Annotated in this window: 106 protein-coding genes, 1 tRNA gene and 1 riboswitch; of the genes, 71 read left to right on the top strand and 36 right to left on the bottom strand. The window is 72.3% G+C overall.

Features of this window, described 5'->3' with window-relative positions; genetic code table 11:
* Nucleotides 1–126: 126 nt before the first annotated feature.
* Nucleotides 127–1,095, bottom strand: a complete 969-nt coding sequence (locus ACE3QY_RS19180; RefSeq protein WP_374457657.1) for an SMP-30/gluconolactonase/LRE family protein — start codon at nucleotides 1,093–1,095, stop codon at nucleotides 127–129.
* A 128-nt stretch (nucleotides 1,096–1,223) separates the two neighbouring features.
* Here ACE3QY_RS19180 and ACE3QY_RS19175 point away from each other — a divergent pair, with 128 nt between their 5' ends.
* Genes ACE3QY_RS19175 through ACE3QY_RS19165 form a run of 3 tightly spaced genes read left to right on the top strand, consistent with a single transcriptional unit; the run spans nucleotide 1,224 to nucleotide 3,012 of the window.
* Entirely contained in the window at nucleotides 1,224–2,006 is a 783-nt protein-coding gene (locus ACE3QY_RS19175) for an aminoglycoside adenylyltransferase domain-containing protein (protein WP_374457656.1), read from the top strand.
* A gap of 29 nt (nucleotides 2,007–2,035) precedes the next feature.
* The gene (locus ACE3QY_RS19170; RefSeq protein WP_374457655.1) at nucleotides 2,036–2,437 is read left to right on the top strand and encodes a hypothetical protein; all 402 of its coding nucleotides are present in this window, start codon (nucleotides 2,036–2,038) and stop codon (nucleotides 2,435–2,437) included.
* 29 nt (nucleotides 2,438–2,466) lie between these two features.
* Nucleotides 2,467–3,012, top strand: a complete 546-nt coding sequence (locus ACE3QY_RS19165) for an NYN domain-containing protein (protein WP_374457654.1) — start codon at nucleotides 2,467–2,469, stop codon at nucleotides 3,010–3,012.
* 2 nt (nucleotides 3,013–3,014) lie between these two features.
* Here the strand turns inward: ACE3QY_RS19165 and ACE3QY_RS19160 are convergent, their stop codons facing one another.
* On the bottom strand, nucleotides 3,015–3,665 hold the full coding sequence (locus ACE3QY_RS19160; protein WP_374457653.1) for an NAD(P)-dependent oxidoreductase: 651 nt from the start codon (nucleotides 3,663–3,665) through the stop codon (nucleotides 3,015–3,017).
* 129 nt (nucleotides 3,666–3,794) lie between these two features.
* On the opposite strand from ACE3QY_RS19160, the gene ACE3QY_RS19155 reads away from it, so the two are divergent.
* The 8 genes from ACE3QY_RS19155 (at nucleotide 3,795) to ACE3QY_RS19120 (ending at nucleotide 10,975) form a co-directional block, all read left to right on the top strand.
* Entirely contained in the window at nucleotides 3,795–4,763 is a 969-nt protein-coding gene (locus ACE3QY_RS19155) for an AraC family transcriptional regulator (RefSeq protein WP_374457652.1), read from the top strand.
* Between the two features lie 51 nt (nucleotides 4,764–4,814).
* Nucleotides 4,815–5,741: an ABC transporter ATP-binding protein gene (locus tag ACE3QY_RS19150; protein WP_374457651.1), complete on the top strand. Its 927-nt coding sequence runs from the start codon at nucleotides 4,815–4,817 to the stop codon at nucleotides 5,739–5,741.
* Nucleotides 5,742–6,614 carry an ABC transporter permease gene (locus ACE3QY_RS19145; RefSeq protein ID WP_374457650.1) on the top strand — a complete coding sequence of 291 codons (873 nt, stop codon included), beginning with the start codon at nucleotides 5,742–5,744 and terminating at the stop codon, nucleotides 6,612–6,614. It begins immediately after the preceding gene.
* On the top strand, nucleotides 6,611–6,853 hold the full coding sequence (locus tag ACE3QY_RS19140; protein WP_374457649.1) for a helix-turn-helix transcriptional regulator: 243 nt from the start codon (nucleotides 6,611–6,613) through the stop codon (nucleotides 6,851–6,853). Before ACE3QY_RS19145 ends, ACE3QY_RS19140 begins: the two co-directional genes overlap by 4 nt.
* A 39-nt stretch (nucleotides 6,854–6,892) precedes the next feature.
* Nucleotides 6,893–7,498, top strand: coding sequence for an acVLRF1 family peptidyl-tRNA hydrolase (locus ACE3QY_RS19135; protein ID WP_374457648.1), 606 nt, complete (start codon nucleotides 6,893–6,895; stop codon nucleotides 7,496–7,498).
* Nucleotides 7,499–7,579: 81 nt separating this feature from the next.
* Nucleotides 7,580–8,485 carry an ATP-binding cassette domain-containing protein gene (locus ACE3QY_RS19130; RefSeq protein ID WP_374457647.1) on the top strand — a complete coding sequence of 302 codons (906 nt, stop codon included), beginning with the start codon at nucleotides 7,580–7,582 and terminating at the stop codon, nucleotides 8,483–8,485.
* Complete coding sequence (locus tag ACE3QY_RS19125; protein ID WP_374457646.1) at nucleotides 8,482–10,056, top strand: ABC transporter permease; 1,575 nt, start codon at nucleotides 8,482–8,484, stop codon at nucleotides 10,054–10,056. Before ACE3QY_RS19130 ends, ACE3QY_RS19125 begins: the two co-directional genes overlap by 4 nt.
* Before the next feature lie 10 nt (nucleotides 10,057–10,066).
* Nucleotides 10,067–10,975 carry a phosphotransferase gene (locus ACE3QY_RS19120; protein ID WP_374457645.1) on the top strand — a complete coding sequence of 303 codons (909 nt, stop codon included), beginning with the start codon at nucleotides 10,067–10,069 and terminating at the stop codon, nucleotides 10,973–10,975.
* A gap of 13 nt (nucleotides 10,976–10,988) precedes the next feature.
* Here ACE3QY_RS19120 and ACE3QY_RS19115 read toward each other — a convergent pair whose 3' ends face one another.
* The gene (locus tag ACE3QY_RS19115; protein ID WP_374457644.1) at nucleotides 10,989–11,921 is read right to left on the bottom strand and encodes a neutral zinc metallopeptidase; all 933 of its coding nucleotides are present in this window, start codon (nucleotides 11,919–11,921) and stop codon (nucleotides 10,989–10,991) included.
* A 120-nt stretch (nucleotides 11,922–12,041) separates the two neighbouring features.
* On the opposite strand from ACE3QY_RS19115, the gene ACE3QY_RS19110 reads away from it, so the two are divergent.
* The 4 genes from ACE3QY_RS19110 to ACE3QY_RS19095 all read left to right on the top strand — a co-directional run bounded on the left by ACE3QY_RS19110 (nucleotide 12,042) and on the right by ACE3QY_RS19095 (nucleotide 17,202).
* Nucleotides 12,042–13,640 (top strand): ABC-F family ATP-binding cassette domain-containing protein, encoded by a 1,599-nt coding sequence (locus tag ACE3QY_RS19110; protein ID WP_374457643.1) that lies wholly within the window; start codon nucleotides 12,042–12,044, stop codon nucleotides 13,638–13,640.
* A 28-nt stretch (nucleotides 13,641–13,668) separates the two neighbouring features.
* Nucleotides 13,669–14,451: an enoyl-CoA hydratase/isomerase family protein gene (locus ACE3QY_RS19105; protein WP_374457642.1), complete on the top strand. Its 783-nt coding sequence runs from the start codon at nucleotides 13,669–13,671 to the stop codon at nucleotides 14,449–14,451.
* 94 nt (nucleotides 14,452–14,545) lie between these two features.
* Nucleotides 14,546–16,420 carry an ABC transporter ATP-binding protein gene (locus ACE3QY_RS19100; protein ID WP_374457641.1) on the top strand — a complete coding sequence of 625 codons (1,875 nt, stop codon included), beginning with the start codon at nucleotides 14,546–14,548 and terminating at the stop codon, nucleotides 16,418–16,420.
* A gap of 11 nt (nucleotides 16,421–16,431) precedes the next feature.
* Entirely contained in the window at nucleotides 16,432–17,202 is a 771-nt protein-coding gene (locus ACE3QY_RS19095; RefSeq protein WP_374457640.1) for an SDR family oxidoreductase, read from the top strand.
* Here ACE3QY_RS19095 and ACE3QY_RS19090 read toward each other — a convergent pair.
* Nucleotides 17,146–18,066 (bottom strand): SURF1 family protein, encoded by a 921-nt coding sequence (locus ACE3QY_RS19090; RefSeq protein WP_374457639.1) that lies wholly within the window; start codon nucleotides 18,064–18,066, stop codon nucleotides 17,146–17,148. The genes ACE3QY_RS19095 and ACE3QY_RS19090 overlap by 57 nt on opposite strands.
* Nucleotides 18,067–18,126: 60 nt before the next feature.
* Between ACE3QY_RS19090 and moaA the strand changes: the two genes are divergently transcribed.
* The gene (moaA, locus tag ACE3QY_RS19085) at nucleotides 18,127–19,116 is read left to right on the top strand and encodes a GTP 3',8-cyclase MoaA (protein ID WP_374457638.1); all 990 of its coding nucleotides are present in this window, start codon (nucleotides 18,127–18,129) and stop codon (nucleotides 19,114–19,116) included.
* A gap of 3 nt (nucleotides 19,117–19,119) precedes the next feature.
* On the opposite strand, the gene ACE3QY_RS19080 is transcribed toward moaA, so the two are convergent.
* Together ACE3QY_RS19080 and ACE3QY_RS19075 are read right to left on the bottom strand one after the other, a co-directional pair.
* Nucleotides 19,120–19,530, bottom strand: a complete 411-nt coding sequence (locus ACE3QY_RS19080) for an MmcQ/YjbR family DNA-binding protein (RefSeq protein ID WP_374457637.1) — start codon at nucleotides 19,528–19,530, stop codon at nucleotides 19,120–19,122.
* A 46-nt stretch (nucleotides 19,531–19,576) separates the two neighbouring features.
* Nucleotides 19,577–19,858 (bottom strand): DUF4287 domain-containing protein, encoded by a 282-nt coding sequence (locus tag ACE3QY_RS19075; RefSeq protein WP_374457636.1) that lies wholly within the window; start codon nucleotides 19,856–19,858, stop codon nucleotides 19,577–19,579.
* A gap of 144 nt (nucleotides 19,859–20,002) precedes the next feature.
* On the opposite strand from ACE3QY_RS19075, the gene ACE3QY_RS19070 reads away from it, so the two are divergent.
* Nucleotides 20,003–21,883: a hypothetical protein gene (locus ACE3QY_RS19070; protein WP_374457635.1), complete on the top strand. Its 1,881-nt coding sequence runs from the start codon at nucleotides 20,003–20,005 to the stop codon at nucleotides 21,881–21,883.
* On the top strand, nucleotides 21,880–23,637 hold the full coding sequence (locus ACE3QY_RS19065; RefSeq protein WP_374457634.1) for a hypothetical protein: 1,758 nt from the start codon (nucleotides 21,880–21,882) through the stop codon (nucleotides 23,635–23,637). The genes ACE3QY_RS19070 and ACE3QY_RS19065 overlap by 4 nt, the downstream gene beginning before the upstream one ends.
* A 233-nt stretch (nucleotides 23,638–23,870) precedes the next feature.
* Here ACE3QY_RS19065 and ACE3QY_RS19060 read toward each other — a convergent pair whose 3' ends face one another.
* The 3 genes from ACE3QY_RS19060 to ACE3QY_RS19050 all read right to left on the bottom strand — a co-directional run bounded on the left by ACE3QY_RS19060 (nucleotide 23,871) and on the right by ACE3QY_RS19050 (nucleotide 26,025).
* The gene (locus tag ACE3QY_RS19060; protein WP_374457633.1) at nucleotides 23,871–25,136 is read right to left on the bottom strand and encodes a DUF222 domain-containing protein; all 1,266 of its coding nucleotides are present in this window, start codon (nucleotides 25,134–25,136) and stop codon (nucleotides 23,871–23,873) included.
* 210 nt (nucleotides 25,137–25,346) lie between these two features.
* Nucleotides 25,347–25,550 (bottom strand): acetone carboxylase, encoded by a 204-nt coding sequence (locus ACE3QY_RS19055; RefSeq protein WP_374457632.1) that lies wholly within the window; start codon nucleotides 25,548–25,550, stop codon nucleotides 25,347–25,349.
* Nucleotides 25,551–25,734: 184 nt separating this feature from the next.
* Nucleotides 25,735–26,025, bottom strand: coding sequence for a DUF3099 domain-containing protein (locus tag ACE3QY_RS19050; protein WP_374457631.1), 291 nt, complete (start codon nucleotides 26,023–26,025; stop codon nucleotides 25,735–25,737).
* A 73-nt stretch (nucleotides 26,026–26,098) separates the two neighbouring features.
* Here ACE3QY_RS19050 and ACE3QY_RS19045 point away from each other — a divergent pair, with 73 nt between their 5' ends.
* The 6 genes from ACE3QY_RS19045 to ACE3QY_RS19020 are packed head-to-tail and all read left to right on the top strand — an operon-like array spanning nucleotide 26,099 to nucleotide 31,107.
* Nucleotides 26,099–26,311 (top strand): dodecin, encoded by a 213-nt coding sequence (locus ACE3QY_RS19045; RefSeq protein WP_374457630.1) that lies wholly within the window; start codon nucleotides 26,099–26,101, stop codon nucleotides 26,309–26,311.
* Between the two features lie 37 nt (nucleotides 26,312–26,348).
* On the top strand, nucleotides 26,349–27,080 hold the full coding sequence (gene fabG / locus ACE3QY_RS19040) for a 3-oxoacyl-[acyl-carrier-protein] reductase (RefSeq protein WP_374457629.1): 732 nt from the start codon (nucleotides 26,349–26,351) through the stop codon (nucleotides 27,078–27,080).
* 44 nt (nucleotides 27,081–27,124) lie between these two features.
* The gene (fabI, locus tag ACE3QY_RS19035; protein WP_374457628.1) at nucleotides 27,125–27,895 is read left to right on the top strand and encodes an enoyl-ACP reductase FabI; all 771 of its coding nucleotides are present in this window, start codon (nucleotides 27,125–27,127) and stop codon (nucleotides 27,893–27,895) included.
* A 42-nt stretch (nucleotides 27,896–27,937) separates the two neighbouring features.
* Nucleotides 27,938–29,626, top strand: coding sequence for a Mur ligase family protein (locus ACE3QY_RS19030; RefSeq protein ID WP_374457627.1), 1,689 nt, complete (start codon nucleotides 27,938–27,940; stop codon nucleotides 29,624–29,626).
* Nucleotides 29,623–30,288, top strand: coding sequence for a class I SAM-dependent methyltransferase (locus ACE3QY_RS19025; RefSeq protein ID WP_374457626.1), 666 nt, complete (start codon nucleotides 29,623–29,625; stop codon nucleotides 30,286–30,288). Before ACE3QY_RS19030 ends, ACE3QY_RS19025 begins: the two co-directional genes overlap by 4 nt.
* Before the next feature lie 9 nt (nucleotides 30,289–30,297).
* A complete protein-coding gene (locus tag ACE3QY_RS19020; protein ID WP_374457625.1) occupies nucleotides 30,298–31,107 on the top strand; it encodes an alpha/beta fold hydrolase in 810 nt (269 codons plus the stop codon).
* Here the strand turns inward: ACE3QY_RS19020 and cphA are convergent.
* Both cphA and ACE3QY_RS19010 read right to left on the bottom strand, forming a co-directional pair.
* A complete protein-coding gene (gene cphA, locus ACE3QY_RS19015; RefSeq protein WP_374457624.1) occupies nucleotides 31,089–33,866 on the bottom strand; it encodes a cyanophycin synthetase in 2,778 nt (925 codons plus the stop codon). The genes ACE3QY_RS19020 and cphA overlap by 19 nt on opposite strands.
* A complete protein-coding gene (locus tag ACE3QY_RS19010; protein ID WP_374457623.1) occupies nucleotides 33,866–34,849 on the bottom strand; it encodes a cyanophycinase in 984 nt (327 codons plus the stop codon). Before ACE3QY_RS19010 ends, cphA begins: the two co-directional genes overlap by 1 nt.
* Nucleotides 34,850–34,882: 33 nt before the next feature.
* Here ACE3QY_RS19010 and ACE3QY_RS19005 point away from each other — a divergent pair, with 33 nt between their 5' ends.
* Nucleotides 34,883–35,413 carry a histidine phosphatase family protein gene (locus ACE3QY_RS19005; protein ID WP_374457622.1) on the top strand — a complete coding sequence of 177 codons (531 nt, stop codon included), beginning with the start codon at nucleotides 34,883–34,885 and terminating at the stop codon, nucleotides 35,411–35,413.
* Between the two features lie 23 nt (nucleotides 35,414–35,436).
* The gene (locus ACE3QY_RS19000) at nucleotides 35,437–36,198 is read left to right on the top strand and encodes a putative protein N(5)-glutamine methyltransferase (RefSeq protein ID WP_374457621.1); all 762 of its coding nucleotides are present in this window, start codon (nucleotides 35,437–35,439) and stop codon (nucleotides 36,196–36,198) included.
* Here ACE3QY_RS19000 and serB read toward each other — a convergent pair.
* Nucleotides 36,170–37,387 carry a phosphoserine phosphatase SerB gene (gene serB, locus ACE3QY_RS18995; protein ID WP_374457620.1) on the bottom strand — a complete coding sequence of 406 codons (1,218 nt, stop codon included), beginning with the start codon at nucleotides 37,385–37,387 and terminating at the stop codon, nucleotides 36,170–36,172. The genes ACE3QY_RS19000 and serB overlap by 29 nt on opposite strands.
* Nucleotides 37,388–37,480: 93 nt before the next feature.
* Between serB and ACE3QY_RS18990 the strand changes: the two genes are divergently transcribed.
* Nucleotides 37,481–37,846, top strand: a complete 366-nt coding sequence (locus ACE3QY_RS18990; protein WP_374457619.1) for a VOC family protein — start codon at nucleotides 37,481–37,483, stop codon at nucleotides 37,844–37,846.
* A 10-nt stretch (nucleotides 37,847–37,856) separates the two neighbouring features.
* Here the strand turns inward: ACE3QY_RS18990 and ACE3QY_RS18985 are convergent, their stop codons facing one another.
* Complete coding sequence (locus ACE3QY_RS18985) at nucleotides 37,857–38,636, bottom strand: hypothetical protein (RefSeq protein WP_374457618.1); 780 nt, start codon at nucleotides 38,634–38,636, stop codon at nucleotides 37,857–37,859.
* Between the two features lie 33 nt (nucleotides 38,637–38,669).
* Between ACE3QY_RS18985 and ACE3QY_RS18980 the strand changes: the two genes are divergently transcribed.
* From ACE3QY_RS18980 to ACE3QY_RS18965, 4 genes are all read left to right on the top strand, one after another.
* Nucleotides 38,670–39,461: an ABC transporter ATP-binding protein gene (locus ACE3QY_RS18980; RefSeq protein ID WP_374457617.1), complete on the top strand. Its 792-nt coding sequence runs from the start codon at nucleotides 38,670–38,672 to the stop codon at nucleotides 39,459–39,461.
* A 32-nt stretch (nucleotides 39,462–39,493) separates the two neighbouring features.
* Nucleotides 39,494–39,955 (top strand): NfeD family protein, encoded by a 462-nt coding sequence (locus tag ACE3QY_RS18975; protein ID WP_374457616.1) that lies wholly within the window; start codon nucleotides 39,494–39,496, stop codon nucleotides 39,953–39,955.
* Nucleotides 39,956–40,024: 69 nt separating this feature from the next.
* Complete coding sequence (locus ACE3QY_RS18970) at nucleotides 40,025–41,170, top strand: SPFH domain-containing protein (protein WP_374457615.1); 1,146 nt, start codon at nucleotides 40,025–40,027, stop codon at nucleotides 41,168–41,170.
* A gap of 10 nt (nucleotides 41,171–41,180) precedes the next feature.
* Nucleotides 41,181–41,942, top strand: a complete 762-nt coding sequence (locus ACE3QY_RS18965; protein WP_374457614.1) for a sulfite exporter TauE/SafE family protein — start codon at nucleotides 41,181–41,183, stop codon at nucleotides 41,940–41,942.
* Here ACE3QY_RS18965 and ACE3QY_RS18960 read toward each other — a convergent pair.
* Nucleotides 41,886–42,914: an alpha/beta hydrolase gene (locus ACE3QY_RS18960; protein ID WP_374457613.1), complete on the bottom strand. Its 1,029-nt coding sequence runs from the start codon at nucleotides 42,912–42,914 to the stop codon at nucleotides 41,886–41,888. The genes ACE3QY_RS18965 and ACE3QY_RS18960 overlap by 57 nt on opposite strands.
* Before the next feature lie 128 nt (nucleotides 42,915–43,042).
* On the opposite strand from ACE3QY_RS18960, the gene ACE3QY_RS18955 reads away from it, so the two are divergent.
* Entirely contained in the window at nucleotides 43,043–44,182 is a 1,140-nt protein-coding gene (locus ACE3QY_RS18955) for a PP2C family protein-serine/threonine phosphatase (protein ID WP_374457612.1), read from the top strand.
* Between the two features lie 7 nt (nucleotides 44,183–44,189).
* Here the strand turns inward: ACE3QY_RS18955 and ACE3QY_RS18950 are convergent, their stop codons facing one another.
* From ACE3QY_RS18950 to ACE3QY_RS18930, 5 genes are all read right to left on the bottom strand, one after another.
* On the bottom strand, nucleotides 44,190–45,152 hold the full coding sequence (locus tag ACE3QY_RS18950) for an ATP-binding cassette domain-containing protein (protein ID WP_374457611.1): 963 nt from the start codon (nucleotides 45,150–45,152) through the stop codon (nucleotides 44,190–44,192).
* 5 nt (nucleotides 45,153–45,157) lie between these two features.
* Nucleotides 45,158–45,955 (bottom strand): ABC transporter permease, encoded by a 798-nt coding sequence (locus ACE3QY_RS18945; RefSeq protein WP_374457610.1) that lies wholly within the window; start codon nucleotides 45,953–45,955, stop codon nucleotides 45,158–45,160.
* Complete coding sequence (locus ACE3QY_RS18940; RefSeq protein WP_374457609.1) at nucleotides 45,948–46,742, bottom strand: ABC transporter permease; 795 nt, start codon at nucleotides 46,740–46,742, stop codon at nucleotides 45,948–45,950. Before ACE3QY_RS18940 ends, ACE3QY_RS18945 begins: the two co-directional genes overlap by 8 nt.
* 105 nt (nucleotides 46,743–46,847) lie before the next feature.
* Complete coding sequence (locus ACE3QY_RS18935; RefSeq protein ID WP_374457608.1) at nucleotides 46,848–47,375, bottom strand: CAP domain-containing protein; 528 nt, start codon at nucleotides 47,373–47,375, stop codon at nucleotides 46,848–46,850.
* Nucleotides 47,376–47,693: 318 nt separating this feature from the next.
* On the bottom strand, nucleotides 47,694–48,215 hold the full coding sequence (locus tag ACE3QY_RS18930; RefSeq protein ID WP_374457607.1) for a YbhB/YbcL family Raf kinase inhibitor-like protein: 522 nt from the start codon (nucleotides 48,213–48,215) through the stop codon (nucleotides 47,694–47,696).
* Nucleotides 48,216–48,265: 50 nt separating this feature from the next.
* On the opposite strand from ACE3QY_RS18930, the gene cobA reads away from it, so the two are divergent.
* Both cobA and ACE3QY_RS18920 read left to right on the top strand, forming a co-directional pair.
* Nucleotides 48,266–49,519, top strand: a complete 1,254-nt coding sequence (gene cobA, locus ACE3QY_RS18925; RefSeq protein WP_374457606.1) for a uroporphyrinogen-III C-methyltransferase — start codon at nucleotides 48,266–48,268, stop codon at nucleotides 49,517–49,519.
* Nucleotides 49,512–50,315 (top strand): TrmH family RNA methyltransferase, encoded by an 804-nt coding sequence (locus tag ACE3QY_RS18920; RefSeq protein WP_374457605.1) that lies wholly within the window; start codon nucleotides 49,512–49,514, stop codon nucleotides 50,313–50,315. The genes cobA and ACE3QY_RS18920 overlap by 8 nt, the downstream gene beginning before the upstream one ends.
* A 4-nt stretch (nucleotides 50,316–50,319) precedes the next feature.
* On the opposite strand, the gene ACE3QY_RS18915 is transcribed toward ACE3QY_RS18920, so the two are convergent.
* Genes ACE3QY_RS18915 through def form a run of 3 tightly spaced genes read right to left on the bottom strand, consistent with a single transcriptional unit; the run spans nucleotide 50,320 to nucleotide 52,335 of the window.
* The gene (locus ACE3QY_RS18915) at nucleotides 50,320–50,928 is read right to left on the bottom strand and encodes a DedA family protein (protein WP_374457604.1); all 609 of its coding nucleotides are present in this window, start codon (nucleotides 50,926–50,928) and stop codon (nucleotides 50,320–50,322) included.
* 10 nt (nucleotides 50,929–50,938) lie between these two features.
* Entirely contained in the window at nucleotides 50,939–51,733 is a 795-nt protein-coding gene (locus ACE3QY_RS18910) for a TrmH family RNA methyltransferase (protein ID WP_374457603.1), read from the bottom strand.
* The gene (gene def / locus ACE3QY_RS18905) at nucleotides 51,730–52,335 is read right to left on the bottom strand and encodes a peptide deformylase (protein WP_374457602.1); all 606 of its coding nucleotides are present in this window, start codon (nucleotides 52,333–52,335) and stop codon (nucleotides 51,730–51,732) included. The genes ACE3QY_RS18910 and def overlap by 4 nt, the downstream gene beginning before the upstream one ends.
* Before the next feature lie 88 nt (nucleotides 52,336–52,423).
* Between def and ACE3QY_RS18900 the strand changes: the two genes are divergently transcribed.
* Both ACE3QY_RS18900 and ACE3QY_RS18895 read left to right on the top strand, forming a co-directional pair.
* Nucleotides 52,424–53,785: an acyl-CoA dehydrogenase family protein gene (locus tag ACE3QY_RS18900; RefSeq protein ID WP_374457601.1), complete on the top strand. Its 1,362-nt coding sequence runs from the start codon at nucleotides 52,424–52,426 to the stop codon at nucleotides 53,783–53,785.
* 52 nt (nucleotides 53,786–53,837) lie between these two features.
* Nucleotides 53,838–55,052 carry an acyl-CoA dehydrogenase family protein gene (locus tag ACE3QY_RS18895; protein ID WP_374457600.1) on the top strand — a complete coding sequence of 405 codons (1,215 nt, stop codon included), beginning with the start codon at nucleotides 53,838–53,840 and terminating at the stop codon, nucleotides 55,050–55,052.
* A 55-nt stretch (nucleotides 55,053–55,107) separates the two neighbouring features.
* On the opposite strand, the gene ACE3QY_RS18890 is transcribed toward ACE3QY_RS18895, so the two are convergent.
* The gene (locus ACE3QY_RS18890; RefSeq protein ID WP_374457599.1) at nucleotides 55,108–55,401 is read right to left on the bottom strand and encodes a YiaA/YiaB family inner membrane protein; all 294 of its coding nucleotides are present in this window, start codon (nucleotides 55,399–55,401) and stop codon (nucleotides 55,108–55,110) included.
* A gap of 97 nt (nucleotides 55,402–55,498) precedes the next feature.
* Between ACE3QY_RS18890 and ACE3QY_RS18885 the strand changes: the two genes are divergently transcribed.
* The 4 genes from ACE3QY_RS18885 (at nucleotide 55,499) to ACE3QY_RS18870 (ending at nucleotide 59,671) form a co-directional block, all read left to right on the top strand.
* A complete protein-coding gene (locus ACE3QY_RS18885) occupies nucleotides 55,499–56,935 on the top strand; it encodes an aspartate aminotransferase family protein (RefSeq protein WP_374457598.1) in 1,437 nt (478 codons plus the stop codon).
* Between the two features lie 80 nt (nucleotides 56,936–57,015).
* Nucleotides 57,016–58,449: a GuaB1 family IMP dehydrogenase-related protein gene (locus ACE3QY_RS18880; RefSeq protein ID WP_374457597.1), complete on the top strand. Its 1,434-nt coding sequence runs from the start codon at nucleotides 57,016–57,018 to the stop codon at nucleotides 58,447–58,449.
* A complete protein-coding gene (locus ACE3QY_RS18875; RefSeq protein WP_374457596.1) occupies nucleotides 58,446–59,126 on the top strand; it encodes a sulfotransferase in 681 nt (226 codons plus the stop codon). Before ACE3QY_RS18880 ends, ACE3QY_RS18875 begins: the two co-directional genes overlap by 4 nt.
* The gene (locus tag ACE3QY_RS18870; RefSeq protein ID WP_374457595.1) at nucleotides 59,123–59,671 is read left to right on the top strand and encodes a nucleosidase; all 549 of its coding nucleotides are present in this window, start codon (nucleotides 59,123–59,125) and stop codon (nucleotides 59,669–59,671) included. Before ACE3QY_RS18875 ends, ACE3QY_RS18870 begins: the two co-directional genes overlap by 4 nt.
* Nucleotides 59,672–59,774: 103 nt before the next feature.
* On the opposite strand, the gene ACE3QY_RS18865 is transcribed toward ACE3QY_RS18870, so the two are convergent.
* From ACE3QY_RS18865 to ACE3QY_RS18855, 3 genes are all read right to left on the bottom strand, one after another.
* Entirely contained in the window at nucleotides 59,775–60,356 is a 582-nt protein-coding gene (locus ACE3QY_RS18865) for a LysR family substrate-binding domain-containing protein (RefSeq protein WP_374457594.1), read from the bottom strand.
* A gap of 19 nt (nucleotides 60,357–60,375) precedes the next feature.
* A complete protein-coding gene (locus ACE3QY_RS18860; RefSeq protein ID WP_374457593.1) occupies nucleotides 60,376–62,070 on the bottom strand; it encodes a BCCT family transporter in 1,695 nt (564 codons plus the stop codon).
* A gap of 73 nt (nucleotides 62,071–62,143) precedes the next feature.
* A complete protein-coding gene (locus ACE3QY_RS18855; protein WP_374457592.1) occupies nucleotides 62,144–63,784 on the bottom strand; it encodes a bifunctional 3'-5' exonuclease/DNA polymerase in 1,641 nt (546 codons plus the stop codon).
* An 86-nt stretch (nucleotides 63,785–63,870) separates the two neighbouring features.
* Here ACE3QY_RS18855 and ACE3QY_RS18850 point away from each other — a divergent pair, with 86 nt between their 5' ends.
* Complete coding sequence (locus tag ACE3QY_RS18850) at nucleotides 63,871–64,338, top strand: VanZ family protein (RefSeq protein ID WP_374457591.1); 468 nt, start codon at nucleotides 63,871–63,873, stop codon at nucleotides 64,336–64,338.
* On the opposite strand, the gene ACE3QY_RS18845 is transcribed toward ACE3QY_RS18850, so the two are convergent.
* The 3 genes from ACE3QY_RS18845 to ACE3QY_RS18835 all read right to left on the bottom strand — a co-directional run bounded on the left by ACE3QY_RS18845 (nucleotide 64,339) and on the right by ACE3QY_RS18835 (nucleotide 66,390).
* Nucleotides 64,339–64,827, bottom strand: a complete 489-nt coding sequence (locus ACE3QY_RS18845) for a flavodoxin family protein (RefSeq protein ID WP_374457590.1) — start codon at nucleotides 64,825–64,827, stop codon at nucleotides 64,339–64,341.
* Nucleotides 64,824–66,155, bottom strand: coding sequence for a hypothetical protein (locus ACE3QY_RS18840; RefSeq protein ID WP_374457589.1), 1,332 nt, complete (start codon nucleotides 66,153–66,155; stop codon nucleotides 64,824–64,826). Before ACE3QY_RS18840 ends, ACE3QY_RS18845 begins: the two co-directional genes overlap by 4 nt.
* Before the next feature lie 149 nt (nucleotides 66,156–66,304).
* Nucleotides 66,305–66,390 (bottom strand) — tRNA-Leu (locus tag ACE3QY_RS18835).
* 80 nt (nucleotides 66,391–66,470) lie between these two features.
* Between ACE3QY_RS18835 and ACE3QY_RS18830 the strand changes: the two genes are divergently transcribed.
* From ACE3QY_RS18830 to ACE3QY_RS18790, 9 genes are all read left to right on the top strand, one after another.
* Nucleotides 66,471–67,802, top strand: a complete 1,332-nt coding sequence (locus tag ACE3QY_RS18830; protein WP_374457588.1) for a M20/M25/M40 family metallo-hydrolase — start codon at nucleotides 66,471–66,473, stop codon at nucleotides 67,800–67,802.
* Nucleotides 67,803–67,900: 98 nt separating this feature from the next.
* A riboswitch (FMN riboswitch) is annotated at nucleotides 67,901–68,030 on the top strand.
* Nucleotides 68,031–68,105: 75 nt separating this feature from the next.
* The gene (gene ribD / locus ACE3QY_RS18825) at nucleotides 68,106–69,152 is read left to right on the top strand and encodes a bifunctional diaminohydroxyphosphoribosylaminopyrimidine deaminase/5-amino-6-(5-phosphoribosylamino)uracil reductase RibD (protein ID WP_374457587.1); all 1,047 of its coding nucleotides are present in this window, start codon (nucleotides 68,106–68,108) and stop codon (nucleotides 69,150–69,152) included.
* Entirely contained in the window at nucleotides 69,153–69,788 is a 636-nt protein-coding gene (locus tag ACE3QY_RS18820) for a riboflavin synthase (RefSeq protein WP_374457586.1), read from the top strand.
* Nucleotides 69,785–70,483 carry a nicotinamide riboside transporter PnuC gene (pnuC, locus tag ACE3QY_RS18815; RefSeq protein WP_374457585.1) on the top strand — a complete coding sequence of 233 codons (699 nt, stop codon included), beginning with the start codon at nucleotides 69,785–69,787 and terminating at the stop codon, nucleotides 70,481–70,483. Before ACE3QY_RS18820 ends, pnuC begins: the two co-directional genes overlap by 4 nt.
* Nucleotides 70,480–71,739 carry a bifunctional 3,4-dihydroxy-2-butanone-4-phosphate synthase/GTP cyclohydrolase II gene (locus tag ACE3QY_RS18810; RefSeq protein WP_374457584.1) on the top strand — a complete coding sequence of 420 codons (1,260 nt, stop codon included), beginning with the start codon at nucleotides 70,480–70,482 and terminating at the stop codon, nucleotides 71,737–71,739. The genes pnuC and ACE3QY_RS18810 overlap by 4 nt, the downstream gene beginning before the upstream one ends.
* Nucleotides 71,736–72,212, top strand: a complete 477-nt coding sequence (gene ribH / locus ACE3QY_RS18805; RefSeq protein WP_374457583.1) for a 6,7-dimethyl-8-ribityllumazine synthase — start codon at nucleotides 71,736–71,738, stop codon at nucleotides 72,210–72,212. Before ACE3QY_RS18810 ends, ribH begins: the two co-directional genes overlap by 4 nt.
* Before the next feature lie 54 nt (nucleotides 72,213–72,266).
* Nucleotides 72,267–72,530 (top strand): phosphoribosyl-ATP diphosphatase, encoded by a 264-nt coding sequence (locus ACE3QY_RS18800; protein ID WP_374457582.1) that lies wholly within the window; start codon nucleotides 72,267–72,269, stop codon nucleotides 72,528–72,530.
* 7 nt (nucleotides 72,531–72,537) lie between these two features.
* Nucleotides 72,538–73,383: an ATP phosphoribosyltransferase gene (gene hisG / locus ACE3QY_RS18795; RefSeq protein WP_374457581.1), complete on the top strand. Its 846-nt coding sequence runs from the start codon at nucleotides 72,538–72,540 to the stop codon at nucleotides 73,381–73,383.
* Nucleotides 73,367–73,831 carry a PH domain-containing protein gene (locus ACE3QY_RS18790; protein WP_374457580.1) on the top strand — a complete coding sequence of 155 codons (465 nt, stop codon included), beginning with the start codon at nucleotides 73,367–73,369 and terminating at the stop codon, nucleotides 73,829–73,831. Before hisG ends, ACE3QY_RS18790 begins: the two co-directional genes overlap by 17 nt.
* 16 nt (nucleotides 73,832–73,847) lie before the next feature.
* Here ACE3QY_RS18790 and ACE3QY_RS18785 read toward each other — a convergent pair whose 3' ends face one another.
* Genes ACE3QY_RS18785 through ACE3QY_RS18770 form a run of 4 tightly spaced genes read right to left on the bottom strand, consistent with a single transcriptional unit; the run spans nucleotide 73,848 to nucleotide 76,979 of the window.
* On the bottom strand, nucleotides 73,848–74,747 hold the full coding sequence (locus tag ACE3QY_RS18785; protein ID WP_374457579.1) for an aldose 1-epimerase family protein: 900 nt from the start codon (nucleotides 74,745–74,747) through the stop codon (nucleotides 73,848–73,850).
* Between the two features lie 30 nt (nucleotides 74,748–74,777).
* Nucleotides 74,778–75,332, bottom strand: a complete 555-nt coding sequence (locus ACE3QY_RS18780; protein ID WP_374457578.1) for a 4-amino-4-deoxy-L-arabinose transferase — start codon at nucleotides 75,330–75,332, stop codon at nucleotides 74,778–74,780.
* Entirely contained in the window at nucleotides 75,322–76,539 is a 1,218-nt protein-coding gene (locus ACE3QY_RS18775; protein WP_374457577.1) for an amino acid deaminase/aldolase, read from the bottom strand. Before ACE3QY_RS18775 ends, ACE3QY_RS18780 begins: the two co-directional genes overlap by 11 nt.
* Nucleotides 76,536–76,979, bottom strand: a complete 444-nt coding sequence (locus ACE3QY_RS18770; protein ID WP_374457576.1) for a hypothetical protein — start codon at nucleotides 76,977–76,979, stop codon at nucleotides 76,536–76,538. Before ACE3QY_RS18770 ends, ACE3QY_RS18775 begins: the two co-directional genes overlap by 4 nt.
* Nucleotides 76,980–77,026: 47 nt before the next feature.
* Between ACE3QY_RS18770 and ACE3QY_RS18765 the strand changes: the two genes are divergently transcribed.
* From ACE3QY_RS18765 to ACE3QY_RS18745, 5 genes are all read left to right on the top strand, one after another.
* Entirely contained in the window at nucleotides 77,027–77,563 is a 537-nt protein-coding gene (locus tag ACE3QY_RS18765; protein ID WP_374457575.1) for an SseB family protein, read from the top strand.
* A 303-nt stretch (nucleotides 77,564–77,866) separates the two neighbouring features.
* Entirely contained in the window at nucleotides 77,867–78,550 is a 684-nt protein-coding gene (gene infC / locus ACE3QY_RS18760) for a translation initiation factor IF-3 (RefSeq protein WP_374457658.1), read from the top strand.
* 114 nt (nucleotides 78,551–78,664) lie between these two features.
* Entirely contained in the window at nucleotides 78,665–78,877 is a 213-nt protein-coding gene (locus tag ACE3QY_RS18755) for a 50S ribosomal protein L35 (RefSeq protein WP_211731670.1), read from the top strand.
* A gap of 79 nt (nucleotides 78,878–78,956) precedes the next feature.
* The gene (gene rplT, locus ACE3QY_RS18750; protein WP_374457574.1) at nucleotides 78,957–79,340 is read left to right on the top strand and encodes a 50S ribosomal protein L20; all 384 of its coding nucleotides are present in this window, start codon (nucleotides 78,957–78,959) and stop codon (nucleotides 79,338–79,340) included.
* Nucleotides 79,341–79,342: 2 nt separating this feature from the next.
* Nucleotides 79,343–80,125 (top strand): TrmH family RNA methyltransferase, encoded by a 783-nt coding sequence (locus tag ACE3QY_RS18745; protein ID WP_374457573.1) that lies wholly within the window; start codon nucleotides 79,343–79,345, stop codon nucleotides 80,123–80,125.
* Between the two features lie 4 nt (nucleotides 80,126–80,129).
* Here the strand turns inward: ACE3QY_RS18745 and ACE3QY_RS18740 are convergent, their stop codons facing one another.
* Nucleotides 80,130–81,104 (bottom strand): helix-turn-helix transcriptional regulator, encoded by a 975-nt coding sequence (locus tag ACE3QY_RS18740; protein ID WP_374457572.1) that lies wholly within the window; start codon nucleotides 81,102–81,104, stop codon nucleotides 80,130–80,132.
* Between the two features lie 77 nt (nucleotides 81,105–81,181).
* Between ACE3QY_RS18740 and ACE3QY_RS18735 the strand changes: the two genes are divergently transcribed.
* The 7 genes from ACE3QY_RS18735 to pheT all read left to right on the top strand — a co-directional run bounded on the left by ACE3QY_RS18735 (nucleotide 81,182) and on the right by pheT (nucleotide 90,823).
* Nucleotides 81,182–82,297 carry an epoxide hydrolase family protein gene (locus tag ACE3QY_RS18735; protein ID WP_374457571.1) on the top strand — a complete coding sequence of 372 codons (1,116 nt, stop codon included), beginning with the start codon at nucleotides 81,182–81,184 and terminating at the stop codon, nucleotides 82,295–82,297.
* A 34-nt stretch (nucleotides 82,298–82,331) separates the two neighbouring features.
* On the top strand, nucleotides 82,332–82,595 hold the full coding sequence (locus ACE3QY_RS18730; protein WP_374457570.1) for a DUF4031 domain-containing protein: 264 nt from the start codon (nucleotides 82,332–82,334) through the stop codon (nucleotides 82,593–82,595).
* Between the two features lie 10 nt (nucleotides 82,596–82,605).
* Nucleotides 82,606–83,685: an ATP-binding protein gene (locus ACE3QY_RS18725; protein WP_374457569.1), complete on the top strand. Its 1,080-nt coding sequence runs from the start codon at nucleotides 82,606–82,608 to the stop codon at nucleotides 83,683–83,685.
* 70 nt (nucleotides 83,686–83,755) lie between these two features.
* Complete coding sequence (locus ACE3QY_RS18720; RefSeq protein ID WP_374457568.1) at nucleotides 83,756–84,463, top strand: response regulator transcription factor; 708 nt, start codon at nucleotides 83,756–83,758, stop codon at nucleotides 84,461–84,463.
* Nucleotides 84,460–87,051, top strand: a complete 2,592-nt coding sequence (locus ACE3QY_RS18715; RefSeq protein ID WP_374457567.1) for a DUF4153 domain-containing protein — start codon at nucleotides 84,460–84,462, stop codon at nucleotides 87,049–87,051. Before ACE3QY_RS18720 ends, ACE3QY_RS18715 begins: the two co-directional genes overlap by 4 nt.
* A 158-nt stretch (nucleotides 87,052–87,209) precedes the next feature.
* A complete protein-coding gene (gene pheS, locus ACE3QY_RS18710) occupies nucleotides 87,210–88,307 on the top strand; it encodes a phenylalanine--tRNA ligase subunit alpha (RefSeq protein ID WP_374457566.1) in 1,098 nt (365 codons plus the stop codon).
* 17 nt (nucleotides 88,308–88,324) lie between these two features.
* Nucleotides 88,325–90,823: a phenylalanine--tRNA ligase subunit beta gene (gene pheT, locus ACE3QY_RS18705; protein WP_374457565.1), complete on the top strand. Its 2,499-nt coding sequence runs from the start codon at nucleotides 88,325–88,327 to the stop codon at nucleotides 90,821–90,823.
* Nucleotides 90,824–90,891: 68 nt separating this feature from the next.
* Here the strand turns inward: pheT and ACE3QY_RS18700 are convergent, their stop codons facing one another.
* Complete coding sequence (locus tag ACE3QY_RS18700) at nucleotides 90,892–92,322, bottom strand: calcium-binding protein (protein WP_374457564.1); 1,431 nt, start codon at nucleotides 92,320–92,322, stop codon at nucleotides 90,892–90,894.
* 64 nt (nucleotides 92,323–92,386) lie between these two features.
* Nucleotides 92,387–93,193: a maleylpyruvate isomerase family mycothiol-dependent enzyme gene (locus ACE3QY_RS18695; protein ID WP_374457563.1), complete on the bottom strand. Its 807-nt coding sequence runs from the start codon at nucleotides 93,191–93,193 to the stop codon at nucleotides 92,387–92,389.
* Between the two features lie 93 nt (nucleotides 93,194–93,286).
* Between ACE3QY_RS18695 and argC the strand changes: the two genes are divergently transcribed.
* From argC to ACE3QY_RS18650, 9 genes are all read left to right on the top strand, one after another.
* On the top strand, nucleotides 93,287–94,315 hold the full coding sequence (argC, locus tag ACE3QY_RS18690; protein ID WP_374457562.1) for an N-acetyl-gamma-glutamyl-phosphate reductase: 1,029 nt from the start codon (nucleotides 93,287–93,289) through the stop codon (nucleotides 94,313–94,315).
* Entirely contained in the window at nucleotides 94,312–95,463 is a 1,152-nt protein-coding gene (gene argJ / locus ACE3QY_RS18685) for a bifunctional glutamate N-acetyltransferase/amino-acid acetyltransferase ArgJ (protein WP_374457561.1), read from the top strand. Before argC ends, argJ begins: the two co-directional genes overlap by 4 nt.
* Complete coding sequence (gene argB / locus ACE3QY_RS18680) at nucleotides 95,460–96,416, top strand: acetylglutamate kinase (protein WP_374457560.1); 957 nt, start codon at nucleotides 95,460–95,462, stop codon at nucleotides 96,414–96,416. The genes argJ and argB overlap by 4 nt, the downstream gene beginning before the upstream one ends.
* Nucleotides 96,416–97,621 (top strand): acetylornithine transaminase, encoded by a 1,206-nt coding sequence (locus tag ACE3QY_RS18675; RefSeq protein WP_374457559.1) that lies wholly within the window; start codon nucleotides 96,416–96,418, stop codon nucleotides 97,619–97,621. The genes argB and ACE3QY_RS18675 overlap by 1 nt, the downstream gene beginning before the upstream one ends.
* Before the next feature lie 61 nt (nucleotides 97,622–97,682).
* Nucleotides 97,683–98,606 (top strand): ornithine carbamoyltransferase, encoded by a 924-nt coding sequence (gene argF, locus ACE3QY_RS18670; RefSeq protein WP_374457558.1) that lies wholly within the window; start codon nucleotides 97,683–97,685, stop codon nucleotides 98,604–98,606.
* A complete protein-coding gene (locus ACE3QY_RS18665) occupies nucleotides 98,603–99,154 on the top strand; it encodes an arginine repressor (protein WP_374457557.1) in 552 nt (183 codons plus the stop codon). Before argF ends, ACE3QY_RS18665 begins: the two co-directional genes overlap by 4 nt.
* Nucleotides 99,151–100,596, top strand: coding sequence for an argininosuccinate synthase (argG, locus tag ACE3QY_RS18660; RefSeq protein ID WP_374457556.1), 1,446 nt, complete (start codon nucleotides 99,151–99,153; stop codon nucleotides 100,594–100,596). The genes ACE3QY_RS18665 and argG overlap by 4 nt, the downstream gene beginning before the upstream one ends.
* Nucleotides 100,596–102,026, top strand: coding sequence for an argininosuccinate lyase (gene argH / locus ACE3QY_RS18655; RefSeq protein WP_374457555.1), 1,431 nt, complete (start codon nucleotides 100,596–100,598; stop codon nucleotides 102,024–102,026). The genes argG and argH overlap by 1 nt, the downstream gene beginning before the upstream one ends.
* Nucleotides 102,010–102,576: a DNA-3-methyladenine glycosylase gene (locus tag ACE3QY_RS18650; RefSeq protein WP_374457554.1), complete on the top strand. Its 567-nt coding sequence runs from the start codon at nucleotides 102,010–102,012 to the stop codon at nucleotides 102,574–102,576. The genes argH and ACE3QY_RS18650 overlap by 17 nt, the downstream gene beginning before the upstream one ends.
* Nucleotides 102,577–102,860: the final 284 nt, after the last annotated feature.

Genomic DNA, 102,860 nt, shown 5'->3' with positions numbered 1-102,860 from the left:
CGCCGTGGGGCCCGGACAAGATCACCGAGGACGGCCGCGAGCAGCTGCGGGCGCTGGGCTTCAACGTCTGAGGTCGGGCGGCTCGAAACCCCTTGAACGGCCGGATCGTCCTGGGCGCAGGCGCGCTCAGCGCGTGCGCGGGCGCGCCACCACCTTGGTGATCCAGTAGTCGGTGGTGGGTGTCGGCGGGGTGCCGAACCGCGCGTTGGGCAGGTAGAGCGCCGACCCGAAGCGGGCGAGCGTCGTCGGCACGTCGAAGCTGGTCGACGGGTCGAGGTCGGCCGCGGTGATCGTGCGCACGAGTCGCCCGCTGAGGCCGTCGCGGGACAGCCGGAGCACGGCGATCTCGTTGGCGCGGTTGCGGACGACGTAGAGGATCCGGCCGTCGCGGAGCATGCCGTCGCCCATGGTGAGCGACGCGCCGCCGAGGTCGACCTCCGTGGCCGCGCCGGTGGTGGTGTCCACCCGGTAGAGCAGGCCGCTGGTCGAGTTCACCACCAGCAGGTCCCGGCCGGTCGGGGTGGTGGCGATGCCGTTCGCGCCGAAGCCCGTCCCCTGCACCCACTCGCCGGTCAGCGGCAGCGTGGTCGCGGTCGGGGTGCCGCCACCCCGGCGCACCGCCGTCAGGCGGTAGAGCTGCGGTTGCGAGGAGTCGGTGAACCACGCGGCGCGGCGGGTCAGGACCACGTCGTTGACGAAGCTGGCACCGGTCGTGAGGGCGACGTCGGCGAGCACGTCGCCGCTGCGGGTGTCGACGACCCGTGCGGTCCCGGCCGGCCCGCCGGCGATGTAGAGGCGGCCGTGCCGGTCGGACTTCAGGCCCACCGACGGCGTGCCCGGCCCTTCGCTGATCACCTTCCCGCGCCCGGTCCGCAGGGACACCTGGTAGACGTCGCCGTCGGCGAGCGACCCCAGCCAGGCCGTCGGTCCGTCGCCGATCGCGATGCCCTCCGGCTGGAAGCCGTCGGGCAGCTCGATGCGGGCCGGGAAGGGCTTGGTGCCGGGCGGCGTGCCCGCGCCGGAGACAGCCGCCCCGGGTGGCAGGAGGGTGAGCCCGAGGACGACGGCGGTGCTGGTGACGAGCAAGCGACGCATGGTGGCTCCGGTGTGGGGGAGGGTCGGTGGGGGACCTCGACCGTAACCCCGCGCCGCGGGACCAGACCAGCGTCGCGGCGCCCCGATAATCCGTGGCGACGGCCGTGCCGGAGGCGCACACTCCATGCGTGCTGAACCCCCACCCCACGCGCTACGCCGAGCTGAACGGCGTGCTCCACGACCTCGTCACCGGCGCCCAGGCGGCGCTCGGCGACGCGTTCGTCGGCGCCTACCTCCAGGGGTCGTTCGCGCTCGGGGCGGGCGACCTGCACAGCGACTGCGACTTCGTCGTCGTCGTCCGCGATCGCCCCGACGCCCGCCAGGAATCCGCGCTGCGGGCGCTGCACCGCGACCTCCCGCACCGCGACGGCTTCTGGAACCGCCACCTCGAGGGGTCCTACGCCGTCCTGGGCGACCTGCGCACGGTGGCGGGGCTCGGGCGGCGGTGGCTCTACGTCGACCACGGCGACGACGACATGTCGTGGTCCGAGCACTGCAACCAGCCGTGGAGCCGCTGGATCCTCCGGGAGCACGGCATCACCCTCGTGGGACCCTGCCCGGTCGAGCTGATGGAGCCGGTGCCCGAGGAGGTGCTGCGCGACCACGCGCGGGCCACGCTCGCGACGCTCGCCGAGGACGTCCTCGGCTGGTGCTCGCCGACGATCGCGTGGTGCCAGCGCTACCTCGTGGTGCAGGCCGCCCGGAGCCTCTACACGGTGCGCACCGGCCAGGTCGCCAGCAAGCGCGACGCCCTGCGCTGGGCGATGATGCACGCCGACCCGGCCTGGCGCCCGCTGCTGCAGCAGGTGCTGGCCGACCGCGACCTCGGCCTGGACCCGGCGGCCGAACCGCGGCCCGGGTCGATGGAGTCGGCCCGGGCCTTCGCGGCGTACGTCGCCGAGGCGGCGTGAGCGCTGGTCCCGCCGACTAGGCTCACCGCATGAGCGAGCCCGAGGTCGACCCCAGCGCCGTCGAGATCAGCGAGGTCGAGTTCGACCACGAGGAGCTGCGGGTCTTCTGGGACCTCGCCCGCTTCCACGCCAAGCTCAACGCCGCGCCGACCTACTTCGGGCCGACCACGCTCGAGTCCGTCCCGCCGCCGGCCTGGGCCTACGGCGACTCGGCCGAGGAGTCCGACGCGTTCGTCGCCCGGGTCCTGGCCGACGAACGCGGTGCGACCTCGGCCGCCCTGGCCGACTACGGGGACGACCTGCCCGAGTCCGGCGTGCTCTCGATCCTGTGCGACGGCACGGGCAAGCCGCGGGCGCTGGTCGAGGTCACCGACGTGACCCAGTCCGGCGACGAGGTCGTCGAGGCGTTCAAGGTCGTCTACCAGGCCTGACTCCCCGGGGCGTGTGGGAGAGTCCTCGCATGGCCGAGCGGATGACCTACCTCCTCGTCGACGGGGAGAACATCGACGCGACCCTCGGGACCTCGATCCTCGGGCGTCGACCCCGGCCCGAGGAGCGCCCGCGGTGGGACCGCCTGCTCGAGTGGGCCGAGCGGGCCTTCGACCAGGACGTGACCGGCCTGTTCTTCCTCGCCGCGAGCACCGAGCTGCCCACGAGCTTCGTGCAGGCGCTGCTCGCCATCGGGTTCAAGCCGATCCCGCTGAGCGGTGAGGGCAAGATCGTCGACATCGCGATCCAGCGCACCGCCGAGGCGCTCGTCGAGCGGCCGGCCGACGTCGTGCTGGTGAGCCACGACGGCGACTTCGTCGACCAGGTGACGCGGCTGTGCGACGGCACCCGCCAGGTCGGCGTCATCGGCTTCACCGAGTTCGTGAACTCGCAGTTCCGCAACCTCCCCGGCCTGCGGATCTTCGACCTCGAGTACGACATCGCCGCCTTCAACTCGGCCCTGCCGCGCGTCCGGGTCATCCCGATCGACGAGTTCGACCCGCTCGACTTCTTCTGAGGTCAGGGCCTCGACGTCACGGTGAGGACGCGGGAGGCGAGCGCCCCGTCCTCGATCGCGTCGGCCTCGACCCGGGCGACCTGGCGGCGCGAGACCCGCAACGTGGGCGCGACGTCGTCGGTGCCGACGTACGCCGGCGCGTCGGTGGGCTCGTCGTGCAGCACAGTGGGACGGACGATGGTCCACTCCAGCCCGGACTCGCGGACCATCTGCTCCTGCCGCTCGTGGTCCTCCACCTGCGGCTTGATGCCGAGGGTGAAGAACGCCTTCAGGGCCAGCGGCAGCCGGTGGTAGGCGTCGCCGATGCCGTACGTCGACTGCACCACGATCCGGCCGACGCCGTGCTCGTGCATCGCGTCCAGCACCACCCGGGTGCCCGCCGAGCGGACGTCCAGCGGCGAGCTGGCGCGTCGGGTCAGCCGGACCACGAACGGGTTGTCGGGGATGCCGAGCGTGACCGCGACCGCGTCCTGGCCGACCATCGCCTTGGCGACGGCGTCGGCGTCCAGCACGTCGCCGGTGACCGTGCGCACTCCCTCGGGGTGCCGCCCCGGCTGACGCGAGTACGCCGTCACGAGGTGTCCCCGCTCGACCAGCTCGGCGACCAGCTCGGCGCCCGTGCCCCTGCTTGCTCCTACGACGAGGACCCTCATGATGTGCTCCTTGCTCGTGCCCGGACCTGTTCCAGGGCTGTCTCCAGCCTCGGCCGGAGCCGCTGGATGATCAATGCCGGATCGACCGGTTCTCTTGCCCGATCGTCCACGCCGTCGCAGACTGGGGTGGTGGAGCGTGACGTGCTGACCGAGACCCTCACCGACTTCGGCATGTCCGGCGTCTTCTACGCCGTCTCCGAGGCGCACGCGCCGTGGGGCGTGGAGATCCCGCCCCTGCCCGGCACGGTGGTCTTCCACCTGGTCACCGAGGGGGCCATGGTGCTCGAGGTCGACGGCGAGTCGCTGACCATGGTCGCGGGTGACATGGCCCTCGTGCCGACGGGCACCGGGCACGTGATCCTCGACGCGCCCGGCCGGGAGCCGATCCCGTTGTTCGACCTGCCGCGGGTCGAGATCGGGGAGCGCTACGAGCGCCTGGTCATCCCCGGGACGGGGGCGCGCACCGAGCTGGTCTGCGGGGCGGTGAGCTTCAGCGGCCTCGGCGTGGCACGGCTGCTCCGCAGCCTGCCGCCCGTGCTGTCCGCCGGTGACGGCGCCGACGCCGGCTGGATGCGCGCGGCCTTCGACGTCATCGGCGCGGAGTCCCGCAGTCCGCGCCCCGGCAGCGACGTGGTCACCGCGCGGCTCGCCGACATCCTCGTCGTCCAGGTCGTGCGGACGTGGCTGGAGTCCGGCAGGCAGGAGCGGGGGTGGGTCGCCGGGCTGCGCGACCCGCAGATGGGGCGGGCGCTGGCGGCATTCCACGCCGAGCCCGGCGCCGCCTGGTCGCTGACGTCGCTGGCGGCCGAGGCCGGGATGTCGAGGTCGGCCTTCGCCGACCGCTTCCGCGACACCCTCGGCGAGCCACCGATGGCCTACGTCACGGCCTGGCGGATGGATCTCGCCGCGCGCCTGGTGCGGGAGCGTGGCCTGCCGCTCGCGCGGGTGGCCGAGCGGGTCGGCTACCAGTCCGAGGCCGCCTTCAACCGCGCCTTCCGGCGCGCCCACGGCATGACGCCGGGCGCCTTCGCGCGCCGCGACCCCGCGGAGCTCGTGCTGCCGGCGGCGTACCCGGTCCCGGTCGTCGGGCCCCGCTGAGGCATGTAGCACTCTTGCTACACCGATAGTAATCGGACTACATTCCTGCGCGTGAGCGTATCCACCTCCGCCGTCGTCGAGGTCCGCGGCCTGCGCATGCGCTACGGCGACAAGGACGTCCTGACCGGGGTCGACTTCTCGATCGCCGCGGGCGAGGTGGTCTGCCTGCTCGGGCCCAACGGAGCGGGCAAGACGACCACCATCGAGATCCTCGAGGGCTTCCGCGAGCGCTCGGCCGGTGACGTCACGGTGTTGGGCGAGGATCCCCGCAGGGCGAGCGAGGCGTGGCGCGCGCGCACCGGTGTGGTGCTGCAGTCCTGGCGCGACCACGCGCGCTGGACGCCCCGGACGTTGCTGGACCAGGTCGGCGGCTACTACGGGCCGTACGCCACCCCCGACCGCCCTCGCCCGGTCCCCACCGACGAGCTGCTCGACGTCGTCGGTCTCGTCGACCTCGCCGACCAGAAGATCGCGACCTTCTCCGGCGGCCAGCGTCGCCGGCTCGACGTCGCGATGGGCATCATCGGTCGCCCCGAGCTCCTCTTCCTCGACGAGCCGACGGCCGGCTTCGACCCGCAGGCGCGACGCGAGTTCCATCACGTGGTGCACCGGCTGGCCGACCTCGAGCACACCACGATCCTGCTGACGACGCACGACCTCGACGAGGCCGAGAAGCTCGCGGACCGGGTGCTGATCCTGGCCGGCGGGCGGATCGTGGCCGACGACACCGCCGAGCAGCTCGCCCTGCGCGCCGCGCTGGAGGTCGAGGTCAAGTGGTCGCGCGGGGGCGAGAGGTTCGTCCACTCCACCGACGACGCCACCGCGTTCGTACGACGGCTGCTCACGGAGCCCGGCGAGCCGGTGGCCGACCTCGAGGTCAGGCGTGCCAGCCTCGAGGACGCCTATCTCGACCTCGTGCAGCGGCACGAGGCCGGGGAGTCCGACGAGGCCGTGCGCGCCTTCACGGAGGTGGTCTGAGTGACGGGCCAGGCCTCACCCACGGGCGCCGTCCTGCACGCCGTACGCCTCGGCGTGCGCCGCGGCTGGACCGAGTTCGTGCTGAGCCTGCGCAGCTCGCAGGACCAGTGGTTCTACCTGTTCACGGCGTTCCTCGCGGTCGGCTACCTCTACCTCCGCCGCGACACCCCCGTCGACGACACCGGGCTGATGCTCCCGTCGGTCGCGCTGCCCAGCATCCTGGCCGGCCTGATCGCCTTCGGTCTCGTCATCGGCCCTGCCTACAGCCTGGCGATGGAGAAGGAGGACGGGACCCTGCTGCGCGCCAAGGCCGTGCCCCACGGCCTCGTCGGCTACTTCGCTGGCCAGCTCGTCCTCCACTCGGCGAGCCTGGTGCCCCAGACGATCGCCGTCCTCGTCCCGAGCTTCCTGCTCTTCGACGACCTGATGGCGCACTCCAGCGGGTGGTTCACCGTGGCCTGGGTCCTCGTGCTCGGGCTGCTCGCGGCGCTCCCGATCGGCATGATGGTCGGGGCGCTGGTACCGAGCGTGCAGAAGGTCGGGATGTGGGGGATGCTCCCGGTCATGGTGCTCGCCGGCATCTCGGGCATCTTCTACCCGGTCCAGGCCCTCTGGGGCTGGGTCCAGGTCGTCGCGCAGGTGTTCCCGATGTACTGGCTCGGGCTCGGCATGCGCTCCGCGTTCCTTCCGGACTCCTACGTCGGGGCCGAGATCGGCGACTCCTGGCGCACGTGGGAGACCGTCGCCGTGCTGGGCACGTGGGCCGTCGTGGGTGCGCTGGTCGCCCCGGCACTCCTGCGCCGCATGGCGCGCCGACAGTCCGGGTCGCAGGTGGCGGCCGCGCGCGAGGCCGCGACACAGTGGGTCAGGTGAGCGACGCCGTGCACAACCGCATCGCGCTGCTGCGCGCCGAGCAGGGCGTGACCCGTCGCGACCTGGCCACCGTGCTGGGCGTCCACTACCAGACCGTCGGCTACCTCGAGCGCGGCGAGAACAGCCCGAGCCTGGACCTCGCGCTGCGCATCGCGGCCTTCTTCGACGTGCCGGTCGAGGCGGTGTTCTCGCTGACCCCCTTCCCACGCGTCAGCGACCAGACGGGTCGACCCGCCTGATCCGCGCGATCTGCCGGGGCGACGGATAGCCTCGCCGACGTGCCCGTCGTCCTCGTCCCGACAGCGCGCTGGCCGCGCTGGGTCGACAACTTCGCCGCGCGCCACGGCGACGCCACGCTGACCGTCTCCGAGGGTGGGCTGCGGGGCGAGGCCGTCGACGGCTCCCACTTCCTCGCCCACCTCCCGTTCGCGACGTCGTACGCCGGTCCGCCGGAGGCGGGTGCCTTCGCCGCGGCCGCCGAGCCGCCCGAGGCGTGGGGCGTGCTGCTGGTCCGCAAGGGCGGCTTCGCCGTCGCGCGGCTGACCGGGGGCGAGCTGGTGGAGCACAAGGTCGGGCAGCGGCACGTGCAGGGCCGGACCAAGGCGGGCGGGCAGAGCCAGCAGCGCTTCGCCCGGCGCCGCGACAACCAGGCGCGGCAGGCCTACGAGGCCGCCGCCGACCACGCGGCGCGGATCCTCGACGGCGTGCGCACCGTCGTCACGGGCGGGGACCACGCCGCCGTCGACGCGGTCCTCGAAGACCCTCGTCTCTCCGCGGTGACCGTGGTCGGGCCGTGGCTCGCCGTGCCGGACCCGCGCCGGGCGGTGCTCGACCGGGCGATCGCCGACGCGCGGGCGATCTCGGTCGAGGTCACCAACGCCTGAGCGGTCGCCGGCGTCGCGCGGCGCGGGATCCGGGACCTTCGGCCGGTCCGGAGGACCTCTACGCCGTCCTATCGTCGGAGCATGGACGACCCGATCGAGATCACCGGACTCGTGAAGCGCTTCGGGAGCCTCGCCGCGCTCGACGGCCTGGACCTGCGGGTGCGGACCGGTGAGGTCCACGGCTTCCTCGGCCCCAACGGCGCCGGCAAGTCGACCACGATCCGCGTGCTCCTCGGCCTGCTGCGGCCGAGCGCGGGCGAGGTCAGGCTGCTCGGAGGCGACCCGTGGCGGGAGGCGGCCGAGCTGCACCGCCGGCTGGGCTACGTGCCGGGCGACGTCACGCTGTGGCCCAACCTCACCGGGGGAGAGGTCATCGACCTGCTGGGCCGACTCCGTGGCGGGCTCGACGAGCGCCGGCGCGCCGAGCTCATCGAGCGCTTCGACCTCGACCCGACCAAGAAGGGCCGGACCTACTCCAAGGGCAACCGGCAGAAGGTCGCCCTCGTCGCAGCGCTCGCCAGCGACGTCGAGCTGCTCCTCCTCGACGAGCCCACGAGCGGCCTCGACCCGTTGATGGGGGAGGTCTTCGAGGAGCAGGTCAACCAGTTCCGCGACCGCGGCGGCACGGTCCTGCTCTCCAGCCACGTGCTCGCCGAGGTGGAGCAGCTCTGTGACCGGGTGAGCATCATCCGGGCCGGTCGGTGCGTGGAGACCGGCAGCCTCGCCGACCTGCGGCACCTGACCCGGACGACGGTCCGCGCCGAGACCGAGCTCGCTCCCGACGGACTCGCCCGGCTGCCCGGCGTCCACGACCTCGTGGTCGAGGGGCACCGGTCGGCGTTTGAGGTCGACACCGCGAACCTCGGCGCAGCCCTCGACCTGCTCAACCGCGCCGGGATCCGGACGCTCTCGGCGACGCCACCCACCCTGGAGGAGCTCTTCCTGCGCCACTACGGCGACACCCTCACCCCGGCGGGCCGGACGTGACCGGCACGGCGCTGCTCGTCCGCGCGTTCCTGCGCCGGGACCGCTGGCTGATGACGTGGTGGTCGATCGGCATCGCGGTCCTCTACTGGTCGCAGGCCGTCAGCGTGAAGGGGCTGTACGCCACCCAGGCCGAGTTCGACCGCGCCGCCGAGGTGATGGGGTCCAACGCCGCCTTCGTCGCGATGGCCGGGCCGGCACGGGCGCTCAACACGATCGGCGGCCAGGTGACGTGGCAGGCCACGGCGTTCGGGGCGGTCGCAGCCGGGCTGATGTCCATGTTCATCGTCGTACGCCACACGCGCGCGGAGGAGGAGAGCGGGCGCGACGAGCTGCTGCGCGCCTCGGCGGTCGGGCGCCGCGCGACGACGGCCGCCACCCTGGTCGTCGCGCTGCTGGCCAACGTGCTGGCCGGGACGCTCGTCGCGGCCAGCCTCATCGCCTTCCCGCTGGCGACCGCCGACTCGATCGCGCTGGGCGTCGGGCTGACGGCCTCGGGCCTGGTCTTCGCAGGCACCGCGCTGCTCGCCGCCCAGCTCACGACCAGCGCACGCGCCGCCTACGGCCTGACCGGCGTCGTGATGGGAGCGGCGTACGTGCTGCGGGCCATCGGCGACGTCGGCGCCACGACCCTCTCGTGGCTCTCCCCGATCGGCTGGTACCAGGCGATGCACGCGTTCTCCGGCCTGCGGTGGTGGCCGGTCACCCTCCTGATCCTCGCCGCGGCCGCCACCACCGCGGTGGCCCTTGCGGTGTTCCTGCGACGTGACCACGGGGCGGGCGTGCTCGCCGACCGGCCGGGACCCGCCCGGGCCGCCCCCAGCCTCAGCAGCCCGTTCGCCCTCGGCTGGCGGCTGCAGCGGGGTGCGCTCGCGGGGTGGTCGGTCGGCCTGTTCCTCACCGCCGCGGCCTACGGGTCGCTCGGCAACAACGTCGCCGACCTGCTCGGCGAGGGCGCTGCCCAGGAGATGTTCGCGCCGGGGGGAGCGAGCCTCGTGGACGGCTTCTATGCGGTCTCGATCGTGATGCTGGCCCTGATGGGGTCGGCGTACGCCCTCACCAGCGCCCTGCGCTCGCGCTCCGACGAGGAGGGCGGGCGGGTCGAGGTGCTCCTCGCGACCGGGCTCTCGCGCAGCCGCTGGCTGCGGGCCCAGGTGGCGCTGACCGTGCTGACGAGCGCGGTCGTCGTGGTGGTCGCGGGCATCGGCATCGGGCTCGGCTACGCACTCACCGTCGGCGACGGCGGCACCGCGGCCGGCTACGTCGTGGCGACGCTGCCCCAGCTGGCACCGGTCCTGGTGCTCGCCGGGGTCGCCACGCTGCTCTTCGGGGTCGGTCCCCGGTGGGCGAGCCTGGCCTGGCTCGGGATGCTGCTCGCCGTCGTGGTGCTCCTGTTCGGCGAGATCTTCCGGATGCCGGAGTGGGTGCAGGACCTCTCGCCCTTCCACCACCTCGCGCTGGTGCCGGCGGAGGACTTCCGGTGGACGCCCTTCCTGCTCCTGTCCGTGGTCGCCGCGGTGCTTCCCGCCGCCGGCCTCGCGCTGTTCACCCGCCGCGACGTCGAGGTGCGCTAGCGTCGCCGCCATGAGCGGTTGGCAGCCGGAGCCCGGGTGGCAGCAGCTCCCCGGTGCGGGCCCCGCCACCGTCGGCGTCTGGTCGGCCCGCGTCGCGGGTCGGGAGGTCGTCGTCAAGCGGCTGGCGAGCCCCGACCCGTTCGATGCGCCCGGCCTGCTCGTCCCGCACGACGTGAACTACTGGCGCCGCGCCGCGGACGTCGCCCTCAGCGGAGTGGTGGCCGGCACCCCCGGACTGCGCGAGGCGCCGGTCGTCCGCGTGGACGAGGACGCCGAGGGCGTGACGCTGGTCCACGAGCGCGTCGAGCGGCACGACGCCCCCGGCCTCTGGCTCGCGGCCTGCCTGGGCCGGTTCGCCGCCGCCGACCTTGGCCGGCACCCCTGGCTGGCGGGCAACCAGCTCCGGTCGCGGCTCGGTCTCGTCGAGCGGCGGGGAGGGTGGAGGACCCTGGCGCGCACGCCGATGGCCGACGTCGCCGAGCACCTGTGGGCGCACCGCACGGTGTGGCTGGACCGCTGCGACGCGCTGCCGCAGGTGGCGCAGCACGGCGACCCGTCCGCCGCGAACATCCCCGGCCGGGTCGGCGACGGAGCCGTCGCGATCGACTGGGCGCACCTCGGTCGCGGCCCGGTCGGCGCCGACCTCGGCTACCTCTCGCTGGCCACCCGCGAGGACGTCGACCCGCTCGTGGAGGCCTACGTCTCCGCCCTCCCATCCGGGCTCGCCTCGCCCGAGGAGGCCAGGACCGGCGCCCGCGTGATGGCGGTCTACACCGCGCTCACCCGTCTCGACTGGGCGCTGGCGCGCGTCGCCGACGGCGAGGGCGCGCTGGCAGGGAAGTTCCGCCACCCCAGCGTCGCGCCGTACATCTACGCGATGCAGCGGCAGGTGGGCCAGATCGAGGCACTGCTCGCCTGAGGCGTCCCGCGGCTCAGAGCTCGCTGGCGGCGAAGGTGTCGCAGGCCTCGAGGGTGCCCTGCTCGTAGCCGACGGTGAACCAGCGCATCCGCTGTTCCGACGAGCCGTGGGTCCAGCCCTCGGGGTCGACGCCCTGGCCGGACTTCTGCTGGATCCGGTCGTCGCCGACGGCCTTGGCGGAGTCGAGCGCCTCGGTGATGTCACCCTCGTCCAGGTCGGCGAGGATGCCGTCACCGTCGCTGGCGTCCCGCGTCCACATGCCGGCGTAGCAGTCGGCCTGCAGCTCGAGGCGTACGGCGTCGGACTCGGGACCCTGCTGTGAGCGGACCTGGCCCATCGTGCCCAGCAGGTTCTGGATGTGGTGGCCGTACTCGTGGCCGAGGACGTAGGGCTCGACGAAGTCGCCGCCCTGACCGCCGAGCTGGCCCTCGAGGACGTCCTCGAAGAAGGTGGTGTCCAGGTAGATCTGCTGGTCGGGCGGGCAGTAGAACGGGCCGACCTGCGAGCTGGCCTGGCCGCACCCTGTGTCCACGGCGCCCGCGAACGTGTTGATCGAGGCAGGCACGAACTCGGTGTTGCCCTGCTCGGGCAAGGTCGTCGCCCAGAACTGCTCGAGCGACAGCGCAACGGCCTTGCGGGCACAGTCGGGGTCCTCGTTGGCGTCCGCCCCGGTCTTGCAGTTCGCGTAGCGGTCGTCGTTGGGATCGATGCCGTCAGGCTGTGCCTGGCCCTGCTGGTTGGTGCCACCGCCGGGACTCGGGAGGCCGCCGCCACCGCCCATGCACTGGGTCAGGACCACGAACAGGATGATGATGATGAGGCCGCCGATGCCTCCGCCGGCGCGGGTGCCGCCGGGGAGCGGGATCCGCATCGGGCCGCCACCGCCCCCGCCGCCCGCGTCACGGACTCGGCCGCCGCTGATGTCGGCCTTCGGGTTGAAGCGCATGGGCGTGCCTTTCCGCAGGTGGTGACGGGGCCGTGACCCCGGTGGAGCCTTTTCGCAGGTTAGCGCGTGCGTACGCCGATGGGGCTCCGGCACTCACCCCTTCGTAGGATGTCGCCCGAGATGATCACCGCCCAGAAGCTCGAGGTCCGAGCCGGCGCGCGGCTCCTCATGGAGGACGTCACCTTCCGCATCGCCGCAGGCGACAAGGTCGGCCTCGTGGGGCGCAACGGTGCCGGCAAGACGACCCTCACCCGCATCCTCGCCGGCGAGGGCCAGCCCGCCTCCGGGCAGGTCCTCCGCAGCGGCGACATCGGCTACCTCCCGCAGGACCCGCGGGTCGGTGACCCCGAGGTCATCGCCCGCGACCGGATCCTGTCCGCGCGCGGCCTCGACGAGGTCGTACGCCGCCTGCGCGAGGCCGAGGTCGACATGGGCAGCGAGGACCCGAAGGTCCACGAGCGCGGGATGAAGCGGTGGGCGCGTGCCGACGCCGAGCTGCACGCCGGGGGTGGCTACGCCGCCGAGTCGGAGGCCGCGCAGATGGCCGCGGCCCTCGGCATCGAGGAGCGCATCCTCGCCCAGCCGATCGGCACGCTGTCCGGTGGCCAGCGCCGCCGCGTCGAGCTCGCCCGCATCCTGTTCTCGGGCGCCGAGATCATGCTGCTCGACGAGCCGACCAACCACCTCGACGCCGACTCGATCGTGTGGCTGCGCGACTTCCTCAAGGCGCACCGCGGCGGCTTCGTGGTGATCAGCCACGACAACGCCCTGCTCGAGGCGACGGTCAACAAGGTCTTCCACCTCGACGCCAACCGCGCGGTCATCGACGTCTACAACATGGGCTGGCACAACTACCTCACCCAGCGCGAGGACGACGAGAAGCGCCGCAAGCGCGAGCGCCAGAACGCCGAGAACAAGGCCAAGGTCCTCACCGACCAGGCGAACAAGATGCGGGCCAAGGCGACCAAGGCGCAGGCCGCGCAGTCGATGCTGAAGCGGGCCGAGAAGATGATGGCCGGCATCGAGACCGAGCGGCAGGCCGACAAGGTCGCGCGGATCGCCTTCCCCGAGCCGGCGCCGTGCGGCAAGACGCCCTTGATGGGCACCGAGCTCTCGAAGTCCTACGGCTCGCTCGAGGTCTTCACCGCCGTCGACCTCGCGATCGACCGCGGCAGCCGGGTGGTCATCCTCGGCCTCAACGGGGCCGGCAAGACCACGATGCTGCGGATCCTTGCGGGCGTCGACCAGCCCGACACGGGCGAGGTCGTGCCGGGATACGGCCTCAAGATGGGCTACTACGCCCAGGAGCACGAGACCCTCGACGTCAACCGCACGGTGCTGGAGAACATGCACAGTGCCGCTCCGGAGCTCACCGACACCCAGGCCCGATCGGTGCTGGGCAAGTTCCTCTTCTCCGGCGACGACGCGCACAAGCCGGCCGGCGTGCTCTCCGGCGGCGAGAAGACCCGCCTCGCCCTCGCGATCCTGGTCGTCTCGAGCGCCAACGTGCTGCTGCTCGACGAGCCGACCAACAACCTCGACCCGGCCTCCCGCGAGGAGGTGCTGCACGCGATCCGCAGCTACACCGGCGCGATCATCCTGGTCACCCACGACGAGGGCGCGGTGCGCGCGCTCGACCCCGACCGCGTCCTGCTGCTACCCGACGGCGACGAGGACCTCTGGTCCGAGGACTACGCCGACCTGGTGTCGTTGGCCTGAAGTTACTCGTCAGTAGTAGCCTGCGGCCATGACTCCCGAAGACCTGGCCGCGGTCGGCCTGCGCGTCGACGTCGACGGCCCGATCGCCACCGTGACGCTCGACCGGCCCGACGTACGCAACGCGCAGACGCCGGCGATGTGGATCGCCCTCGGCGAGATCGGCCGCACGCTGCCCGACGACGTACGGGTGGTCGTGGTGACGGGGGAGGGGGAGACCTTCTCCGCCGGGCTCGACCGGGCCATGCTCGACCCCTCGACCGCCGGCCAGGAGAGCGTGGTCGGACTGCTCGCGCTCAGCGACGAGGACGCCTCCGCGCGGATCGAGGAGTTCCAGCGCGGCTTCACCTGGCTGCGCGACCCGCGCTTCGTGTCGATCGCCAAGGTCCGTGGCTACGCCATCGGCGCCGGCTTCCAGCTCGCGCTCTCGTGCGACCTGCGGGTGGTCGCCGACGACGCGAAGTTCTCCATGAAGGAGTCGGCGCTCGGCCTCGTGCCCGACCTCACCGGCACCAAGCCGCTCGTCGAGCACGTCGGCTATGCCCGCGCCCTCGAGATCTGCGCCACCGCGCGCGTCGTGCCGGCCGACGAGGCCGTCCGGATCGGACTGGCCACCGCCGCGGTCCCGTCCGCGGACCTCGACGCGGCCGTCGCCGACCTCGCGGCGGCGCTGGTGGCGCCGATGCCCGGCGTGGTCACCGAGACCAAGACCCTGCTGCAGGGCGTCGCCGACCGCGACCTCGACGAGCAGCGGCGCCTCGAGCGCGAGGCGCAGGTACGCCGCTTCCGCGCCGTCGCCGCGGCCTTCGCCTGATCCTCCCTCGGCACCCGGCGCGGCTGTCGGTCCCGCGAGGAACAATGCCCGGGAGAGGGACGTTCATCCGAGCGGACCGAGCGAAGGAGCAGGCATGTCGATGGGGCCGGGTGCAGGTGGCCCGCCGTGGCGGTTCCTGCGCAGCGACCGCAGCGTGGTCGAGAACAAGATCGAGCGCCGCACCGTGCGGAGGGTGCTCGGTTTCGCGCGCCCGCACCGCACGCTGATCGCGGGGTTCCTCGCGGTCACGGTGGTCGACGCGGCCCTCGTGGTGGTCCCGCCGCTGCTGCTCAAGGCGATCATCGACGACGGCGTGCGCACCGGCGACACGTCGCTGGTGGTGTGGCTCGCGCTCTTGGTGGCGGTCGTGGCAGTGGTCGACGCCGCCTTCGGCCTGATCACCGGCTGGCTGTCCAGCCGCATAGGGGAGGGCCTGATCTACGACCTGCGCACCCAGGTCTTCGCCCACGTCCAGCGCCAGTCGCTGGCCTTCTTCACCCGCACCCAGACCGGTGCGCTCGTCAGCCGGCTCAACAACGACGTGATCGGCGCGCAGCGTGCCTTCACCTCGACCCTGCAGGGCACCGTCTCCAACGTCATCGCCGCGGTGGTCGTCGGCATCACCATGCTCTTCCTCAGCTGGCCGGTGACCCTGCTCTGCGTCGCCCTCTTCCCGATCCTGCTGCTCGCCTCGCGCCTGGTCAGCAACAGGCTGGCCGACCTCTCCCGCCAGCAGATGGACGGCAACGCCGACCTCGGCAACGCCATGACCGAGCGGTTCAACGTCGGCGGCGCGATGCTGCTCAAGCTCTTCGGCCGCCGCGACGCCGAGGACGTGGCGTACGCCAGGAAGGCCGCGGTCGTGCGCGACCTCGGCGTCCGGATCTCGCTGCTGACCCGGGTCTTCTTCGCCGCGATGACGCTCGTGCCGTCACTGGCGACCGCCCTGGTCTACGGCATCGGCGGCTGGCTCGCCATCCGCGGCGACCTGTCGGTCGGCACGATCGTCGCGCTGGGCGTGCTGCTGACCCGGCTGCTCGGCCCGCTGCAGGGGCTCTCCAACGTCCGGATCGACGTGATGACCGCGCTGGTGAGCTTCGACCGGGTCTTCGAGGTCCTCGACCTCCCGTCGCTGATCCAGGAGAAGCCCGACGCCGTCGAGCTGCCCGCCACCGCCTCCCGGCTGGAGTTCGACCGCGTCGCCTTCACCTACCCCCGCGCCGACCAGATCTCGCTCGCCTCGCTGGAGACCGTGGCCCGCACGGAGTCGCGCGACACCGGGCAGGTGCTCCACGACGTGTCGTTCACCGCGGAGCCGGGTCAGATGGTGGCGCTCGTGGGCCCCTCGGGCGCCGGCAAGACGACGGTCACCCACCTCGTCGCCCGGCTCTACGACGTCGAGGCCGGCGCCGTCCGGGTCGGCGGCCACGACGTGCGCGACGTGACGCTGCAGTCGCTGGAGGACGTGGTCGGCTACGTCACCCAGGACGCCCACATGTTCCACGACACCATCCGCGCCAACCTGCTCTACGCACGGCCCGCGGCGACCGAGGCCGAGGTGTGGGCGGCGCTCGAGGCCGCGCAGATCGCCACTCTGGTCCGCTCGCTGCCCGACGGTCTCGACACGGTGGTGGGGGACCGGGGCTACCGCCTCAGCGGCGGCGAGCGCCAGCGCCTCGCCATCGCGCGACTGCTGCTCAAGGCACCGGCGATCGTGGTGCTCGACGAGGCGACGGCCCACCTCGACAGCGAGTCCGAGGCCGCCGTCCAGGATGCGCTCGACGCCGCGCTCGCAGGACGTACGTCCCTGGTCATCGCGCACCGGCTCTCCACGGTCCGCAACGCCGACCTGATCCTGGTCCTCGACGACGGCCGCGTCGTCCAGCAGGGCACCCACGCCGAGCTGCTCGCCGCCGGCGGCCTCTACGCGACGCTCCACGCGACGCAGTTCCGCGAGGTCACCGTCTAGGTTTGGCCCCTATGGACCTCCAGCTCGCCGACCGCGTCTACATCGTCACCGGGGGAGCCCGCGGGCTGGGGCGTGCGACCGCCGACGTGCTCGTCGCCGAGGGCGCGCGCGTGGTGCTCTCGGGCCGGTCGGAGGAGTCGCTCGCCGAGGCGACCGGCACCCTCAACGAGGCCGCCGGCCGCGAGGCCGCCGTCGCCGTCGTCGCCGACAACTCCGAGCGCGACGCCCCGGCGCGGCTGCTGGCCGCCGCCGACGAGGCCTGGGGACGCCTGGACGGCGCCCTGATCAGCGTCGGCGGGCCGCCGAAGGGGCCGGTCGCCACGATCACGGACGAGCAGTGGAGCGCCGCCTTCGAGTCGGTGTTCCTGGGCGCCGTACGCCTGGCCCGCGAGGTCGGCACGGCGCTGCCGGCCGGCGGCGCGCTGGGCCTCGTGCTCTCCTCGAGCGTGCGCGCCCCGCTGCCGGAGATGGCGATCTCCAACGGGCTGCGGCCTGGCCTGGCCATGGTGGCCAAGACGCTTGCCGACGAGCTCGGGCCGCGCGGCGTACGCGTCAACGGTCTCCTGCCCGGCCGGATCGCCACCGAGCGGGTCGCCGAGCTCGACGCCACGACCGGCGACCCCGACGCGGCCCGCAAGGCCGCTGAGGCGAACATCCCGCTCGGCCGCTACGGCCGGCCCGAGGAGTTCGGCTCGGTGGCCGCGTTCCTGCTCTCGCCGGCCGCGTCATTCCTGACGGGCGTGATGCTCCCGGTCGACGGCGGGCTCCTGCGGGCGCTCTGACTCGTCCTCGTCCTCCCCGCGGTCGAGGCGTTCGCGCCAGGTCTTGCGGCGCGGCTTGGTCGGAGGCCGGGGACCCGGGTCAGGCGTCGGCGTGCCACCGCTCGCAGGGGCTCGTCGCTCGTCGCTGCCCCACGGTCCGCGGCCGCCGCGCATCTCGTCGTAGATGAGGTAGAAGAAGCCGAAGATCGCCAGGACGCCGAAGAACCACCACTGCAGGCCGTAGAAGAAGTGCGGGCCGTTGTCGAGGTCCGGCATCTCCACGGGGAGCAGCGGGGTCTCGGGCTCGGGCGACTCGGAGCGCAGGTCGACCCAGCCGCCGAGGACCTCGCGGCCGAGGGCCTCGCCGATCCGGTCGCTGTTCACCGCCCGGGTCGAGAGGTCGGAGACCTCGGTGCTGCTGCCCTCGGCGTCCTGGCGCACCCATCCGGTGACGGTCACCTCGCCGGCCGGCGGCTCGGGCACGTCCTCCTGAGTCGCGCCGCGGTTGTCGGTGGCGTACCAGCCGCGGTCCACGAGCAGGGTCTGGCCGTCCGTGGTCTCCAGCGGTACGACGACGTCGACACCCGCCTCTCCCTCGCGGGTGCGGTAGCGCACGATCACCGTGTCGTCGACGGCGTAGGTCCCGGTGGCTTCCACGATGCGCCACTCCTCGGTCGCGGCGACGGGCTCGCCCGGCGCCATCACCTCGCCGACGGGGTCGGCGCCCGCCTTCTCGTTGCGCTCGATGATCGCGTTGCGCTCCTTGCGGTCGTCGAGGCGGTGGAACTGCCACTCGCCGAGCCGCCACGCGACCCACGCGAGGAAGACGACCACCAGTGCGAAGACGATCCAGCGGCGTGAGACCAGGAACCGCAGCGTGTGCACCAGCCGAGGCTATCCGGGACGTCCTGAGCGGCTGACCCCCACCTCGATAGACTCGGCCGGGTGACGATCCCTCTGGCAGACCGCTTCGGCCGCGTGGCCACGGACCTGCGTGTCTCGCTCACCGACCGGTGCAACCTGCGGTGCAACTACTGCATGCCCGCGGAGGGCCTCGACTGGCTGCCGACCGAGCAGACGCTGACCGACGACGAGGTCGTGCGGCTGATCACCATCGGCGTCGAGCGGCTCGGCATCACCGAGGTCCGCTTCACCGGGGGAGAGCCGCTCCTGCGCCGCGGGCTGGTCGACATCGTGGCCCGCACGCACGCCCTCGGCGTGGAGACGTCGCTGACCACCAACGCGCTCGGGCTCCAGCGCACCGCGCAGGCGCTCGCCGACGCCGGCCTCGACCGCATCAACGCGAGCATCGACACTGTGCGGCCCGACACGTTCGCCACGATCACCCGCCGCGACCGGCTCAAGGACGTCATCGCCGGCCTCGAGGCCGCCAAGGCCGCCGGGCTCGGCCCGATCAAGCTCAACGCGGTGCTGTTGCGCGGCACCAACGACGACCAGGCCCCCGAGCTTCTGCGCTGGAGCATCGAGCACGGCTACGACCTGCGCTTCATCGAGCAGATGCCGCTCGACGCCCAGCACGACTGGAACCGCGCCGCGATGGTCACCGCCGACGAGATCTTCGCGTCCCTGAGCGCCGAGTTCACCCTGACCCCGCACGGTGCGCCGCGCGGCAGCGCACCGGCCGAGCTCTTCGACGTCGACGGCGGCCCGGCCACTGTCGGGGTGATCGCCTCGGTCACCCGCCCGTTCTGCGGCGACTGCGACCGCGTCCGGCTCACCGCCGACGGCCAGGTCCGCAACTGCCTCTTCGCCCGCGAGGAGTCCGACCTTCGTACGGCTCTTCGCTCGGGTGCTGGCGATGAGGAGATCGCCGAGCGCTGGGTCATCGCGATGCTCGGCAAGCGTGCCGGCCACGGCATCGACGACGAGACCTTCCTCCAGCCCGACCGTCCGATGTCCGCGATCGGCGGCTGAGCACTACCGGTCGAGCAGGCGCCGCAGCTTCTGCGGGGCGCAGAACCGATAGCTCTCGGTCACCAGCTCGGCCACCTCGTCCCAGTCGGGGTCCCTGTCGAGCACCATGCCGACGACGGTGGGCGACCACGGCGGCAGGTAGAACGGCGGCCCCGCGTGGCTGAGCGCCAGCAGCTCGTCACCGGACGACCGGAACGTGAGCACGGTGGTCGGCTCGGTCACCCCGGTCACGTCGCGGTAGGCAGACGTGTAGCCCTCCTGCGCGACCAGCACGTGCGCGAACGTCTTGCCCCGCACCCGCCACCTCACGCCCGTCCAGGCGTCCTCCTCATAGGCATCCGGCAACGCCAGCGCGACGCCCCCGATCCGGGCGACGACGTCACCCGGAGGCTCGATCCGTGGCGGTCGGGACATGGGGCGAGTCTGCCAGCGAGCACCGACAGAGCGCCCCGCGCCGCCCTCAGCGGCGGTCGATGCCGTCCAGCCGCAGCTCGGTGGAGGCATCGGAGTGGGTGGTGCCGCTGTTGACGTGCTTGTCGCTGATCGTCGCCCCGTTCTTGAGCACGCCGAACAGCGCCATCGCGTGGCCCCGGCCGACGTCGTAGTCGTCCTTGAGCCAGGCCACGAAGTCGCCCGCCTTGCTCTGCGGCGTGAACCCGCGCGCAGCGGCCTCCCTCAACAGCTCCTCCGGCGTCTTGCTGGTCTTCTTCTCGATCGCGTCGAGGTAGGCCTGGTAGCTCATCGTGTTCCCCTCCAGTGGTGTGCCACGGACGCTAGTCACGCTGGCGCTGCACCGCTTCTCCGAAACCGCTGCGCGTTCAAACTCAGTCGTCCAGCCCATTTCCAACACCCCCGGCGAGAGAGATCATGGTGGACGGGAGGGACGATGCCGGGCATCAAATTTCTCATGCACCTGCCGCGACTCAGGCTGCAGGCAGATCAGGTCCCGCTCTCGTTCGGCACGTTGGTCAAGCCAACCTGGGACAGCTTCGACAGTCTGACCTTGCGTGCGTACTCGGACTGGCAGCGCGCCTACGAGGCCGCCGATCCCGTCTTCCTCCTGGTCGAGGGTGACGTGGATCTGCCCTTCCTCCAGAAAGGATCTGTGAGCGGCAGCCAGATGGTGGAGCTGAAGATGCCGAGCGACGAGTGGGATGACATGCTGCCCAGGATCTTCGGCACGAGCGTCTTCAGCTGGATCCATGACACGTACGCCGATGTCGTGTGGGCCGCATTCGTGCTGGCGGCTCCCGGGGCAGGCCCCGGCCGGCCACGGACGTCAGTTACCTGGCTGATCCCCGACGACGGTCATGTCGTGGCCCTCGGTGGCGAGCAGCGCACCGGCATCCGGGTCCAGGGAGAGGCCGACCTCGAGTACCTCTTCTCCGCGGACACCGCATGCGTCCCCTTGTCTGACGACGACGTCATGCGGGCGATGCAGCTGGTGCCTGTCGTGCAACAGGTGCTCGCGGACGAGCGGCTGGGCCCCGCGCTACGACAGCTCCTCGCCACGACAGGGCCGACACTGACGCCCGGCGAGCGCCTGGTGCTTGCCGTCAGCGCGCTCGAGGGACTCCTGCTGCCCGAAGTCCGGGTGGGACTGCAGGACACGTTCGCCCAGCGCGTCGTCGCCCTTCTTGGCGCGGATCTCGAGGAGCGCGCGCGGAGTCTGTACCGCGCCCGCAGCAAGGCCGTGCACGACGGGGCCGAGCATGGCGGCGTACTCGTCGCGGCTGGTCTGCCCGAGCAGCTGCTGGCGGACGTCATCGTGGCCTCGGACGGCTCGTTGCCCAGGGCCACGCAGGACCTTCGGGGCTCGGCGAGCACGGAGAGGCTCCTGCCCAGGCAGGAGTGGTTCAGCGCCACCTTCTCCACCAACGTGGACCTCTCCTCGCCCGAAGGCAAGCTGGTCAGCTGGTCTCCGGTCATCGGTCTGACCTACGAGGGCGAGGGGAGCGACACGGGCCTGGGCGCGGTCGTACTGCCCTTCACGCCGGCTGAGATCATCAGCATGGAGAACAAGGACGTTCGCCGCGACTTCGGGATGCGGTTCGTGGCGGAGCCGATCTCCGTGGCCGGGTTCGGAGTCTTTGCCGATTCGCCGGTGCCCTTCAGCCTGAGCCAACCGTTGGTGGACCGGCTCCTGCGCCCTCGGAACCTCGCTGTCGTCGGGCTGCGCATCATCGGCTTGCGCCGGTTCGTGGACCCCGAGCTGCTCGGCTGGTACGTCTACGACGGCTCCGTCCGACATCGTCGCGAGACCGTCTTCCGGACGACGGTGCTGATGGCCCTCGGCAGTGAAAGCAGCGACGAGCTGACACCCCACGTCCTCGCTGCCGCGGCCGACGTGTGGAGGCTGCTCGCCGTCTACGACGCGGGGGGCCGCGACGCAGAGGTGGACAGGATGCTGGACATCTACCGGCGCACACACGACACCTACACCAACGCCCGCACCCATGCCACCTTGCTGTTCGCCCTGCTCGAGGCCCTCCTGGGGCGCTTCCGCCCTGCCAAGGACAAGGTCCAGCTCGAAGAGCTCGTGGGGGCTCTGGACCATGTGGACCCGGCTGCCGCGAGATGGTTCGCCGAAAGCGGGAGAGAGATGCGCAATGCCAGCGCACACGGGGCGTGGCAGGGAGACGGCGACAGTGAGGAGCTAGCGCATCTACGGGCCATCTGCGGCGGCTGTCTGCACACCCTGCTGCAGGTGAGGTCGGAGGCTTCTGCCGGCGACCTGGTGACCCACTTGACCGCGAGGATCGGGTGAGCGTCGAGGCTGCCCTGCCCGTGGCGGACCTCGAGCCCGGCGAGCTGTGGGAGGTCTTGTGGCGTCCCACGCTGACCTCGCGCTGGCTCGGCAAGGTGTCTCTCGTGCCTGCGGAGGCGGGCCGACGGGTGCTGATCGGTGACGAGGCCGGGCCGTGGCGCCGGGGCGTCCTGATCGAGAGGCGATGGGGCAAGTACGTGGAGTTCAACCTCGGACCCGATGTGGCCTGGCACGGCGTGGGAGGCGTCGACGTCGTGAGGATCGAGGTCGCCAAAGGGCTGCCCAAGGGTTCGGTGCTGCGGATCGTCGAGTCCGGGCCCCACGCCGACAGCCATGTCTCGGAGATCGAAGGGTACTGGGCGGCCGCCCTGGGGCGCCTGCGCCGGGTACTGCGACGGGTCGCGGACCGTCGGGACAGTCCTCGACAAGCGGTGGTGGTGATCCACGGAATCGGAGGGCAGGAGCCGGGACAGACCCTGCGCGCACTTGTGGCCAGCGGTGTGATCGCCGAGGCCGATGCCGAAAGCTGGGTGATGCCGGACACTTTGTCGGGCTCCTTCGAGCTCAGACGAGCGACGTTCAAGGCCACCCAGGGTCGAGTGAGGCCCACGACCGACGTCTACGAGCTCTACTGGGCCCACTTGATCAGCGACACGACGCTGGCGCAGGTGAGCGACTGGGTACGCCGCCTGCTCCTGCCCAACCGGCTGGTGCCGGCCAGGCTCCGTCCTGCCTGGATCACGGTCTATGTGGTCGTGGTGGTCGTGGTGGCCACCATCCTGGGACACGTGTCCGGCGTCTGGCAGTTGCCCGGTTGGCTGGCGGCCGGAGGTGTGGCAGTGGCCGTCACCGCGGTGCTGTGGAAGGCCATGGGCAGAGGTCTGGTCATCGACGTGCTCGGCGACGCCGCCAGGTACCTGAGCCCGCGACCCGACAACGTCGCCCGTCGCCAGGCAATCCGCGAAGCGGGCGTCGAGCTCTTGGAACGGATGCACGAGCAGGGCCGCTACGACCGCATCGTCGTGCTTGGCCACAGCCTGGGCAGCGTCATCGCCTACGACGTGCTCACCTACCTGTGGATCCGCCGGTACGCCGACCACCTAAGACCGCTCAGGTCCGACTTCAAGCCGCTGGCCGCCGTCGAGGTCGGCATCGGCAAGGCCCTTGACGCCGAGCAAGCCCAGGAGCTCCAGCACACGGCGTGGAAGCAGATCCGGCGCAACACCCAGTCCTGGCTCGTGACCGACCTGGTCACTGTCGGCAGTCCGCTCACGTATGCCAGCTTCCTGATGGGCAACAGCGAACAGGAGTTCACCTCAGCCCAGGTCGACCGCGTCCTACCGACGTGCCCCCCTCGAACCAGCGATGTCGGCGGCAAGCAGCGCTGCACGTTCTCCCGGCCCTACGAGACCGGTGACCCCACGAAGGACCCCAGGACATTCGTGGTGTTCGACCACGGTGCGCCGTTCTCGGTCACCAGGTGGACCAACCTGTACTTCGAGACCCGGTGGGGCGGTCTCACCGGCGACATCGTGGGCGGCCCGGTGGCGCCTCAGTTCGGACCGTGGGTCCGGGACGTGGCGATGCCCAGCCCCGTGCGGACGTTCGCCCACACCCACTACTGGCGCCCCGGCCGGTCCAGCGCCCATCTCGAGGACCTGGCATCGGCGTTGGACATGAACTCGGGCCAAGGCCTGCTCGGACTGGCGAACGGGATACCGGCGTTCGTGATCGCGGAGCAGGGCGACTCTTAGGCCGCAACCGCCCCCCAAGGGGTTCTGAGTAATTGGGCCCAGCGAGTCGTGCTCGGCGATTGCGGTTGCCTTCCAATCTACGCCGCGTTCGGCGCCGTGTCACCCGGCTGGATCGGCGCGCAGCGGGCGAGGCACTCCATGGATCTCGCACTGCGACCCTGTGGGCTGAGTGCGTCCCGCTGGCGGCAAATCGGGCGCCTGGACCACCTGCCCGTCGCCCAGTCGTCGGCCACCTATCTGCGTCGATGGAAGCGGATGTCCCCGTTGGGCAACCGCTCGTTGAGGTGGGCCGGGTCGTGGATGCGGTGGTGATGGTGGCTGCAGAGCAGGGCTGCGTTGTCGAGGTCGGTGGCTCCACCCTGCCACCAGGCGTGGAGGTGGTGGGCCTCGCACCAGGTGCCGGGGACGTCGCAGCCCTCGGCACGGCAGGTGCGGTCGCGGATGAGCAGGGCCTTGCGCTGAGCGGGCGTGAACAGCCGACGTGACCGGCCGAGGTCGAGGGGCACGCTGTCGCCGCCGAGGACGGCGGGCACGATCTTCGCGGTGCACGCGAGCCTGCGCGCCTGACTGGCCGTGATCCGGTCGCCGGTCAGCTCGTCGCCGGGCACCAGCCCGGCACCGAGCAGGTCGGCCGCGGCGAGGTCGGCCTGGAGCGAGGCGAGGGGGATCGTGACCACGACGGTGGTCGCGTCGCCACCGTGGATCGGGAGGCGGGCGGGATCCATGGACTCGAGCAGCTGGACGAAGGCATGGCCCAGTCGCCGGGGGCGGGGGAGTCGGGACACCGGGTCACCGTCGCCGGAGGCGCCCGGCTCGCCTGCCACGCGTGGGTTGGCGTACGCCTCGAGATAGGTGGCGAACCTGGTGGCGGCGTGGTCGGGGAGGATGCCGGAGCACCGGGTGGTGCCGTCGCCGAGCCGCCGCAGGGTCAGACGGGTCTTGTCGCCGGCGTGGGCCTCGAGGTCGGCGAGCCGTGCGGCTTCGGCCTGCTCGGCGATCTCGGGCGCGACGACGTCGAGGATCCGTCGGCCGATGCGGCCGAGCTCCTTCGGGCCGAACTCGGTCGCACGCTCGACGAGGTGCGCCTCCGCCGCGGCGACGGTCTCGGCGCCCACGCAGGCGGGGAGGGCCTCGAGCGCTCGGTGGATGACCTGTGCCTGCGCGAGCGTCGCCTCGCCCTCGCGCATCGCCGCGGCGAGCACCTGGCGGTCCCGGTTAAGGGCCGCCGAGAGACGCAGGTCGGCGCGGGCGTCGGCGAAGCGCGTGCGGGTGACCTGAGCGAGCCATCCAGCGGCATCGCGCGCTGCGGTCGACTCGGCGAGGTCGCCTGCGTCGCCGAGGATCCGCAGGCGCAGCTCGGCCAGCTGGGCGTCGGCGCGGACCAGCTCGACGAGCGCGGCTGCCTTCTCGTCGACGGTCATGGACGTCGGGTTGGAGTCGGCGACGGACTTCAGCGAGGCGCGGACGTCGGTGGCCGCAGCGACGATGGGGTGGGTCACGACGGCCTCCTCTCGACGACGGAGCTCGCGCGCATGCGCCAGCTGGTGGTCGTCGCTCCTGGAGGCCCGGAACACCGGGCTATTACCTACCCTCGCAACTCGCCTCCGCCAGCCGCAGCTCGGGCGAGTGCCCTAGGGCCACGGACTTCTGGAGGCGTGGTGCCACTCTACCCGCTAGCGGTCATATTCGCAAGGGTGTTCGAACGCGCGTCAGTCGTGGGAGTCGTGGGGGACGACGTCCTTCAGGAACCCCCGCGCACCGAGGAAGTCCGAGAGGGACTCGCGGTGGTCGTCGCAGGCGAGCCAGGTCTTGCGCCGGTCGGGGGTGTGGATCTTGGGGTTGTTCCACAGCAGGTCCCACACGGCGTCGGCCTGGCAGCCCTTGGCCGAGCAGATCTCGCGGTCGAGCTCCATGGGTGACCTCTCGCGACGGGGACGGCTGCGGAAAAGGGAAGTGCCGGACAGCCACGGGGGGAAGCTGTCCGGCACTTCGCAGCGACCGCAGACGGGGGATGCTGCGATCGCTGTCGGGGATCATTGCACGGGCGTTGGGTGAAAACCAAACTTCCAACGGCGACACGCGAGGAACAAATTTTCCTCAGTCTTCCTCGTCGCCGGCCGTCAGTTCATGGGTGGAAGGCGCGTTCGGAAGCGTGAATCCGTCGTCTCGCTGGTCGCCCGCGTTGGCCATGATGACGGCGAACAGCGGCAGGAACACCGCCGCCGCGACGAGCACCCAGCGCAGCACCCCGGGGCCGACCGCGACCGCGGCGACGAAGCACACGATGCGGATGGTCATGGACACCGCGTAGCGCCGCTGGCGGGACCTCATGTCCTCGGCGGCGCTGCTGCGAGCCGTGGTGATGCGTACGGCGTCGTGCTTGGCCATGCCTCCCATCGTACGTCGCTAGGCTCGACGGAGGACGGGCCGGCCCGGTCGTCCCCGAGGTGAAGGAGCACCCATGACCAACCGCACCTACCGCGTCACCGAGATCGTCGGCACCTCGCCGGACGGCATCGACCAGGCCGTGCGCAACGGCATCGAGCGAGCCGGGCAGACCCTGCGCCACATCGACTGGTTCGAGGTGACCCAGATCCGCGGCCAGGCCAAGGACGGCCAGGTCGAGCACTTCCAGGTCGGCATGAAGGTGGGATTCCGGCTGGAGGACGAGTGATTCCTCGTACCCAGCGGTAATCACTAGCGTCGTGGGCGTGACCGAGACTCCCGGATCCAGCCCCGCCCCCCGCTCCGTCCTGGTGACCGGCGGCAACCGCGGCATCGGCCGCGCGATCGCCGAGGCCTTCATCGAGCTCGGCGACAAGGTCGCCGTGACCACCCGCAACGGCGGCGCCCCCGAGGGCGCGCTCGACGTGCGCTGCGACATCACCGACGCCGAGGCCGTCGAGGCGGCGTTCGCCCAGGTCGAGGAGGCGCACGGCCCCGTCGAGGTCCTGGTCGCCAACGCCGGCATCACCAAGGACACGCTCGTGCTCCGGATGAGCGAGGACGACTGGTCCTCGGTCATCGACACCAACCTCACCGGCACCTTCCGGCTGGCCAAGCGCGCCGCCAAGGGCATGCTGCGCCAGCGCCGCGGCCGGATCATCCTGATCTCCTCGGTCGTCGGCCTCCTCGGCTCCGCCGGCCAGGTCAACTACGCCGCCTCCAAGTCCGGCCTCGTCGGCCTGGCGCGCTCCCTGGCCCGCGAGCTCGGCAGCCGCTCGATCACGACCAACGTCGTCGCCCCGGGCTTCGTCGAGACCGACATGACCGACGTGCTGACCGACGACCAGAAGGCCGCCATCCGCACCCAGGTGCCGCTCGGCCGCTACGCCTCGCCCGCGGAGATCGCCTCGGCCGTCACCTGGCTCGCCTCCGACGGCGCCGCCTACGTCACCGGGGCCGTGATCCCGGTCGACGGCGGCCTCGGCATGGGCCACTGACCACCCACCTGTACGACGAGAACGACGAGAAGGAGCACACGCACATGGGAATCCTCGACGGCAAGCGCATCCTCGTCGCCGGCGTCACGATGGACAGCTCGATCGGCTTCGCCACCGCCCGCATCGCCCAGGAGCAGGGCGCGACGGTGCTGATCTCCAACTTCGGCCGCGCCCTCGGCATCACCAAGCGCATCGCCAAGCGCCTGCCCCAGGAACCGCCGGTCCTCGAGCTCGACGTCACCGATGAAGACCACCTCGCCGGCCTCGCCGACCAGGTCCGCGAGCACGTCGACGGCCTCGACGGCGTCGTGCACTCCATCGCCTACGGCAACCCCGAGACGCTGCTCGGCGGCAAGTTCATGGACGGCCCGTGGGACGACGTCGCGCAGGCCGTGCAGGTGTCGGCGTACTCCCTGAAGTCGCTCGCAGTGGCGACCAAGCCGCTGCTGTCGCGCGGGGGCTCGATCGTCGGGCTGACCTTCGACGCCACGACCGCGTGGCCGGCGTACGACTGGATGGGCGTCGCCAAGGCGGCGCTGGAGAACACCAGCCGCTACGTCGCCCGCGACCTCGGCCCCGAGGGCATCCGGTGCAACCTCGTGTCGGCGGGCCCGCTGAAGACGCTGGCCGCCAAGGCGATCCCCGGCTTCGAGGACCTCGAGTCGGCGTGGAAGGACCGCGCCCCGCTCGGGTGGGACGAGTCGGACCACACGCCGACCGCGCAGGCCGTCGTCGCGCTCCTGAGCGACTTCTTCCCTGCCACGACCGGCGAGATCGTCCACGTGGACGGCGGCTTCCATGCGATGGGCCTCTGAGGGGTCTGTAGCAGGGACCACCGGTTCCGCTAGTTTCCTGCGGTGACCTCCCTCGTCGAGCTCCGCATCCTCGAAGGCCCCAACCTCTACTTCCCGCGCGCCGCGGTGAAGCTGACCCTCGACGTCTCGACGATCACGGAGGCGAGCGAGGAAGCGGTGCTGCGCTTCGCCCGCCGGATCGGCCTGCGCACGACGCGGCCGGGAGCGGCGGGGTCGGGGTTCCGGGCGCGCTTCGCGGTGCGTGCGGTCGAGCGGCTCGTACGTGCCATCGCGAGCGAGGCGGGCACGCGGCGGCTGGCGGTGCGCGTCCGCCCGACGTCCGACCCCGATGTGCTGGTCGTGGCGTTCCCGTGGCGCAACCGCGGTCGCGCGCGGGCGCTCGGCGAGGCGGTGGCCCACGCGCTGGACGCCCTGCCCACGCCGGACCTCGACGCCGCCGTCAGTGCCGCCGCCGAGGAGGTCGCGCAGGCCCAGCGTGGCGACCGCCCGTCCACGATCACGCCGTCGATCCCGGTCGTCGCGGTCACCGGGACCAACGGCAAGACCACCACCAGCCGGATGATCGCCCACATCGCCCGCACCAGCGGGCTGGTCGTGGGGTGGTCCAACACCGACGGCATCTACCGCGACGGCGTCCTCGTCGAGGCCGGCGACTACTCCGGTCCCTCCGGCGCGGGCCGCGCGCTGGGCCTCGAGGGCGTGCAGTTCGCCGTCACCGAGACCGCCCGCGGCGGCATCCTGCTCAAGGGCATCGGCATCACCCGCAACGACGTCTCGGTCGTCACCAACGTCACCGCCGACCACCTCGGCCTCCAGGGGATCGACACCGTCGACCAGCTCGCGGAGGTGAAGTCGGTGGTCCCGCGGATCACCCGCAAGGACGGCTGGGCGGTGCTCAACGGTGACGACCCGCGCGTGCTCGCCATGCGCGCGGTCATCTCGGCCCAGCCCTGGATCTTCAGCCGCGACCCCGACTCGCCCGCGGTGCGCGGGGTGCTCAGCCACGGCGGGGGGCGTGCGACGACGGTCATCGACGGCTGGATCACCGTGCTCGCGCCGGGCGCCGACCCCGACCCGCTCGTCGAGCTGGTCGACGTGCCGATGACCCTTGCGGGCCTCTCCCGCTTCAACATCGAGAACGCCCTCGCCGCGGCATCCGCAGCCCTGGCGATCGGGCTGGACCGTGAGCATGTGGTGGCCGGGCTGACGTCCTTCCGGCCCGACGCCGAGCACAACCCGGGGCGGATGAACTTCTTCTCGCTGCCCGGCGAGGTCTCGGTCGTCATGGACCTCGCCCACAACGAGGCCGGCCTCGAGGCGCTGCTCGAGATCATGTCGGGCGTACGCCGCCCCGGGGCCCGGCTGCTCCTCGGCCTCGGCGCGGTCGGCGACCGCACGGACGAGCTGATCGACGCGCTGGGCGAGATCGGGGCCAAGGGCAGCGACGTGGTCGCGATCGGCCACAAGGAGTGGTACCTCCGCGGGCGCACCATGGACGAGATCGACCAGCTGCTCCGCGCCGGCGCAGCCCGCGTGGGGGTGACGGACATCGACACCTACGGGACCGAGGTCGAGTGCCTGGCCGCCCTCGTCGAGAGGGCCCGCCCCGGCGACGTGGTCGGCCTGATGTGCCATGCCGAGCGCCAGGAGGCCTACGACTGGATCGCCGGGCACGGTGGCACGCCCGACAGCCCCGAGACCCTCTCCGAGAAGGTCCGGGCGGCCCGGTGAGCGGCGACTGGGCGCCGGTCTACGACGCCCTCGCGCCGACGTACGACGAGAGCACCGGCGGTGACGGCTGGGCCGCCAACGAGCACACGAAGGCGCTGCTCGCGCCCTTGGGCCTTGCCCCGGCGACGGTCCTCGACCTCGGCGCCGGCACGGGGCAGACGGCCCTGATGCTCGACGGGCTCTACCCGCGGACCGACCTCACCCTCGTGGACCCGTCACTGGGCATGCTCGCCCAGGCGCCGGCGAAGGTGCCGGGCGCAGCCGTGGTCGTCGACGACGCGGCCGGGTTCCTCCGGGCCACCGACGGCTCCTGGGACCTGATCACCGCCGTCGGCTTCCTCGAGCTCGTCCCCGACCTGTTCGAGGTGCTGCGGCTGGCCGCGTCCCGGCTGCGGCCCGGCGGCCACCTGGCGATCAGCCACGAGCCACTGTTGCCCGGCTCCACGGTCCAGGCCCGCCCGGTCAGCGTGGTGGGCGGCTCGCGGGAGGTACGACGCCACCCACGCGAGGACGTCGAGCGGCACGCGGCGTCGTTCGGCCTCGAGCGCGTCGCCTCGCACGAGGCCGTCGCCTTCCCCCGTGGTGACGCCGACGGGGACGCCGTGTACGAGTTCGTGGTCTGGGCGAAATCGGCGACGGTTGACGGTTCGCCGCGGGCGTAGGCTGGCCGGATGCCGGTCCTCCAGCGACCCGGGGTCGGTCTTCAGTACGAGATCCGCGGAACCGGACCGACGGTGCTGTGCGTGCACGGCACGCCGAGCACGCGGGAGTTCTGGGAGGAACCGGCCCAACGGCTCGCGTCAACGGCTCGCTGCGTCACCTATGACCGGCGCGGGTTCGGTGACAGCACGCCGTCCCCACCGGTCGATGCCCTCGACCTGGACGAGCACGTGGCCGACGCCGCCGCATTGCTGGAAGCGCTGGGTGAGGTACCGGCGGTCGTGATCGGGCGGAGCACGGGAGGGCTGGTGGCGTTGGCCCTCGCCCAACGACGGCCCGAGCTGCTGTGTGGTGTCGCGTTGCTCGAGCCGGCGGTCTTCGGTCTCGACCCTGAGGCTGCCTCCTGGGCCCGGGACCTGGGCACCCGCGTGCTCGACGCCGAGGAGCGCGAGCCCGGTTCCGCCTCCCGGGCGGTCTTCGACCTCGCCCTCGGCGAGGAGGTGTGGCCGAGCCTGGACGCCGAGGTGCAGGCGCTCTTCGCCCGCTGCTCAGCGGCTGTGGCGGCCGAGATCCGAGGTGTCGGCCTCGACCTCAGCGCCGATCCGTTCGTGCCCGAGCTCGCGAGCATCGACCTGCCGGTGCTGGTCGTGTCGGCGACCGACTCCTACGCCGCTGCGCGACGTGTGGACGACGCTCTGGTCGACGGCCTGCGCCACGCCGTCCACACGATCGTGCCGGGTGGCCATCTCATCGACCCGGCCGGACCGGCGGTCCTGGACTTCGTGGCGCGGGTGACGTCTGGTCACCCCTCGACCGGCTGAGGCGGGGTGTAGTCCGGGTCGGCCGACGGCGCGTCGGGGTTGGCGACCGAGCCGGCCTGGGCGTCGCCCGACCAGCTCTCCAGCTCGGCCATCACCTCCGCGTGCTTGTCGACGCAGACCACGACCAGGTCGCCGCGGTTGGCGCGGCTCATCGCGTGGCGCACGGCCTCGATCTCGTCGAGCACCAGCTCGGCCTGCTTGCAGCGGGCTCCCTCGGACATCGCGGCACGTACGCCCTCGAGGACCAGGGCGGCGGTCGCGCCGCGCTCGCGGCCGCGCAGGGCCACGTCCTCGCGGACGATGCAGACGTCGAAGTGCTGGGCCGCGATGTGGCCGAGCTCGCGCATGTCCTGGTCGCGCCGGTCGCCGGCGGTGGCGATGATGCCGATCCGCGAGGGACGGGCGAGGTCGTGGGAGGAGGCGATCGAGTCGCCGACGCGGTCCACGAAGTCGCCGAGCATCTTCATGCCGGGCGCGTTGTGGCAGTAGTCGACGATGACGTTCACACCGTTGACCTCGACCTCGTTGAGGCGGCCGGGGGAGAGGTAGTAGTTCGTCGAGAAGGTGCGCAGGCCCTGGCGGATGTCGTGCAGGGGAGCACCCGCCGCGAAGGCGGCAGCGGCGGCGGCGAGGGCGTTCTGGACGTTCATCCGTGCGCGGCCGCTGAAGGTCGCCGGCAGGAGGTGGGTCCAGGCGAGCTGCATCTCGCGGCGGCCGTGCTGGACGACCATCATCTCGCCGCGGTCGCTCGGGTTGAGCACGATCGCCTTGCCGCCGCGTCGGCAGTGCGCGTCGATCATGTCGCGGGTCTCGCTGCCGGGCTCCTCCATGGAGAACCACACGACCTGCCCCGAGCAGCGCCGGCGCATCTCCCGCACCAGCGGGTCGTCGGCGTTGAGCACGGCGTGGCCGTCGCGCGGCACCGCCTCGACGATGACGGCCTTCACGTCGGCGAGCTGCTCCACGGTGTCGATGCCGCGCATGCCGAGGTGGTCGGGCTGGACGTTGAGCACCACCGCGACGTCGTTGCGCTCGTAGCCGAGGCCCTCGCGCAGGATGCCGCCACGCGCCACCTCGAAGACGGCGAAGTCGACGCGCGGGTTCTGCAGCACCATCCGCGCCGAGCGCGGCCCCGACGCGTCGGCCCGGATCACCAGCCGCTCGTCGATCACGACGCCGTCGGTGGAGGTCATGCCGACCTTGCGGCCCATGCCCTTGAAGATGTGGCTGATCATCCGGCTCGTGGTCGTCTTGCCGTTGGTGCCGGTCACGGCGACGATCGGGATCCGCGAGGTCGCGCCGGGCGGGAACAGCATGTCCACCACCGGCTTGGCGATGAACTGGGGCTCGCCGATCGTCGGGTGCGTGTGCATCCGGAAGCCGGGGGCCGCGTTGACCTCGCAGATCGCGCCGCCGGCCTCGCGGACCGGCTGGGTGATGTCGGGGCAGATGAAGTCGATGCCGGCGATGTCGAGGCCGACCATCCGCGCGGCCTCCTCGGCGATCTCGACGTTCTCCGGGTGGGCCTCGAAGGTGCGGTCGATGGAGATGCCGCCGGTCGACATGTTGCCGGTGAGCGCCAGCTTCACCATCTCGCCCTCGGCGGGCACGGAGTCGAGGGTGTGGCCCTGGTCGGCGAGCACCTCGATGGCCGCCTCGTCGACCTTGATCCTGGTCAGCACCTTCTCGTGGCCGACGCCGCGGCGCGGGTCGGCGTTGGTGAGGTCGACCAGCTCCTCGACGGTGGAGGTGCCGTCGCCGGTCACCGAGGCCGGCACGCGCTCGGCGATCGCGACCATGCGGCCGTCGATGATCAGGCAGCGGTAGTCCTTGCCGGTGACGAAGGACTCCACGATGACGTTGCCGCGGCGCGACTGGCCGTGCGCGATCGGGAAGGCAGCGCGTACGTCGTCGTCGCTCTGCAGGTCGAGGCACACCCCGCGGCCGTGGTTGCCGTCGAGCGGCTTGAGCACGACGGGGAAGCCGATCCGGCGGGCGGCCGCGACGGCCTGCTCCTCGGTGCGGATCGACTCCTGCTTGGGCACCGGCAGCCCGGCGGCGCCGAGGAGCTTGGTGGTGAGGTCCTTGTCGGAGGCGATGTCCACGGCGATCGAGGAGGTCTCCGACGTCATCGTGGCCCGGATCCGCTTGGCGTGGACGCCCTGCCCGAGCTGGACGAGGGAGTACTGGTTGAGCCGGATCCACGGGATGTCGCGCGACACGGCCTCGTCCACGATCGCCTGGGTGGAGGGGCCGAAGGCGGTGCGCTCGGCACGCCGGATGAAGTCGTCGCGCTCGGCCTCCCAGTCGAAGTCGGGGTCGCCCTCGACGAGGTGGTTGACCAGGCGGACGGCGAGGCGGCCGGCGGTGAGGCCGACGTTCTCGTCGATGTAGCCGTAGATGATGTTGTAGCGGCCGGTCTGGCCCTTCACCTGGCGGGTCTTGCCCCGGCGGATGTCGTGGCCGACGAGCTGCTGCAGGGCCAGCGCGACGTGCTCGGCGACGTGGCCCAGCCACGTGCCCTCGTTGAGCCGCTCGAGGAAGCCGCCGCGGCGACCGCGCGAGCAGGAGTGCTCGCGCAGCCCGGGCAGCATCGCCACGAGGTCCTCGGAGAAGCCGGGGATGGTGTTGGTGGGGAACTGCTCGAGCGACCCGAGGTCGACCACGAGATGAATCGACTTGTCGTAGGACCAGACGTTGGGCCCGCGGTAGACCCGGGTCTCGACGATCTCCAGGTCCGGTGTGGGTCGCTCGCTCATCAACAGTCTCCCTCGGTCGGTCCGGTGGCTTCGGGCGGGTGGCTCGGGCTGCGGCGCATCTTCAGCCGCCGCCGGATGGCGGACGGGGCCGCGTCCGCGGCGGCGATGTCGCGGGCGAGCTGGCGCAGGTCGCGGCTGGCCTCGGCGAGCTCGACCGCGTCCTCGGGGTCGACCGCCGGCTCCTGCGGGACGAGCGACCGCGTGGTCAGGTTGAAGGCGGTGCCCTCGGGGAGCACGTGGAAGACCACGCCGCTCGCCAGCAGCGGGCTGGACCTCTTCGCCTCGTAGGCGTTGGAGACCATCCGGGCGCCGTCGAAGATGGTCACCGCGCCCTTGCCGAGCACGCGCAGGACCGCGTCGCCGTCGACGGTCTCGACCAGGCCGCAGGTGTCCTCGTCGACGCCGATCCCCAGCAGCTGCGGGCTCTGCGCGACGATCATCAGCAACCGGCCGTAGCGGTTGCGCTGGTCGAAGTGCTGGTCGATGACCGTGGTGTCGACCAGGCCGAGACCCGCCGCCACCTGCGTCATCCGTTGCTTGGGCGTCGAGCCGCCGACGCCGAAGGCGACCATGTGGGACGACTGGATGCTGGCCCCGGCGGACGTGCCGGCGACCACCGCGCCGCGCTGGTGCGCGCGCAGGATCGCCTCGCCCACCGGGGTGCCGCACACGACGGAGGACAGCTTGAGCTGGTTGCCGCCGGTCATGAAGATGCCCGTCGCCTCGTCGAGCGCCTTGACCAAGGCGGGATCGTGGGCCTGGTCGCGCGTCTCGGGGCGTACGGCGTCGACGCTCGTCGCGCCGAACTTGGTGAACAGCGCGTCGTAGACGTCGACGACCTCCCGACCCAGCGAGGAGGCCGTCGGGATGACCGCGATGCGCGCCTCCCGGCCACCGCTGAGGGCGACGAAGTGCTTGAGGATCGTCGGCTTGCGCACCTTGTCCTCGGCGCCACCGATGATCATGAGTGGTCCGTTGGGCATGACAGGCAGGCTAGCGGCTGGAAGGGTTGGAGGATGCAGGAGTCAACGAGCAGCGTGGTCCGACGACTCGTCGTGATGCGCCACAGCAAGGCCGAGGCCAGCGGGCCCTCGGACCGTGAGCGCGCGCTGGCGCCCCGGGGCCACGCCGATGCGGGCGAGGCGGGGGAGTGGCTGCGGGACCGGGGGATCACCCCCGACGCGGCGCTGGTCTCCGACGCCCTGCGCACCCAGGAGACGTGGGCGGCGGTGGCCGAGGGCGCTGGGTGGGACCTCGAGCCCGACTTCTCCGCGTCCCTCTACGCCGCCGGCCCCGACGTCGCCATCGACCTCGTCCGGGAGACGGACGCGGGCGTCACCACGCTCGTGGTCATCGGCCACAACCCCACCATGGCCTACGTCGCCGAGCTGCTCGACGACGGCGACGGCGACGCCGACGCGACGACCAGCCTCATCACCCGCGGCTTCCCGACCTCCGGGCTCGCGGTGTTCACGGTGCTCGACGACTGGACCACCGTCGGGCCCGGCACCTGCCGGCTCGAGTCCTTCCACGTCGGCGACGGGTGACGCGCGCGCTCGACGAGGCCCTCGTGGCACGGTTGCGAGCGGCCGGCTGCGTCTGGGCCGAGGAGGAGGCCGTCCTCCTGCAGGAGGCGGCGCTCTCGGCGCGCGAGCTCGACGACCTGGCCGCCCGACGCGTTGCCGGTGAGCCTCTCGAGCTGGTGCTGGGCTGGGTGGAGTTCCTCGGCCGCCGGCTCGTGGTCGCGCCGGGGGTCTTCGTGCCGCGGCGGCGCACCGAGCTGCTCGCCCGCACCGCCCGCGACCTCGCAGCGCACGGCGACCGCGCCGTCGTGGTGGAGATGTGCTGCGGCGTCGGGCCCGTCGCCGCCGTCCTCGAGGGTGCGGCAGAGGTCCACGCCGCGGACCTGAGCGCGGTGGCGCTGGAGTGTGCCCGGCTCAACGCTCCGGGCGCCGCGCTCCACCTCGGCGACCTCTACGACGCGCTGCCCGCCGCCCTCGCCGGACGCGTCGACGTGCTCGCTGCGAACGCGCCGTACGTCCCGACCGGGCGCATCGCGTCGATGCCGGCCGAGGCGCGCGACCACGAGCCGCGCATGGCCCTGGACGGTGGCGGTGAGGGCGTGGACCTGCACCGGCGCCTGGCCGCGGGGGCGCCGGCCTGGCTGGCGCCCGGGGGCGTGCTGCTCGTCGAGACCAGCCCCGCACAGGCCGGGCTGACGACGGCTGCGATGGAGCAGGCAGGGCTCGAGACGGAGGTCCTGGTCGACGCAGACGTGGACGGGTGCGTGGCCGTCGGCCGGCTCAGTCGAGCAGGGGCGGGGACGGCGTGACGATCCCGAACTCGGCGTCCGCCTCCTCGATCTCCTCGCGGGAGATGCCGAGCAGGTAGAGGACGGTGTCGAGGTAGGGCACGTTGACCGAGGTGTGCGCGGCGTCGCGCACCATCGGCTTGGCGTTGTAGGCGATGCCGAGCCCGGCGGCGTTGAGCATGTCGAGGTCGTTGGCACCGTCGCCGATCGCGATGGTGGCGTCGAGGGGCACACCCACCTCGGCGGCGAACTCGCGCAGTGCGGCCGCCTTGCCGGCCCGGTCGACGACGTCACCGACGATCCGGCCGGTCAGCAGCCCGTCGACGATCTCGAGCTCGTTGGCGCGGGCGAAGTGGATGCCGAGCTCGGCGGCGAGCCGGTCGGTGATCTGGGTGAACCCGCCCGAGACGATGGCGAAGCGGTAGCCCAGGCGGCGCAGCGTGCGCACCATCGTGCGCGCCCCGGGGGCCAGCACGATCGAGTCGTAGACCTCGTCCAGCGCAGCGGCCGGCACGCCCTTGAGGAGCGCGACGCGCTCGCGCAGGGAGTCCTCGAAGTCCAGCTCGCCGCGCATCGCGGCCTCGGTGACCCGGGCGACCTCGGCCTCCTGACCGGCGTGGGCGGCGATCATCTCGATCACCTCGCCCTGGATGAGCGTGGAGTCCACGTCCATCACGATCAGCCGGACGCCGCGCCGGTGCAGCGACTCGCGCTGGACGGCGAGGTCGATCCCGAGCCGGGCAGCCTCCGCGGCCAGCAGCGGCCGGAGCGTGTCGGCCGGGGCGCCGGAGACGTGCAGCTCGATCGCGGTCACCGGGTAGCGGGCCATCCGCTCGATCCGGTCGATGTTGGCGCCTGAGTCGGCGATCCGGCCGGCGACGGCCGCCACGGCGGACGCCTTGAGCGGGCTGCCGAGCAGCGTGATGTGCGACCGGTCGCCGCGGCGGCTCCTGTTGTCACCGGCGCCGCGGTCGACCTCGACGGTCATGTCGAGCTCGGCAGCGGTGCGCTCGATGACGTCGCGCAGCTTCTTCCAGTCCCGCGGGGCGGTGACCAGGATGCCGAGCAGCAGCCGCCTCCGCAGCACGATCTGCTCGATGTCGACGACCTCGACGCCGGCCGCGGCGAGCGCGTCGAACATCGCGGACGTGACGCCCGGTCGGTCCTTGCCGGTGAGGGTGACCAGCAGCGTCTTCGGCTCGTCTTCCATGGTGGGGAAAGGCTAGTCCGGTACGCCGGACCGGTCGGGCGGGGTCCGCGCCTCGGGCTGCCGTTGTCGGTGGCGCGCCGTAGCGTCGCCGTCATGAGCCAGGTCCACCACACCATCGACTACATCGAGCTCGGCGTCAGCGACCTCGCGGCCGCCAAGGCCTTCTACGGCCAGGCCTTCGGCTGGGAGTTCAACGACTACGGCTCGGACTACTCCGGGATCCGCAGTGCCGCGGGCGACGGCGAGGTCGGGGGTCTCAACCCCGGCGGGCCGACCGGTCCGGGCGGCGCGCTCGTGCTGCTGTTCTCCGACGACCTCGACGCGACCGTGGCCGCGGTCGAGGCCGCGGGCGGCACCGTGACCGAGGGGCCCTACGACTTCCCCGGCGGGCGGCGCTTCCTCTTCGCCGACCCGAGCGGCAACGTCCTCGGCGTCTGGGCCAGCGCCGGCGAGCACTGACCGGGGGCCGTCAGGCCGGCGGCCACACCTCAGGGGAGCAGGCCGCCACGATCGCGCGGCGGGCGGTGCGGGCCAGCGGCTGCAGCAGCCCCCGCCGCCGCTCGACCTCGTAGGACGAGAGTGCGCCGCCGTCGTCGACCAGCGCGAGGTCGACGATCGCCCACGCCTGGAGGCCCCGCGCGGCCAGGTCCACGCACCGGGCCGGGGTGCCGAGCGGCGCGTCGAGGCTCGGGCGGTGGTGCAGGTTCATCAGCGCGTCCGCGGCCTCGGGCCGCCAGCGCGCCACGTCCAGGTCGGCCAGGTCGCCGGCCGCGCCGAGCAGCCTCGCGCGCAACGCGCGGTCGGCCTCGCCCACGTCGGGCAGCTGCCGCGGACCGGCCTCGTGGGCCTGCCACTGCACGGTCTCGCCCTGCTCGACGGGCACCAGCCCGAGCGTCCCGACGACCACCGCCTGCCCGGCCTCCAGCGCCGCCTCGTTGAAGGCGCGCGGCCCGCCGAGGCCGAGCGGGTCGCCGTCCGCGGGCAGCGCAAGGCCGGCGTACGTCGCTCCGGTGGCTCGTGAGCGCGCGAGCAGGTCGAGCGCCGACCCGCCCTCGAGCAGGTGCGTGTCCTCGGCGAGCACGTCGAGGACGTGGTCGGTCTGCTCGTGCCCCCGCAGCCAGGCGGTGAGCCACCACGCCAGGACGGCGGAGTGGGGCAGCGCGAGCGCCGGGGACGGGGAGGCGGAGGACGGGTGCGGGGACATCGCGGGCGAGGCTACTCGCCGGTCGCCCGCCGTCGTGTTGCCCACGGGCGCATGGTCGCTGCTGGATAGGGTGCGGGCATGGTCGCCGTCATCGAGCTCGCGGGGGTCACGGTGCGCCGTGGCCGGACGCTGCTCCTCGACGACGTGAGCTGGTTGGTCGAGGAGGACGAGCGCTGGGTCGTGCTCGGTCCCAACGGGGCCGGCAAGACCACCCTGCTGCAGGTTGCGGCTGCCCAGCTGCACCCGACCTCAGGGGTGGCCGGGATTCTCGACGAGGTGCTCGGCACCACCGACGTCTTCGAGCTGCGCCCCCGCATCGGCCTCACCAGCGCAGCCCTGGCCGATCGCATCCCGCGCACCGAGCTCGTCAAGGACGTCGTGGTCTCCGCGTCCTACGGCGTCGTCGGCCGGTGGCGTGAGGACTACGCCGACCTCGACCACGACCGCGCGGCGGCGCTGCTCGGGGAGGTCGGGGCGAGCCACCTGCTCGAGCGCACCTTCGGCACCCTCAGCGAGGGCGAGCGCAAGCGCGTGCAGATCGCCCGGGCCCTGATGACCGACCCGGAGCTGCTGCTGCTCGACGAGCCCGCGGCTGGTCTGGACCTGGGAGGGCGCGAGGACCTCGTCGCGACGCTGTCCGAGCTCGCCCTTGACCCCGACTCGCCCGCCACCGTCCTGGTCTCCCACCACGTCGAGGAGATCCCGCCCGGCTTCACCCACGCGCTGCTCCTGCGCGAGGGCCGGGTGGTCGACGCGGGTCCGGTGGACGACGTCGTCACCGAGGCGACGCTGTCGGAGACCTTCGGCATGCCGCTGCTGCTCAGCCGTGCCGACGACAGGTTCGCCGCGCGTCGCCGTCCTGCTCGCTGATTCCAGTAGTGGGGACTGGATAGGGTCTGGTCATGGACTGGATCCGCGACCACCTCTGGGAGAGCTGGCTGGCGCTGTCGATCGTCCTCGGCGTCGCCGAGATGTTCAGCCTCGACCTGATCCTGGCCATGCTCGCCGCCGGTGCCGTGGTCGGGATGGTCGCCGCGATCATCGGGCTGCCGGTCGCGGTCCAGGTCATCGCGGCCCTCGCCGCGTCGGTCGCGATGCTCGCGCTCGTGCGCCCGGCCTTCGTGAAGCGGCTCCACAGCGGACCCGAGCTCGCGCTCGGGCACGGCAAGCTGGTCGGCACCCGCGGCCTGGTCACCGAGGAGATCTCCGGGCTCTCCGCCGGGCGGATCAAGGCGGGCGGCGAGATCTGGAGCGCGCTCCCGTACGACGAGAACCTCCGGATCGCGCCGGGCGAGACCGTCGAGATCCTCCAGATCAAGGGCGCGACCGCCTACGTCCACCCGGTGGCCACTCTCGAGCCCTGAGCCACGAGTCCCAGCACCACCTTCACGGCACCACCTTCACGCAGACCCACACCAGATCGGGGGAGACCAATGCCGACAGCCTTGCTGGTCCTGTTCCTGCTCGTCGTCCTGTTCGTGGTCGTCCTGCTCGCCAAGACGGTCCGCATCGTGCCCCAGGCGCGCGCGGGCATCGTCGAGCGGTTCGGCAAGTACAAGCAGACGCTGCCCGCAGGCCTCAACATCGTCGTGCCGTTCATCGACAAGGTGCGCTACCTCATCGACCTGCGCGAGCAGGTCGTGAGCTTCCCGCCCCAGCCGGTGATCACCGAGGACAACCTCGTGGTGTCCATCGACACCGTCATCTACTTCCAGGTCACCGACCCGGTCGCGGCGACCTACGAGATCGCCAACTACATCCAGGCCGTCGAGCAGCTGACCATGACCACGCTGCGCAACATCGTCGGCGGCATGGACCTCGAGCAGACCCTGACCTCCCGCGAGGAGATCAACAACGGGCTGCGCGGCGTGCTCGACGAGGCGACCGGCAAGTGGGGCATCCGGGTGAACCGTGTCGAGATCAAGGGCATCGACCCGCCGCCGTCCATCAAGGACGCGATGGAGAAGCAGATGCGCGCCGACCGCGACAAGCGCGCTCTCATCCTGAGCGCCGAGGGCCAGCGCCAGTCGGCCATCCTCACGGCCGAGGGCAACAAGCAGTCGCAGATCCTCAACGCCGAGGGTGACCGCGAGTCGCAGATCCTGCGTGCGCAGGCCGATCGCGAGGCCGCGATCCTGCGTGCCCAGGGTGAGGGACAGGCCATCCAGACGGTCTTCCAGGCCATCCACGACGGCCAGCCCAACCAGTCCCTGCTGGCCTACCAGTACCTCCAGATGATGCCCAAGATCGCCGAGGGCGACGCCAACAAGGTGTGGGTCATCCCCTCGGAGATCACCAAGGCGCTCGAGGGACTCGGCTCCTCGATCCACGAGGTCGCCGGCATCCCGCGCGACGCGACGCCGCGCAAGCGGGTCGACATGGGCCCCTCCGAGCCCCAGCTGCCCCGCGGCTCCGACGACCCGGAGACCCGGGCCACCAGCGAGGCGGTGCAGCAGGCGATCGCCGCGGCCGAGAGTGCGGCCAACCCGGGCAAGTCGCTCCCCTCCTCGGACCCGTCGACCGACACCGGCGGCGGGCCTGCCGACCCGCTCGACCCGGGGGCACCTGCCGGCCAGTGAGTCCACACGCATGAGTCCACTCGAGATGGTGCTGGTCACCCTCGCAGGAGTGGCGGCCGGCACCATCAACACTGTGGTGGGGTCGGGGACGTTGATCACGTTCCCGACCCTGCTGGCGTTCGGCGTGCCTCCAGTGACGGCCAACGTCAGCAACACTGTCGGCCTGGTGCCCGGCAGCATGTCCGGCGTCGTCGGCTACCGCCGGGAGCTGGCCGGCCAGCGCGGCCGCGTGCTGCGCCTGGGCGCCGCCTCGCTGCTCGGCGGTGTCGTCGGAGCGCTGCTCCTGCTGTGGCTGCCCTCGTCGGCCTTCGACGCCATCGTCCCGGCGCTGATCCTGCTGGGTGTGCTGCTGGTGATCTTCGGCCCGCGGATCCAGAGCGCGGTGGCCGCGCGCGCGGAGGCCCGCGGCGGCATCCCCGACCACGGCGTGTGGTGGGTGTGGCCGGCGGTCGCCGGGGCCGGCGTGTACGGCGGCTACTTCGGCGCCGCGCAGGGCGTCCTGCTGATGGCGATCCTCGGCATCGGCGTGGCCGACTCCATGCAGCGCCACACCGCCACCAAGAACGTCCTCGCCCTGATCGTCAACGCGGTCGCCGCGCTCGTCTTCATCGCCGTCGCCGACGTCGACTGGGTCGTCGCCGGGCTGATCGCACTCGGGTCGGTGGTCGGGGGGCAGGTCGGTGCGACCGTCGGGCGCCGGCTCGCCCCCAACCTGCTACGCGCCGTGATCGCCGTCGTCGGCGTGACCGCGCTCGTCGCCCTGCTCGTCTGAGGTCGTCGCCGACGGCTCGACCCACGCGCGGAGCCACGTGTCGACGACGTCGTACGCCCTGGCCCGCGCCGCGGGCCGCGACAGCACCACGTCGTGCATCGCGCCCTCGACCGCGACCGAGGTGACGTGCCGCCCGACCGAGGAGGCCCAGCGGCGAATCTGCTCCACGTCGAGCACGATGTCGTGGGTGAAGGCGTCCTCGCCGAGGTCGTCGCCGAAGGCCGACCGGGCCGAGGACAGCACGAGGGTCGGGCACGGCACGTCGAGGCCGGCGTGGAGCCGGGCATGGCCGCGGCGCACGGCCCGGAGCCAGCCGACGTAGACGGGGCGGGACTCCAGCGGCTTCCAGGCCAGGTCGTAGTCCCACTCGCCACCGTGGTCGCGGTGGAGCGTGCGGCCGTAGACCCCGCTGATCTTCCGGGGGATCTCCTGCATCGGACGGCTGGTGCCGATCCGCTCGAGCGCGACCCGGGTCGCCGGGCTGCGCAGCCACGCCGATCCCTGCATGTCGAACCACGGCGAGTTGAGCACCATCGCCAGCAGCTCGACCGGCCGCCGCTCGTGGGCCCACAGCGACACCGTCAGACCCCCGGTCGAGTGACCCGACACCAGCACCTCGCGGTGCCCGTCGCGCTGGGTGATGCGCCACCACGCCAGGTCGATCTCGCCGAAGTACTCGTCGAGGTCGGCGACGTAGTTGGCCGTCTGGTGCTCGCGCAGGGAGCGGCCGTACTTGCGCAGGTCGATCGCGTAGAAGGTGTAGCCGCGGTCGGCCCACCACCGGGCGTACTCGGTGTGGAAGAAGTAGTCGGCGAAACCGTGGACGTGCAGCACCGCCCGGCCGTTCGGCCGCTCCGGCTCCAGGGTCACCAGCGTCGCGACCACCGGACCCTCGTCGTCCGGGGGGAGGGAGAAGGTCTCGACCCGGTAGTCAGGCCCGAGGAGATCGGCCTGCAGCGGCACCAGCGACATGGCCCGAGACTATCCAGCGACACCGCGCAGCAGGAGCCGATCCACGGTGCGAGTGACCTCGTTCACGGCGAAGTAACAGTTTCCCCAATAGGCCTCGGGTGTCACGGGGGCCGCTCTAATCTTGGCCGGTGTCGAGCGCGCGAGGGACCATGCTGCGGGGATTCTCCTCGTACGTCCAGCAGCGCGTCGACGGCTGGCGCACCGGCTCCCGGGGCAGTCAGATCTTCCTGCTCTGCCTGCTGATCGGCATGGTGGGCCTCTCGATGACGCCGGTGCTCGTCGCCGGCACCGCGGTGCCCGTGACGCTGTGGTTCCTCTACCTGATGCTCGGCGTGATGCTGCTGCGCTTCGGCCCTCTGCTCGTCCTCACCCCCTGCGTCATCGCCGCCGCGGTGTGGAGCTCGGTGGAGTCGGGCCTGGTGGGGGAGCGCGCGATCCTCGGGCTCCTGATCCTGTCCCTCGGCGCCGTCCTGGTGCTCTACCAGTCGAGCCGCCAGCGGTCGGGGCTGCCGATGGCGCTGAGCGAGGCGGTGCTGACCCAGCTGCGCGACCGGCTGCAGCGGCAGGGTGTCGTGCCCGCGCTGCCCGTGGGCTGGCGGTCGCAGTCGGCGACGATCACCGCGAACGGCCCGAGCTACGCCGGTGACTTCCTCGTCGCCGACCTCCGCGACGGACGCTGGCTGGAGATGGCCCTCGTCGACGTCTGCGGCAAGGGCACGTCGGTCGGCCCGCAGGCGCTGCAGTTCGCCGGAGCGCTGGGCGGGCTCATCGGTGCGCTCCCCCCGGCCGAGCTGATGTCCGCGGCCAACCACTTCCTGCTGAGGCAGGAGTCCGACGAGTCGCTGGCGACCGCGGTTCACCTCAAGGTCGACCTGGTGACCGGCGACTACACGATCACCAGCGCCGGTCACCCGCCGGCACTGCACTGGCACCTCGGCACGCGGGGCTGGACGGTCGACAACGCCCGCGGGATGGCGCTGGGCGTCATCGCTGAGGCCGACTTCACCCCGAGCCGTGGTCGCCTGCAGCCGGGCGAGGCGCTGATGTTCTACACCGACGGCGTCGTGGAGACCTCCGACCGCGACCTCGACGACGGGATCGACTGGCTGCGCGACCAGGCGCTCCAGGCCGTCGACGCCCGCGGCTTCAACGGGATGCCCAAGCGGGTGCTGAAGAAGGTGCCGCGCGGCGACGACGACCGGGCCCTGCTGGTCCTCGAGCGGCTGCCGCTCACCTCACCCGAGCGCGACAGTGCCCACGCGGGCTGACCGAGGATCAGGCCCCGCGGGAGTAGAGGTCGCGGATCACGTCCTCGATGTCGGGCTCCTGGATGGACAGGTCGGCCACGTCGTACGCCGCCGCCACCGCGGCCACGATCGGAGCCGCGCTGGCCTCGGTCGGGAAGGAGAGCCACTGGCGCGGCCCCTCGACCTTGCGGACGGTCGCGCCGGGCACCTCGATCGGGTCGGCCTCGTCGACCAGGTCCACGACGAGGGTGCGTGCCGACCCGCCCTGGGCGTGCAGGCCCGCGAGCGAGCCGTCGTACACCGCGGTGCCGTGGTCGATCACGATGACCCGGTCGCAGAGCGCCTCGATGTCCTGGAGGTCGTGGGTGGTCAGCAGCAGGGTGGTGCCGCGCTCGGCGTTCAGCGCGCGGAGGAACTCGCGCAGGCGCCCCTTGCTGACCACGTCGAGGCCGATGGTGGGCTCGTCGAGGTAGACCACCTCGGGGTCGTGGAGCAGCGCCGCGGTGATGTCGCCGCGCATCCGCTGCCCCAGGCTGAGCTGGCGCACCGGGGTGTCGAGCTGGGCGCCGAGGTCGAGCAGGTCGATGAAGCGGTCGAGGTTCGCGCGGTAGCGCTCCGGCGAGATTCGGTACATCTTCTGGAGCAGGTCGAAGGAGTCGCGCAGCGGTAGGTCCCACCACAGTGTGGACCGCTGGCCGAAGACCACGCCGATCCGCCGGGCGAGCTCGACGCGCTGACGGCTCGGGTCGAGGCCGGCCACCCGCACCTCGCCGCCCGTGGGCACCAGGATGCCGGTCAGCATCTTGATGGTGGTCGACTTCCCGGCGCCGTTGGGCCCGATGTAGCCGACCATCTCGCCGGGCTCGACGGAGAAGGTGAGGTCGTGCACGGCCCGCACCTGGTCGCGCACCCGGCGACGACGGCCCTCCACCTGACGGCGTACGTCGAAGGTGCGCTCGAGGTCGCGCACGTCGATGAGCGGCTGGGACATGGGCGTCAGCTCCCGGTCGAGGTGTAGTGGCGGACGCCGGTGCGCCAGACCAGCAGCGCGGCCGCCATGGTCAGGACGCCGGCGAGCGGCGAGGCGAACTGGAAGGCGTCGGGCGTGCCGAAGGGGTCGGTGCGGCCGAGGAGGTAGAGGCAGGGGTACCAGTTCACGAACGCGACCGGGACCACGAACGTCAGCCCCACGAACACCTCCCGCGGGAAGATGTTGAGCGGGTACTGCGTCACCGTCGCGCCGCCGTAGGTGAAGGCGTTCGCGAACTCGCTGGCGTCGGTCGTCCAGAACTGGACGCAGGAGAAGCCCACGAAGAGCCCGAAGAACACCAGCGCACCGCTGACGAGCATCGAGACCGCGACCAGCACCCGCAGCGGCGTCCAGTCGACGTAGGTGCACGCCCAGCCGAACACCACGGCAGCCTGGGTCAGCCGCCCCAGACGTCTCAGGGTGAACTGGTCGGCGCACACCTGCACCAGCAGGGGCACCGGCTTGGTCATCATCTGGTCGAGCCGCCCGGTGCGGATGTAGGTGCCGATCCGCTCCACGCTGCCGATCGCGGTGTCGGCGATGGCGAGCGCCAGCGAGGCACTGCCGTAGAGCAGCGCGACCTCGTGCAGGGAGAAGCCCTTCAGGTCCTGGAGGTGGGCGAACATGATCCAGAGCCCGACGAAGTCCAGCCCGGTGATCAGCCCGTTGCCGACCGCGAGCAGCACGAACGAGGTGGGGTACTGCCAGGCGGCGCGGATCCAGAGCCAGGCGATCTGGCCGTAGGTGCGGAGGTGCTCAGCCACCCTGCACCACCACCTTGCGGGTCGCGAGCCGCAGCACGCCCTGGCACGCGGCGAGCAGGAGGACGGCCCAGAGCACCTGGAAGCCGAGCGCGGCGGCGAGGTCGGCACCGGTGTGCTTGCCGAGCCAGATGTCGGCCGGCACCTGGACGTACGACGCCCACGGCAGGGCCCGCGCCAGCGTGCCGAGCCAGCCGGGGAACAGCACCAGCGGCAGCATCATCCCGCTGAAGAAGATCGCGAACGCACCGCTCATCACCTTCACCCCCGACTGGTCGAGCAGCCAGAAGGCGGTGCTCGCGACGAGGAAGCGGATCGCGAAGCTCACCACGACAGCCAGGACCAGCGACACGGCGAACGCGCCAGCACCGAGGGCCGAGGGCAGGGCGATGTCGAAGACGACGAGCCCGATGAGCGTGGGCCCGAACCCGCGCGTGACGAGGTGGTACGCCGCCCGGCCGAGGTCGGCGGCGAGGTACCAGCCGACCAGCCCGACCGGCCGGTAGAGGTCGATCGCCACGTCGCCGGTGCGGATCCGCTCGGCGAGGTCGTCGGTGGTGCCGCCTCCCCACAGGGCGATCGTCATCAGCAGCGCCTGGCCGAGCCAGACGTAGGTCACCGCGTCCTGCTGGTCGTAGCCACCCGCGGTCGGGTTGGCCTGCCACAGCGCGATGTAGGCGAAGGAGTAGATGATCCCGAAGACGGAGTTGGTGAAGATCCCGGCCAGGGTGGCTGCGCGGTAGGTGGAGTAGCGGCGGAAGGCCCGGGTCGCGATGGCGACGTGCAGCATCCGCTTCCCCCTCGACGCGATCGATCCCCGACACCCCACCAGGAGGGGGCCGGGGATCGTCTCACACCGGGGAGGTGCCGCGCACCTCGGACGAGCAGAGGCGGGTCAGCTGTGGCGGACCAGGTTGACCACGCCGATCATCCGCCCCTGGGAGTCGCGGGTGATGGCGATGCCGGCGCGCTTGGCGCGCGGGCTGAGCAGGATGGCGCGGTGGCCGGGGGAGTCGAGCCACAGGTCGACCATCGCGCGCGGCGTGAGGCCGCTGCCGCGGACCAAGGTCTCGCCGGCCCAGGAGTTGTCGCACCGGTTGATGACCTCGTTCTGGTCGCGGTGCTCGAAGAGGCCGGTGCGGGCGATGCGCTCGCCCCACTGCTCGGCCAGACGGTCGGTGCACGCGTCGAAGACCCAGACCTTGGCCAGGCCGTTGGCGGCGCGGGCGGTGTTGATCTCGGCCATCAGCCGGTCCTCGAGCTCGTCCATGGAGAGGCTGCTGACGTCCTTGGCGCTGTTCGCCGCGGCGACGGCTCCGAAGGGGACGGGCCAGGTCGCGCTGCGCGCCGTGGCGGGGGCAGCGACCAGCACCGTGGTGGCGACGACGGCGGTCGCCAGCAGAGAGACGAGTCGGGACTGCACGGGAGGCTCCTCCAGGGGGCAGATCCGCGGTGGGGGTGGGGGTGCGAATCTTGAGAGAATCTTTTGAGATTCCCGCTTGAGAGTACGACGAAGGTGTGCTGGAAGTCGATTCTTTGAGCGTCAGGCCGACGACTCGTCCGCGCTTCGTCAACATTCGTCGCGAAAGCACCGGACCACCGTCTGGAGGAATGAAAGCGGTCCCGGCGCGAGGGCATGAGCGGAATGACGAAAGAAGGCCCCTCTGGTCTGGACCGCGTCGGGTCCGGACCGGAGGGGCCTTCTCGGTGCCGCGGGACCCGAAGGCCGCGCGACGGAGGCTCAGTGCTGGTAGGTGCCGTGGATGATCGCGCGGCCCAGGGTCTTGAAGGCGAGGTTGAAGGAGACGACCGCGTTGGAGGCCGACTCGTCGACGCCGAGCGTGGCGTCCTTCACCGCGTGCACCACGAAGAAGTAGCGGTGCGGCTGGTCGCCCTGCGGGGGAGCCGCCCCCATGAAGCCGGCCTCGCCGCCGTCGTTGCGCACGTGGAAGGCCTTGCCGGGGAGGTCGCCCGAGGCGGCGCCGGTGTCCAGCGAGGTGACGTCGGCCGGGATGTCGACCAGGCCCCAGTGCCAGAACCCGCTGGGGGTCGGCGCGTCGGGGTCGAAGCACGTGACGACGTAGGACTGCGTCCCCTCGGGGGCACCCGACCAGCTCAGCTGGGGTGAGGTGTTGCCCTTGTCGGCCACCTGGTCGTCCTTGAGCGGCGCACCGTCGGTGACGTCGTCGCTGGTGACGGTGAAGGACGCGGTCGCCGGGAGGTAGTCGTAGGGGTTCGGGCTGACAGGTCGCTCGATGCTCATTCCTCGAACCTAGCGATCAGGTCCACGCGGCGGGTAGGGACAATGAGCGAATGACCGACCACAGCGCGCCGGCCGCCCACCCCTACCTGGCCGGGCTGGTCCTCGCCGGCCGGAAGGTCGTCGTCGTCGGCGGCGGCCACGTCGCCCAGCGCCGGGTGCCGGCGCTGCTGGCAACCGGCGCGGTGGTGACCCTGGTGAGCCCCGAGGTCACGCCGGCGATCGAGGGGCTGGGTGGCGAGCTGACGCTGGTGCTCCGCGACTTCGTGGAGACCGACCTCGACGGCGCCTGGTACGTCGTCGCCGCGACCGACGACCCGGAGGTCAACGCGCGCGTCGTCGCCGCGGCCGAGAGCCGCCACACCTTCTGCGTCCGCGCCGACGACGCCCTCGGCGGCACCGCGTGGACCCCCGCGGTCGGCCACCACGGCAGCCTGACCGTCGGCGTGCTCGGCAACCGCGAGCCACGGAAGTCCGCGGCCCTGCGCGACGACATCGTCACCGCCCTGCGCGACGGGCACCTGACCGCGTCCGACGCCCTCGACCGCACGCCCGGCGTGGTCCTCGTCGGCGGCGGGCCGGGCGAGCCGGAGCTCGTCACCGTCGCCGCCCGTCACGCGCTGGCCTCGGCCGACGTCGTCGTCGCGGACCGCCTCGCCCCGCGCGAGCTCCTCGACGAGCTCGGCCCGCACGTCGAGCTGATCGACGTCGCCAAGCTGCCGCGCGGCCGCTCGGCGTCGCAGGACTACATCAACGAGGTGATCGTCGACCGCGCCCGCGCCGGCAAGCGCGTGGTCCGGTTCAAGGGCGGCGACAACTTCGTGTTCGGCCGCGGCTACGAGGAGCTGCTGGCCTGCGCGGCCGCCGACGTGCCCGTCACCGTCGTACCAGGACTCACCTCGGCCATCGCGGTCCCGGCGCGGGTGGGCATCCCCGTCACCCACCGCGGCGTGGCCCACGAGTTCACCGTCATCTCCGGCCACATCCCACCCGGCCACCCCGACTCGCTGGTCGAGTGGGACGCCGTCGCGCGGATGCGCGGCACGGTCGTGCTCCTCATGGCCGTGGACAACGCCCCGGCGATCGCGGAGACGCTCGTCGCGGGTGGCCGTCCGGCCTCGACGCCGGTGGGGGTGGTCGTCGACGGCACCATGCCGACCGAGCGGACCGTGCTGTCGACGCTCGGGTCGCTGGCCGACGACCTGACCGCCCACGAGGTCGTCCCGCCGGCGATCATCGTGATCGGCGACGTCGTCGCGGTGGCGCGCCCGGAGCACTACGCGGATCGCGGGCAGGCGCGTGGCTGAGCGCGTCGACCTGACCGACCCCGACGACCCGAGGCTGGCCGACTACCGCGACCTGCGCGACGTCGAGCTCCGCAAGCACCTCGAGGCCGAGCACGGCCTCTTCCTCGCCGAGGGGGAGAAGGTCGTCCGCCGTGCCGTCGAGGGCGGCTACGAGGCGCGCTCGTTCCTGATGGCGCCGCGGTGGCTCGAGGGCCTGTCCGACGTGCTCGCCGCGAGCAGTGGCCCCTGCTACGTCCTGTCCGAGCAGCTGATCGAGCAGGTGACGGGCTTCCACGTCCACCGGGGTGCCCTCGCCTCCCTGCGCCGCCGACCGCTCCCGGCGGTCGCGGACGTCCTCGAGGGGGCGCGCTCCGTGCTCGTGCTGGAGGACCTCGTCGACCACACCAACGTGGGGGCGATCTTCCGCTCGGGCGCGGCCCTCGGCTTCGACGCGGTGCTGCTCGCGCCCCGGTGCGCCGACCCGCTCTACCGGCGCTCGATCAAGGTCGGCATGGGTGCGGTCTTCACCACGCCGTGGACCCGCCTCCCCGACTGGTACGACGCCCTGCCGGACCTCTCCCGCCGTGGGTTCACCACGGTCGCGCTCACGCTCTCGTCCGACTCCGTCCCGATCGAGGACGCCGTCGACGGGGTCGACCGGCTCGCCCTCGTGCTCGGCTCGGAGGGACACGGCCTCTCCGCGCGCTGGGAGGCCGCCGCGGACCGCCGGGCGATCATCCCGATGCGGGCGGGCATCGACTCGCTCAACGTCGCCGCCGCGACCGCCGTGGCCTGCTACGCCGCCGCGCGTCGCTGACCCGCTACCCGCGGACGCGGTGCCGCAGCCGGCGCGCGACCACGACGACCACGACGACGGCCAGCAGGACGTACACGACGTTGCCGACGCTGCCGACGTACGCCTCCACGCGGTGCCACTGCGCCCCGAGCTCGTAGCCGGCGAGGATGAGGGCGGCGTTCCAGACCAGGCTGCCGGCGGTGGTGAAGAGGCAGAAGGTCGCCAGCGGCATGCGGTCCACGCCCGCCGGGATCGACACCAGGCTGCGCACGCCCGGCACCAACCGGCCGAGGAGCACCGCGGCGCGACCGTGGTCGCCGAACCACGCGACCGCCTTGCGGACGTCGTCGGCGTGCATGAGCGGGATCCGGTCGGCGAGCGCGCAGGTGCGCTCGAGGCCCCACGCCGCACCCAGCCAGTAGAGGAGGAGGGCGCCGGCGAGCGACCCGGCCGTCGCCCACACGATGGCCGCGACCAGGCCGTAGTGGCCCTGGCTCGCGGTGTAGCCGGCCAGCGGGAGCACCAGCTCGCTCGGCACGGGCGGGAACACCGTCTCCAGCGCGGTGGCCAGGCCGACGCCGGGGGAGCCGATCGTCCGCATGACGAGGACGACCCAGTCCAGAACTGCGTCCACTGCGTGCCCGTCAGCCGCGGCGACGCAGGGTCTCGTGGAGCACGATGGACCCCGCGACGGCGGCGTTGAGCGAGGAGGCGGTGCCGACCATCGGGATGCTCACGATGTCGTCGCAGGCCGTCCGCCAGCCCGAGGAGATGCCGTGGGTCTCGTTGCCGACGACGAGCACGACCCGCCCGTCGAGGGGCGCGTCGGCCAGCGCCGTGCCGTGCTCGTCGGTGCCGACGATGCGGTAGCCGTGGGCGTGCGCGTGCTCGACGAGCGGCCCGTGCGTCGGCACCCGGAGCACGGTCAGCGCGAAGAGCGACCCGGTGCTGGCCCGGACGGCCTGCGGGTCGTAGGGGTCGGCGGCGTGGCCGGTGACGACCAGGGCCGAGGCACCGAAGGCGTCCGCGGACCGCGCGAGCGTGCCGATGTTGCCCGGGCTGGTCGGCCGGTCGAACACCACGATCGGGCCGTGCGGGCGCGCGGAGTCACCGAGGCGCGCGACGCCGTCCTCGGGCATCTCGACGACGGCGACCAGCTCGGCGCCCTCCTCGCGGCCACTGAGCCGGGCGTGGAGCTCGGGGGAGAGGACCACCCGCTCGGCCGGGGTCGTGGCCCAGAGCCCGTCGGCCCAGGCCGAGCCCGTCCCGTCGGCCCGCAGGAGAGCACGGATCGTCCAGCCCTCCTCGACGGCCCGGGTGATCGGGCGGACGCCCTGCACCAGGAACTCGCGGTTGCGATGGCGCTTCGAGCGGTTGGTCAGCAGCGCCTCCCACTGCTGGAAGCGGGCGTTCTCGCGGGTGACGCGGAGCTCGGTCACTCGGCCGGCCAGGTGAGGGGGTAGTCCTCGGCCGAGGCGTCGTGCTTCTTGGTCAGCCGCTTGCGCGACTTCGAGGAGAGCCGGTCGCCGAAGACGGTGCCGAGGGTGTGGTCGGTCTCGTGCTGGAGGCAGCGGGCGAGCAGCCCGTCGCCCTCGAAGCTCACCGGCTCGCCGTCGAGCCCGGTGCCGTCGACCCGCGCCCAGTCGGGGCGGGCGCACGGCTCGAAGGAGCCGGGGAAGGACAGGCAGCCCTCGTCGTCGTCCTCGAGGTGGCGGTCCTTGCCCTCCGGCAGCGTGAGCACGGGGTTGCAGACCAGCCCGACGGTGCGCTCGCCCGAGTCGTCGGGGCAGTCGAAGACGAACATCGCCACGTCCTCGCCGATCTGGCAGGCGGCCAGGCCCACCCCGTCGGCGGCGTACATCGTGGCCACCATGTCGGCGGCGAGGCTCGCGAGCGCGTCGTCGTACGACGTCACGGGCGCCTGCGGACGGTGCATGACGGGCGTGCCCCACCGCGTGATCGCGCGCACCGTGCCACCCTCGGGGAGTGGGCCGTGCGGCGCCCGGGGATCGGCGTGGACGTCGGTCGGCTCGTCGGGCATGCGGTGGATCCTAGCGAGGAGGTGGGTCGTGACCGGCACCACGGGGCGCCCTCTGGCGAAAGGTGTAACTCAGAGTTACAGTTTGCTCATGTCCATCATGAACAGCCTCCGGCCCGGCGGCCGCAACGGGTTGTCCTCCCGGGAGACCCGCGACCCCATCGGTCTCGCCGTCGCCGCCGTGAACCGGCTGGCGCAGAGCGACCTCATCGACCGCGTCGGCCTGCGCCGCCAGACCGAGCAGGTCGTCTACTCGACCACGCGCAACGGCTTCCGGGTGGCGACCGCCGCCGGCCGCACGTTCGCCCGGGCCGGGCGACGCACCGCGGGCGAGCGGCCCGCCGCCGCCGAGACGCGGGGCCTCTTCGACCTGACCCCGACCGAGGACGAGCAGATGCTCGTCGACGTGGTCGCCGAGCTGGCGAGCGAGGTGCTCCGGCCGGCTGCCGCCGAGGCCGACGAGGCCTGCGCCGCCCCCGCCGGGGTCCTCGAGGCCGCGCAGGAGATCGGCCTGCCGACGCTCGGCGTGCCCGAGCCCCTCGGCGGCATCATGGAGGAGCGCTCGGCCATGGCCGGCACCCTGGTCGCCGAGGCGCTGGCCACCGGCGACATGGGGCTGGCGGTCGCCACCCTCGCGCCCGGCGCCGTCGCCACGGCGATCGGGCTCTGGGGCACCGAGGCGCAGCAGCAGACCTACCTCCCCGCCTTCACGGGGGACGACGTCCCCGTCGCCGCCCTGACGATCGCCGAGCCGACGGTGCTCTTCGACCCGTTCGCCCTGTCCACCACGGCGCTCCGCGACGGCGACGGCTTCGTGCTCGACGGCGTGAAGTCTGCGGTCGTCCGCGGCGCCGAGGCCGAGCTCTTCGTGGTCGCCGCGATGCTCGACGGCACCCCGGCGCTGTTCCTCGTCGAGTCCGGCGCCGACGGCCTCGAGGTCGAGGCCGACCCCTCGATGGGTGTCCGGGCCGCCGGCCTCGCGCGTCTCCACCTCACCGGCGTACGCGTCGGGGCGGACGCGCTGCTCGGCGACACCGACGGCACGGCCTACACCGAGTGCGTACGCCTCTCGCGCCTCGCCTGGTGCGCCCTGGCGGTCGGCACCGGCCAGGCGGTCCTCGACTACGTCAAGGACTACGTCAACGAGCGGCAGGCCTTCGGTGAGCCCGTGAGCCACCGCCAGTCGGTCGCCTTCATGGTCGCCGACATCGCCATCGAGCTCCAGGCCATGCGGCTGCTGACGTGGAAGGCCGCCTCGCGCGCCACCCGCGGGCAGGACTTCGCCCGCGAGGTAGGCCTGGCCCGCCAGCTGTGCGCGGAGAAGGGCATGAAGATCGGCCTCGACGGCGTCCAGCTGCTCGGCGGCCACGGCTTCGTCAAGGAGCACCCGGTCGAACGGTGGTACCGCGACCTGCGGGCCGTCGGCGTGATGGAAGGTGCGGTGATGGTATGAACCACCCCATTCAAATGCTCACTTCGTTCCGCTTTGAACGGGGACCCCGGCGATGATCAACCTCGAGACCCCGAAGAAGCAGGCCGCGCTCATCGACCAGGCCCACCAGCTGGCGATGAACATGCTGCGCCCGATCTCCCGCAAGTACGACCGGGCCGAGCACGAGTACCCCAAGGAGCTCGACATGCTCGCCGCGCTGATCGACGGCGTGAGCGAGACCGGTGCCAGCAGCGGCGCCGGCGCGGGTGGCGTACGTCGTGATGACAAGCAGGGCGACTCCGACCGGGTGCGCAACGGCGCCAACCTCGCCTCCGCCCTCTCCATCGCCGAGATGTGCTGGGGCGACACCGCCCTGCTGCTGTCGATGCCGCGCCAGGGCCTGGGCAACTCCGCCATCGCCTCGGTGGCCAACGAGGAGCAGCTCGCCCGCTACGAAGGCACGTGGGCGGCCATGGCGATCACCGAGCCGGGCACTGGCTCCGACTCGGCGAACATCACCACCACCGCGGTGCTCGACGGCGATGAGTACGTCCTCAACGGCGAGAAGATCTTCGTGACCTCCGGTGACCGCGCCGACAGCGTCGTCGTGTGGGCGACGCTCGACAAGTCGCTCGGCCGGGCCGCGATCAAGTCGTTCCTGGTCCGCAAGGACAACCCCGGCCTCAAGGTCGAGCGCCTCGAGCACAAGCTCGGGATCCGCGCCTCCGACACAGCGGTGATCACCTTCACCGACTGCCGGGTGCCCGCCGAGGACCTGCTCGGCTCGCCGGAGATCGACACCAAGTCCGGCTTCGGCGGCGCGATGGCGACCTTCGACAACACGCGCCCGCTGGTCGCCGGGATGGCGGTCGGCTGCGCCCGCGCGTCCCTCGACCTGACCCGCGACCTGCTCGAGCAGGCCGGGGTCGTCATCGACTACGACAGGCCGGCGCAGTCGCAGTCGGCGGCCGCGGCGAAGTTCCTCCAGCTCGAGGCCGACTGGGAGGGCGCGAAGCTGCTGATGATGCAGGCGGCCTGGATGGCCGACAACCGCAAGCCCAACTCGCTCGAGGCGTCGATGGCCAAGGCCAAGGCCGGCCGGGTCGGCTCCGACGTGACGCTGTCGTGCGTCCAGCTGTGCGGGACCCTCGGCTACAGCGAGGCCGAGCTGCTGGAGAAGTGGGCCCGCGACTCCAAGATCCTCGACATCTTCGAGGGCACCCAGCAGATCCAGCAGCTGATCGTGGCCCGCCGGGTGCTCGGGCTGACGAGCGCCCAGCTCCGCTGACGCAGAACGCGACGAAGCCCTCCCGGGATCCCGGGAGGGCTTCGTGCGTGCGCGGTCAGGAGACGGACTTGAAGGGGTCGTGCTCGGAGAGCAGCTTGTCGACACGGGCCTGGTCGAGGCGGTGGAAGACCCGCTGGTCCTCCTGGGCGTCGCGGACGACCTTGGCGAGCGTGAAGGTCGAGGTCGTCAGGTAGAGGGTGCCGAGGGCCAGGAAGCCCTTGATCCACGGGTCGGCGTCCATGAAGTAGATCGCGACCAGCATGGCGAAGAGGGCGGCGCCGAACGAGATGGCGGCCTGGGCGGCGAAGGCGGCGGTGTTCTTGGCGGTGGAGTCGGTCTTGGAGGTCATGGCAGAAGCGTGCGCGCGCGAGGCGCCAAGCGAATCTGCCGGACTACCCGATCGCTCCTGAGTACGGGCACCCGACCCGCCCCGGTACGTTCGGGCCATGCCAGACCAGCCCGATCACATGTCGCCCGAGGAGTTCCGACGGCAGGGCCACGCAGCCATCGACTGGATCGCCGACTACTGGGCCTCGCTCGACGACCTGCCGGTGCGCGCGCAGGTCGCGCCCGGTGACGTACGCCGTCAGCTGCCCGCGTCGGCCCCGGAGGACGGCGAGCCGTTCGACGCCGTGTTGGCCGACCTCGACCGGATCGTCGTGCCCGGGCTGACGCACTGGCAGCACCCACGCTTCTTCGCGTACTTCCCGGCCAACTCCTCGCCCGCCGCGATCCTCGGCGACCTCATCTCCAGCGGCATCGGGGCGCAGGGGATGATCTGGGCGACCAGCCCGGCCGTGACCGAGGTCGAGCAGGTCGTCCTCGACTGGTTCGCCGAGGCGCTCGGCCTGCCGGACGCGTTCCGCAGCGACGGCCCGGGTGGCGGCGTCATCCAGGACACCGCGTCGACGGCCACCTTCACGGCGCTGCTGTCCGCCCTGCACCGGGCGAGTGGGGGACAGGCACGGGTGCACGGCGTGGGTGGCGAGCGGTGGCGCGTCTACGGCTCCACGCAAGCGCACTCGTCGCTGGTGAAGGCCGCGATGATGGCCGGCCTGGGCGAGGACGCGGTGCGCACCGTCGACGTCGATCCCACCACCCAGGCGATGGACGTCGACGCCTTGCGCGATGCGATCGTCGAGGACGTCGAGGCCGGCCTGCGTCCCGTCATGGTGCACGTCGCCTCGGGCAGCACCTCGACCGGCGCGATGGACGACGTGACCGCGGTCGCCGAGGTCGTCCGCGACTGGGGCGTGTGGCTCCACGTCGACGCCGCGTGGGCCGGCGTCGCCGCGGTCTGCCCCGAGCACCGCGACCACCTCGCCGGCGTCGAGGCGGCCGACTCGTTCGTGACCAACCCGCACAAGTGGCTGCTCACCACCTTCGACTGCAGCACGTTCTGGGTGCGTGACCGGGCCGCCCTGACCGGCGCGCTGTCGATCCTGCCGGAGTACCTCCGCAACGCCGCCACCGAGTCGGGCGAGGTCGTCGACTACCGCGACTGGCACCCGCAGCTCGGGCGCCGGTTCCGGGCGATCAAGCTGTGGGCGGTGCTGCGGACCTACGGCATCGAGGGGCTCCGGGCGCACGTCCGCAGCGGGGTCGCACTGGCCGAGCACGTGGCCGACCTGGTCCGCGCGGACGGCCGCTTCGAGCTGGTCACCGAGCCGGCGCTGTCGCTCGTCGTCTTCCGGCTCCGGTCCGGTGACGAGCAGACCCTGGCCGCGATGGAGGCCGTCAACGCGTCGGGCGAGGCCTACCTGAGCCACACCACCGTCAACGGACGCGCGGCCATCCGCCTCGCGGTCGGCAGTTGGCGCACCACGCTCGCCGACGTCGATCGCACCTGGCACGCGCTCCAGGAGGCCGCCGCACGCGGCTGACATCGACGCCTCGCCGCGCTCGAGGCAGCCGACGTCGGGCTCGTCCGAGCCGCAGGGGTCCGCTGCGTAGACTCCGGCCAGTGCAGTTCCTCCACGAGAACCCGGGCCACGACCTCACCTACGACGACGTCTTCATGGTTCCCCGCCGCTCCTCCGTGGCCAGCCGCTACGACGTCGACCTGGCCACCGCCGACGGCACAGGCGCGACGCTGCCGCTCGTCGTCGCGAACATGACGGCGATCGCCGGCAAGCGGATGGCCGAGACCGTCGCCCGCCGCGGTGGCATCACCGTCATCCCGCAGGACATCCCGATCCCGGTGGTCACCGACGTGGTCGCCTGGGTCAAGCAGCGGCACCAGGTCTTCGACACCCCGATCGAGCTGCGCCCCGACCAGACGGTCGCCGAGGCGCTGGCGCTGATCCCCAAGCGCGCGCACAAGGCCGCCGTCGTCGTCGAGGACGGCCGTCCGGTCGGTGTGGTGTCCGAGGCCGACTGCGCCGAGGTGGACCGCTTCGCGCAGGTGCAGGCCGTGATGAACCGGTCGGTCGTCACCGTGTCCGACACCACCGACCCACGCGAGGTCTACGACGCCATCGAACGCGCCAAGGCGCCGCTGGCCGTCGCAGTGTCCGAGAGCGGCGAGCTGATCGGCGTGCTGACCCGGCTCGGCGCCTTGCGGGCCACGCTCTACACGCCGGCGGTCGACGCCCACGGCGGCCTGCGGATCGCCGCGGCCGTCGGCGTCAACGGCGAGGTCGCCGACCGGGCTGCCGACCTGCTCGCCGCGGGCGTCGACTGCCTCGTCGTCGACACCGCGCACGGCCACCAGGACCGGATGCTCCAGGCCCTGCAGGCGGTCCGGGCGCTGTCCCCGACGGTCCCGATCGCCGCGGGCAACGTCGTGTCGGCCGAGGGCACCCGGGCGCTGATCGAGGCGGGTGCCGACATCGTCAAGGTGGGCGTCGGGCCCGGTGCCATGTGCACCACCCGGATGATGACCGGCGTCGGGCGACCGCAGTTCTCCGCGGTGCTGGAGTGCGCGACCCAGGCCCGCGAGCTCGGCAAGCACGTCTGGGCGGACGGCGGCGTACGCCACCCGCGCGACGTCGCGCTCGCCCTGGCGGCCGGCGCCTCGTCGGTGATGATCGGCTCGTGGTTCGCCGGCACCCACGAGTCGCCCGGCGACCTGATGCACGACGCCGACGGCCGCCCGTTCAAGGTGTCCTTCGGGATGGCCTCGGCCCGCGCGGTGGCCAACCGCACGGCCGGCGAGTCGTCGTACGACCGGGCCCGCAAGGGCCTCTACGAGGAGGGCATCTCGTCCTCCCGGATGTACCTCGACCCCGACCGCCCCGGCGTCGAGGACCTCATCGACCAGATCTGCTCCGGCGTGCGGTCCTCGTGCACCTATGCAGGCGCCAGCGACCTCGCGCAGCTCCACGAGCGGGCGCTGGTCGGCGTCCAGTCCGCCGCCGGCTTCCACGAGGGCCGGCCCCTCGAGAAGTCCTGGTGACCGCCGTGCGGGAGCTCGACTACGTCTTCGTGATGACCTACGGGCGGTCGGGATCGACCCTGCTCATGGGCATCCTCAACTCGATCCCGGGCTGGTTGCTGCGGGGCGAGAACCGCCACGCCATGCGGCACCTCTACGAGTTCCACCGCAGCGGGCTCGCCGAGCGGGCGCGCGTGGACGCGCAGCGGGCCAGCCAGCCGACGCACCCGTGGTACGGCATCGAGGGCTTCCCCGAGGTCGCCTCGCTCCAGCACGTCCGCGCGCTCGCCGAGGCGACGCTGCTGCGGCCGGAGCACGACACGCGGGTCAGCGGCTTCAAGGAGATCCGCTGGTACGACGCCGACCTGCCGGACTACGTCGAGTTCCTGCGCCAGGTCTTCCCCGGCGCACGGTTCGTGGTCAACACCCGCAACCTCGCGGACGTGGCGGCCAGCAACTACTGGACGCACAAGGACGACCCGCTCGCCCAGGTGCAGGCGATCGAGGAGAAGATCCTCGCCACTGCGGAGGGCCTGGGCGACGCCGCGTACCGGGTCCACTACGACGACTACGTCGCCGACCCGGGCGTGCTGCGTGGCCTCTTCGACTGGCTCGGTGAGGTCTACGACCAGAACCGCGTCGAGGCCGTGCTCGCCACCCCGCACTCGCGGATGGGCAAGCACCGGGACGCGGAGTGACGTCCCGCGTGCTGGTGGTCTCGGCCACGGCGGCGGAGGCCGCCCACGTGCCACCCGACCTGCCGCTCGTGATCACCGGCCTCGGCAAGGTCGCCGCTGCCACCGCGACCGCGCGCGCCCTCGCGACGTACGACGACCTCGCCGGGCTGGTCGTGGTCAACATCGGCACCGCCGGCGCCCTCCGACCCGGTCTGGCCGGCCTGTTCGAGCCGGGCACGGTGCTCAACCACGACCTGAGCGCCGACGTGATCCGCGCCCTCGGCTACGACCCGCAGGAGCGGCTCGAGGTGGGGGAGTCGGACGTGGTGCTCGCGACCGGCGACGTGTTCGTGAGCGACCCCGTCGTCCGCGACGCGCTGGCCGAGCGCGCCCACCTCGTCGACATGGAGGGCTACGCCGTGGCATTTGCCTGCCGCGAGGCCGGCGTCCCGGTCCGGCTGGTCAAGCACGTCTCCGACGCCGCCGACGAGTCGGCGATGGACTGGCCCTCGCTCGTCGAGGCCTCGGCGCGGGTGCTCGGAGAGTGGCTGGTCGACCACACCTGACGCCCACACGTGTCCGAGAACTTGCCGTCGGAACGTGTCCCGGAGGGCAGGAGCTCGCACACGTGTGTGAGGTCAGGACTCCTCCGACCTGCGCTGAGCTGACTCAGCGTGAGGTGTTCGCCGTACGTCCCTTGGTGACGCCGACGAACGCCTGGGTGACGTCGTCGTCGCGCTCGACCTGCCAGACGAGCGCGATCGTGGTCGGCTCGAGGTCGGTGACCACGCGGCTGACGACGTCCTTCCTCTGGTGGAGGCGCGCGATCGACATCGGCACGATCACGACGCCGGTGCCGGCGGCGACCGTCTCGATCGCCTCCTGCTCGGTCATCGACGGCCAGTCGAGCTGCTCGGCAGCCGGCGTCCAGCCGCTGGAGTGCGAGCGCACCAGCTGCTCGTCGACCAGGTCGGCCGTGGTGACCTCCTCGTCAGCGGCTGCCAGGACGTGCTCGCGGGAGGCGACGGCGACCTGCAGCTCGTCGTAGAGCTTCACCTGGTGCAGGCCGTCGCGGTCGACGGGCAGCCGCACGATGGCCATGTCGAGACTGCCGTCGCGCACCCCGTCGAGCTGCTCGGCCTCCGTCACCGGCACGAGCTCCAGCGGCTCGCGCCGGCGGTCGCGCCAGTGGCGGGCCCACTTGTCGGGGGTCGCGCCGGTGACGAAGCCGATCCGCAGCGTGTCGGTCATGGGACCGACCCTAGGCCCGTCAGGCGCTCGGGTCCTTCTCGACGGACAGCACGAAGTCGTCGCCGTGCTCGGTCACGCCGGTGATGACGGCGGCCTCGACGGCCTCGAGGGCGTACTTGCGGCGCACCACCATCGGGTCCTGGCCGAGGTCCTTCACGAGCGCGGCGGCGAGGCCGATCATGATCAGCACGAACGGCAGGGCGGCGATGACCGTGATGGTCTGCAGTCCGCTGAGCGCGTCGGCGCCACCCACGAGCAGCATCACCGCGGCGACCGCACCGGTGGCGACACCCCAGAAGATCACCGTCGGACGGCTCGGGTGGATGGTGCCGCGCTCGGAGAGCGAGCCCATCACGATGGAGGCCGCGTCGGCGCCGGAGACGAAGAAGATGCCGACCAGGACCATCACGACGACGCTGGAGACCGTGGCCAGCGGGTAGGCCTCGAGGGTGCTGAAGAGCTGCTGCTCCAGGCCGCCGGCGCCGGCGACGTCGGTGCCCTTCTGCTGCAGGTCGATGGCCGCGCCACCGAAGATGCAGAACCACACCACGCTGACCAGGCTCGGCACGAGCAGCACGCCGGTCACGAACTGGCGGATCGTGCGGCCGCGGGAGATGCGCGCGATGAACATGCCGACGAACGGCGTCCACGACAGCCACCACGCCCAGTAGAAGACCGTCCAGCTGGAGAGCCAGTCGCTGGTCTCGGAGCCCTCCGCGGCGGTGCGCGCGGCCATCATCGGCAGGTCGGCCACGTAGCTGCCGATGGAGGTCGGCACGAGGTTCAGGATGAAGACGGTCGGCCCCACGATGAAGACGAAGAGGGCGAGCGCGACGGCCAGCACCATGTTGATGTTGGAGAGCCACTGGATGCCCTTGGCCACGCCGGAGACGGCGGACAGCACGAAGGCCGCGGTCAGGACGGCGATGATGCCGACCAGGACGGCGTTGCCGGTGTCGCCGAGGCCGGCGACGATCTGCAGGCCGGACTCGATCTGGAGCGCGCCGAGACCGAGCGACGTGGCGGAGCCGAAGAGGGTGGCGAAGATCGCGAACATGTCGATCGCCTTGCCGCCGAGCCCGTGCGCGTGGCGGCCCAGGAGCGGCTCGAAGGCCGAGCTGATCAGCTGGAGGCGGCCCTTGCGGTAGACGCCGTACGCCACGGCGAGGCCGACGACGGCGTAGATCGCCCACGGGTGCAGCGTCCAGTGGAACATCGTGGTGGCCATCGCGGTCTGCGCCGCCTCGGGGTTGCCCGCCTCGCCGGTGCCCGGCGGGGGCGTCACGAAGTGCGTGATCGGCTCCGAGACGCCGTAGAACATCAGGCCGATGCCCATGCCGGCGCTGAACATCATCGCGACCCAGGAGATCGTGCGGAACTCGGGCTCCTCGTCGTCACGACCCAGGGGGATGTTGCCGAACTTGCCCAGCGCCAGCCAGATCACGAAGACGACGAAGGCGCTCGAGGTCAGCACGAACAGCCAGCCGGTCTTCTCCATGGTCCAGGCCAGCCCGCTCGCCGACGCGTCGGCGAGGCTCCCGGTGCTCACGAAGCCCCAGACGAGGAAGGCCAGGCTCACGAGCGCCGTGACGCCGAAGACCAGCTTGTCGAGGCCCGTCTCGCGAGGCGTGCTGGGCTCGATCGCGGCGTCGAGCGCGGGGTGGATGTCGTCGGGTGTGGGCAGGTCGCGTGGGTGTTCGATTCCTGTGGCCATCCCGCGACCAGATCAAGAATCTTGGCGTCGAGCAACCCGAGACGCGAGTTCCTCGCTCAGGGGGAGAGGATGCTCACACGCCGGGCTTGTCCGCATCGGCGTAGGACGTCACGACGGAGACGTTGAGCGGGAAGTCGACCGCGACGTGCCGGAAGAGCAGGGCGCCGGCCTTCGCGGCCGCGTCGACGACCTCGCGGGTGACGGCCTCGGCGAGGTCGGCCGGGGCGTGCACGACGACCTCGTCGTGCAGGAAGAAGACGAGGTGCGGCCGGGCGTCCAGCGGTCCGGTGGCACCGAGCTCCCACAGCCGGTTGCGGATCTCGGCGATCCAGCACAGCGCCCACTCGGCGCCGGTGCCCTGGACCACGAAGTTGCGGGTGAACCGGCCGTACGCACGGCGGTGGCGGTCCTGCTGGTCGAGGTCGGCGGGCGGTGCGTCGGGCGACTCGTCCCACGACCCGCCCAGCGCCGGGCAGCCCCGCCCCAGCAGCGTGCGCACGACCTGCCCGCGCTCGCCCGCTCGGGCCGCCTCCTCGACGAGGCCGAAGGCGTGCGGGTAGCGGCGCGTCAGCCCCGCCACCATCCGCCCGCTCTCACCGCTGGTCGCGCCGTACATCGCGCCGAGCAGGCCGATCTTGGCGTCCTGGCGCGTCGCGACGGCGCCGGCGTCGACCATGCCCTGGTAGAGATCGGCGCCGCGGGCGGCTCGGGCCAGCTCGCGGTCGCCGCTCATCCCCGCGAGCACCCGCGGCTCGAGCTGCGCCACGTCGGCCACGACGAGGACCCACCCGTCGTCGGCGACCGCGGCGGAGCGCACCTGGACCGGGAACGACAGCGCACCACCGCCGTTGGACGACCAGCGGCCCGTCGCCGAGCCGGCGGGCTGGTACGACGGCCGGAACCGACCGCCGCTGACCCACTGGTCGATCCAGGCCCACCCGTTGTTCTGGAAGAGGTGCGCCAGCTGCTTGTAGCGCAGCAGCGGCTCCACGACCGGGTGCTCGACCCGCCGGAGCGTCGAGGCCCGGGTGTCGGGCACCTCGACCTCCGCCCGGCGCAACGCCGCCAGCAGCTCGGGCCGGGAGTCGGGGTTGAGCGAGGGCGCGCCGAGGAGCCGGCGTACGTCGTCGGTGAGCTCCCCGAGCAGCCGCGGGCGGGCGCCGCGCGGCGGGCGTGGGCCGAGCCGATCGGTGAGCAGCCGCTCGTGCACGTCGACGCGCCAGGGCACGCCGGCGTACGTCATCTCGGCCGCCGCGAGGGCGCCGGCCGACTCTGCCGCCAGCAGCAGGCGGAGCCGCGTCGTGTCGGACGAGGCCGCGACCGCCGCCAGCTGGCGGGCGTCCTCGACGTCGGCGCGCAGGTGCTCGGCGGCGTCGTCGACGCTGAAGAGCGCCGGATCGGTCGCGACCGCGGGGCCGAGGTGGTCCCAGTGCCCGGAGTCCTCGCCCTCCAGCAACCGGGCGTCGACCGCCGGTGACCGTCGCAGCAGGGTGTGGCACAGCCGCAGGTCGTGGCAGCGCCGCACCCGGACACCGGCCGCGAGGAGCGGGGGATACCAGCGCGCCGTGTCGTCCCACACCCAGCGCGGACCGTCGGCGGCCTCCCGGTCGCGCACGAGCCCGGGGAGTGCGGCGAGCGCGACCTCGCTCCGCCCGGCGCCGTCGGTGACGAGCACGCGCTCGCCCGGCAGGCGGGAGAGCTGGACCCGGGTCATGGGCACAGCCTCGCGGACGGCACCGACGACGGGGTCGCCACCGCGCCGGATGCCGGGTCGCCTTGCCCGTCCCGGAAGATGGTGCCGTGCTGCACCGACATCCGTTCCTCAGCCTGCTGACCCTGCTCTACCTCGGGTTCGTGGGTCTCGTGACGCTGACCCCGGGCGACGGCCAGCCCGACTACATGGACCTGGCGCAGCGGATCCTGACCCGCCTCGAGCGCTATCCCGACCTCGATCCGCTGACCAGCCGGCTGAGCGTCGAGCGGATCGAGTTCCTGGCCAACGTGGGACTGTTCGTGCCGCTCGGCGTCTTCCTGCTCCTGCTGGTGGGGTCGCGGCTGTGGCTGGTCGCGCTCGCCGCCGGCATCGTGCTGACGTCCATGATCGAGAACGTCCAGCGCTCGATCCCCGGCCGCGTGTCCGACCCGCGCGACGTCGCTGCCAACTCGATCGGCATGTTCATCGGCATCGGTCTCGCGCTGGTGCTGACGCTGCCCGCCTCGCTGCGGCGGCGACGCGAGCGGGCGGCCCGCCGGGCGGCCGGCCAGTAGTCAGGAGCGGAGGGTCCGCCCCCACGCGCGGGCGCGCTCGACCTCGCCCTCCAGGAGCGGCCCGGGCGTGCCCTCGACGTAGAACGACTCGCTGTCGACGACGTGCCCGAGGTGCTTGTGGGACACCGTGCGCGCCGCGCCGCGGGCGGCCGAGCCCGGCAGCCGCCGGACCGCGGCAGCCCGGGTGTCGAACGTCGCGACGTCCAGGCCCGGGACCGTGGTGAGCGCGGCGAGCCACTCCCGGATGCCGGTCTCCTCGTGACTCGGCTCGCCGCCCTGGTCGACCGCGTCGTGGCGGGTGGTCGCGCGGGTCATCCCGAACGCGTGCGTGGGGCCGCCGACCACCAGCAGGTCGACGTCGCCGGGGATGGCGGTTGGAGCCTTGCCGACATCGACCACCTCCACGGGTCCGTCGATGCCGTCGGCGACCGCCCGGGCGACGGTCTCGGTGTTGCCCCAGAAGGACTCGTAGACGACGAGCGTGGTCATGGCTGGCTCCTCGGTTCGGTGGTGGCGGTGTGGGTGTGGGTGTAGGTGAAGGTCGAGAGCCACCGGGCGGCGAGCAAGCTGCTCGCGGCGAGCAGCAGGAGGCTGGGCCCGGCGTCGGGACCGAGGTGGACCTCGGTCGAGGTGACGAGGGCGAGCACCGGGCCGGCCCAGAGGGCGGTGAACAGGGTGACGATCTTGATCAGCGCGACGACGGCGAGCGGGGGACCGGCCGGGCGGCCGCGCAGGAGCAGCACGCCCACCGCGACGAGCGCGGGGAGCACGATGGTCAGGTCGAGCCAGAAGACCGGGTAGGGCGTGCCGCCGACGCCCTCGGGCTCGGGGTGGGCGCCGCCCAGTGCGAACGGCAGGAGGGTGGACAGCCACAGCGCGGCGAACAGCACGCCGGTGACCACCAGCATCCAGCCGGTGCCCCGCACCAGCCGTGGCGACGCGCTGCCGGCCGGGACGTGGTCGACCGCCACGCGCACCAGCCCGGTCGCCAGGCCGGCGACGGACAGCGCCACGATGACGACGTACGCCAGGAAGGCGCGGTTCATCGGCACGCCCGTGACGTAGATGAGGTAGCTGTAGGCCAGGTAGCCGAGGAGTCCGAGACGGCCGAGGTCGGCGGCGGGGGTGAGCACCGGTCGGCGGACCAGCCACAGGAGCAGGACGGCCACGACGATGCTGCACGCGTCCTGCGCGCGGGCGCCGAGGACGGTGGCCTCCGGCAGCGAGCGGTACGGCGACTCCGCGAGGAGGCCGTAGAGCGATGACGCGACGACCGCGACCGCCAGCACCAGCGTGCACCACAGGACGCCTGGCCTCCGCGCGACACCGCTTCGCGTCAGGACGCCGACGGGCCGCGGGACGATGGATGGCGGAGGCGTCGTCGGGGGACCGGTGAGGGCAGGCCAGTCGGCGCGCGCCGCGGGGACCAGCAGGGCGAGCGCGGGGACGCTCCAGAGCCACACCCCGAAGCCGAAGGCCATCAGCAGGACGTGGAAGGCGATCACCCCGACCCAGCCGATGCGGGCCGCGCGGCCGCCACGGAGGAGCAGCAGCCCGAGGGCCAGCTCGCCGGCGGCCAGCAGCAGGAACCACGCGTAGGGGTGCGGCATGACGAGGTCGCGCCACGTGGTGGTGACGAAGGGCCAGAAGGCGCCGTCGGCGAAGGAACGGTAGGTCTGCGGGTCCGCGGCGACGATGCCGGCGTTGATGCCGCCCATGACGAGGTAGAAGCCGCCGACGAAGCGTCGTACGGACTCGGCGCGGTGCAGGCGGACGGGGGCGTGCAGGCTCGCGCTGCGCTCGATCGTGGTGCTCATCAGGCCACCCGCCTTCCTGCCTCCAGCCTGCTGGTGCCAGGCCGGTCGCGGCAGGGGCGAGGTGCCGCAGCCTCCGGGACCAAGGTCCCGGAGGTGCTGCAGGAAGAAGCAGAAGAACCCCGGGCCCGGGGCCAGGGGTTCTTCGTCTGTGTCCGAGGGGGGACTTGAACCCCCACGCCCTAATACGGGCACTAGCACCTCAAGCTAGCGCGTCTGCCAATTCCGCCACCCGGACGAGTGCTGGAGAACAGTAGCAAAGCAGTTCGGCACCGACGAATCGGGGCTGGTGCTTGCTCGTGGGGCAGGATGGACGGCATGGAACAGGCGCCCAGGGAGAGCTCAGCGGACCGCTCGTACGACCCCGCCGCGGAGGTCGTCGAGCTGTGCCAGGAGCTGATCGGCATCGACACCTCGAACTACGGCAACGACGAGGGGCCGGGGGAGCGGAAGGCCGCCGAGTACGTCGCCACGCTGCTCGACGAGGTCGGCATCGAGAGCCGGATCATCGAGGGCCGCCCCGGCCGCGCCAACGTGGTGGCGCGCTGGGGCGGAGGTGACGGCCGGGCCCCGCTGCTGCTGCACGGGCACCTCGACGTCGTGCCCGCCGAGGCCTCGGACTGGCAGGTCGACCCGTTCGCCGGCGAGATCAAGGACGGCCAGGTCTGGGGCCGTGGCGCGGTCGACATGAAGGACTTCGACGCGATGCTGCTCAGCGTGGTGCGCGCCCGCGCCGCGGCGGGCGCCGCTCCCGACCGTGAGCTGGTGCTCTGCTTCACCGCCGACGAGGAGGCGGGCGGCCACCACGGCGCCGGGATCCTGGTCGACGAGCACGCCGACCTCTTCGCGGACTGCACGGAGGCCGTCGGCGAGGTCGGCGGCTTCTCCGCGACCGTCCGCGGCCGTCGGGTCTACCTCATCGAGGCCGCCGAGAAGGGCATGGCCTGGATGCGCCTCTCCGCCCGCGGCCGCGCCGGGCACGGCTCGATGATCAACGACGACAACGCCGTCACCCGCCTGGCCGGCGCGGTGGCCCGCATCGGCGCCCACGAGTGGCCGGTCCGGCTGACGCCGACGATGGAGGTGCTGCTGGCGACCATCGGCGAGCTCGCCGGCACCGAGGCCACCCCCGACAACGCCGAAGCCCTCGTGGAGGAGTTCGGCGACGCCGCCCGGATGCTCGGCGCGGTCATCCGCAACACCGCCAACCCGACGATGCTCCGCGCGGGCTACAAGACCAACGTCATCCCCACCGACGCACAGGCCACCGTCGACGGGCGCTTCCTGCCGGGCTACGAGGACGAGTTCTTCGCGACCCTGCGCGAGCTCGCCGGCGACGGCATCGACTTCGCGTTCGAGTCCCACCAGCAGCCCTGGGAGACGCCGTACGACGGCGACCTGGTCGACGCGATGACCCGCAGCCTGCTGGCCGAGGACCCCGACGCGCTCGTCGCCCCGTACACGATGAGCGGCGGCACCGACGCCAAGCACTTCCGCAAGCTCGGCATGCGCTCCTACGGCTTCGCGCCGCTGCGGCTGCCCGCCGACCTGGACTTCACCGCCCTCTTCCACGGCGTCGACGAGCGGGTCCCGGTCGACGCGCTCGAGTTCGGCGCCCGGGTCTTCGACCGGTTCCTCGACCAGGTCTAGGCAGGACCAGCCGCACCCTCGGAAGTGTTGCGCACGTCACCGGCGGACACCGGTGAGGGAATGCGCGCGGCTGTGGCACAGTTGTCCCCACGAAGAGCAAGCGTGCTCTGGGGGCGGTGAAATTCCGCACCGGCGGTCACAGTCCGCGACCCGACCACAGCCAGTGGCCGGTTGACCAGGTGGAACTCCTGGACCGACGGTCAAAGTCCGGATGAGAAGCGCACGCAGACGACTCCACGCCCGTCCGGGCGTGCCGCGTCAACCCGCCCCCCATGAGTCCGCGTCGACGGACCGGAGGCGGAGATGACGACCAGCGAGGCAGAGCGCGAGGCGATGCGGCGCGCCCTCGAGCTCGCCGTCACCCCCGGTGTGCCGCTCGGGCCCAACCCGAGGGTCGGGTGCGTCCTGCTGGCCGACGACGGTACGACGATCGCGGAGGGCTTCCACCGCCGGGCCGGCGGTCCGCACGCCGAGGTCGTCGCACTCACCGAGGCCGGGGACGCCGCGCGTGGCGCCACTGCCGTGGTCACCCTCGAGCCGTGCAACCACACCGGACGCACCGGACCGTGCAGCGAGGCGCTGATCGCGGCCGGCGTGCGCCGGGTCGTCTTCGCCCAGCCCGACACCAACCCCGTCGCGATCGGGGGAGCCGGCAGGCTGCGCGAAGCGGGGATCGAGGTCGTCGGCGGGGTCATGGTCGACGAGGCGCGGGCGATCAACCGCACGTGGACCTTCGCCATCGCCCACCAGCGGCCGTTCGTGACGTGGAAGTTCGCCACCACGCTCGACGGGCGCAGCGCCGCGACGGACGGCACCAGTCGCTGGGTCTCGAGCCGCGCGGCCCGCCTCGACACCCACCGGCTGCGCGCGCTGTGTGACACCATGCTCGTCGGCACGAACACCGTCGAGGTCGACGATCCCGAGCTCACCGTGCGGGACGAGGTCGGCGACCCGCTGCCCCACCAACCGCTGCGCGCCGTGATGGGCCTGCGTGACATCCCGGTGGGGCGCCGGGTCTTCAACGACCGTGCCGAGACCATGCAGCTGCGCACCCGCGAGCCCGCTGACGCCCTCGCCACCCTGTTCGCCCTCGACCGCCAGCACGTGTTCCTGGAGGGCGGGCCGACGCTCGCGCGGGCCTTCCTCGAGGCCGACCTGGTCGACGAGGTCGTCGCCTATGTCGCCCCGATGCTGCTCGGCGCGGGCTCCAGCGCGGTGGCCGACCTCGGCATCACCACCATCGCCGACGCCCTGCACCTGCACGTCACCGACGTGGCCGTGCTGCAGGGCCACGACGGCGAGGACACCAACGTGCGCCTCACCATGAGCCGCCCCACCAGGAGGAAGTGAATGTTCACCGGAATCGTCGAGGAGCTCGGAACCGTCGCCGAGGTCACCGACCAGGGCGACGCCATCCGGCTCACCGTCGAGGCGTCCACCGTCCTCGAGGGCACCGGCCTCGGCGACTCGATCTCGGTCAACGGCTGCTGCCTGACCGTCTCCGAGCTGGGGGAGGGTCGTTGGACCGCCGACCTGATGCAGGAGACGCTCGACAAGACCTCGCTGGCCGGCGTCGCAGCCGGCGACCGGGTCAACCTCGAGCGCGCCGTCACCGTCGACAAGCGCCTCGGGGGCCACATCGTCCAGGGCCACGTCGACGGGGTCGGCGAGATCGTCTCCCGCTCGCCCAGCGAGCACTGGGACGTCGTCGAGATCTCCCTGCCCGCCCACCTCGCCCGCTACCTCGTCGACAAGGGCTCGATCACCGTCGACGGCGTCAGCCTGACCGTCGTCGAGGCCCGCGACACCAGCTTCACCGTCAGCCTCATCCCCGAGACCCTCGCCCGGACGACGCTCGGCTCGCGCCGCGTCGGCGACCTGGTCAACCTCGAGGCCGACGTCATCGCCAAGCACGTCGAGAAGCTGCTCGGCGGCTACCTCCCCACCCCCACCTCGACCCCCACCCCGAACAGCAAGGAAGCGTGATGTCCCTCCTCGAATGGCTGATCGACGGCACCATCCCGGTGCCGGGCGGCGAGCTCGGCGCCCGCGAGGTGATCGGCAACCTCTTCGGCCTCGCCAGCGCGATCCTCGGCATGAAGCGCCTCATGTGGGCCTGGCCCATCGGGCTCGTCGGCAACGTCCTGCTCTTCACCGTCTTCGCGACCGGCGAGCTCTCCGGCCACATCGACGAGCCGCTGTGGGGCCAGGCCGGCCGCCAGGTCTTCTTCGCGGTGGTGTCCGTCTACGGCTGGTGGCGCTGGTCGCAGGTCCGCAAGGCCGGTGGTGCCTCCGACGGTGGCGCGATCGCGCCCCGCTGGGCCACCTGGCCCGAGCGCGCCCAGCTCCTCGTGCTCGGTGTGGTCGGCTACGCGGCGGCGTACGTCCTGCTCACCCAGGTGCTCGGCTCCTGGGGCCCGACCACCGAGGCGTGGATCCTCGCCGGCTCGATGCTGGCGACCTACGGCATGGCGCGCGGGTGGGTGGAGTTCTGGCTGGTCTGGATCCTGGTCGACATCGTCGGCGTCACCACGCTCATTCAGGCGGGGTACTACCCGACCGCCGGGATGTACCTCTTCTACGCCGTCTTCGTCGTGATCGGCTTCTTCGTCTGGCTGCGAGCCAGCCGGACGGTCGTCGACACGAGCACGGTCGACGAGAGCGAGGCGATCCCCGCATGAGCGTGCGACTGGATCCCGTCGAGCAGGCGATCGAGGACGTCGCCGCCGGCAAGGCCGTCATCGTCGTCGACGACGAGGACCGCGAGAACGAGGGCGACATCATCTTCGCCGCGGCGAAGGCGACCCCCGAGCTGATGGCGTTCACCATCCGGCACTCCAGCGGCGTGATCTGCGTGCCGATGCCGGGGGAGATGCTCGAGCGGCTCGAGATCCCGCTGATGACCCCGCACAACAAGGACAAGCTGCGCACGGCGTACACGATCTCCGTCGACGCACGCGACGGCGTCTCCACCGGCATCAGCGCCGCGGACCGAGCCCACACCGCGCGCACCCTCGCGGACTCCGCCACCGAGCCGTGGGAGCTGACCCGTCCCGGCCACGTCTTCCCGCTGCGCTACCGCGACGGCGGCGTGCTCGTCCGGCGCGGCCACACCGAGGCGGCCGTCGACCTGGCCAAGCTGGCCGGCCTGACCCCCGCAGGCGTCCTGGTCGAGGTCGTCAACGACGACGGCACCATGAAGCGCGCTCCGGAGCTGCGCGAGTTCGCCGACGAGCACGGCCTGGCGATGATCTCGATCGAGGACCTCGTCCGCTACCGCCGCCGCCACGAGCGGCACGTCGAGCGGGTGGCCGAGACCCGCCTGCCCACCCGGCACGGCGAGTTCACGGCCTACGGCTACCGCATCACCATCGACGACAGCGAGCACGTCGCGCTCGCCTACGGCGACCTCTCGGGCGACGAGCCCGTGCTGACGCGCGTGCACAGCGAGTGCCTGACCGGCGACGTCTTCGGCAGCGAGCGCTGCGACTGCGGCCCGCAGCTCGACGCCGCGCTGGAGGCGATCGTCGCGGAGGGCAGGGGAGTGGTGGTCTACCTCCGCGGCCACGAGGGCCGCGGCATCGGCCTGGTCGCCAAGCTGCAGGCCTACCAGCTCCAGGACGGCGGCCGCGACACCGTCGACGCCAACCTCGACCTCGGCCTGCCCGCCGACGCGCGCCACTACGGCACCGCCACCCAGGTGCTGCGCGACCTCGGCATCTCCTCGGTGCGGCTGATGACCAACAACCCGGACAAGACCGCCAGCCTCGAGGACTTCGGGATCCGGGTGACCGAGCGCGTGCCGCTCGCGCCGCACCCCACCGACCACAACCTGACCTACCTGCAGACCAAGCGCGACCGGATGGGGCACGAGCTGCCCGACCTCGCGCTGGACCACCAGGCCGAGCACGAGACGAATGCAGGAGAGCACGCATGAGCGGAGCCGGAGCCCCCACCTCGCAGCCCTTCGACGCCAGCAACCTGAGGGTCGCGGTCGTCGCCGCGAGCTGGCACACCCAGGTCATGGACGGCCTCGTCGGCGGCGCCGAGCGGGCGCTGGCGGCGTACGGCATCGCCGAGCCGCAGGTGATCCGGGTGCCGGGCACCTTCGAGCTGCCCGTCGTCGCGGCGGCGCTCGCGCATGCCGGGTACGACGCCGTGGTGGCGCTCGGGGTGGTCATCCGCGGGGGCACCCCGCACTTCGACTACGTCTGCTCGGCCGCGACCGACGGGCTGACCCAGGTCAGCGTCGACCACGCGATCCCCGTCGGCTTCGGCGTGCTCACCTGCGACACCGAGGAGCAGGCCCTCGACCGGGCGGGGCTCGAGGGCTCCGCCGAGGACAAGGGCTGGGAAGCCACGGCGGCCGCGCTCGACACCGCGCGTGTGGTGCACGCCATCCGCGGCTGAACGGCACCCGGACAGGGTCCGGGCGCGTGTGCCTCGGCAACTAGGGTGGTGCCCGTGAAGACGTTCGAGGACCTGTGGGCGGAGCTGTCCACCAAGGCCGCGGAGCGCCCTGAGGGGTCCGGCACCGTCAAGCAGCTCGACGCCGGCGTCCATGCCATCGGCAAGAAGCTGCTGGAGGAGGCCGCCGAGTCCTGGATGGCCGCCGAGCACGAGGGCAAGGATGCGACGGCGCTGGAGATCAGCCAGCTGCTCTACCACGCCCAGGTGCTGATGCTCGCCTCCGGACTGACCCTCGACGACGTCTACGCCCACCTGTGAGTGAGAGATGACCCTCCGCATCGCCGTCCCCAACAAGGGGTCGCTGTCCCAGTCCGCCACCGAGATCCTGCGTGAGTCCGGCTACCGCCAGCGGACCGACGCCAAGGAGCTGGCGCTCGTCGACGCCGAGAACGACGTCGAGTTCTTCTACCTGCGCCCGCGCGACATCGCGCTCTACGTCGGTGAGGGCACGCTCGACGTCGGCATCACCGGCCGCGACCTGCTGCTCGACTCCGGGGCGAAGGCCGACGAGGTGATGAGCCTCGGCTTCGGCCGTTCGCGCTTCCACTTCGCCGGCCCCACCGGGCGCTACTCCTCGCTGGAGGACCTCGCCGGCCTGCGGATCGCGACGTCGTACGTCGGCGTGGTCGAGGACCACTTGTTCCGGCACGGCGTCGACGCGACCGTGACCCGCCTCGACGGCGCGGTCGAGACCAGCATCCAGCTCGGCGTCGCCGACGTGATCGCCGACGTCGTCGAGACCGGCTCCACGCTCCGCGCGGCCGGGCTCGCCACCTTCGGCGACGTCATCCTCGAGTCCGAGGCCGTGCTCATCACGCGGGGTGGCGAGGTGCCCGACGACTTCGAGATCTTCCGTCGTCGCATCGAGGGCGTCCTGGTCGCGCGGAGCTACGTGATGATGGACTACGACATCGAGGAGACGAACCTCGACCGGGCGACCGAGCTGGCCCCGGGCCGCGAGGGGCCGACCATCTCGCCGCTGGGCAAGGCCGGCTGGGTCGCGGTCCGCGTGATGGTGCCGCGCTCGGGCTCGCAGCGGCTGATGGACGACCTCTACTCGATCGGGGCGCGCGCCATCCTGCTCACGGACATCCATGCCTGCCGCCTCTGAGAGCAGCCTGCCGTCGTTGCCGCACACCTGGCGGCCCCTCGGCGTCCGCATCGCCGTCCTCGGCTTCGGGCTGATGCTCGTGGTCGTCTGCGCGGCCGCCTGGTTCGGCTTCGACGAGTCGGTGCGCGACCGGTTCAGCCTCCTCCAGCGGTCCACGGTCCTGCTGTTCGGGGCCGGGGCCGCGCTCTGCGGGTGGGCGCTGGCGCGGGCCCGCGTGACCGCGGAGATGGAGGCGCTGGTCGTGGTCAACGGCTTCAGGACCCGCGAGCTGGAGTGGGCGGAGGTCCTCGCCATCCACCTCCCCGAGGGTGCCCCGTGGGCGACCCTCGACCTCGCCGACGGCACCACGATCTCCGCGATGGCCTTCCAGGGGTCCGACGGCAGGAGGGCCGTCGACGGCGTCCGTGCGGTGCGGGCGCTGATCGACCGGGAGACCGGCGACCGCTAGCCCGTCGGACGCCGCGTCAGAGGGCCTGGATGCCCCACGAGACCGACAGCTCGTCACCCGCCGACCCTGCTGGTGCGAGGACGGCCAGGTCCGTGCCGGAGTTGAAGGCGTCCGCGGGCGCGGTCATCGGCTCGATCGCGATGCCGGTGCGGGAGCCGGGCGGGGTGAAGACCTGCAGCCACCGGTGGTGCTCGTCCACCCACAGCGCGACGCCGCGGCCCGTCCCCGGGTCGACCAAGGTGGTGGTGGCACGGCCGTCCTCGTGGACCAGGGATCCGAAGCCCGCGTCGATCTCGAGGTCCCCGATGCGGCGGGGTGAGGTGAAGTCGTGGTCGCCGGACACCGGTTCGGTGCCCGTGGGCAGCAGCCGGTCGTCCACCACGACGCGCTCGCGGGCCGGCAGGCGCAGCTCCAGGTCATCGATCACGGCACCCACCCGCAGGTAGGGGTGCGCCCCGCTGGCGTACGGCGCCGGCTCGGGGGCGAGGTTGGTTGCGGTCTGGGTGACGACCAGCCCCTCGGCGCTGAGGTCGTACAGCACGAGGAGGTCGACGGCCCACGGGTAGCCCGACTGCGCCATCACCCGGTAGACCAGCGACACGGAGGTCGCGGTGTGCTCCTCGACGGTCCACGCGGCCCAGCGGGCGAGGCCGTGGGACGCGTTGTGGGTGCCCGGGTCGGTCAGCCCGAGCTGGAGGTCCTTGCCCCCGAACGAGTAGCGCCCGTCGCGGATCCGGTTCGGCCACGGCACCAGGAGCTGGCCGCGGCCCTTCGGCGACATCTCGTGCTCGTCGAAGCCGTCGACCAGGTCACGGCCGTGGTGGCTCAGCGCGCGCAGCGCCGCACCGCTCTCGGTCACCACGGCGGCGTAGCCGGCCGCGGCGATCTCGTACTGCTCCCCGCTCGGAAGGACCATGCCGGCCACCCTAGACACCCGGCGCGCTCCTCAGTCGGTCGCGACGACCACGTCGGCGTGGGCGCGGGTGCGGTGGCGCGCGAAGAGGTCCTGCTCGTCGAGCCGCCACTGCTGCCAGTGCGGACGCATCGCCTCGCCGTCGCGCGCGATCCCGCGCTCCAGGCGGAGGGCCGAGTGGGCCTCCACCCACACCAGCACCCCGACCAGGCGCGCGATCGCCGGGGACCACGAGCCGACCCCCTCGAGGACGAGCAGGCCGCCCGGCTCGACGGTGTGCGTCTCGGCCCAGTCGTCGGCGTACCAGTCCCACCGGACCCACTCACCCGGCTCGCCGGCTGCGAGCGGGGCCAGCAGCGCCTCGATGGTGGCGGCCAGCCCGGGGAGGCCCCGCCACCCGTGCAGGAGCTCGTCGCAGTGCACCACCTCCGCACCCGGTACGACGGCGGCGAGCGCCTCGGCGAGCGTGGTCTTGCCGGACCCGGCGGGCCCGTCGACGCAGACCAGCCGACCCGGGCCGAGCGTCGGGGGACCGGCCAGCACCCGATCGGCGACCGAGGCCGCGACGACGGCTGGGTCAGAAGGCACGGTCGCAGCCGCGGTAGGACGGCACCACGTCGGTGACCGTCTCGCCGCGGACCAGGTGCACGTCGCGGACGTGCTCGAACAGCTCGCCGGACTTGGCGTGCCGGAACCACACCAGGTCGCCGATCGCGAGCAGTGCCGCGGGGTGGCCGGTCAGGGGCGTCTGGACCTCGCCGGCGCCCTCGAGCCCGGTCAGGTGCAGGCCGGGCGGGGCCCACGGGACCGGCGAGCGGTCCTCGCCCGTCGCGCCGCTCGCGATCAGTCCGCCGCCGTGGACGGTGGCCATGGTCGGCGTGGGCTTGCGGGTGACCCGCAGCCCGAAGTAGGCAGCCGGTCGCGGCTCGAACGACGCGTAGTGGTCGAAGATGCCGGGCACCAGCAGGCCGGAGCCGGCGGCGATCTCGGTGACCGCGCCGTCGGCGGCCGTGGCCTCGACCGACCCGGAGCCCCCGCCGTTCCAGAACTCCAGCTCCGCCACCTCGGCCAGCGCCTCGGCGATCTCACGGCGGCGCACCTCGAGCTGCGCCATCGAGGCCTGCTTGAGACGGCGTACGAGCAGGGACTTGGTGCGCTGGTCGGGCACGTCGTCCTGCACGCCGGCGACCTGGCCCTCGTACGTCATCACGCCGACGAGGCGGAAGCCCTCGCGCTCGACCACCTTGCGGGCCATCGCGACGACGTCGCCGGTGTCGAAGAGGGGTGAGCGCTTCGGGCCGATGTGCTGACCGCCGAGGCGCAGGCCCGCGTCGAGGTCGAGGGCGATCCGGATCGGGACCGCACGCGAGGCGCGGGTGGCGTCGACCAGGTCGAGGTGCACGGGGTCGTCGACCATCAAGGTGATCGCGGCCGCCGCGGACGGCGACGCCGTGAGCCGCGCGAGCGCCGCGCTGTCGACGGTCGGGTAGGCCACCACGATGTCGTCGCTGACGCCGGTCTCGTGGAGCCACAGCGCCTCGGCCAGGGTGAAGGCGAGCACGCCGGCGAACCCGTCGTGCGCCAGTGCCCGCTCGATCAGCGCGGGCACCCGCAGCGACTTCGAGGCCACCCGGACGGGCTTGCCACCGGCCCGGCGGACGAGGTCGTCGGCGTTGGCGTCGAAGGCGTCGAGGTCGACCACGGCGATCGGGGTGGCCGGCTGCTCGGGCAGGGCGTCGAGGGCGGCGTTGAGCCGCGACCACAGACGGTTGCGGTCGACGAAGTGGTCGCTCACTCGATGCCCCGCTTCCTCAGCATCGCCTCGATGTCGGCCATGTCGTCGTCGATCGGCGAGCCGCCGGGCTGCTTCGCCGACGTCGGCGGGAGCTCCTGGCGACCCTTCGACGCCGTGCCCGTGCCGGACTGCGCACGACCGAGCTGGCGGTCGCGGATGAAGCCGCTGACGACCCAGAGCACGAGCGCGAGCCCCGCGAGCCCCACGCCGGCCCAGGTGCGGACGTCGAAGACCAGTCCGGTGGCCCAGTCGGTGACCGATCCGGCGATCTCGACCACCATCTCGAGGGTGCCGGTGAGCCAGGCGGCGGCGGGCAGGAGCGTGAAGCCCATGGCGCGCAGGCCGTTCGCGGCGCCCCGTCGGCGGAACGCGATCCACGTCCAGATGGCACCCGCGACGGTGAGTGCGGCGGTCAGTGCGGCCCAGGTAGTCCCTTCCACGGCCCCAGAGTCCCACAACGGTCCACGCGTCCGGGACAATGGCACACGTGCAGCACGACACCCATGACCGCGACGCGGAGCCGCTGGTGCGGACCATCCCCGATCCCGGCTTCTCGGACGACACCGGAGCCGGCGACCCGGTCGTCGCCGGCGTCCTCGCCGACCACGCCGCCGGGCACGTGACCTCGGGTCGGGTGCTGTCGGCGCTCCAGGGCGCCCGCCTGCTCGTGCCGGTCGTCGCCATCCTCGGCGAGGTCGAGCTCGACGAGGACGGCCTGGCGCACGACAAGTCCTCCGACATGGCGGCGGTGCTCGTCCGGGCGGCCGACGGCAGCACCGGGCTGCTCGCCTTCACCTCGACGGCGACCATGGCCCGGTGGGACCCGCAGGCCCGTCCGGTGCCGGTGACCCTGGCGACCGCGGCCACCGCGGCGGTCCAGGACGGCGCAGAGGCGCTGCTCGTCGACCTCGCCGGCCCGGCGTCGTACGTCGTGGACGGTGAGGACCTGACCCGCCTCGCGGCCGGCTGGCGGCTGGTCGCCGTGGGGGAGGGCCACGGCTGGATTGGCCCCTCGGCGGAATGATCGGCTAATCTTCGGTGTTGACCGATCAGTGCCGCCACAGCTACACGGCGACACAGATCCCGCCAAGCGGAGTCGAGCAGCACCCGTCTCCCACCCGCACCGATCGCCCAGCACCACAGATCGTCGGGTCCAGGTCCCAGTGACGCAGCCGTCGAGAGACGGCTGCGGGCAGAGGTCTCCCCGGCAGGGGCGACGAGTTCTGACTGGCTCCCGCTTGGCAAGCAGCGGGAGCCATCGTTCATTTCCGGGGTAGTTCACCGGAGGAGGCGCAGGGCTCCCACCCACCAAGTCACTGGAGGACACATCAGCACCGAGCTGCGCATCAACGAGCGGATCCGCGTACCCGAGGTCCGGCTCGTGGGACCCAACGGCGAGACCGTTGGCATCGTGCCGACCGACCAGGCACTCAAGCTGGCCCAGGAGGCCGACCTCGACCTCGTCGAGATCGCCCCGCAGGGACGCCCGCCGGTCTGCAAGCTCATGGACTACGGCAAGTTCAAGTACGAGAACGCCCAGAAGGCGCGTGAGGCTCGCCGCAACCAGACGAACGTGATCATCAAGGAGATGAAGCTTCGTCCCAAGATCGACCAGCACGACTACGAGACCAAGAAGGGTCACGTCGTGCGGTTCCTCGGCGCGGGCGACAAGGTCAAGATCACGATCATGTTCCGCGGCCGTGAGCAGCACCGCCCCGAGCTCGGCTTCCGCCTGCTGCAGAAGCTGGCCGAGGACGTCCAGGAGCTGGGCTTCGTCGAGTCCGCGCCCAAGCAGGACGGCCGCAACATGATCATGGTGCTCGGCCCGCACAAGAAGAAGGCCGACGCCAAGATCGACGCCGAGGCAGCCCGCGCCAGCAAGGAGCAGGCGCGTGCCGACCGCAAGGCCGAGGAGGACGCCGAGCGCGAGGCGGCCCACGCCGCCGGACCGGTGGCCCAGAAGAAGGAGCGTCGTCGCTCCGAGAACCTCGACGCCGACATCGACGTCTGAGACTGACACCCGACGACAGCGTCTGACGCAGGCGCCCATCCCGGACGCCTGCGTCACCACGAGTTCCGCCGCCCCGACCACGAGCCGGGGCAGCACCGAAGAGGAGAGAACAACATGCCGAAGAACAAGACCCACTCGGGCGCGAAGAAGCGCTTCAAGGTGACCGGCTCGGGCAAGATCCAGCGCCTGCAGGCCGGCCGCAAGTCCGGCGCTGCGTTCGCGTCCGCGCCGACCACGGGCAGCCGCAAGAAGCACCGTCGCAACGCCGGCGTCGTCGAGCTCGAGAAGGCCGACGTCGCGCGCGCCAAGAAGATGCTCGGCATCTGAGCCTCACCCCACCTGGTGGCACCAGAACTGGCTCAGCCGCCGTCCCGATCTTCAACCCATTGCACCAAGGAGTAACCCCATGGCACGCGTGAAGCGCGCAGTGAACGCCCAGAAGAAGCGTCGTACCACCCTCGACCGCGCGAGCGGCTACCGCGGCCAGCGCTCGCGGCTCTACCGCAAGGCCAAGGAGCAGGTCACCCACTCGCTGGTCTACAGCTACAACGACCGCCGCAAGAACAAGGGCAACTTCCGCAAGCTGTGGATCCAGCGCATCAACGCCGCTGCCCGCGCGAACGGCATGACCTACAACCGCTTCATCCAGGGCCTCGGCCTGGCCGGCATCGAGGTCGACCGCAAGATCCTCGCCGAGCTCGCCGTCAACGACGCGCCCGCCTTCGCCGCGCTCGTGGAGGCCGCCAAGGCTGCGCTGCCCGAGGACGTCAACGCCCCGGCTTCGGCCTGACGTTGTCCGCCACCCCTCTGGCCCGCGGCAACAGCCGCGTCAAGGAGGCAGCGAAGCTCAGCCGCCGCTCCGTGCGAACGGAGCGGCGGCTCTTCCTTGCCGACGGTCCCAAGGCCGTCGAGGGCGCGTTGTCCGTCGACGGCTGCGTGGTGGAGGTCTTCGCGACCCCGCACGCTGCCGACCAGTACGCCGACCTGCTGGGCGCCGCACCCGTGACGCTGGTCGACGACCGGGCGCTGGCGTCGCTGTCCGACTCGGTGTCGCCCGCCGGTGTCGTCGCCGTGTGCCGGCCGATCGACGCGCCGCTCGAGCAGGTGGTGCAGGCCGCACCGCGGCTGCTGGCGATCTGCGCCGACGTCCGCGACCCCGGCAATGCCGGCACGGTGATCCGCACCGCCGACGCGGCCGGCGCCGACGCCGTCGTGCTCGCCGGGCAGTCCGTCGACGCCTACAACGCCAAGACCGTGCGCGCCAGCGTGGGCAGCCTGTTCCACCTGCCGCTCGCCGTGGAGCCGGACCCCGCCGCCGCGGTGCGGGCGGCCCAGGAGCGGGGCCTGACCGTGCTCGCCGCCGACGGCGCAGGGGAGGTCGACCTGTTCGACGCCGGCCTGTCGGGTCCGACCGCCTGGCTGTTCGGCAACGAGGCATGGGGGCTCCCCGAGGAGCTCGCCGCGCTGGCCGACCACCGCGTCGCGATCCCGATCCACGGACGTGCCGAGAGCCTCAACCTCTCGACCGCCGCCGCGGTCTGCCTGTACGCCAGCGCCCGCGCGCAGCGCGCCTGAGTGGCTACCCGCTCGGGACGGCAGCGGCGTACCTCGTCGCCAGCGTGCGCAGGTGCGCGACCAGCGCGGGCGGCTCCGCGACGTGGAAGTCGAGCCCGAGCATGCCGATCCACACCGCGACCATCTCGACGCTGTCCGCGCCGGTGACCAGCACGCAGTGGTCCTCGTCGACCGTCTCGACCACGCCGACGGTGGGGTTGATCCGTCGCAGCACCTCCTCGGCGGGTGCGTCGACGGCGATCCGGCAGTGCACGTTCCAGCCGGAGAAGGCCACGTCGCGGAGCACGAACGCCGCGTAGTCACCGCCCTCGAGCGGGTCGGGCCGGAAGCGGCCGGCACCCGGCGTCCGCAGCTCCGTCCAGTCCGCGCGGAGGGCACGCCACCGGCCGTCGGGCCGCGCGCGCACCACGACGTACCAGCGCTGCTGCCAGCTCACCAGCCGGTAGGGGTCACACTCCAGCCGCTCCTCCGCCCCACCGCCGGGCCGGTAGAACACCCGCAGTCCCTCGTGGTCGCGGACGGCCGTCGCGAGGTCGGCCAGCAGCGCCACGTCGACCGGTGGCGCCTCGACGTTGGTCGCGGTGTCGGCCGGGCCGACGTCCGTGGTCTCGGTGAGCGCCCGGACCCGCCTCCAGAGCCGGTCGGGCAGCACGTGCTGCAGCTTGGCGAGTGCGAGCGCACCGGCCTCCTCGATGCCCCGCACCGCCGAGACGCTGCCGAGCCCCACCGCGACGGCGACCGCCTCGTCCGCCTCGAGCAGCAGGGGAGGGAGCCTGCCGTGGTCCCCGAACCGGTAGCCACCGGCCGCGCCCCGGACCGCCTCGACGGGGTAACCGAGCTCGCGCAGCCGCTCGACGTCCTTGCGGACGGTGCGCTCGCCCACGCCCAGGAGCGTCGCGAGCTCGGGGCCGGTGGCCGACGCACGGGCCTGCAGGTGCCCGAGCAGGGCGAACAGCCGGGACGAGGTCTGGAGCGACATGCACCCTCCGAACGAATTCTGACGAGGTAGGGTCAATCAGGGCCGAAACGTGCCGGATTCGTTCGTACCGTACCCGCATGACGACCAACCAGAACACCACCGACCTGATCTTCCGTCCCTTCACGATCTCGGTCCCGCAGGACGCGATCGACGACCTCCGGGCCCGTCTGGCCAACACCCGCTTCGCCGCCGAGCCGGCGGACACCGCCGGCACGGACGACTGGTCCGCCGGCACCCCGGTGAGCTACCTCCGCGCGATGGTGGAGCACTGGAGCGACGACTTCGACTGGCGTGCGCAGGAGGAGCGGATGAACGCACACCCCCACCTCCTCACCGAGATCGACGGCCAGACGATCCACCTCGTGCACGTCCGCTCGGCCAACGAGGACGCGACCCCGCTGCTGCTGCTCCACACCTACCCGGGCTCGTTCCTCGACTTCCTCGACGTGGTCCCGCACCTGACCGACGACTTCCACCTCGTGATCCCGAGCCTCCCGGGTGTCGGCTACAGCCAGCCGCTGGCCGACGGCGCGTGGGACTCGCGGCGCACCGCCCTCGCCTGGGACCGCCTGATGCGCGGCCTCGGCTACGAGTCGTACGGCGCCCACGGCTCCGACAACGGCGCGATCGTGGCGCGCGAGCTCGCGATGCTCGCCCCCGAGGGCTTCCTCGGCGCCCACGTCCTCCAGCTGTTCTCGTTCCCGTCCGGCGACCCGGCTGAGTTCGAGAGCATGACCCCGGCCGACTACGCCGCGCTGGAGTTCGCCGGCTGGTTCCAGACCGTCAACGGCTACGCCACCATGAACGCCTCGCGCCCGCGGACGATCGCGGCTGCGCTCAGCGACTCGCCGGTCGGCCAGCTCGCCTACAACGAGCTCTTCGAGAGCTTCGGCAACGGCACCTCGCGCGTGACCCGCGACCAGGTGCTCACCCAGGTCAGCCTCTACTGGTTCACCAACAGCAGCGGCGGCGCGGTGCAGACCTACCGGGCCGAGCAGGCGGTCGAGCCCCGGGTCAACCACGGCCGGATCGGGGTCGCGGTGTTCGCCGACGACTTCCGCACGATGCGACCCTTCGCCGAGCGGGACAACACCGACATCGTGTCCTGGACCGAGCACCCGGAGGGCGGGCACTTCGCCGCGATGGAGGTGCCGGAGGAGCTCGCCGGGGCGATCCGCGGCTTCTACCGCTGATCGGGCGCGGGGGAGCGGCTAGCCTCCCCAGTCAATGATCCTCATCGATCCACCTGCCGTGGCGAGGTGGGACCGGCTCTGGTCCCACCTCGCCAGCGACACGTCGTACGACGAGGCGCACGCGTTCGCCGAGCGGCACGGCATCCCGTCCCGCGGCTGGGACCGCGACCACTACGACGTGCCCGAGGAGTGGTACGACGCGATGGTCGAGGCGGGCGCCGTCCCGGTCACCTCGCGGCAGCTCGTCGCCGCGCTGCGCGCAGCCGGCCTGCGCCGACCGAAGCCGTTGCGCGACTAGGGTGGCGAGCGTGTCCCAGGAGTCCAGCCGCCGGGTCGGCAGCACCCCCAGCCGGCTGCGCTCGCTCGCGGACTACTACCCCGACGGGATCCTCGGCGCGACCCGCGACGGCGAGGTCACCCTCCTCAACGCCCAGGGTGCCGCGCTGCTGGGCGTCGACTCCCACCAGGCGCTCGGCATGCCCCTGGCCGAGGTGCTCCGGCTGCTCGACCAGGACGGTCGCACCTGGCTCGGGGTGAACCGTCCCTTCGAGAGCATCTCGATCGTGCGCGGCATGCCCGAGCAGTCCTGGCTCAACGCCTCCGGTGAGGAGGTCCTCACCACCGCCACGCTGGTGCGTGACGCCCAGACCGGCCGGGTCGCCGGCATCGCGGTCGGCCTGCGCAGCGGGCGTGGCCGCGCGCTGCTCGACCGGGAGCGCTCCGACCTCGTCGCCACCGTCGCCCACGAGCTCCGCTCGCCCCTCACCGGCGTGAAGGGCTTCGTTCAGGCCCTCCTCAACCGGTGGGACAAGCTCACCGACGACCAGCGCAAGCTGATGCTCACCACGGTCAACGCCGACGCCGACCGGCTGGCGCGGCTGATCGCCGAGCTCCTCGACGTGGCCCGGATCGACACCGGACGGCTCCAGCTCTACCCGCGCGAGTCCTCCGCCGAGGTCCTCGTGCGCCGCGTCGTCGACTCGATCGAGGCCGGCACCGCCCGCGCGATCTCGCTCGAGGTGGAGGACGACCTCCCCGAGGTGTTCGCCGACCCCGACAAGTTCACCCAGGTGGTCACCAACCTGGTCGAGAACGCGATCCGCCACGGCCAGGGCCAGGTCGCCGTCCGGCTCGCCGCGCGCCCCGAGCTGCCCGGCGTACGGATCACGGTGGACGACGAGGGCGAAGGCATCCCCGTGGAGATGCGGCGCCGGGTCTTCACCAAGTTCTGGACCACCGGCGAGTCCGGCGGCAGCGGGCTCGGCATGTACATCGTGGGTGGGCTCTCGCGGGCCCACGGCGGCCGGGTGACGATCGAGGACGCGCCCGGCGGCGGCGCCCGGGTGATGGTGGATTGGCCGAGCGAGGACCTGCGCCCCGAGGTGTGAGCGGGCACCTCCACAGGATCTTCACGAGTCGTCCCCGCCTCCGACCCGGTCGGGCTCCTAACCTCGTGCCATGAGCTCTGCGACGTCTCGGACAGCCCTGGTGGTGGAGGACGAGCGCACCATCAACGACGCGCTCGCGCAGCGGCTGCGCGCCGAGGGCTACGTCGTCGAGCAGGCCTTCGACGGCCCGTCCGCCGTCGAGCTGGCAGTCGCCGTCCGCCCCGACGTCGTCCTCCTCGACGTGATGCTGCCGGGCTTCGACGGGCTCGAGGTGTGCCGCCGCATCCAGGCCGACCGTCCGGTCCCGGTCCTGATGCTCACCGCCCGTGACGACGAGGCCGACGTGCTGGTCGGTCTCGGCGTCGGGGCCGACGACTACCTCACCAAGCCGTTCTCGATGCGCGAGGTCGTCGCCCGCGTCTCCGCCCTGCTCCGCCGGGTCGACCGGGCCGCCGCCCTCGCCGACGCCCGCCCGGGCGCGATCCGGGTGGGCGGCGTGAGCATCGACCCCGGCACCCGCCGTACGACGGTCGCGGGGGAGCCGGTCCACCTCACCCCGACCGAGTTCGACCTGCTGCTGTGCCTGGCCCGCGAGTCCGGACAGGTGCTGACCCGCGAGCGGCTGCTGCGCGACGTGTGGGACTGGGGCGACGCGTGGGCGAGCAGCAGCGCCACGCGCACGGTGGACAGCCACGTCAAGGCGTTGCGCAGCAAGGTCGGAGCGGAACGGATCCGGACCGTCCACGGCGTCGGCTACGCGCTGGAGGACCTGCCGTGACCGAGACGCCGACGGGCCGGCCCCTGGATGCCGTCACGAGCATCAAGACCAAGCTCGGCCTGCTGGTCGCCGCCTCGGTGGTGACGGCTGCGCTGGTGACGCTGCTCGGCTCGGCCGCCCACGTGCAGCCGCTGATCATCGTGCCGGTCACCGTGGCCCTCGCACTGGGCGTCACGCAGCTGCTGGCGGCGGGCATGGTGGAGCCGCTGCGACGGATGACCGAGGTGTCGCGGGCGATGGCCCGCGGCGACTACACGGGCCGGGTCCGTACGACAGCCACCGACGAGGTCGGTCAGCTCGCCGCCGCCTTCAACCGGATGGCCGAGGACCTGGCCACGGTGGACCGCGAGCGCCGCGACCTGATCGCGACGGTCTCCCACGAGCTGCGGACGCCGCTCACCGCGATGACCGCGCTCCTGGAGAACCTCGCGGACGGGGTCGTCCCCGCCGACACCGAGCACCTCGGCGCAGCCCTCGACCAGGCCGAGCGCCTGGCCCGGCTCGTCGACGACCTCCTGCAGCTCTCCCGGCTCGAAGCCGGGGTCGTCGAGCTCGACCAGCGCGACGTCGTCCTGCGGTCGCTCGTCGAGGAGTCCGCCGCCCAGGTGACGTCCGCCGGGAGGCCCGGCAGCTTCGACGTCGCGGTGCCCGACGAGGTCGTCGTACGAGCCGACCCGGCGCGGCTCCAACAGCTGCTCGTCAACGCCTTCGACAACGCCGCCCGCCACGCGCCCACCGGCAGTGACGTACGCGTGGTGGCCGATGCCGACGCGACGGGCTGGTGGCTGGAGGTCACCGACGACGGCGGGGGAGTCGCACCCGCCGACCGCGAGCGCGTCTTCGAGCGCTTCGGCACCGACGGCGCCGGCGGCACGGGCCTCGGACTCGCCGTCTCCCGCTGGGTCGCCCAGCTCCACGGCGGCACCCTGCGCTTCCTCGACCCACCCTCCGGCCGCGGCGCGCGCCTGCGCCTCGACGTGCCCGTCGGGCCTCCCGCCGCCGTCCCGTCCGTCCCTTCCCCGAGCCCGGAGCCCGCCATGACCACGACCGCACCCTCCCCGCCGCCACTGCCGCCGGTCCCCACCACCAGCAAGCCCGGCATGGACGCGCTCTTCGGTCGGTTCTGGACCGAGGACGGCCTGCCGTCCGGCCTGCGCACGGTCATCGCCGCCGCCGTCGCCGGGACGGTCGCCGGCGCGGCCCTGTCGTTCCACGGGCCCGCCGTCACCTGGACGGTCGTGGCGATCGCGTGCGGCGCCGCCGCGCTCCTGACCGCTCGTCGGCGGCGCGAGCCGTGGACCCTCTTCTGCGCCGCGCTCGCCCTGCTCCTGGTGCTGCCGATGACGTTCCTCGCCGCCGCGTGGGTCCAGCTGCTGTGCCTCCTGGCGGCGACCGCGGTCTTCCTGTGCGGCGTCACCGGTGCCGGCACCCTCCCCGGGTTCGTGCTCACCGGGATCTCGTGGCCCCTCGCCTCGCTGCGCGGGCTGCCGTGGTTCGGCCGGTCCCTCCGGCTGGGCGGATCCTCCTCACGCACCCCGGCTCTGGTGCGCACCGCGATGTGGTCGCTGCTCGGCCTCGGTGTCTTCGGGACGATCTTCGCCAGCGCCAACCCCGTCTTCGGCTCGTGGGTCAACCAGCTGCTTCCCAACCTGTCCTTCAACGAGCTCGTCGGCCGCGCCTTCCTCGCCTGCTTCGTCTTCGCGGCGACGCTCGGTGCCGCCTACCTCGCCCTCAACCCCTCGCAGGTGGAGGTCCTCGGTGACCGGCGGCCGACGCCCCTGGCCAACCGCTTCGAGTGGCTGGTCCCCGTGCTGGTCGTCGACGGCGTCTTCCTGGCCTTCATCGCCGCGCAGGCCCGCGCCCTGGTCGGCGGCGAGGACTACATCCAGGACACCACCGGCCTGACGTACGCCGACTTCGTGCACAAGGGGTTCGGCCAGCTGACCCTCGCCACCGCCTTGACCGTGCTCGTGGTGTGGGTGGCCTCGCGTCGGGCCGGGAGCTCGCGCGAGGACCGCCGCTGGCTGTTCGCCTCGCTCGGCCTGCTGTGCGTGCTCACCCTGCTGGTCGTCGCGTCCGCGCTGCGCGGGATGAGCGTCTACCAGGACGCCTACGGCTTCACCACGCTGCGACTCTTCGTCGACGTCTTCGAGGGCTGGCTCGGCTTCCTCGTGCTCGCGATCATGGTCGCCGGCGTGGCCGGGAGGGCGCAGTGGCTGCCGCGCGTCGCCCTGGCGTCCGGAGCGCTCGCGCTCGTCGGACTGGCCGCGATCAACCCCGACGCGTGGGTCGCCGGTCGCAACCTCGACCGCTACGACGCCACCGGCAAGCTCGACGTGCCCTACCTGCAGTCGCTGTCGGCCGACGCAGCCCCCATCATCGCCGACCGGCTGGGGCCCGTGGTGGCGCGCTGCGTGCTCCGGCAGCTGCCGTACAACTCCATGCGCGCGGAGTCGCTCGACGACCCGCGCGCCTGGAACCTGGGTCGTGCGCGCGCCGAGAGCGTGCTGGAGGACATCGACGTGGCCGCCTTCCCCACGACGCGGGACGACGAATGCAGTGGCGTGTTCGCGTCCCTCTCCGAGTAGAGTCGTGCCCGTGGACACGAGCCTGCGATTTCTGCGCCCCGGACCTGGTCCGTCGGGCAGCTGACGTCACCGGGTCCGGGGAGTGCCCCGTCCGACCCGATGCTCGATCCGACTTCTAGACTCTGCGGCGACCTTGTCGCTCGTGAGGAAAGGGAGCCATGTCCGGCCCCAACACCGACTACGACCCTGTCGAAGTGACCCCGCTCAAGGCCGAAGAGGTCGAGGCGATGCGCGAGGCGGCCCTGGCCGCGGTCGCCGCCGCCGGTGACCTCGAGGCGCTGAAGCAGGTCCGCCTCGACCACGCCGGGGACCGCTCCCCGCTGGCGCTCGCCAACCGCGAGATCGGGGCGCTGCCCCCGCAGGCCCGCAAGGAGGCCGGCCAGCGCGTCGGCCAGGCCCGCGGCGCCATCAACCAGGCCCTTGCGGCCCGGCAGGCCGTCCTGGAGGCGGAGCACGAGGAGCGGATGCTCGTCGAGGAGACCGTCGACGTCTCGCTGCCCACCACCCGGCGCCGGCGCGGCAGCCGCCACCCGCTCACCCTCCAGTCCGAGCTGATCGCCGACCTGTTCGTCGCGATGGGCTACGAGATCGCCGAGGGTCCGGTCGTGGAGGCCGAGTGGCTCAACTTCGACGCGCTCAACCTCGGTCCCGACCACCCGGCACGCACCATGCAGGACACCTTCTGGACCGAGCCCGCCGACGACCACGTCGTGCTGCGCACGCAGACCTCGCCCGTGCAGGCGCGCACCATGCTGACGCGCACGCCACCGATCTACGTCGTCTGCCCGGGCCGCGTCTTCCGGACCGACGAGTACGACGCCACGCACTCGCCGATGTTCCACCAGGTCGAGGGCCTCGTGGTCGACGAGGGGATCACCATGGCCCACCTCAAGGGCACGCTCGACCACTTCGCCTCGCAGCTCTTCGGCGACGGCATCACCACGCGGTTCCGGCCGTCGTACTTCCCCTTCACCGAGCCGTCGGCCGAGGTCGACGTGCTCTGCTTCGTGTGCCGCAACGTCGACCCGGCGTCGTGCCGGACCTGCCGGGGCGAGGGCTGGATCGAGTGGGGCGGCTGCGGCGTGGTCAACCCGCGCGTGCTCGTCGCGTGCGGCGTCGACCCGGAGGTCTACAGCGGCTTCGCGTTCGGCATGGGCATCGACCGGTCGTTCATGTTCCGCCACGACCTCGAGGACCTGCGTCCGCTCTTCGAGGGCGACATCCGGTTCAGCAGCGCCTTCGGCAGCGAAATCTAGAGGGAGAGATCTGAGCCATGAAGGCCCCCAAGTCCTGGATCCTGGAGTACGTCGACGTGCCCGAGGGCACGACCACCGACGAGCTCACCGCCCGACTCACCCTCACCGGCCTCAAGCTCGAGGCGATCGCCAGCCCCGGCAAGGACATCACCGGTCCGCTGGTCGTCGGCCGCGTCCTCACCATGGACCCTGAGCCGCAGAAGAACGGCAAGACCATCAACTGGTGCACCGTCGACGTCGGCGACGCCAACGGCACGGGTGAGCCGCAGGGCATCGTCTGCGGCGCGCACAACTTCAAGCCCGGCGACCTCGTCGTCACCGTGCTGCCCGGTGGCGTGCTGCCCGGCGGTTTCGAGATCAGCGCCCGCAAGACCTACGGCCACGTCTCGGCCGGGATGATCTGCTCGGCCCGCGAGCTCGGCCTCGGCGAGGACCACGACGGCATCATCGTGCTGCCCGACGACGCCGGCGCGCCCGGTGAGGACGCCCGCCCGCTGCTCGGCCTCGACGAGGAGGTCATCGAGTTCGAGATCAACCCCGACCGGGCCTACGCGCTCTCCCTGCGGGGCATCGCCCGTGAGGTGCTCGTCTCCGTCGAGGGCGCGGGCAGCTTCCGCGACCCGGCACTGCGCGACACCCCTGCGGCCAACGACCAGGGCCATCCCGTCGTGGTCGAGGACGCCGAGGGGTGCCCGGTCTTCGTGGCCCGCCAGGTCACCGGGGTCGACCCGTCGGCACCCAGCCCCGACTTCATCACGCAGCGGATCACCGCGGCCGGCATGCGGCCGATCTCGCTGGCCGTCGACATCACCAACTACGTGATGCTCGAGACCGGCCGGCCGATCCACGGCTACGACGCCGACAAGCTGCGCGGCGCGATCGTCGTACGCCGGGCGCGTGCCGGCGAGCGGCTGACCACCCTCGACGGCACGGACCGCGCGCTCGACCCCGCCGACCTCGTGGTCACCGACGACTCGGGGATCATCGGGCTCGGCGGCGTGATGGGTGGCGAGACCACCGAGATGTCGGACACCACGACGTCCGTGCTGGTCGAGGCGGCGCACTGGGACGCAGTGTCGATGTTCCGCACGGGCAAGCGCCACAAGATCTCCTCCGAGGCCGGCAAGCGCAACGAGCGCGGCGTCGACCCGACGATCTGCGAGGCCGCGGCCGACCGGGTGGTCGAGCTGCTGGTCGAGCACGGCGGGGGCACCGCCGCGCCGGGGGTGACCGTCGTCGGCACCCCGCCGGCCATGCCGGTCGTCCAGGTCGCCGGTGACCTCGCCGAGCGGGTGTCGGGCATGCCGATCACCGAGGAGCGCAGCATCGAGTGCCTGCGCGCCATCGGCTGCGAGGTGGTGCCGGACGAGGCCGGCAGCGGCACGCTGTCGGTCACTCCGCCGCCGTGGCGCCCCGACCTCACCGACGAGCAGGACTTCTCCGAAGAGGTCATCCGCCTCGTCGGCTACGACAAGGTGCCGTCGGTCCTGCCGACGCCGCCGTCGGGCCGCGGGTTGACCCGTCCCCAGCAGCTGCGTCGCCGGATCGGCCGCACGCTCGCGGGGGAGGGCTACGTGGAGGTGGTCAGCTTCCCGTTCGTCGGCACCACCGACCTCGACGCCCTCGGGCTCCCCGAGGACGACCCGCGACGCCGGATGCTGCGCCTGTCCAACCCGCTCAGCTCCGAGGCCGGCTACATGACCACCACGCTGCTTCCGGGCGTGCTGCGGACCGCGGCGAAGAACGTCGGGCACGGCAACGCCGACGTCGCGATCTTCGAGACCGCGACGGTCACCCTGCCGAGCGACGCCGGCCCGGCCGCGATCCTGCCCGTCGACCGCCGCCCCACCGACGCCGAGTTCGCGGCGCTCGACGCCGCACTGCCAGCCCAGCCGCTCCACCTGGCGCTCGTCGCCCTCGGGGACGAGACAGCCGGCGGCTGGTGGGGTGAGGGACGTCAGGTCTCGTGGGCCGACGCCGTCGAGGCCGTCCGGTCCGTGGCGGCCGCGCTCGGCCTCGAGGTCACCGCCGCCGCGGCCGAGCTCGCCCCGTGGCACCCGGGCCGGTGCGCCGAGCTGTCGGTCGAGGGCCGGCTGGTCGGGCACGCCGGCGAGGTCCACCCCAAGGTCTGCGAGGCGTTCGGGCTGCCCAAGCGCACCGTCGCGGCCGAGGTCAACCTCGACCTGCTCATCGAGCTGGCGATCCACCTCCGGCCTGCCCCGACCTTCTCGTCGTACCCAGTCGCCAAGGAGGACGTCGCCCTCGTCGTCGACGCCTCGGTGCCGGCAGCCGACGTGGAGGCGGCGCTGCGGGAGGGCGCAGGCGAGCTGCTCGAGTCGATCCGGCTGTTCGACGTCTACACCGGCGCCCAGGTCGGCGAGGGCAAGAAGTCACTGGCGTACGCCCTGCGCTTCCGCGCGCCCGACCGGACCCTCAAGGAGGGCGAGGCCGGCGCTGCGCGCGACGCCGCGGTCGCCCTTGCGGCCGAGCGCACGGGCGCCGTCCAGCGCACCTGAGCGACCTGCCCCGGACGCACGCTGGCCCTTGAGTCTCTCGGAGACTCAAGGGCCAGCGTCGTGTCAGGTCACCGCTCGCAGGAGCGTTGCACCTCGCCGGAGCAGCGGTCGCGCCCCTGCTGCCCGAAGGTCCTGTCGCGGCCCGGACCGCCGACCAGGGTGTCGCCGCGGCCCTCGCCGAAGAGCTTGTCGTCACCGCGGCCCCCGAGCAGCCGGTCCTCGGCGCCGGAGCCGACGAGCCGGTCCGCACCCGCCCCGCCGGAGAGCACCACGCGGCCCACACCCCGGATGCGTCCGGAGACGTTGGCGTTGAGCACGTCGTCGCCGGCGCGCCCGCGGATCGCGATCCGCTTGCTGGCGACCACCTTGATCTTCTCGTCGGCGGCGCTGCCGCGCACCGTCACGTCCCCGCCCTGGAGCAGGAGGTCCTCGAAGTCGTCGAAGTCGAACGTGTGCTGGAGCGCGGAGGCGCCCGCCTGCAGGCAGTCGAAGCTCCCGCCGATGCGGACGGCGGCGGTCGTGCACCCGTCGCCGCTGTAGCTGTCACGCCCCGGCCCGCCGGTGACCCGCCCAGTGCCCATGAAGTACAGCGCGAGGACGTCGTCCCCGCCGCCCATCTCGACGACGCGCCGGCCGCTGACGGTCTCGGCGCTGGACTGGGTCGACGCGCGCGCGAGGACGAGTGTCTCGTCGGCGTTCGTCCCCGCGAAGACCTGGTCCCGCGTGTCCAGCCTGAGGTCGTAGCGGGACACCGGCCCCGTCCAGCGCAGCACGCTGCGGCCGTCGAGCAGCGCGGCGCTGGCCGGGCCCGAGACCGTCGCCGAGGCGCCCTGCCACCCGGGGCCCAGGTGCAGCGCGTTCTCGCCATCACCCAGGTCCACGGTGCCGGAGCGCTGCTCGCCCGTCCAGTGGAGCGTGTCGTTGCCCGTCCCCAGGGCGATCGTGTCGTTGTTCGTCGCGCCCGGTGCCGTCGTGCCCGAGTGCACGACGTCGTTGCCGCCCCGTGTGTCGATGACGTCCGTGTCGACGTCGAGCTGTCCGCCGAGGCTGCCGGTGAGGTCACGAACACCGGCGAAGACCGTCTCGTCGAACGGCGACGCCGACGCGTCGTCCCGGATGACGGCGTCGAGCCCGACGTAGGAGTCGGCGCCAGTGCCGAGGATCGCCGTGTACCAGACGTCGTCGACGTCGGCGCTCTCGTTGACGACGGTGTCGTTCCCCGGGCCGGCGTCCACCACGACGCTGCGGGTGCCGTCCTCGGGCGCCGCCACGATGCAGATGGTGTCGTTGCCGCCGAGCGCCTGGGCGGTGGTGCCCTCGATCGGCACGACCACCATGACGTCGTCGCCTTCCGTGCCGGTGGTGCCGACCACCGTCGCCGTCTTCCCCTGGCAGGTGATGGGCGCCTGCGCGGAGGCGGGCACGGCGAGGAGCGCGAGGCCCGCGCCGAGCATGGTGGTGGCCAGCGCCGCGGCGCCGACCGGTCGAGCAGTTCGCATGGTGTGTTCCCCCGTCGTGTGGTGTGGTCGTCACAGAAGACGCACCGACGACCACTTTGGTTGCTCAGTTGATCGGCGAGCCCACGATCGCGCGGAAGCGGGCGTAGATGTCCTGGTCGCCGGCCACGGAGATCCCGGTGTCGTCGGACCGGTTCCACAGCCAGCGGTCGAGCGCCTCGGCCGTCCCGTCGACCACGACGTCGGGCTCGACGTCCGCGTCCTCCGGCGGCGCGACCACGTGGAAGTCCTCCTCGTCGGCGTACGTCGTGCCGCTGTCGGGGTCGGTGCCGGAGAAGATGCCGAAGCGCAGCCAGAACTGCTCACCCGTGTCGGTCGTGTCGACGCGCACCACGCCGTCGTCCTCAGCGACCCAGGAGCCCCACGGCGGGCAGCCGCCGTACATCACGTCGAGCACCTCGTGCACGCCGTCGGTGGCCAGGCCCGGGTCCATCGCGGACGTGACGCCCGCGGCCAGCTCCGCGTCGACGCGGTGGACCAGCGCCTCGTGCGCCTGGCGCCGCAGGATGAAGCCGACCGTCTGGTCGTCGGACCATGTCCACGCCTCCTCGGCCGGGTCGGCGCCCTCGAGCGCCGTCGCCAGGTCCGCCGACCATGCGTCGTAGGTGCTCAGCAGCTCGTCGTACGACTCGGGGCGGGGCGGCTCGACCTCCTCGGGCCGGGTGGGCCGCGCGCCGAGCACGTCGGCCCACCAGCGCTGCACGGTCGCCAGGTGCCACAGCAGGTCGGCCGCCGACCAGTCCGGGCAGGAGGGCACCCGCGCCTCCGGATCGCAGGCGGCGAGGACCTCGCGGAACCGCGCGGACTCGGCGCGGAGGTGGGACAGGTAGCTCTCGGTGGAAAGTCGGGTCACCCGTGAACCGTAGGGGAGTGGTCGGACGGAGTGCGCCCTCATTTGCGCGCGCCCCATTCGCCCGTCCATGCGCCAGCGTGTATAGTCATGCATATGTCCGTATCAGTAGCCGTCGCCGGTGCCAGCGGGTACGCCGGTGGCGAGGTCCTGCGACTCCTGCTGGGCCACCCCGAGGTCGAGATCGGCGCGCTGACCGCCGGTGCCAATGCCGGCGAGCGGCTCGGAACGCTTCAGCCCCACCTCCTGCCGCTCGCGGACCGCGAGCTGGAGCCGACCACCGTCGACGTGCTCGCGGGGCACGACGTGGTCTTCCTCGCACTGCCGCACGGGCAGTCGGCGCCGATCGCCCAGGCGCTCGGCGACGCGGCGGTCGTCATCGACTGCGGCGCGGACTTCCGGTTGACCGACCCCGAGGCGTGGGCGTCCTTCTACGGCGGAGAGCACGCCGGGTCGTGGCCCTACGGCCTGCCCGAGCTCGCCGGCCAGCGGGACCTGCTCCGCGGCGCCACCCGGGTCGCCGTCCCCGGGTGCTACCCGACCATCTCCACGCTCACCATCGCCCCCGCGCTCGCGGCAGGCCTGGTCACCCCAGACGTCACCGTGGTCGCGGCGAGCGGCACCTCGGGCGCGGGCAAGGCCGCCAAGCCGCACCTCCTCGGCAGCGAGGTGATGGGCAACGTCAGCGCCTACGGCGTCGGTGGCGTCCACCGCCACACGCCCGAGATCTTGCAGAACCTCCGCCTGGTCCACGACGGAGACGTGAAGGTGAGCTTCACGCCAGTCCTCGTGCCGATGCCCCGCGGCATCCTGGCCACGGTCTCGGCCCCGCTCGCCTCGGCAGTCACCCCCGAGCAGGCGTACGACGCCTACGCAGCGGCGTACGCCGACGAGCCCTTCGTCCACGTCCTGCCGGCGGGGCTGTGGCCGCAGACCCAGTCCGTGCTCGGCTCCAACGCCGTCCACCTCCAGGTCACCGTCGACGAGGCGGCCGGGCGGCTGGTCGCCGTCGGGGTCGTCGACAACCTCGCCAAGGGCACCGCCGGCGCAGCCGTGCAGTGCATGAACCTCGCCCTCGGCCTCGACGAGACCACCGGCCTTCCCACGATCGGACTCGCGCCATGACCGTCACCCACCCCCAGGGCTTCACCGCGGCCGGCGTCGCGGCCGGTCTGAAGTCCACCGGCGCCAAGGACCTCGCGCTGGTCGTCAACCAGGGGCCGAGCTTCGACTCCGCCACCGTCTTCACCGCCAACCGGTGCAAGGCCAACCCCGTGCTCTGGAGCCAGGAGGTCGTCAAGGACGGCGTCGTGCGCGCGGTCGTGCTCAACTCCGGCGGCGCGAACTGCTACACCGGGCCCGAGGGCTTCCAGACCACGCACGCCGTGGCCGAGAAGGTCGCCGACGGCCTCGGCATCGGTGCGATCGACGTGGTGGTCTGCTCGACCGGCCTCATCGGCCTGGCCAACGACCGCGACGACCTGCTCGCGGGGGTGGAGGCGGCCACTGCGGCCCTCGACGCCGACGGAGGCGCCAGCGCGGCCGAGGCGATCATGACGACCGACTCGGTCAGCAAGAACACGGTCGTCGAGGGCGCCGGCTGGTCGATCGGAGGGATGGCCAAGGGCGCGGGGATGCTCGCGCCCCAGCTCGCCACGATGCTCGTGGTGATCACCACCGACGCGGTCGTCCCCGCCGCCGACCTCGACGCTGCGCTGCGGGCGGCGACCCGGGTCAGCTTCGACCGCCTCGACTCCGACGGCTGCATGTCGACCAACGACACCGTCACCGTGATGGCCAGCGGGGCCAGCGGGATCACCCCGACTCCCGAGGACTTCACCGCCGCCCTGACGCAGGCCTGCACCGACCTCGCCATGCAGCTGCTCAAGGACGCCGAGGGCGCCGACCACGAGATCGCCATCACCACCCTCCACGCCGCGAGCGAGGAGGAGGCGGTCGAGGTGAGCCGGAGCGTCGCCCGCAGCAACCTCTTCAAGGCCGCCGTCTTCGGCAACGACCCCAACTGGGGGCGAGTGCTCGCCTCCATCGGCACGACGCAGGCCGCGTTCGACCCGGCCGACCTCGACGTCGCGATGAACGGTGTCTGGGTCTGCCGCAGCTCCACGCCTGCCGAGGACCCCTCCACGGTCGACCTCACCGGCCGCGAGGTCAGCGTGACGATCGACCTCAAGTCCGGCGACGCCCGCGCGACCGTCTGGACCAACGACCTCACCCACGCCTACGTCCACGAGAACAGCGCCTACAGCTCATGAGCGACACGACCCAGCACCCCGAGACGGTGCAGAACCCCCGTCGGCCCGACCCTGCCAAGGCCAGGACGCTGGCGGCGGCGCTGCCGTGGCTCAAGCGCTACCACGGCCAGACCATCGTGGTGAAGTACGGCGGCAACGCGATGACCGACGAGTCCCTCAAGGTGGCGTTCGCCGAGGACATCGCGTTCCTGCGGTTCGCCGGCTTCAAGCCCGTCGTGGTCCACGGCGGCGGGCCGCAGATCTCCCGGATGCTCGACAAGCTAGGCATCGAGTCGGAGTTCCGCGGCGGCCTGCGCGTGACCACGCCCGAGGCGATGGACGTCGTCCGGATGGTGCTCGTCGGCCAGGTGCAGCGCGAGCTCGTCGGGCTGATCAACCAGCACGGCGCCCTCGCGGTCGGCCTCTCCGGCGAGGACGCCGGGCTGTTCACCGCCGAGCCCACCAACACCGTCATCGACGGCGAGGAGGTCGACCTCGGCCTCGTCGGCGAGGTGGCCAAGGTCCGCCCCGAGGCCGTGCTCGACCTGATCGAGGCCGGCCGGGTCCCCGTCGTCAGCTCGGTCGCCCCCGACGTGGAGGGCCGGGTCCACAACGTCAACGCCGACACCGCCGCCTCGGCGCTCGCCGTCGCGCTCGGCGCCGAGAAGCTGCTGGTCCTCACCGACGTCGAGGGCCTCTACCGCGACTACGGCAACTCCGACGACCTGATCCAGGAGATCAGCCCCGAGGCGCTTGGCGAGATGCTGCCGACGCTGGACGCGGGGATGGTCCCCAAGATGCGCGCCTGCTACGAGGCGGTGACCGGGGGAGTCCCGCGGGCGACCGTCGTCGACGGCCGGGAGCCCCACGCCGTGCTGCTCGAGATCTTCACCGACGAGGGCGTCGGCACCCAGGTCCTGCCCGGCGCCGCCACGAAGATGCGCAAGCCCTATGCCGCGGAGGAGGAAGAGTGATGGGCGACATCCAGGAGCGCTATGCCGGCGCCGTCATGAACACCTTCGGCCCACCCCAGCTCGCGCTCGTCCGCGGGCAGGGCGCGCACGTGTGGGACGCCGACGGCAAGGAGTACGTCGACCTCCTCGGCGGCATCGCCGTCAACGCCCTCGGCCACGGGCACCCCGCCCTGGTCGAGGCGGTGACGACCCAGCTCTCGACGCTCGGCCACGTCTCCAACTTCTTCGCCACCGAGCCCCAGGTCGCGCTCGCCGAGCGACTCGTCGCGCTGCTGGGTTGGGGCGAGGAAGCCCGGGTCTTCTTCAGCAACTCCGGCACCGAGGCCAACGAGGCCGCGCTCAAGCTCACCCGCCGCACCGGCCGCACCCGGCTGGTCGCCGCGGAGGGCTCGTTCCACGGCCGCACGATGGGCGCCCTCGCCCTCACCTCGAAGGCGGCCTACCGCGAGCCGTTCGAGCCGCTGCCGGGCGACGTCACCTTCGTCCCGTACGACGACGTGGCCGCCCTCGAGGCCGCCGTCGACGGCACCGTGGCCGCGGTCGTGCTGGAGCCCCTGCAGGGCGAGGCGGGCGTCGTCGTGCCCAGCGCCGACTACCTCGCCGCCGCCCAGCTCATCGCCCACGACAACGGCGCGCTGCTGTGGCTCGACGAGGTGCAGACCGGCATCGCCCGGACCGGCGCGTGGTTCGCCCACCAGCTCCTCGAGGACGTGCAGCCCGACGTCGTCACCCTCGCCAAGGGCCTCGGCGGCGGGATCCCAGTGGGCGCCACCGTCGCGCGGGGCGCCACGGCGACGCTGCTGCAGCCCGGCAACCACGGCACCACGTTCGGCGGCAACCCGGTGGCCGCAGCCGCGGCCCTCGCCGTGCTCGACACCATCGAGGCCGAGGGCCTGCTCGAGGCCGTCGTCGCCCGGGGCGACCAGCTCGCCGGGCTGCTCGCGGACCAGGCCGGCGTCGTCGAGGTGACCGGCTCCGGCCTGATGCGCGGTGCCGAGCTCGACGGCCCCTACGCGACCCACGCGGTCGCGGCCGGCAGGGAGGCGGGCTTCATCCTCAACGCCACCGGCCCCACCCGCCTGCGCTTCGTGCCGCCGCTGGTCATCACCTCCGCCGACCTCGACGCGCTCGCCGCGGCACTGCCCGCCATCCTCGACACGGCCCGCACCGCAGCCGGCCTCGACCGGACGGAGTCCGCCTCATGAGCACCCCACGCCGTTCTTCTCCTCCGCTTCGCTCCTCCGAACAACGCCGCAAGGACCCCGCATGACCCGCCACTTCCTGCGTGACGACGACCTGTCGCCGGCCGAGCTGCTCGAGGTCCTCGACCTGGCCGACACGCTCAAGGCAGCGCCGTACGACCACAAGCCGCTCGCCGGACCCCGCACGGTGGCGCTGGTCTTCGACCGGCCGACCCTGCGCACCCAGGTCTCCTTCGCCGCGGGCATCGCCGAGCTCGGCGGCAACCCGATGACGGTGGACGGCGGTCTCGCCGCGATGGGGTCGCGCGAGGGCGTCGAGGACGTCGCCCGCGTCCTGGGCCGCCAGGCGTCTGCGATCGTGTGGCGCACCGCCCACCAGAGCGACGTCGTCACCATGGCGGAGCGCGCCGGTGTGCCCGTCCTCAACGCGCTCACCGACGAGTTCCACCCGTGCCAGCTGCTGGCCGACCTCCAGACCGTGCGCGAGTACAAGGGCCGCCTGTCCGGTGTCCGCGCCGCGTTCGTCGGCGACGGGGCCTGCAACATGGGCAACTCGTGGGTCCTCGCCGGCGCTGCGGCGGGCATGCACGTCGTCGTCGGTGCCCCTGAGGGCTTCACGCCCGACGGCGAGGTCGTCGCGAAGGCCCGCGAGATCGCACAGGACACCGGCGGCTCGGTCGACCTGACCAGCGACCCGGTCGAGGCGGCGACCGGCGCCGACGTGGTCATCACCGACTCCTGGGTCAGCATGGGCCGCGAGGAGGAGTCGCAGGAACGCCTGCGGATCTTCCCGCCCTACGGTGTGACCGAGGATCTGCTCGCCCACGCCGACCCGGAGGCCATCGTCATGCACTGCCTGCCCGCCTACCGCGGCAAGGAGATCTCCGAGGAGGTCATCGAGGGCCCGCAGTCCGTGGTGTGGGACGAGGCGGAGAACCGTCGCCACGCCCAGAAGGCCGTGCTCACCTGGCTGCTGGAGCGACGATGAGCGCCGTCGCCCCGGTCACCAAGGGGGCCCGGCACGCGCGGATCATCGAGATCGTGACGACCCACCCGGTGCGCTCGCAGACCGAGCTCGCGGACCTGCTCGCCGACCACGGCGTGCGCGTCACCCAGGCCACGCTGAGCCGCGACCTCGTCGAGCTCGACGCGGTCAAGGTCCGCAGCGCCGACGGCGCCCTCGTGTACGCCGTGCCCGGCGAGGGCGGTGACCGCACCGCCGTCGCCGCTCCCCGCGAGACCGCCGCCGGCCGCGACCGGCTCGCCCGGCTGTGCGCCGAGCTCCTGGTCACCGCGGAGGCGAGCGCAAACCTCGTCGTGCTCCGCACCCCGCCCGGTGCGGCGCAGTTCCTGGCCAGTGCCTTCGACCGCGCTGACCTGGGCGAGATCCTCGGCACCATCGCCGGCGACGACACGGTCCTGGTCATTGGGCGCGACCCGCTCGGGGGCGACGCCCTGGCCCAGCGCTTCCTCGACCTGGCCAACGACCACCACCACAGCAGCGCCCCCACGACCCCAGCAAAGGACACCCCGTGAGCAAGGTCCTCACCTCCCTCCCCGTCGGCGAGCGCGTCGGCATCGCCTTCTCCGGAGGCCTCGACACCTCCGTGGCGGTCGCCTGGATGCGCGCCAAGGGAGCGGTGCCGTGCACCTACACCGCCGACATCGGCCAGTACGACGAGCCCGACATCTCCGGCGTGCCGTCCCGCGCGATGCAGTACGGCGCCGAGCTCGCGCGCGCCGTCGACTGCAAGACCCAGCTGGTGGAGGAGGGGCTCGCCGCCCTGGCGTGCGGGGCGTTCCACATCCGCTCCGGCGGCCGCGCCTACTTCAACACCACGCCGCTCGGCCGCGCGGTCACCGGCACGATGCTCGTGCGCGCCATGCACGACGACGACGTCAACATCTGGGGCGACGGCTCGACCTTCAAGGGCAACGACATCGAGCGCTTCTACCGCTACGGCCTGCTCGCCAACCCGGACCTGCGCATCTACAAGCCGTGGCTCGACGCCGACTTCGTTACCGAGCTCGGCGGCCGCCACGAGATGAGCGCCTGGCTCACCGAGCACGGCCTGCCCTACCGCGACAGCCAGGAGAAGGCGTACTCCACCGACGCCAACATCTGGGGCGCCACCCACGAGGCCAAGACCCTCGAGCACCTCGACGTCTCGCTGGAGACCGTGGAGCCGATCATGGGGGTGAAGTTCTGGGACCCGTCCGTCGCGATCGAGGCCGAGGACGTCACCATCCACTTCGACCAGGGGCGGCCGGTCGCCATCAACGGCACCCGCTACGACGACCCGGTCGCGCTGGTCCACGAGGCCAACACCATCGGCGGCCGGCACGGGCTCGGCATGTCCGACCAGATCGAGAACCGCATCATCGAGGCCAAGTCGCGCGGCATCTACGAGGCCCCGGCGATGGCGCTGCTCTTCATCGCCTACGAGCGGCTCGTGAACGCGATCCACAACGAGGACACCGTCGCGCAGTACCACAACGAGGGCCGCAAGCTCGGCCGGCTGCTGTACGAGGGCCGCTGGCTCGACCCGCAGGCCCTGATGATCCGCGAGTCGGTCCAGCGCTGGATCGCCTCGCTCGTCACCGGTGAGGTCACCGTCCGGCTGCGGCGCGGCGAGGACTACACGATCCTGCGCACCGACGGCCCGGCGTTCTCCTACCACCCCGACAAGCTCTCCATGGAGCGCACCGAGAACGCCGCGTTCGGCCCGACCGACCGCATCGGCCAGCTCACCATGCGCAACCTCGACATCGCCGACTCGCGCGCCAAGCTCGAGCTCTACGCCGCCCAGCCGCTCGACCAGGGCCAGGTGCTCGTCGAGAACGGCACCCTCTACGGTGCCATCGAGGCCGGTGGCTTCGACCGGATCACCGGCCACTCGTCTGCCGAGCAGGGGGACGAGGACGAGCTCGACGAGACGGCACTGGAGAACGCGGCGATGGAGTTCGGGACCGACTGATGGCAGGCACCACCAACGAGGGCTCGCTGTGGGGCGGTCGCTTCGCGAGCGGCCCCTCGCCCGAGCTGCAGGCGCTGTCGAGGTCGACGCACTTCGACTGGCAGCTGACGCCGTACGACCTCGCGGGCTCGCGGGCGCACGCCAACGCGCTGCACCGGGCCGGGCTGCTCACCGACGCCGACCACGCCGAGCTGCTGCGCGGCCTGGAGGTGCTGGGGGAGCGGTACGCCACCGGCGACCTGCTGCCGGCCGAGAGCGACGAGGACGTCCACGGCGCGCTCGAGCGGCTGCTGCTCGAGGAGGTCGGCCCCGAGGTCGGCGGGCGGCTGCGTGCCGGTCGCTCGCGCAACGACCAGGTGGCGACGCTCTTCCGCGCCTACCTCCGCGACCACGCGCGCACCATCGCGGGCCTGGTGCTCGACCTGGTCGACGTGCTCGCCGCTCAGGCAGGGGAGCACCTCGCCCCGGGCCGGGAGAGCGTCATGCCGGGGCGCACGCACCTCCAGCACGCGCAGCCGGTCCTCCTCGCGCACCACCTGCTGGCGCACGCGTGGCCGCTGCTGCGCGACGTCGAGCGGCTGCGCGACTGGGACGCCCGCGTCGCCAGCGACTCGCCGTACGGCTCGGGCGCGCTCGCTGGACAGACGCTCGGCCTCGACCCGGTCGCGGTCGCCGCCGAGCTGGGGTTCTCCGGCTCGTCGGCCAACTCGATCGACGGCACCGCGTCGCGTGACTTCGCCGCCGAGTTCGCCTTCGTGACCGCGCAGGTCGGCGTCGACCTCTCCCGCCTGGCCGAGGAGGTCATCCTCTGGACGACGCGGGAGTTCGACTTCGCGACGCTCCACGACTCCTGGTCGACCGGGTCGAGCATCATGCCGCAGAAGAAGAACCCCGACATCGCCGAGCTCGCGCGCGGGAAGTCCGGGCGTCTCATCGGCAACCTGTCAGGCCTGATGGCCACCCTCAAGGGCCTCCCGCTCGCCTACAACCGCGACCTCCAGGAGGACAAGGAGCCGGTCTTCGACTCGGTCGAGACCCTCGAGGTGCTCCTGCCCGCGATGAGCGGGATGGTCGCCACGCTGACGTTCAACGCCGCGCGCATGGCCGAGCTCGCGCCGCAGGGCTTCTCGCTCGCGACCGACGTCGCGGAATGGCTGGTGCGCGAGGGCGTGCCGTTCCGTGACGCGCACGAGGTCGCCGGAGCCTGCGTACGCCGCTGCGAGGAGCTGGGCTGCGACCTACCCGACCTCACCGACGACCAGCTCGCCGCGATCTCGCCCGCGCTGACGCCCGAGGTGCGGTCCGTGCTGACGGTCGCGGGCTCGGTCGCCTCGCGGTCCGGCCGCGGTGGCACCGCCCCGGTCCGGGTGCGCGAGCAGCTGGACGAGCTCCGCGGCGTGAGCGCCGAGCACCGTGCCCGCCTGGGCTGAGGGCGACCCGCTCGAGGTCGCCCCGCGCCTGCTGGGAGCGACCCTCACCCACGGCGGCGTCTCCGTCCGCCTGACCGAGGTGGAGGCGTACGCCGGCCCCGACGACCCGGGGTCCCACGCCTTCCGGGGGCGCACGGACCGCAACGCCGTCATGTTCGGCCCACCAGGCCGCCTGTACGTCTACTTCGTCTACGGCATGCACCACTGCGCCAACCTGGTCACGGGCCCGGACGGCAACCCGGGCGCCGTGCTCCTGCGGGCGGGAGAGGTCGTCGCCGGCCACGAGGTGGCCCGCTCCCGTCGCCCCAGCAGCAGCGACCGCGACCTGGCCCGCGGTCCCGCACGCCTCTGCACCGTCCTCGGGATGACGCTGGCGGACAACGGCGTACGACCGGAGCTCGTGCCGGGTGAGGCGCCGGCGTCGATCAGCACCGGACCGCGGGTCGGACTGCGCCTGGCGGCCGACCGTCCGTGGCGGTTCTGGTTGACCGGTGATCCGACGGTGAGCACCTACCGTCCCGCCGCACCGAGACCTCGTGCAGGCCGCTGACCTGCGGTTTTGCGTGAAGGGCACCCCCGGTTTGGCATGTCCCCGAACCGTCGTCTAATGTTCTTCCTGTCGCCGCAAGCGGCGCCGCCTCCTGGCCAGAAGGTCAGCTGAAGCGGAAACCAGCTGCGACCACACCGAGCGTCGGACTTACGAGTTTGACTCGCAACCTTGCGCCCGGTAAGTTTCTGCAGGTTGCCCCGCGACCGAACCGGCCAGGCCGGCGAGGAACGGGTGCGTCTGATTCTTGAGAACTCAACAGTGTGTTTGATTAGTCGACGAATTAG

Source organism: Nocardioides sp. (genome assembly GCF_041913365.1).
In the GTDB taxonomy this organism is placed as follows: Bacteria; Actinomycetota; Actinomycetes; order Propionibacteriales; family Nocardioidaceae; genus Nocardioides.
This window is presented reverse-complemented; position numbering and strand designations above follow the sequence as displayed.

Excerpts from the sequence above, each read along its gene's own strand:
- ACE3QY_RS19180 (WP_374457657.1), bottom strand. The coding sequence starts at position 1,095 with ATGCGTCGCTTGCTCGTCACCAGCACCGCCGTCGTCCTCGGGCTCACC.
- ACE3QY_RS19170 (WP_374457655.1), top strand. The coding sequence starts at position 2,036 with ATGAGCGAGCCCGAGGTCGACCCCAGCGCCGTCGAGATCAGCGAGGTC.
- ACE3QY_RS19165 (WP_374457654.1), top strand. The coding sequence starts at position 2,467 with ATGGCCGAGCGGATGACCTACCTCCTCGTCGACGGGGAGAACATCGAC.
- ACE3QY_RS19160 (WP_374457653.1), bottom strand. The coding sequence starts at position 3,665 with ATGAGGGTCCTCGTCGTAGGAGCAAGCAGGGGCACGGGCGCCGAGCTG.
- ACE3QY_RS19130 (WP_374457647.1), top strand. The coding sequence starts at position 7,580 with ATGGACGACCCGATCGAGATCACCGGACTCGTGAAGCGCTTCGGGAGC.
- ACE3QY_RS19120 (WP_374457645.1), top strand. The coding sequence starts at position 10,067 with ATGAGCGGTTGGCAGCCGGAGCCCGGGTGGCAGCAGCTCCCCGGTGCG.
- ACE3QY_RS19115 (WP_374457644.1), bottom strand. The coding sequence starts at position 11,921 with ATGCGCTTCAACCCGAAGGCCGACATCAGCGGCGGCCGAGTCCGTGAC.
- ACE3QY_RS19110 (WP_374457643.1), top strand. The coding sequence starts at position 12,042 with ATGATCACCGCCCAGAAGCTCGAGGTCCGAGCCGGCGCGCGGCTCCTC.
- ACE3QY_RS19105 (WP_374457642.1), top strand. The coding sequence starts at position 13,669 with ATGACTCCCGAAGACCTGGCCGCGGTCGGCCTGCGCGTCGACGTCGAC.
- ACE3QY_RS19100 (WP_374457641.1), top strand. The coding sequence starts at position 14,546 with ATGTCGATGGGGCCGGGTGCAGGTGGCCCGCCGTGGCGGTTCCTGCGC.
- ACE3QY_RS19095 (WP_374457640.1), top strand. The coding sequence starts at position 16,432 with ATGGACCTCCAGCTCGCCGACCGCGTCTACATCGTCACCGGGGGAGCC.
- ACE3QY_RS19080 (WP_374457637.1), bottom strand. The coding sequence starts at position 19,530 with ATGTCCCGACCGCCACGGATCGAGCCTCCGGGTGACGTCGTCGCCCGG.
- ACE3QY_RS19075 (WP_374457636.1), bottom strand. The coding sequence starts at position 19,858 with ATGAGCTACCAGGCCTACCTCGACGCGATCGAGAAGAAGACCAGCAAG.
- ACE3QY_RS19070 (WP_374457635.1), top strand. The coding sequence starts at position 20,003 with ATGCCGGGCATCAAATTTCTCATGCACCTGCCGCGACTCAGGCTGCAG.
- ACE3QY_RS19055 (WP_374457632.1), bottom strand. The coding sequence starts at position 25,550 with ATGGAGCTCGACCGCGAGATCTGCTCGGCCAAGGGCTGCCAGGCCGAC.
- ACE3QY_RS19050 (WP_374457631.1), bottom strand. The coding sequence starts at position 26,025 with ATGGCCAAGCACGACGCCGTACGCATCACCACGGCTCGCAGCAGCGCC.
- ACE3QY_RS19045 (WP_374457630.1), top strand. The coding sequence starts at position 26,099 with ATGACCAACCGCACCTACCGCGTCACCGAGATCGTCGGCACCTCGCCG.
- fabI (WP_374457628.1), top strand. The coding sequence starts at position 27,125 with ATGGGAATCCTCGACGGCAAGCGCATCCTCGTCGCCGGCGTCACGATG.
- ACE3QY_RS19020 (WP_374457625.1), top strand. The coding sequence starts at position 30,298 with ATGCCGGTCCTCCAGCGACCCGGGGTCGGTCTTCAGTACGAGATCCGC.
- cphA (WP_374457624.1), bottom strand. The coding sequence starts at position 33,866 with ATGAGCGAGCGACCCACACCGGACCTGGAGATCGTCGAGACCCGGGTC.
- ACE3QY_RS19010 (WP_374457623.1), bottom strand. The coding sequence starts at position 34,849 with ATGCCCAACGGACCACTCATGATCATCGGTGGCGCCGAGGACAAGGTG.
- ACE3QY_RS19005 (WP_374457622.1), top strand. The coding sequence starts at position 34,883 with ATGCAGGAGTCAACGAGCAGCGTGGTCCGACGACTCGTCGTGATGCGC.
- serB (WP_374457620.1), bottom strand. The coding sequence starts at position 37,387 with ATGGAAGACGAGCCGAAGACGCTGCTGGTCACCCTCACCGGCAAGGAC.
- ACE3QY_RS18990 (WP_374457619.1), top strand. The coding sequence starts at position 37,481 with ATGAGCCAGGTCCACCACACCATCGACTACATCGAGCTCGGCGTCAGC.
- ACE3QY_RS18980 (WP_374457617.1), top strand. The coding sequence starts at position 38,670 with ATGGTCGCCGTCATCGAGCTCGCGGGGGTCACGGTGCGCCGTGGCCGG.
- ACE3QY_RS18975 (WP_374457616.1), top strand. The coding sequence starts at position 39,494 with ATGGACTGGATCCGCGACCACCTCTGGGAGAGCTGGCTGGCGCTGTCG.
- ACE3QY_RS18970 (WP_374457615.1), top strand. The coding sequence starts at position 40,025 with ATGCCGACAGCCTTGCTGGTCCTGTTCCTGCTCGTCGTCCTGTTCGTG.
- ACE3QY_RS18965 (WP_374457614.1), top strand. The coding sequence starts at position 41,181 with ATGAGTCCACTCGAGATGGTGCTGGTCACCCTCGCAGGAGTGGCGGCC.
- ACE3QY_RS18960 (WP_374457613.1), bottom strand. The coding sequence starts at position 42,914 with ATGTCGCTGGTGCCGCTGCAGGCCGATCTCCTCGGGCCTGACTACCGG.
- ACE3QY_RS18950 (WP_374457611.1), bottom strand. The coding sequence starts at position 45,152 with ATGTCCCAGCCGCTCATCGACGTGCGCGACCTCGAGCGCACCTTCGAC.
- ACE3QY_RS18940 (WP_374457609.1), bottom strand. The coding sequence starts at position 46,742 with ATGCTGCACGTCGCCATCGCGACCCGGGCCTTCCGCCGCTACTCCACC.
- ACE3QY_RS18930 (WP_374457607.1), bottom strand. The coding sequence starts at position 48,215 with ATGAGCATCGAGCGACCTGTCAGCCCGAACCCCTACGACTACCTCCCG.
- cobA (WP_374457606.1), top strand. The coding sequence starts at position 48,266 with ATGACCGACCACAGCGCGCCGGCCGCCCACCCCTACCTGGCCGGGCTG.
- def (WP_374457602.1), bottom strand. The coding sequence starts at position 52,335 with ATGCCCGACGAGCCGACCGACGTCCACGCCGATCCCCGGGCGCCGCAC.
- ACE3QY_RS18900 (WP_374457601.1), top strand. The coding sequence starts at position 52,424 with ATGTCCATCATGAACAGCCTCCGGCCCGGCGGCCGCAACGGGTTGTCC.
- ACE3QY_RS18895 (WP_374457600.1), top strand. The coding sequence starts at position 53,838 with ATGATCAACCTCGAGACCCCGAAGAAGCAGGCCGCGCTCATCGACCAG.
- ACE3QY_RS18890 (WP_374457599.1), bottom strand. The coding sequence starts at position 55,401 with ATGACCTCCAAGACCGACTCCACCGCCAAGAACACCGCCGCCTTCGCC.
- ACE3QY_RS18885 (WP_374457598.1), top strand. The coding sequence starts at position 55,499 with ATGCCAGACCAGCCCGATCACATGTCGCCCGAGGAGTTCCGACGGCAG.
- ACE3QY_RS18865 (WP_374457594.1), bottom strand. The coding sequence starts at position 60,356 with ATGACCGACACGCTGCGGATCGGCTTCGTCACCGGCGCGACCCCCGAC.
- ACE3QY_RS18860 (WP_374457593.1), bottom strand. The coding sequence starts at position 62,070 with ATGGCCACAGGAATCGAACACCCACGCGACCTGCCCACACCCGACGAC.
- ACE3QY_RS18855 (WP_374457592.1), bottom strand. The coding sequence starts at position 63,784 with ATGACCCGGGTCCAGCTCTCCCGCCTGCCGGGCGAGCGCGTGCTCGTC.
- ACE3QY_RS18845 (WP_374457590.1), bottom strand. The coding sequence starts at position 64,827 with ATGACCACGCTCGTCGTCTACGAGTCCTTCTGGGGCAACACCGAGACC.
- ACE3QY_RS18840 (WP_374457589.1), bottom strand. The coding sequence starts at position 66,155 with ATGAGCACCACGATCGAGCGCAGCGCGAGCCTGCACGCCCCCGTCCGC.
- ACE3QY_RS18830 (WP_374457588.1), top strand. The coding sequence starts at position 66,471 with ATGGAACAGGCGCCCAGGGAGAGCTCAGCGGACCGCTCGTACGACCCC.
- ribD (WP_374457587.1), top strand. The coding sequence starts at position 68,106 with ATGACGACCAGCGAGGCAGAGCGCGAGGCGATGCGGCGCGCCCTCGAG.
- ACE3QY_RS18820 (WP_374457586.1), top strand. The coding sequence starts at position 69,153 with ATGTTCACCGGAATCGTCGAGGAGCTCGGAACCGTCGCCGAGGTCACC.
- ACE3QY_RS18810 (WP_374457584.1), top strand. The coding sequence starts at position 70,480 with ATGAGCGTGCGACTGGATCCCGTCGAGCAGGCGATCGAGGACGTCGCC.
- ribH (WP_374457583.1), top strand. The coding sequence starts at position 71,736 with ATGAGCGGAGCCGGAGCCCCCACCTCGCAGCCCTTCGACGCCAGCAAC.
- hisG (WP_374457581.1), top strand. The coding sequence starts at position 72,538 with ATGACCCTCCGCATCGCCGTCCCCAACAAGGGGTCGCTGTCCCAGTCC.
- ACE3QY_RS18790 (WP_374457580.1), top strand. The coding sequence starts at position 73,367 with ATGCCTGCCGCCTCTGAGAGCAGCCTGCCGTCGTTGCCGCACACCTGG.
- ACE3QY_RS18785 (WP_374457579.1), bottom strand. The coding sequence starts at position 74,747 with ATGGTCCTTCCGAGCGGGGAGCAGTACGAGATCGCCGCGGCCGGCTAC.
- ACE3QY_RS18755 (WP_211731670.1), top strand. The coding sequence starts at position 78,665 with ATGCCGAAGAACAAGACCCACTCGGGCGCGAAGAAGCGCTTCAAGGTG.
- rplT (WP_374457574.1), top strand. The coding sequence starts at position 78,957 with ATGGCACGCGTGAAGCGCGCAGTGAACGCCCAGAAGAAGCGTCGTACC.
- ACE3QY_RS18740 (WP_374457572.1), bottom strand. The coding sequence starts at position 81,104 with ATGTCGCTCCAGACCTCGTCCCGGCTGTTCGCCCTGCTCGGGCACCTG.
- ACE3QY_RS18735 (WP_374457571.1), top strand. The coding sequence starts at position 81,182 with ATGACGACCAACCAGAACACCACCGACCTGATCTTCCGTCCCTTCACG.
- ACE3QY_RS18730 (WP_374457570.1), top strand. The coding sequence starts at position 82,332 with ATGATCCTCATCGATCCACCTGCCGTGGCGAGGTGGGACCGGCTCTGG.
- ACE3QY_RS18720 (WP_374457568.1), top strand. The coding sequence starts at position 83,756 with ATGAGCTCTGCGACGTCTCGGACAGCCCTGGTGGTGGAGGACGAGCGC.
- pheS (WP_374457566.1), top strand. The coding sequence starts at position 87,210 with ATGTCCGGCCCCAACACCGACTACGACCCTGTCGAAGTGACCCCGCTC.
- pheT (WP_374457565.1), top strand. The coding sequence starts at position 88,325 with ATGAAGGCCCCCAAGTCCTGGATCCTGGAGTACGTCGACGTGCCCGAG.
- ACE3QY_RS18700 (WP_374457564.1), bottom strand. The coding sequence starts at position 92,322 with ATGCGAACTGCTCGACCGGTCGGCGCCGCGGCGCTGGCCACCACCATG.
- argC (WP_374457562.1), top strand. The coding sequence starts at position 93,287 with ATGTCCGTATCAGTAGCCGTCGCCGGTGCCAGCGGGTACGCCGGTGGC.
- argJ (WP_374457561.1), top strand. The coding sequence starts at position 94,312 with ATGACCGTCACCCACCCCCAGGGCTTCACCGCGGCCGGCGTCGCGGCC.
- argB (WP_374457560.1), top strand. The coding sequence starts at position 95,460 with ATGAGCGACACGACCCAGCACCCCGAGACGGTGCAGAACCCCCGTCGG.
- ACE3QY_RS18675 (WP_374457559.1), top strand. The coding sequence starts at position 96,416 with ATGGGCGACATCCAGGAGCGCTATGCCGGCGCCGTCATGAACACCTTC.
- argF (WP_374457558.1), top strand. The coding sequence starts at position 97,683 with ATGACCCGCCACTTCCTGCGTGACGACGACCTGTCGCCGGCCGAGCTG.
- ACE3QY_RS18665 (WP_374457557.1), top strand. The coding sequence starts at position 98,603 with ATGAGCGCCGTCGCCCCGGTCACCAAGGGGGCCCGGCACGCGCGGATC.
- argH (WP_374457555.1), top strand. The coding sequence starts at position 100,596 with ATGGCAGGCACCACCAACGAGGGCTCGCTGTGGGGCGGTCGCTTCGCG.